The organism is Weissella confusa, from assembly GCF_004766315.1.
Lineage (GTDB): Bacteria > Bacillota > Bacilli > Lactobacillales > Lactobacillaceae > Weissella > Weissella confusa_A.
This window is the reverse complement of record NZ_PVSN01000020.1, coordinates 1-100,707: the sequence shown is the minus strand read 5'-3', so window position 1 is coordinate 100,707 and position 100,707 is coordinate 1. Positions and strand designations below refer to the sequence as shown.

Annotated in this window: 90 protein-coding genes, 1 tRNA gene, 1 rRNA gene and 2 other annotated features; of the genes, 4 read left to right on the top strand and 88 right to left on the bottom strand. The window is 45.5% G+C overall.

Going from position 1 to position 100,707, the window contains the following annotated elements:
- From C6P11_RS11070 to C6P11_RS03315, 4 genes are all read right to left on the bottom strand, one after another.
- Positions 1-79: ribosomal RNA gene (locus tag C6P11_RS11070) — 16S ribosomal RNA — on the bottom strand; the annotation flags it as partial.
- 415 nt (positions 80-494) lie between these two features.
- On the bottom strand, positions 495-881 hold the full coding sequence (locus C6P11_RS03325) for a hypothetical protein (RefSeq protein ID WP_135518573.1): 387 nt from the start codon (positions 879-881) through the stop codon (positions 495-497).
- Positions 882-899: 18 nt separating this feature from the next.
- Positions 900-1,301, bottom strand: coding sequence for a CvfD/Ygs/GSP13 family RNA-binding post-transcriptional regulator (locus C6P11_RS03320; protein ID WP_135518571.1), 402 nt, complete (start codon positions 1,299-1,301; stop codon positions 900-902).
- Positions 1,302-1,364: 63 nt separating this feature from the next.
- The gene (locus C6P11_RS03315; RefSeq protein ID WP_003610262.1) at positions 1,365-1,946 is read right to left on the bottom strand and encodes a peptidylprolyl isomerase; all 582 of its coding nucleotides are present in this window, start codon (positions 1,944-1,946) and stop codon (positions 1,365-1,367) included.
- A 147-nt stretch (positions 1,947-2,093) separates the two neighbouring features.
- On the opposite strand from C6P11_RS03315, the gene C6P11_RS03310 reads away from it, so the two are divergent.
- Positions 2,094-2,756 (top strand): VTT domain-containing protein, encoded by a 663-nt coding sequence (locus tag C6P11_RS03310; RefSeq protein ID WP_135518569.1) that lies wholly within the window; start codon positions 2,094-2,096, stop codon positions 2,754-2,756.
- Between the two features lie 94 nt (positions 2,757-2,850).
- Here C6P11_RS03310 and rpoZ read toward each other — a convergent pair whose 3' ends face one another.
- From rpoZ to C6P11_RS03075, 49 genes are all read right to left on the bottom strand, one after another.
- Entirely contained in the window at positions 2,851-3,081 is a 231-nt protein-coding gene (gene rpoZ, locus C6P11_RS03305) for a DNA-directed RNA polymerase subunit omega (RefSeq protein WP_003610265.1), read from the bottom strand.
- Positions 3,078-3,695, bottom strand: coding sequence for a guanylate kinase (gene gmk, locus C6P11_RS03300; RefSeq protein WP_003610267.1), 618 nt, complete (start codon positions 3,693-3,695; stop codon positions 3,078-3,080). Before gmk ends, rpoZ begins: the two co-directional genes overlap by 4 nt.
- A gap of 39 nt (positions 3,696-3,734) precedes the next feature.
- Positions 3,735-5,294, bottom strand: a complete 1,560-nt coding sequence (locus C6P11_RS03295) for a patatin-like phospholipase family protein (protein ID WP_135518567.1) — start codon at positions 5,292-5,294, stop codon at positions 3,735-3,737.
- Positions 5,295-5,404: 110 nt separating this feature from the next.
- Positions 5,405-7,093 carry a DNA repair protein RecN gene (gene recN / locus C6P11_RS03290; protein WP_135518565.1) on the bottom strand — a complete coding sequence of 563 codons (1,689 nt, stop codon included), beginning with the start codon at positions 7,091-7,093 and terminating at the stop codon, positions 5,405-5,407.
- Positions 7,094-7,114: 21 nt separating this feature from the next.
- A complete protein-coding gene (locus tag C6P11_RS03285) occupies positions 7,115-7,564 on the bottom strand; it encodes an arginine repressor (protein ID WP_135518563.1) in 450 nt (149 codons plus the stop codon).
- Positions 7,551-8,399, bottom strand: coding sequence for a TlyA family RNA methyltransferase (locus C6P11_RS03280; RefSeq protein ID WP_135518561.1), 849 nt, complete (start codon positions 8,397-8,399; stop codon positions 7,551-7,553). The genes C6P11_RS03285 and C6P11_RS03280 overlap by 14 nt, the downstream gene beginning before the upstream one ends.
- Positions 8,399-9,262 (bottom strand): polyprenyl synthetase family protein, encoded by an 864-nt coding sequence (locus C6P11_RS03275; protein WP_135518559.1) that lies wholly within the window; start codon positions 9,260-9,262, stop codon positions 8,399-8,401. Before C6P11_RS03275 ends, C6P11_RS03280 begins: the two co-directional genes overlap by 1 nt.
- A gap of 1 nt (position 9,263) precedes the next feature.
- Entirely contained in the window at positions 9,264-9,482 is a 219-nt protein-coding gene (locus C6P11_RS03270) for an exodeoxyribonuclease VII small subunit (RefSeq protein WP_003610280.1), read from the bottom strand.
- Complete coding sequence (gene xseA / locus C6P11_RS03265; protein WP_135518557.1) at positions 9,482-10,747, bottom strand: exodeoxyribonuclease VII large subunit; 1,266 nt, start codon at positions 10,745-10,747, stop codon at positions 9,482-9,484. The genes C6P11_RS03270 and xseA overlap by 1 nt, the downstream gene beginning before the upstream one ends.
- Complete coding sequence (locus C6P11_RS03260; RefSeq protein ID WP_135518555.1) at positions 10,732-11,622, bottom strand: bifunctional 5,10-methylenetetrahydrofolate dehydrogenase/5,10-methenyltetrahydrofolate cyclohydrolase; 891 nt, start codon at positions 11,620-11,622, stop codon at positions 10,732-10,734. Before C6P11_RS03260 ends, xseA begins: the two co-directional genes overlap by 16 nt.
- 181 nt (positions 11,623-11,803) lie before the next feature.
- Positions 11,804-12,343 carry an ECF-type riboflavin transporter substrate-binding protein gene (locus C6P11_RS03255; RefSeq protein WP_135518553.1) on the bottom strand — a complete coding sequence of 180 codons (540 nt, stop codon included), beginning with the start codon at positions 12,341-12,343 and terminating at the stop codon, positions 11,804-11,806.
- A gap of 26 nt (positions 12,344-12,369) precedes the next feature.
- Positions 12,370-12,876, bottom strand: a complete 507-nt coding sequence (locus tag C6P11_RS11205; protein WP_245299762.1) for a hypothetical protein — start codon at positions 12,874-12,876, stop codon at positions 12,370-12,372.
- Positions 12,827-13,291, bottom strand: coding sequence for a hypothetical protein (locus C6P11_RS11200; RefSeq protein WP_245299760.1), 465 nt, complete (start codon positions 13,289-13,291; stop codon positions 12,827-12,829). The genes C6P11_RS11205 and C6P11_RS11200 overlap by 50 nt, the downstream gene beginning before the upstream one ends.
- A gap of 39 nt (positions 13,292-13,330) precedes the next feature.
- On the bottom strand, positions 13,331-13,813 hold the full coding sequence (locus C6P11_RS03245) for a hypothetical protein (RefSeq protein WP_135518551.1): 483 nt from the start codon (positions 13,811-13,813) through the stop codon (positions 13,331-13,333).
- An 84-nt stretch (positions 13,814-13,897) separates the two neighbouring features.
- Positions 13,898-14,563, bottom strand: coding sequence for an ABC transporter ATP-binding protein (locus C6P11_RS03240; RefSeq protein ID WP_135518549.1), 666 nt, complete (start codon positions 14,561-14,563; stop codon positions 13,898-13,900).
- 12 nt (positions 14,564-14,575) lie between these two features.
- Positions 14,576-16,054: an ABC transporter permease gene (locus C6P11_RS03235; RefSeq protein ID WP_135518547.1), complete on the bottom strand. Its 1,479-nt coding sequence runs from the start codon at positions 16,052-16,054 to the stop codon at positions 14,576-14,578.
- Between the two features lie 17 nt (positions 16,055-16,071).
- Positions 16,072-16,326: a hypothetical protein gene (locus C6P11_RS03230; protein WP_135518545.1), complete on the bottom strand. Its 255-nt coding sequence runs from the start codon at positions 16,324-16,326 to the stop codon at positions 16,072-16,074.
- A gap of 183 nt (positions 16,327-16,509) precedes the next feature.
- Entirely contained in the window at positions 16,510-16,788 is a 279-nt protein-coding gene (locus C6P11_RS03225; protein WP_003610296.1) for an HU family DNA-binding protein, read from the bottom strand.
- Positions 16,789-17,077: 289 nt separating this feature from the next.
- Positions 17,078-17,806 (bottom strand): glucosamine-6-phosphate deaminase, encoded by a 729-nt coding sequence (locus tag C6P11_RS03220; protein WP_135518543.1) that lies wholly within the window; start codon positions 17,804-17,806, stop codon positions 17,078-17,080.
- Between the two features lie 726 nt (positions 17,807-18,532).
- A complete protein-coding gene (thrS, locus tag C6P11_RS03215; protein WP_003610300.1) occupies positions 18,533-20,509 on the bottom strand; it encodes a threonine--tRNA ligase in 1,977 nt (658 codons plus the stop codon).
- An 82-nt stretch (positions 20,510-20,591) separates the two neighbouring features.
- Positions 20,592-20,791 (bottom strand) — a binding site (T-box leader).
- Positions 20,792-20,849: 58 nt separating this feature from the next.
- Positions 20,850-21,653, bottom strand: a complete 804-nt coding sequence (locus C6P11_RS03210; RefSeq protein ID WP_135518541.1) for a class A sortase — start codon at positions 21,651-21,653, stop codon at positions 20,850-20,852.
- 150 nt (positions 21,654-21,803) lie between these two features.
- Positions 21,804-22,064 carry a hypothetical protein gene (locus C6P11_RS03205; RefSeq protein WP_003610304.1) on the bottom strand — a complete coding sequence of 87 codons (261 nt, stop codon included), beginning with the start codon at positions 22,062-22,064 and terminating at the stop codon, positions 21,804-21,806.
- 168 nt (positions 22,065-22,232) lie between these two features.
- A complete protein-coding gene (locus tag C6P11_RS03200; protein ID WP_135518539.1) occupies positions 22,233-22,475 on the bottom strand; it encodes a hypothetical protein in 243 nt (80 codons plus the stop codon).
- 184 nt (positions 22,476-22,659) lie between these two features.
- On the bottom strand, positions 22,660-23,112 hold the full coding sequence (locus C6P11_RS03195) for a flavodoxin domain-containing protein (RefSeq protein WP_135518537.1): 453 nt from the start codon (positions 23,110-23,112) through the stop codon (positions 22,660-22,662).
- A 77-nt stretch (positions 23,113-23,189) separates the two neighbouring features.
- Positions 23,190-25,187 (bottom strand): DNA mismatch repair endonuclease MutL, encoded by a 1,998-nt coding sequence (gene mutL / locus C6P11_RS03190; protein ID WP_135518535.1) that lies wholly within the window; start codon positions 25,185-25,187, stop codon positions 23,190-23,192.
- Between the two features lie 15 nt (positions 25,188-25,202).
- On the bottom strand, positions 25,203-27,839 hold the full coding sequence (gene mutS / locus C6P11_RS03185) for a DNA mismatch repair protein MutS (protein ID WP_135518533.1): 2,637 nt from the start codon (positions 27,837-27,839) through the stop codon (positions 25,203-25,205).
- A gap of 72 nt (positions 27,840-27,911) precedes the next feature.
- Entirely contained in the window at positions 27,912-28,454 is a 543-nt protein-coding gene (locus C6P11_RS03180; RefSeq protein WP_003610314.1) for a YceD family protein, read from the bottom strand.
- Between the two features lie 4 nt (positions 28,455-28,458).
- Positions 28,459-29,652, bottom strand: coding sequence for a nucleotidyltransferase (locus C6P11_RS03175; RefSeq protein ID WP_135518531.1), 1,194 nt, complete (start codon positions 29,650-29,652; stop codon positions 28,459-28,461).
- 15 nt (positions 29,653-29,667) lie between these two features.
- The gene (locus C6P11_RS03170; protein ID WP_135518529.1) at positions 29,668-30,414 is read right to left on the bottom strand and encodes a class I SAM-dependent DNA methyltransferase; all 747 of its coding nucleotides are present in this window, start codon (positions 30,412-30,414) and stop codon (positions 29,668-29,670) included.
- Positions 30,414-30,785, bottom strand: coding sequence for a ribosome silencing factor (gene rsfS, locus C6P11_RS03165; protein ID WP_210114220.1), 372 nt, complete (start codon positions 30,783-30,785; stop codon positions 30,414-30,416). Before rsfS ends, C6P11_RS03170 begins: the two co-directional genes overlap by 1 nt.
- Positions 30,786-30,787: 2 nt before the next feature.
- Positions 30,788-31,384 (bottom strand): bis(5'-nucleosyl)-tetraphosphatase (symmetrical) YqeK, encoded by a 597-nt coding sequence (gene yqeK / locus C6P11_RS03160; RefSeq protein ID WP_135518527.1) that lies wholly within the window; start codon positions 31,382-31,384, stop codon positions 30,788-30,790.
- Positions 31,347-32,012 (bottom strand): nicotinate-nucleotide adenylyltransferase, encoded by a 666-nt coding sequence (locus C6P11_RS03155; RefSeq protein WP_135518525.1) that lies wholly within the window; start codon positions 32,010-32,012, stop codon positions 31,347-31,349. The genes yqeK and C6P11_RS03155 overlap by 38 nt, the downstream gene beginning before the upstream one ends.
- Before the next feature lie 27 nt (positions 32,013-32,039).
- Positions 32,040-32,354: a ribosome assembly RNA-binding protein YhbY gene (yhbY, locus tag C6P11_RS03150; protein WP_003610326.1), complete on the bottom strand. Its 315-nt coding sequence runs from the start codon at positions 32,352-32,354 to the stop codon at positions 32,040-32,042.
- Between the two features lies 1 nt (position 32,355).
- The gene (gene yqeH / locus C6P11_RS03145; RefSeq protein ID WP_003610329.1) at positions 32,356-33,498 is read right to left on the bottom strand and encodes a ribosome biogenesis GTPase YqeH; all 1,143 of its coding nucleotides are present in this window, start codon (positions 33,496-33,498) and stop codon (positions 32,356-32,358) included.
- Complete coding sequence (locus C6P11_RS03140; RefSeq protein ID WP_135518523.1) at positions 33,491-34,018, bottom strand: YqeG family HAD IIIA-type phosphatase; 528 nt, start codon at positions 34,016-34,018, stop codon at positions 33,491-33,493. The genes yqeH and C6P11_RS03140 overlap by 8 nt, the downstream gene beginning before the upstream one ends.
- Positions 34,019-34,150: 132 nt before the next feature.
- On the bottom strand, positions 34,151-35,299 hold the full coding sequence (locus tag C6P11_RS03135) for a D-alanine--D-alanine ligase family protein (protein ID WP_135518521.1): 1,149 nt from the start codon (positions 35,297-35,299) through the stop codon (positions 34,151-34,153).
- A gap of 69 nt (positions 35,300-35,368) precedes the next feature.
- A complete protein-coding gene (locus C6P11_RS03130) occupies positions 35,369-36,352 on the bottom strand; it encodes a DUF2785 domain-containing protein (RefSeq protein ID WP_135518519.1) in 984 nt (327 codons plus the stop codon).
- 320 nt (positions 36,353-36,672) lie between these two features.
- Entirely contained in the window at positions 36,673-38,505 is a 1,833-nt protein-coding gene (locus tag C6P11_RS03125) for an APC family permease (RefSeq protein ID WP_135518517.1), read from the bottom strand.
- 174 nt (positions 38,506-38,679) lie between these two features.
- Complete coding sequence (gene groL, locus C6P11_RS03120; RefSeq protein ID WP_003609161.1) at positions 38,680-40,299, bottom strand: chaperonin GroEL; 1,620 nt, start codon at positions 40,297-40,299, stop codon at positions 38,680-38,682.
- 14 nt (positions 40,300-40,313) lie between these two features.
- Positions 40,314-40,628: a co-chaperone GroES gene (locus tag C6P11_RS03115; protein ID WP_135518514.1), complete on the bottom strand. Its 315-nt coding sequence runs from the start codon at positions 40,626-40,628 to the stop codon at positions 40,314-40,316.
- A gap of 157 nt (positions 40,629-40,785) precedes the next feature.
- Entirely contained in the window at positions 40,786-41,550 is a 765-nt protein-coding gene (locus C6P11_RS03110; RefSeq protein WP_135518512.1) for a DUF4811 domain-containing protein, read from the bottom strand.
- A gap of 1 nt (position 41,551) precedes the next feature.
- A complete protein-coding gene (locus C6P11_RS03105; protein ID WP_135518510.1) occupies positions 41,552-43,093 on the bottom strand; it encodes an MDR family MFS transporter in 1,542 nt (513 codons plus the stop codon).
- A gap of 279 nt (positions 43,094-43,372) precedes the next feature.
- Positions 43,373-45,331, bottom strand: coding sequence for an ABC-F family ATP-binding cassette domain-containing protein (locus tag C6P11_RS03100; RefSeq protein ID WP_135518508.1), 1,959 nt, complete (start codon positions 45,329-45,331; stop codon positions 43,373-43,375).
- 147 nt (positions 45,332-45,478) lie between these two features.
- Entirely contained in the window at positions 45,479-45,703 is a 225-nt protein-coding gene (locus tag C6P11_RS11195; protein WP_245299758.1) for a hypothetical protein, read from the bottom strand.
- Positions 45,669-46,178 carry a glycosyl transferase gene (locus C6P11_RS03095; RefSeq protein ID WP_245299756.1) on the bottom strand — a complete coding sequence of 170 codons (510 nt, stop codon included), beginning with the start codon at positions 46,176-46,178 and terminating at the stop codon, positions 45,669-45,671. Before C6P11_RS03095 ends, C6P11_RS11195 begins: the two co-directional genes overlap by 35 nt.
- 15 nt (positions 46,179-46,193) lie before the next feature.
- A complete protein-coding gene (locus C6P11_RS03090; RefSeq protein WP_245299754.1) occupies positions 46,194-48,050 on the bottom strand; it encodes a glycosyltransferase in 1,857 nt (618 codons plus the stop codon).
- 155 nt (positions 48,051-48,205) lie between these two features.
- Positions 48,206-49,519 carry a bifunctional folylpolyglutamate synthase/dihydrofolate synthase gene (locus C6P11_RS03085; protein WP_135518506.1) on the bottom strand — a complete coding sequence of 438 codons (1,314 nt, stop codon included), beginning with the start codon at positions 49,517-49,519 and terminating at the stop codon, positions 48,206-48,208.
- Between the two features lie 243 nt (positions 49,520-49,762).
- The gene (locus tag C6P11_RS03080) at positions 49,763-52,426 is read right to left on the bottom strand and encodes a valine--tRNA ligase (protein WP_135518504.1); all 2,664 of its coding nucleotides are present in this window, start codon (positions 52,424-52,426) and stop codon (positions 49,763-49,765) included.
- 86 nt (positions 52,427-52,512) lie between these two features.
- Positions 52,513-52,726: a binding site (T-box leader), on the bottom strand.
- 42 nt (positions 52,727-52,768) lie between these two features.
- Positions 52,769-53,389: a LysE/ArgO family amino acid transporter gene (locus tag C6P11_RS03075; RefSeq protein ID WP_210114219.1), complete on the bottom strand. Its 621-nt coding sequence runs from the start codon at positions 53,387-53,389 to the stop codon at positions 52,769-52,771.
- A gap of 150 nt (positions 53,390-53,539) precedes the next feature.
- Here C6P11_RS03075 and trhA point away from each other — a divergent pair, with 150 nt between their 5' ends.
- Positions 53,540-54,193: a PAQR family membrane homeostasis protein TrhA gene (gene trhA, locus C6P11_RS03070; RefSeq protein WP_135518502.1), complete on the top strand. Its 654-nt coding sequence runs from the start codon at positions 53,540-53,542 to the stop codon at positions 54,191-54,193.
- 47 nt (positions 54,194-54,240) lie between these two features.
- On the opposite strand, the gene C6P11_RS03065 is transcribed toward trhA, so the two are convergent.
- Positions 54,241-54,918 carry a hypothetical protein gene (locus C6P11_RS03065; protein WP_135518500.1) on the bottom strand — a complete coding sequence of 226 codons (678 nt, stop codon included), beginning with the start codon at positions 54,916-54,918 and terminating at the stop codon, positions 54,241-54,243.
- Positions 54,919-55,011: 93 nt separating this feature from the next.
- Here C6P11_RS03065 and C6P11_RS03060 point away from each other — a divergent pair.
- Positions 55,012-55,085 (top strand) — tRNA-Lys (locus C6P11_RS03060).
- 62 nt (positions 55,086-55,147) lie between these two features.
- Here C6P11_RS03060 and C6P11_RS03055 read toward each other — a convergent pair.
- From C6P11_RS03055 to C6P11_RS02900, 34 genes are all read right to left on the bottom strand, one after another.
- Complete coding sequence (locus tag C6P11_RS03055) at positions 55,148-55,927, bottom strand: hypothetical protein (protein ID WP_135518498.1); 780 nt, start codon at positions 55,925-55,927, stop codon at positions 55,148-55,150.
- Positions 55,928-56,087: 160 nt separating this feature from the next.
- Entirely contained in the window at positions 56,088-56,507 is a 420-nt protein-coding gene (locus tag C6P11_RS03050) for a hypothetical protein (RefSeq protein WP_135518496.1), read from the bottom strand.
- 54 nt (positions 56,508-56,561) lie between these two features.
- Positions 56,562-57,971, bottom strand: a complete 1,410-nt coding sequence (locus C6P11_RS03045; protein WP_135518494.1) for a leucine-rich repeat domain-containing protein — start codon at positions 57,969-57,971, stop codon at positions 56,562-56,564.
- 194 nt (positions 57,972-58,165) lie between these two features.
- Positions 58,166-59,203: a DUF916 domain-containing protein gene (locus C6P11_RS03040; RefSeq protein WP_135518492.1), complete on the bottom strand. Its 1,038-nt coding sequence runs from the start codon at positions 59,201-59,203 to the stop codon at positions 58,166-58,168.
- A 178-nt stretch (positions 59,204-59,381) separates the two neighbouring features.
- A complete protein-coding gene (locus tag C6P11_RS03035) occupies positions 59,382-60,188 on the bottom strand; it encodes a WxL protein host-binding domain-containing protein (protein ID WP_135518490.1) in 807 nt (268 codons plus the stop codon).
- Positions 60,154-60,480 (bottom strand): WxL protein peptidoglycan domain-containing protein, encoded by a 327-nt coding sequence (locus C6P11_RS03030; RefSeq protein WP_135518488.1) that lies wholly within the window; start codon positions 60,478-60,480, stop codon positions 60,154-60,156. The genes C6P11_RS03035 and C6P11_RS03030 overlap by 35 nt, the downstream gene beginning before the upstream one ends.
- A 10-nt stretch (positions 60,481-60,490) precedes the next feature.
- Positions 60,491-61,153, bottom strand: coding sequence for a hypothetical protein (locus C6P11_RS03025; protein ID WP_135518486.1), 663 nt, complete (start codon positions 61,151-61,153; stop codon positions 60,491-60,493).
- 15 nt (positions 61,154-61,168) lie between these two features.
- The gene (locus tag C6P11_RS03020) at positions 61,169-63,481 is read right to left on the bottom strand and encodes a hypothetical protein (protein WP_210114218.1); all 2,313 of its coding nucleotides are present in this window, start codon (positions 63,479-63,481) and stop codon (positions 61,169-61,171) included.
- A 15-nt stretch (positions 63,482-63,496) separates the two neighbouring features.
- Complete coding sequence (locus C6P11_RS03015; protein WP_135518481.1) at positions 63,497-64,825, bottom strand: hypothetical protein; 1,329 nt, start codon at positions 64,823-64,825, stop codon at positions 63,497-63,499.
- Complete coding sequence (locus C6P11_RS03010) at positions 64,764-67,160, bottom strand: hypothetical protein (protein WP_135518479.1); 2,397 nt, start codon at positions 67,158-67,160, stop codon at positions 64,764-64,766. The genes C6P11_RS03015 and C6P11_RS03010 overlap by 62 nt, the downstream gene beginning before the upstream one ends.
- Positions 67,070-67,615 carry a hypothetical protein gene (locus C6P11_RS03005; RefSeq protein WP_135518477.1) on the bottom strand — a complete coding sequence of 182 codons (546 nt, stop codon included), beginning with the start codon at positions 67,613-67,615 and terminating at the stop codon, positions 67,070-67,072. Before C6P11_RS03005 ends, C6P11_RS03010 begins: the two co-directional genes overlap by 91 nt.
- Before the next feature lie 102 nt (positions 67,616-67,717).
- The gene (locus tag C6P11_RS11190; protein WP_245299752.1) at positions 67,718-68,344 is read right to left on the bottom strand and encodes a WxL protein host-binding domain-containing protein; all 627 of its coding nucleotides are present in this window, start codon (positions 68,342-68,344) and stop codon (positions 67,718-67,720) included.
- Positions 68,345-68,353: 9 nt separating this feature from the next.
- Positions 68,354-68,824 carry a DUF916 domain-containing protein gene (locus tag C6P11_RS11185; protein ID WP_245299750.1) on the bottom strand — a complete coding sequence of 157 codons (471 nt, stop codon included), beginning with the start codon at positions 68,822-68,824 and terminating at the stop codon, positions 68,354-68,356.
- A 126-nt stretch (positions 68,825-68,950) separates the two neighbouring features.
- A complete protein-coding gene (locus C6P11_RS02995; protein WP_135518476.1) occupies positions 68,951-69,532 on the bottom strand; it encodes a hypothetical protein in 582 nt (193 codons plus the stop codon).
- A gap of 200 nt (positions 69,533-69,732) precedes the next feature.
- Positions 69,733-70,980, bottom strand: a complete 1,248-nt coding sequence (locus C6P11_RS02990; RefSeq protein WP_135518474.1) for a WxL protein peptidoglycan domain-containing protein — start codon at positions 70,978-70,980, stop codon at positions 69,733-69,735.
- Positions 70,981-70,989: 9 nt separating this feature from the next.
- Complete coding sequence (locus tag C6P11_RS02985; RefSeq protein ID WP_135518472.1) at positions 70,990-71,541, bottom strand: hypothetical protein; 552 nt, start codon at positions 71,539-71,541, stop codon at positions 70,990-70,992.
- On the bottom strand, positions 71,522-72,643 hold the full coding sequence (locus tag C6P11_RS02980; protein WP_245299749.1) for a WxL protein host-binding domain-containing protein: 1,122 nt from the start codon (positions 72,641-72,643) through the stop codon (positions 71,522-71,524). Before C6P11_RS02980 ends, C6P11_RS02985 begins: the two co-directional genes overlap by 20 nt.
- On the bottom strand, positions 72,640-73,008 hold the full coding sequence (locus tag C6P11_RS11180) for a WxL protein peptidoglycan domain-containing protein (protein ID WP_245299747.1): 369 nt from the start codon (positions 73,006-73,008) through the stop codon (positions 72,640-72,642). The genes C6P11_RS02980 and C6P11_RS11180 overlap by 4 nt, the downstream gene beginning before the upstream one ends.
- A gap of 58 nt (positions 73,009-73,066) precedes the next feature.
- Positions 73,067-73,567: a hypothetical protein gene (locus tag C6P11_RS02975; RefSeq protein WP_135518470.1), complete on the bottom strand. Its 501-nt coding sequence runs from the start codon at positions 73,565-73,567 to the stop codon at positions 73,067-73,069.
- A 4-nt stretch (positions 73,568-73,571) separates the two neighbouring features.
- Entirely contained in the window at positions 73,572-74,840 is a 1,269-nt protein-coding gene (locus C6P11_RS02970) for a DUF916 domain-containing protein (RefSeq protein ID WP_135518468.1), read from the bottom strand.
- Between the two features lie 106 nt (positions 74,841-74,946).
- On the bottom strand, positions 74,947-75,591 hold the full coding sequence (locus tag C6P11_RS02965) for a hypothetical protein (protein ID WP_135518466.1): 645 nt from the start codon (positions 75,589-75,591) through the stop codon (positions 74,947-74,949).
- A 236-nt stretch (positions 75,592-75,827) separates the two neighbouring features.
- A complete protein-coding gene (locus C6P11_RS02960) occupies positions 75,828-76,283 on the bottom strand; it encodes a universal stress protein (protein WP_135518464.1) in 456 nt (151 codons plus the stop codon).
- 133 nt (positions 76,284-76,416) lie between these two features.
- Positions 76,417-76,695 (bottom strand): hypothetical protein, encoded by a 279-nt coding sequence (locus C6P11_RS02955; RefSeq protein WP_135518462.1) that lies wholly within the window; start codon positions 76,693-76,695, stop codon positions 76,417-76,419.
- Between the two features lie 305 nt (positions 76,696-77,000).
- The gene (locus C6P11_RS02950; RefSeq protein ID WP_135518460.1) at positions 77,001-78,284 is read right to left on the bottom strand and encodes a replication-associated recombination protein A; all 1,284 of its coding nucleotides are present in this window, start codon (positions 78,282-78,284) and stop codon (positions 77,001-77,003) included.
- 19 nt (positions 78,285-78,303) lie between these two features.
- Positions 78,304-80,133, bottom strand: a complete 1,830-nt coding sequence (locus tag C6P11_RS02945; protein WP_135518458.1) for a helix-turn-helix domain-containing protein — start codon at positions 80,131-80,133, stop codon at positions 78,304-78,306.
- A gap of 22 nt (positions 80,134-80,155) precedes the next feature.
- A complete protein-coding gene (locus C6P11_RS02940) occupies positions 80,156-80,599 on the bottom strand; it encodes a YueI family protein (RefSeq protein ID WP_135518456.1) in 444 nt (147 codons plus the stop codon).
- A 116-nt stretch (positions 80,600-80,715) separates the two neighbouring features.
- Positions 80,716-80,925, bottom strand: a complete 210-nt coding sequence (locus C6P11_RS02935) for a hypothetical protein (RefSeq protein ID WP_003609213.1) — start codon at positions 80,923-80,925, stop codon at positions 80,716-80,718.
- The gene (locus C6P11_RS02930; RefSeq protein ID WP_432430731.1) at positions 80,922-82,499 is read right to left on the bottom strand and encodes a peptide chain release factor 3; all 1,578 of its coding nucleotides are present in this window, start codon (positions 82,497-82,499) and stop codon (positions 80,922-80,924) included. Before C6P11_RS02930 ends, C6P11_RS02935 begins: the two co-directional genes overlap by 4 nt.
- A gap of 118 nt (positions 82,500-82,617) precedes the next feature.
- Complete coding sequence (locus C6P11_RS02925) at positions 82,618-83,439, bottom strand: hypothetical protein (RefSeq protein WP_135518452.1); 822 nt, start codon at positions 83,437-83,439, stop codon at positions 82,618-82,620.
- A 94-nt stretch (positions 83,440-83,533) separates the two neighbouring features.
- Positions 83,534-84,085: a nucleoside tri-diphosphate phosphatase gene (gene ntdP, locus C6P11_RS02920; RefSeq protein WP_003609221.1), complete on the bottom strand. Its 552-nt coding sequence runs from the start codon at positions 84,083-84,085 to the stop codon at positions 83,534-83,536.
- 82 nt (positions 84,086-84,167) lie between these two features.
- Complete coding sequence (locus C6P11_RS02915; protein WP_135518450.1) at positions 84,168-85,217, bottom strand: WxL protein peptidoglycan domain-containing protein; 1,050 nt, start codon at positions 85,215-85,217, stop codon at positions 84,168-84,170.
- Positions 85,218-85,370: 153 nt separating this feature from the next.
- Complete coding sequence (locus tag C6P11_RS02910) at positions 85,371-86,615, bottom strand: mucin-binding protein (protein WP_135518448.1); 1,245 nt, start codon at positions 86,613-86,615, stop codon at positions 85,371-85,373.
- A complete protein-coding gene (locus C6P11_RS02905) occupies positions 86,612-95,275 on the bottom strand; it encodes a mucin-binding protein (RefSeq protein WP_135518446.1) in 8,664 nt (2,887 codons plus the stop codon). Before C6P11_RS02905 ends, C6P11_RS02910 begins: the two co-directional genes overlap by 4 nt.
- 27 nt (positions 95,276-95,302) lie before the next feature.
- The gene (locus tag C6P11_RS02900) at positions 95,303-99,520 is read right to left on the bottom strand and encodes a hypothetical protein (RefSeq protein WP_135518444.1); all 4,218 of its coding nucleotides are present in this window, start codon (positions 99,518-99,520) and stop codon (positions 95,303-95,305) included.
- Positions 99,521-99,917: 397 nt separating this feature from the next.
- On the opposite strand from C6P11_RS02900, the gene C6P11_RS02895 reads away from it, so the two are divergent.
- The coding region (locus C6P11_RS02895) for a transposase (RefSeq protein ID WP_167849517.1) at positions 99,918-100,707 on the top strand (790 nt) is incomplete at its 3' end.

Here is a 100,707-nt window from a genome sequence, read left to right as displayed (position 1 = left end):
GAACCACAAAGCGTTCGACTTGCATGTATTAGGCACGCCGCCAGCGTTCATCCTGAGCCAGGATCAAACTCTCAATTTGAAGTTTGAGTATAACTCAATTTTTGTTGTTTAACAGAAGTTAAACGAAGTTACTAGCGAATTGACTTCGCAAATGTTTTTGCATCAAGCTTAGCTTGATGACCCTACACATTTGTTTCATCGAAACGATATTCAGTTTTCAAAGAACTATCTCGCAGTTGCTCATCAGCAACGTTTTATATCTTACCAACTTAAGAAGTAGATGTCAACAACTTATTTCAAATTGTTTAAACAACTCATTCACAGTTTGAACACATATTCCGTCGCAAGCAACTTATATATCATATCGAATTGATTAATGATTGTCAACAACCAAATTCAATTCATTTTGCATCGTTTTGCATGCGAATTAGATTCGTTTGAAAAACTCAACTTGAATATAATACCGAACATCTAAGATAAATGCAAGCCCCAATTTAATCCAATCGTGCAACGCCTGTCATATCAACATTACGAAGCAGATCGGCCGCATCCTTGGCATTCATAAACTGTAGGCCTAGCAATCCTAGTCGATCCATATTGAAAAGTGAAGCATCTACTGGTTCAAACGTATAGAGCGAAATCAAATCTTCCGCAGTCTCCAAACCTTGACCATGCCATGCCGCAAATTCTCCTAGATGAAGATTGTCAATATCAAAGCCAAGTTCATCCTTCATCCCCGTTAGTAATGAACCCAATGCAGTATCACCATCATGCTTGTGCATCTTAACTGTGTAGAAGCGTGGTGTTGGCACTTCATCGGTCACCAAGAAATATGATTGATCATTTCGAGTAAAGACAACTGTTCCTGCGATTAATGACATTATGCCATCCCCCTTTAATTAGTGAACGTGTGCGTTCAAACGTTGCAATGCTTCCGCAATCATATCATCGCGATTATCTGCAATCGTTTCAAAACCAATATTCAAGTGCTGATTAGTCCAGTAATGATGGTGCCAATTATCAACACGTTGATTTTCACGATCCATGCGTACCTTTTGATTAGCATCTAAGACACTGCGACGTGACAATGAAATCTTTTCATTATATTGGTCGATATCTAGAATCATGACATCGATTACTTGACCAACATGCAATTCATCCCCGACATGTCGAATAAATGCTGATCGACACTCCGAAATATGTATTAGTCCCTGTGTATGATCATCGAGTTGCACAAAAGCACCGTATGGTTGAATACCCGTTACAGTGCCTTGGACAATCTCGCCAATATGATAAGCCATAATAACCTCCTCTAATTAGTTTTTCTTATTATATGTATCTCGGGTTAACCCCGAGTGACAACCTTATGCAATCGTTGCCTTGATAATCTTGATATCTTCAAGTGGCTTGTCTGCGTAATTAACACGAACCTTAGCCATGTCATCAACAACATCCATACCTTCGATAACATGACCGAATACAGTGTGACGCTTGTCTAGCCATGGCGTACCACCTTGCTCACCGTATGCTGACACAACTTCATCAGGTACAAGACCCTTTAGTTGACGCAACATGTTCGCTGGTACACGTGAAGCTTGCACAATAAAGAATTGTGAACCGTTTGTGTTTGGACCAGCGTTAGCCATAGACAAGGCACCACGCAAGTTGAAGACTTCATCTGAGAATTCATCTTCGAAAGAATCACCCCAAAGTGACTCGCCACCCATACCAGTTCCAGTAGGGTCACCACCTTGGATCATGAAGTCGCTAATTACACGGTGGAAAATAATGCCATCGTAGTAACCCTTTTCAATCAATCCAACAAAGTTCTCAACCGTCTTAGGTGCTTGTGCTGGGAACAATTGAATCTTTACCGTACCCTTTGTTGTTTCCAAAACAGCAACTGGGCCTTCTACTGCAGCCAAATCAAATTGTGGCAATGCCATATCTTCATTCTCCTCTAAATCTTAAAATTCACTGCTTGTATTATAACATAAACATTAAGGCCACTCACACTGCCCCTGAAAACATGGTAAACTAGATTCTAGTTGTCAATAGACATTCAAACAGATTACTGGGAGTAAACAAATATTATGATGCACATTATCGATTTGTTCCTGCACCTTGATGTTCATTTGAACAATCTGGTTAACGCATGGGGCATTTGGTCATACGTCGCGCTTTTTGCTGTCATCTTCATCGAAACGGGATCAGTTATCTTCCCGTTCCTTCCTGGAGATTCACTACTATTTGCAGCTGGATCAATTTCAGCTTTGCATGGTAGCATCCTTAATCACTGGGTACTCATGATTATGTTCTGGATTGCCGCTGTATCTGGTGACTCATTGAACTTCTTCTTGGGCCGCACGGTTGGTTTGAAGTTGGTTAAGCACCCACTACTTGGTCGTTTCATTAAGGATGAGCACTTAGCTGAGGCAAACGAGTTCTTCGTTAAGCATGGTAAGATGGCTGTCGTTTTGGGACGTTTCTTGCCAATCATTCGTACCTTGGTACCATTTACGGCTGCCATTTCAGGTTTCAAGTACAAGAACTTCTTGATGCTTGAAGTTATCGCTGCAACTATTTGGGTTGTTGTCGCCGTTGAAGCCGGTTACTACTTCGGTGGTATCCCATTTGTCAGTGAGCACTTCTCATTGGTTATTATCGGTATCTTGGTGGTAACGGCATTGCCTGCTATCATCAGCGCGGTACGTCAATCAATTATCAGCAAGAAGCAAAAGCAAATGAATCAATAATAATAAAAAGGTCGCGATTTGATGTCGCGACCTTTTTTGTACCTAACTATACAAAAAGACCACCCAAACTAATGGATGGTCTTTTTTAGTGCTATTAGTCAGCCAAGTGCTCGGCTTCCAACTTAGTAGCTTCTTCGTCGATAACAACGTTACCGGCTTCGATTTCTTCAAATGCTTGGCCAATTGGCTTAACTGAATCAAAGTGAGCCAACGTTGGCAATGCACCTTGCTCCAATTCGTGGGCGCGCTTAGCTCCCAAAGCAATCAATTTGTAACGTGAGTCAACACGTTCCAACAACTTATCAACTGATGGGTATAAAATCATGATTCTAGCTCCTCAATCATTGCAATATATTCTGGCAACACACGGTTAACGCGCAAACGTTCAACCTTGATAATATCCTTAATACGATCAACTGCCAAAGGTACTTCGTCATTCACGACAGCATAATCATAGTTAGCCATCATACGAATTTCAGCAGTTGCAGCAGAGACACGACGGTCGATAACTTCCATCGCTTCAGTACCGCGACCAATCAAACGTTCCTTTAATGCACCAAGATCAGGTGGCGTCAAGAAGATGTATGCACCTTCTGGCATCTTTTCCTTCACTTGCAAAGCACCTTGAACATCAATTTCCAATAGGACGTCGCGACCGGCTGCCAAAGTCTTTTCAATAAAGCTCTTTGGTGTGCCGTAGTAGTTTCCCACATACTCGGCGTACTCTAACATACCGTCGTTGGCGATTTCTGCCTCAAACTCTTCACGAGTTACGAAGAAATAATCCTCTCCGTCTACTTCACCTGCTCGGGGGTGTCGTGTGGTCATTGAGATTGAATATTGAAAGTCGATGTCTGTTTCTTCAAACAACGCCTTTCGCACAGTCCCTTTACCAACACCCGACGGACCCGATAGTACGATCAATACGCCACGCTTCATGGTACTCTTACTCCTATCTTTTTCTCTAGCTAATCAATTTTATATTCTACTCGTTTTTTCCGACTTAGACAACAAGAACAACACGGCACTTAGCACGACATCTAAATTAGCCAAGATATAAGCACGACTAACCGCACCAGTTGGCATCGGCAACACATCACGTTTTTCCTTGCCTGCGATGATAATTGCCGCAATAAATGACGTCAAATCATACTCTGTTAGCTTATCAACCTCTAATAATCGCGCTAAACGTTCAACCGTTGCCAATCCTTGTCCCTTCGGCGTCTCCTTTTGTTCAGGATCAGCATCACGTCGAATCCATTGTTGCCATGCCAACCAAACTGGCAAATCAGTCAAAAGGGCTGCAATCGGTGCCGTTACCGGATCAGTTGCCAACCATTTGACCAACTGACTACCACCCAACCAGCTAAAATCAATATCTGCCGGCAAAGCATAATAATAACCACCCAGTTCACCAAGTACTTGACGGGTTCTAATTTCGCCAAGACGTACATAGGTGGCACTTAAGTCAGGGAAAAAGTCTAGCAGTGGGCCAAATTGCCACGGTGTCCGAATGAAGTGGACGACGGCATCATCTGGGCGGTCCCAGTTTTCAGGCACCCCATCCATAATTGACACGGCATAGATTTCCTTCGCACCGTGGTCAGCCGCAATATTAATCGGCAGGTTATTTGAATACCCCCCGTCAATGTATTGCTTCCCGTTAATCATAACTGGTGACACAACGGGGTAAAACGCACTCGATGCCAAAATCCAATCAGTCAATTCGTCAGCCGTGGTTTCATCCGTCACACTGTATGGTACAGCCTTTAGTAGCGGAAACTCCGTCGCCACCAGGGTCATTTCTGCCAACCTTGGTGTGGCCAATTCATGAACAACAACTGGGTAAATTAATTCGCGCAATGATTCTTTGTTGAAATAGTGTCGCCCAACTAAGTGAGTGGCAATCGTCTTCGTAAAGTCAGTTCTAGAAACACCGACTTCATCAACCTCATACACAACATCTGTCGTCAAAGTGTCCCAGGTGTGGTGCGAAATATCACTGTTCAAATGCATAAATGACATGGCATTAATTGATCCGACCGAAACACCCAGCACTTCTTGTGGCACAATACCACGTGCCTTTAACACATCAAAAACGCCTGCTTCAAACGCGCCATGTGCCCCACCACCACCAAGTACCAGCGCAACTGGGTATGAAAAATCATGCCGATACGTTAACTCAGCCACGCGGTTAAAGCCAGCCAGCAATGGACTATTTGTCTGATTTGGGGCCACCTTTATCGTTAGTGATTTCACGCGTTGCTTGCTGAAATAGGTGATTAACTGTTCAAACAAAGACAAGCGGTCGATTGCTTTCCAGCCTAGGGCACTAATTAGCGTCACATCCCCATCTTGCTCACGGTAAACCACTGCACCTTCAACTGCATCATCATCAGTAACGAACAACAGCCCTTGTGTGTCGGAACTTACCGCATTATATCTGTCACGAGCCTCAGCTGCGTCAGGATATATATTTAATAGTTGACCAAACGGCGCAACTTGTTGTGGTGTTAATTTACCCGTTACGATTGGCATATCATCACCCTCACTCTCAAAATAATCGTATCTTTATTCTAGACACTTTATGTCAGCATGCAAGTTTTGAGTTTAAAAAAACCAGGACCAAAAAGTCCTGGTTTTTAATTCTATTCACTTCGTTTGGCAACCGCTCGTTGAATCAAGTCACGGGCGTTTTCTTTGGCCGCCTCGGTTAACTCATCCCCAGACAACATTCTGGCAACTTCATTAACGCGTTCAACCTCAGAAAGTGTGTGAATACTTGTCTCAGTGCGATCACCAACCACTTGCTTTTCGATAAAGTAATGGTTATCAGCGACCGCCGCAACTTGTGGCAAGTGCGTAATCGTTAGCACCTGTGAGTATCGACCAATCACCGCGATTTTTTCAGCGATGGCTTGGGCGACACGACCGGACACGCCGGTATCAACTTCGTCAAAGATAATTGACGTAATGCCTTGCTCACGTGAAAAAATCGTCTTCATTGCGAGCATCATTCGCGATAACTCACCACCGGAAGCGATCTTCACCAACGGCTTAGCACCTTCACCTGGGTTTGTTTGAATGTAGAATTCAACTGCATCCAACCCGGTAGCGTTCAAATCCTTCAACTCCGTGATGTGAGCTGAGAAAACAGCCTTCTCCATGTACAAATCACTCAGTTGATCATGAATTTTTGTCGCCAATTGCTTAGCTGCCTTAAGACGTAATTCGTGTAGCTTCTCAGCTAGCGTACGGGCTTTTTGTTCAGCAACTTCAACTTGTTCAGCCAATTCAGCAGCCGATTGCTCGCCACCACCCATTTCAGCCAACTCTGCATCGACCTTAGATTGGTGTAACAAGACATCGGTAATTGTTGCGCCATACTTACGCTCTAATGAACGAATCAAGTTCAATCGATCATCGACTTCTCGTAGACGCTCCTCGTCAAATTCCAGGCCGTCACGTACCGACAAAATCTCAGACGCCGCTTCCTGCAATTCGTAGTACGCGCCACGAACCGCTTCAGTTAACGTTGCATACTTTGGTGACAATTCTTCGATGTCTTCCATGGCACTCATGGCGGTCGAAATCGTCTCTAGACCGTTATTATCCCAGTCGCCGTCCAATGCTTCATGCGCCTTAGACAGTGCCGCCAAAACATCTTGGAAGTTGGTTAGTTCCTGATACTCAGCTTCCAGCATCTCTTCTTCGCCTTCAACCAAACTAGCATCCGCCAATTCCTTACTTTGAAAGCTCAACATATCAAGACGTTGTGCCCAGGCTTGTTCGTCAGCTTGACGCTTGTGGAATGCACTTTCCAGACTACGGTAAGTCTCGTATGCCGCCCGGTACTTTTCAAGTACTGGGCCAATTGTCTTCTTACCATACTCGTCCAACAAGGCCAAATGGCGCTCGACTTGCATCAACTCCTGATGTTCATTCTGACCATGAATATCAACTAGGTGTTGACCAATCTCCTTAAGTGTCGTGGCATTAACCAAGCTACCGTTAACCCGAATCACATTGCGCCCACTTTTGTGCAACTCACGATGAATCAATAGTTGGTTGTCCTCTAGTGGAATCCCCAACTCATCAAGCAGTTGTGTAATTGGTTGGCCTGGTTCCACATCAATTAACCCTTGCAAGACCGCCTTATCAGCGCCCTCACGAATAAAATCTTGCGAACCACGCCCACCAGTTAGTAGGCCCACAGCATCAATGATAATTGACTTTCCAGCCCCAGTTTCACCAGTTAAAACAGTCATCCCAGGTTGGAAGCTAATGTTGAGCTTCGGAATAATCGCAAAATTTTGAATTGATAATTCTTGTAGCATAGCATGCTCCTCTTCCGTTAACTAAGCTTGCGCCGTCAACTTGTTCGCAAAGTCCTTTGCAAGCTCGCCTTCACGCAAGATTACCAAAACGCCCGCATCATCCCCAATTAGCCCAAACACTTCTGGCAAATTCGCTTCTTCAAGGTCCGTCTTCAAAGCCGGACCAGTTCCTGGCGCCACCTTAATCATAATCATATTCCCTTGGGTTGCAACATCAGTTGTGGTCTCTTGCAAAATACGACCAAGCTGACCAAAATAATCAGCCCCTGACATCACAGCGTAGGCAAATCCACCAGCCGGTAGTGGCACCTTTACTAATTGCATTTCGGTAATATCACGTGAAATCGTTGCTTGCGTGACTTCCCAACCAGCTTCATTCAATTTACGTACCAAGTCTTCTTGGCGTTGAATTTGCTCGTTGCTAATCAACGTCTTGATGGCTTGTTGACGTTCTTGCTTACTTCGTCTCATCCGTCTTTTCCTCACGACGTGCATTCAATTGTGCGTGTGCACCAGCCACCACAGCTTCGCGTTCAGCTTCAGACATCGTGCTATCACCACCATCAAGTACCAAGTGAGCCAAGAATTCAATGTTTCCTGATCCACCCTTAATTGGTGAATAGTCCAACCCAACAATACTGAACCCAGCTGCCTTTGCGTAGCCAGCTACTTTATCAATAACTGCCAAGTGTGTTGCGGCATCCTTGACGATACCGTGCTTACCAATTGCTTCACGACCCGCCTCAAATTGTGGCTTAATCAATGTTGCGACTGATCCACCAGGCGTCAAAATCTTTGAAAGAGGTGGCAAAATCAAGTTCAACGAAATGAATGAAACGTCGATTGTCGCCACTTCAGGTTGCCCTTGGGTGAAATCTTGCAATTCAGAGTAGCGGAAGTTGGTGTTTTCCATTACAACAACACGCTCATCTGAACGCAACTTCCAAGCCAATTGGTTTGTTCCCACGTCCAGGGCGTAAACCAACTTAGCACCGTTTTGCAATGACACATCGGTAAAGCCACCCGTTGAAGACCCAATATCCAAAACTGTCTTGCCATCAACTGAGATGTCAAACACATCCAAAGCCTTTTCAAGCTTAAAGCCACCACGTGATACATATGGCATAGGCGCACCCTTCAAGTGCAACTCAGTTGTTACGGGAATCTTCTCACCCGCCTTGTCCATGCGTTGCTCGTTTTCGCCCAAAATTTCGCCAGCCATAATTGCACGCTTAGCTTGTTCACGCGAGGTAAAAAGTCCTTGCTGAACCGCTAAAACATCTACTCGTTCTTTCTCAATCGCCATTATTTCTCCAATGTCTCGTTAAAGTAATCCAAAAATGATACCAACAGTGCGATGTCATTGCCTGTTAGTTCACCAAGCTTTTGCAACGCCTGATTGGCAAGTGCGACTTGTTCACGTAAAGCATCAATCGCACCTTGCACCCCAAGTAGCGTTGGATATGCTTGCTTATCCTCATCATCGTCCTGACCAAGGTCATCCAAATCATCCTTAATTTGGAAAGCAAGGCCATAAGCCATCCCAAAATTCCAAAGTTGTTCTTTGACTGCTTCTGATGCGTGGGCCATGATACCACCAGCAATGGCAGCATAGGCAATCAACGCACTGGTCTTGCGATAATGAATTGCCTTCGCTTGATCAAGTGTAATCGTATCAGCATTCGTTGCCGCCATATCCATCACTTGACCAGCCACCATACCGTTTGCACCTGATGCCAAAGCTAGTTGCAACATCAACTCAGCCTTTTGCGGTGTGGTTAATAGCGGATCACTCGCCAACCATTGATAAGCCAATGGTTGCAAGGCATCCCCCGCTAGAATTGCGACATCTTCACCAAACTGGCGGTGAGTCGTTGGCTTACCACGACGCATATCATCATTATCCATCGCTGGTAAATCATCGTGAATCAAGCTGTACGTGTGAATCAATTCCAACGCACTCGCTGCGCGAACCAATCCTGGTACGCCCATACCATACGATTGGGCAACTGCCAAAGTTAGCAATGGACGCAATCGCTTACCACCAGCCATCACAGCATATGTCATCGCCTCGCGGAGCGTCTTCTCGGTCGTGCTTTGGGTCAATTCCGTTGCCAAAGTCTCTTCAATCTTTGGGACAACTTCACTGGCAAACTCTGTTAAATTCATACTACGCCTCGGGATTAAAATCTGAGGTTGAACCATCCGCATTAACAATCTTTGCCAAGCTTTGTTCAGCCGTTTGCAGTGTCTTTTGTAGTTCTTGACTCAACTTGACGCCGGTCTCAAACTCCTTCAACGCTTCTTCCAAAGGCACATCACCCTTTTCCAAGCGGGCAACAATTTGTTCCAACGTTGCCAAGTTTTCTTCAAATGTCTTTTCTGCCATTATTCTGTTTCTTCCTTTTTCGTTACCGTTGCTGTCACTTGACCATCTGCCAGGCGAATCAAAACGTCTTCTTGCAACGTGACATCTGCCACAGAGTTTAGAATATGTCCGTCTTGTTCAACAACACTATAGCCACGCGCTAAAATTGCCAATGGACTAACTAATTGCAACCCTGCCGCAGCTCTGCCGACCCGTTGTTGCGCATTTTCCGTTTGACGCGTCATCGCATTCGTTAAACGCGGTGCAATCAAATCGAATTGATGGCGACGTTGCGTCACCAAAGTCACAACAGATTGTTGTAGTCGTTGCTGGGCAATGTCCAAACGTTGTAAGTAACCCTCGTAAAGACGAGCCGGCTGTGTCAACACATAACTGTTTTGCAAACGTTGTAAACGTTCTTGAGAATTAACAACTTGACGTTGCATTTGATTCACCAAACGTTGTTGCATTTGTTGGATGCCTAACCACAAATCAGCCAAAGGAACTGGTGTTGCCAATTCAGCAGCGGCCGTTGGTGTGGCAGCGCGTTGATCAGCAATAAAGTCAGCAATCGTCGTATCTGTTTCGTGTCCAACTGAGCTAATAATCGGCATTGGCATGGTCAACATTTGACGAGCCACAGCTTCTTCGTTAAAGGCCCACAAATCTTCAATCGAGCCACCACCACGACCCATAATCAAAACGTCGTAATCACCAGCTTCAGCAACCGCCGTCATCTGAGCAGTTAGCGATGGTACCGCACCATCCCCTTGCACAACCGCTGGATAAAGTACGATTTCAGCAATCGGATAACGGCGTTGTACCGTCGTCATAATGTCACGAATAACCGCACCGCTTGGTGATGTAATAACCGCAATTTTCTTTGGAAAACGTGGGATTGGTCGTTGCAGTTGATTAAACAAACCTTCTTCAGCTAACTTCGCTTTCAATTGTTCATACGCTTGATATAATGCGCCGACCCCATCTGGTTCCAGCTTATCAATAATCAAACTGTATGAACCGTTGGGCGCATACAAATCCATGTGACCAACGGCGTTCACCTTCATCCCCGGTTCCAGCTTAAACTGCAACTTTTGGAAAGCAAACTTAAACATGGTTGCGTTCAGCACCGCCCCATCATCTTTCAATGAAAAGTATTGGTGGCCTGGACGTTGGCGATAATTGGAAATTTCACCAGTTACGTAGACCTCTTTTAGATAGGGATCCGCTGTGAACTTACGCTTTAAGTACGACGTCAACGCCGATACTGTTAGATAGTCTGCCATGGGTCCTCCAATGCAACCCCGTGGTGTTGTGCGGCAAGTTCAACCGTTGTTTGTAGCAACGTTGCAATTGTCATTGGTCCGACACCACCTGGGACTGGCGTAATCAAACTTGCGACAGGTTCAGCTGATGCAAAATCAACATCCCCCACCAATGAACCATCTTCAAGGCGGTTAATCCCGACATCAATCACAACCGCACCGGCCTTCAATTCTGATCCCTTAATCAAACCAGGCACACCGGTTGCAACAATCACGATGTCAGCTTCACTCACCAATAATTCCGTCAACGATGCCGGTGTGTAGCGGTGCAATAGTGACACGGTTGCGTTGGCCGCTTGAAGCAAGGCTGCCATTGGACGACCAACCAAAATCGAACGCCCGATAACAACAGCATGCTTTCCAGCTACATCAACACCTTCGTGGTGCAACATCGTCATAATACCGCGTGGCGTGTTGGCAACTGGGTAGTATCCTTCACGGTTCGCATACAGACGACCAATGTTTTCTGGGTGGAAACCATCGACATCCTTGCGCGGGTCAATCGCCTCTTGAACCTTGTGTTCATCAATTTGTGATGGCACTGGGCTTTGCACCAAAATCGCATCAACGCTATCATCAGCGTTAAGTTCAGCAATTTTGGCTAGCACCTCTGCTTCTGAAGTGTCTGCTGGGTACTTAATTGTTTGTGCATTCACACCAACCTTACCAGCTGCACGTTCCTTGTTGCGAACGTAAATCTCACTGGCTGGGTCATCCCCAACCAAAATAACAGCCAACCCCGGTGTAATCCCTTGCGTTGCCAACTTTTTAGTTTGACGCGCAACGGCTGCACGTAAGTCCTTGGCAATTTGCTTGCCGTCAATTAACTTTCCCATGGTGCACCTCACTTTTATTCATTATCAATGCATAAATTTTACCACAATCTATCACTTTAAACCATGAACCAGTCCAAATGAAAAACGGCCGAACCCTTATTTTTAAAGGGCTCAGCCGTTTTAATTTGTGTTAAATTCCAAAAATCATCAGCCATTATTTCTAATGAATAAAGACCGTTGACTACTTAACAAACCAGGTATGGTACAACTTAATAAATAATGTGCCAATAATCGCAATCACCAACGTGTTCGCTAGCATTGCCATACCACCTTGCGCATACGCCTTACCAAGCGTTGTACCGTAAATCCAGTGATCTCCCAATGGGGCAATCACCAACCAGACCACTGCGTTCGCAATGACTTGCCAAATATTAAACAAGACCAGTTTGCGTGACGTTAATTCACCAACAAAGACACCAATTCGAGTCGTGGCTAGTCCAATAAAGAAACCAAACATACCGTCAGCAATAGCCCAAGTCCACCAAACTGAATCCAAGTTGGCTGATGACAAATCAGTCAATGAATGTCCAATGAAGGCAACAATAAACCCAGCAATTGGTCCAAAAATAGCTGACATCAAGGCCAACCAAGCTGGTGCCACCGTGATATCGGTATGTGAAACGCCTGAAGGCCAGGCAACATATTTAAACAACAACACAAAAATAATCGTCCCAACAATTGTCCCGATTACCTTGTGCGCTGACAAAACATTATGATTCATGGAATCACTCCTACATTAATTTTTCGTTATTCATGACTGTCGTTCAAGACAACCAAGTCATTTGGCAAATCTTGCCCATTAAGTTGTTGATAATACTTTCGGAAAACCGTATTGTATGAATCCTCACTCATTAAATCAGGATTCATCGCAAGATAACGAATAGTCTTAACTTGCATGACTTCTGTTGCATTTGGCTTGCTCAAGTCATTAATCCCCACCATTGGCGACATCAAATCATTCGCTTGCCCTTGGTGCTTCAAAGCTAAGGTGTGACCGAACTCGTGAATAATTGTATGCTCAGCTTCTTGGTTGTGCAAGTCCTCAATGTCACGCGAGGTTACCGGTCCGCAAACAGCACCAGATAGATAGTCTTCACGTTGAATTGTCTTAGCCAACCATACCTTAGCGGCTTGCTTTGAAATCCACATCGTATTACCAGCTTCAGTGGTCGTTGCCAAAACGGTTGTATCGGTTTTACCCAAATCATCCGTAATGTCTTTGTAGCCAATCAACAGTTGGATAATCTGCATCATCCGGCCACACGTTGCGATCGACATTCTCATTTTGGTTAGCCTTAGTTGACGTTACTTTAATAAAGTCGACGCCCATCGCTTTATTCCAAACCTCAGCCGCTTTGTTTACCCAGACCAACGCTTGTCCATTGGTCTCACTCATCGCCTTAGATGACACAACGACCTTCATCTCACCGTTAGCGTTCAAATCCCAATGTGATGTCACCGGCAGCTTATCGGCATCAGTTGCACCCATCGTTGCCTGTTGCTTACCCACTTTAGCAATATAAGCTTTCTCTTGCTTAGCAGCCGCATTTGCATCGGCCACATTCATATAATAACGAATGAATTGTGGTGCAATCAACACCAACAAAATAATGACCGTCAAGACGATTGCCAATCGCTTATTACGGCTTAGTCGCTTTCTACGTGCCATATAGACTCATACCTCATCTCAAAACCCAAACCCAAAACGCTACTCGCCGTCCTCTGCCTCTTCAGCTGGTGCGTTCTTTTGTTCTTCAATTGCTTCATTGATTGCCGTCAATTCTTTATCAAAGAAGGCCGCAATCTTCGTTTCCACCGTTTCTGGATCATCCAAAAAGGCTGCGACGGTTGCCGCCGTCTCAATACGAAGCCCAGACTTAGTCACTAATGGGTGCTCAACAATCATGTAGAGCGTCACTTCAGTCTCTGGATCGTTAATCACAATCTTGCTAATCGCATTCGTATAGCGAATTGGCAAGTTAATCAACCCCGTTTCCAAACGTAGGCTAATTGGCTCATCCCCACTGATAAGCAACTCTGCGCTGAAAAGCTTGTTGTCTGCCAACACTTTTTCAGCATATGTAAACAAATCATCCAAATTAACAGTTGCTTGGTCAGCCGCAGTAAACGACTTGACGTCATACTGTTCATCCTTGATTGCTGCAATAAAATCATTACCAGTTAATTGCATCACATTTCTCGCTTTTCATTGATATCTAACGATTAGTGTAGCATAAAACAGGCCGAGGTTTGCGTTCCTCGGCCTGTTCTTAACTTATTCTGTAATCGGTGTAAACACGTGGTCCTTCAACAAAAGTTGTTCATCCGCCTGCTTGGCAACTTCACGTTCGTGTGTAATCAGGATAACTGTCTTACCAAATTCATGTGCTAGCTCCGCAAAGAGCGCCACAATTTTTTCTGAATTTTCGTGATCCAAGTTTCCGGTTGCTTCGTCCGCTGCAACAATCGGCGCATCCACTAGCAAAGCACGGACAATTGCGACACGCTGTTGTTCACCACCAGACAAACGTTGCACATTCTTTTGCACCTTCTCTTCATCGATACCGACACGGGCCAACTGTTCCAAAATATACGCTTTGTCATTCGCATGCTTTGACTTCGTGATTGCCAAAGCTGTTTGAACATTTTGGAAAGCCGTCATTGTCGTCAACAAGTTGTATGACTGGAAAATCGTTGAGACATACTTTTGTCGAAAGGCAGTTAACCCAATCTTCTTAATTGATACACCATCAACCAAGATATCACCTTCACGTGGCACATCAAGTCCGGCCAAAAATGAAAGCAACGTGGTCTTACCAGAACCAGATTCACCAACGATAGCGTAGAACTTACCGCTCTCGAACGTTAGATTAACATCCTTGTACAAGGCATTATCAGCCGTCGTGTACCAATGCGTTAAATTTTTAATTTCTAGCGTCATTATTCTTCCTCACTAATCGGCTTGCAAAATTTGCTTTGGTCGCATACGCAATATGCTAAAGGCTGCCCCTGATACTGACAACACTGCGATTAAGAAAGCAACACCGCCCAATTCCGCAATTGCTGTTGGCGTCATTGCAACATCCAACTGTTCATTCTTAGTGGCTGCACCGCCACCCATCATTGGGCCACCACCCATGCCACCGCTAGGCTTTCCTGATGGTGCACCACCTTGTTGACCATTTTGACCACCGCCTGGCATACCACCACGCGCTGATTGCATTTGTTGCGTCGTTTGTTGTTGTACAAGTTGCTTGCCAACTAGGCCAGATACACTGTTACCAGCTGCTGTTGCAATCCCCAACGCGATTGCCAAAATAACTAACATTTCCGTGAACAATTGGGCAACAACCTTTGGCTTAGATTCACCGATTGATACCAAAATACCAATCTCACGGCGATACTCGCGGGTAATCAAAATGATAATCAAACCAAGGATTAAGACGCCGGCAATTGACACAATCCAAACAATCTTAGAGGCAAATGCCGCCACGTTCTTCATACTTGCTGCCACTGTCTTATATTGACTTGCATCAGACGTAAAAGTAAGTTCTGACGTATCAATCAGCTTCTTGGCTTGCTTCACAAATGCATTTGTCTTGGCTGGCTCAGCCATCGTAAATGTCACGTTTGATGCTTGATCTGGTGTGCCATTAATGTCATTAGCCAATGTGAATGATCCATAAATCGTATTTGCTGGGTCTTCACGTTGGAATCCGTCGGTCGTTGTCTTCAACTTGTAGATTCCAACAACCTTAACAGTCTTTTCAGTAGCCGCATCATCCGTCGTCTTAACAGTCAACGTATCGCCGACCTTAATGTTGTTAGCCGTTGCCAATTCATTTGCAATCACCACATTATTGGTGTTTTGGTCGCTTGTCTTAATGCCACGTCCAGAAACAATTTTGGCCGTACCATCAGAAAATGAGGCTGTTGCTGTGGTTGATGTCACACCATTGACTTGAATGTCACCTGAATTTTGGTTACCCATCATGCCCCCACGGTCACCACCACCCATTGGCGTATTCGTTGACGTGGTTGTAATTGCCTTAAAACTTGAGGCGTTTACTGAAGCACTATTCGTAATGTTGTATGAAGCCACATTTGAAAGCGCGGCAATCTTCTTAACTTCTGAAATAGTTGCCGTTGGCATCGTAATTGACGTCGTCGTGTCTGAGAATGATGAGTCTTCAGAAGACGATTCGGATGATTGGGCCGCCTTCATCTGCTCAAACATCTTCTCTCGGTTAGTCGACAGCGTTACTGTTGATCCAACTGAATTAGCTGCATTCGTGGCTGCTTTCAAGGCCGCGTTTTGCACAATCAATCCAGCCATCACAAACGCCAAAATTACTGTTGACGTGAGGACCAGCAATACTGACCGTCCTTTTCGTGCCCACAGTGTAATACCTGCTCGTTTTACGAAATTCATGTTACTTCTCACTCCTATCATTGCGTCGTTGCGCTGCTTGCGGCAGCATCATCGATTGAATTTGACTGTGATTGATTACCGTATCCACCCATTGGACCACCATTGCCACCAAAGCCGCCATTCTGTTGCGTCATATTTGGTCGACTGGTTTCACCTAATCCAAACGGGTGAAACGCTGCAATGGCACTAAACGCCATCGCTAATGTCGCAATACCTAGCGTTACATACTGTAGCCAAGGACGTTGCTTGCGTTGTTCATAACGATCTGTCATATCGCTATCCTCCATCTATTTTCTGACAAGGCTTATAATATGAGTCCAAGCTTAGGCGATACTTCACGGGGGCTAAAAGCAAACATAAATTTTTATGTCTATTGAATTGTTAGTGACAATCAGGTACAAAAAAACGCCGTACGACTAAAAATCGTACGGCGTTTAATTTATGCAATCTAATGATTACTTGTTAACGGCTTCCTTGAAGTCCTTACCAGCCTTGAAGGCAGGTGCCTTTGCGGCTGCGATTTCAATTTCTGCACCAGTTTGTGGGTTGCGACCCTTACGTGCTGCACGCTCGCGAACTTCGAAAGTTCCGAAGCCTACCAAAGCAACCTTCTCGCCCTTAGCAAGTTCGTTCTTGATAACGTCCAACAATGCGTTAACTGTCTTAGCAGTTTCTGACTTTGGCAATTCAGTTTGTGCTGCAACCAAGTCGATCAATTCTGTCTTTGAAGCCATGTGATAATACCTCTTTATTAATTATTACCTGATTAGTATACGCTATGCATCGCAAAATACACAGCTTTTTGTGCGAAATTCCTAAGCGGTCTTAGTGAATTTTTAAAAATGTATGCAAAATACATACCCATAAAAAGAGAATGCCGCTATAACTGGCAAGTTACGGCGGCTAAGAGAGAGAAAGAGAATTGGTTGTGTAAAGCATCTCTGCTTTACGAATATTAATATAACACCCCATGTATACGTTTGCAACCAATGCCCCCGCCTATTCTCCTATTAGTCGGATTTCCTACACAAACGGCACAATTTCTTCACGATTGGTCAACTTTGCACCAGCTGCCTCATCGATAATAACTGTGACATTTGCATGCTTTTGCAAAATACTTGCAGGCATGTCTTCCGTAACTGGCCCTTCGATCATCGCTGCCACAGCATCAGCCTTCGCTGCACCGTAAGCAACCAATAGAATTTCCTTAGCCTTCATGATGCTACCAATTCCCATTGAGTAAGCATAGCGAGGCACTTCGTCTTCATGCTCAAAGAAGCGCGCATTTGCTTCGATTGTTGACTCAGTTAGTGTCACTTCGTGCGTCAAAGAATCGAATGGCGTACCAGGCTCGTTGAACCCGATGTGACCATTTTGACCCAATCCCAAGATTTGTAGATCGATTGGGTTTGCGTCAATGATGCCTTCGTAACGCTTCGTCTCAGTTTCAGCGTCCGCCATACCATCAGGGACATAGCTCTCCTTGAATGGCTTAGCGTTGAACAAGTGCGCGTTCATGAAGTAACGGTAGCTTTGCTCGTGCGTACCAGGCAAGCCCTTGTACTCGTCCAAGTTGATTGAAATCTTATCAGAGAAGTCCAAATCACTAGCCTTCAACTCATCGTAAATTGAGATTGGCGTTGAACCAGTCGCCAATCCGAAAACTTGTGCACCATTCTTAACAGCCTCTGCGAATACTTCGTACCCTGCGTGGCCACCAGCTTGTTGATCTTTAACTTGTAGAATCTTCATTTTATTTCCCCTTAAAAAATGCGTTCTGTGTTTTTATTTATCTTTGGTATAGACCAATTATAGACCAATTTCTATACCAATTCAACTCAGAAAGTCATTTTTTGTTTGAGGTTTTGTTAGTTAGTGGTTAGTGTCCGTCCTACCGGCCGGAGTGCTTGGCCCCTTCTAGGGCACGCTAACACGCACTGACCATGACCTGCAGGGAGCGGAGTCCGCGCCGTTGGCGCGTGCTCCTTTACCTCCCGTGGCTCTAAGCGGTAAAACCGCTAAGAACCCACACCTGCGGGTCAAGATCAGTACGTGTCTATACGCGTGGCGGGGCCAAGCACAGCAGCCAAGCAATACTCTGATTGTTTGATCGTCATCCACCACAATACCGCAGGTTGAACTGTTCGCCTATTTGTTTTCCAGTAGATGTAAATCCATGTCAGACTAGAACATCTCAGCTGCTGTGGCTGGGGGCGCCCCACGTATAGAACCGGACATGGCTAAACCTGTGGGGGTAATACTTAGGGGTTTTACCCCTTAGTATTACGGAGGGTAAAGGTGTACGCTGCAACGCAGTGGACTCCGCCTCCCACGGTTTTGACATGTCCGGTTTAGTGGGCCAAAAGAAGCCCCCAGCCACTCCGACCAGAGGTCGGACACTCGCACAATCTACATACCGCAAACTAAAAAGACCTGATGTCAGGAATCTCCCAACATCAGGTCTTTAATCGTTAATTATTATCCCTTAACGGCCTTTTCCAATGTCTCCATTGCGCGTGAGTGACGTGCAATATCTGACATCAACTCTGCTTCAAAGGCATCAACAGACTTTGACTTCGTGTCCGTTGAACCGAAGCGACGAATCGTAACCGTGTTGTTGTTAACTTCTTCATCACCGATAACCAACGTGTAAGGAACCTTAGACGTTTGGGCATCGCGAATCAAGTAACCCAACTTTTCGTTGCGATCTTCGTATTCAGCACGGATACCTTGCTTGATCAAACGATCAGCCAAGTCCTTAGCGAACTTACCGTGGGCATCGCGGTTAACAGGAATGATACGTACTTGGTGTGGTGCCAACCAAGTTGGGAACGCACCCTTGTACATTTCAGTCAAGTAAGCCGTGAAGCGCTCCATCGTAGAAATAATTCCACGGTGAATCATAACTGGACGGTGCAATTCACCATCTGGTCCGACGTAAGTAACATCGAAACGCTCAGGCAACAAGAAGTCCAATTGGATCGTAGACAACGTCTCTTCCCCACCCAAAGCAGTCTTGATTTGCACGTCCAACTTTGGTCCGTAGAACGCAGCTTCACCTTCAGCTTCGAAGTAATCCAACTCCATGTCGTCCATGGCCTTCTTCAACATCGTTTGAGCCTTGTCCCACATGTCATCGTCGTCGTAGTACTTTTCCGTGTTTTCAGGGTCACGGTATGACAAACGGAAACGGTAATCCGTGATATCAAAGTCAGCGTAAACGTCGATCATCAAGCCCAAAATCTTCTTGAACTCGTCCTCGATTTGGTCTGGCATAACGAACGTGTGACCGTCGTTCAACGTCATTTCACGAACACGTGACAAACCAGTCAAAGCACCTGACTTCTCGTAACGGTGCATCATTCCCAATTCAGCAATTCGGAATGGCAACTCACGGTATGAACGTGGCTTGTGCTTGAACACCATGATGTGAGATGGGCAGTTCATTGGACGCAATTCCAAGAACTCGCCATCTCCCATGTCCATAGGTGGGAACATGTCATCGCGGTAGTGATCCCAGTGACCTGATTGCTTGTACAAGTTCAAGTTTGACATGATTGGCGTGTAAACGTGTTGGTAACCGTCTTGAACTTCGCGGTCAACAATGTAACGCTCCAACGTACGACGGATAGCAGCACCGTTTGGCATCCAAACAGCCAAACCAGCACCAACTTCTTGAGACGTAAAGAACAAGTCTTGCTCTGCACCAATCTTACGGTGGTCACGTTCCTTAGCTTCTTCACGACGCTTCATTTCAGCATCCAAGTCTTCAGCCGTCCAGAATGCCGTTCCGTAGATACGTTGCAACATTGGGTTTGAAGACTTTCCACGCCAGTAAGCACCAGCAACTGACGTCAACTTAAAGTGCTTAATCCAGTTCGTTGATGGGACCAAACCACCACGGTCCAATTCAACGTGCTCACCTTGAACAGCGATTGAGATGTGCTCATCGGCTGGCAAGTCGTTAATCAATTCAATCTTGTATGGATCGTTCTTGAACATTTCCAAAGCTTCGTCGCGCGTAATCTCACGAGAAACGATTGGCAAGTTTTCTGAAGCGATTTGCTTCATCATCTTTTCAATCTCAGGGAATTGCTCAGCTGAAATTTGGCTACCTTCAACCTTGTCAGTATCGTAGTAGAAACCATTATCGATGGCTGGACCAACACCGTAGTGAATTTGGTCTGGGTACAAACGGTTCAAAGCTTGTGCCAACAAGTGAGAAACAGAGTGACGCAACAATTGCAATCCTTCTGCATCATCCTTGGTAATCAATGAAAAGGCACCATCTTCTTGAATGCCATCGTTCATACCAACGTAGTGACCGTTCAACTTACCTGAAACAGACTTCTTAGCCAATGACTTTGAAATACCGTTAGCAATTTCCAAAGGCGTTACGCCAGCTGGGAATTCCTTCACGGCACCGTCTGGGAATGTAATCTTTACATCTGCCATATTGTGTAATCTCCTATTTAATCTGCGTGCAACTTGACGCGCGAAAAACAAAAACGTCCCGTTACAACAATTATACTTGTCGTAACGGGACGTTTGCACGCGGTACCACCCGAATTCGAGAGGGTTCCCCCTCACCTCATCGTCCCTTAACGCGGGAAACGGAACTGGTTCACCAGTTCGCTTGGAAGTAGTACCGTTCAACGACCGTTATCTGCCTCCCACCGATGGCAAACTCTCTATAAACAATCTTGTTCAACGACTTATCTTCGTCAACGCTTTATTCTTAATTCATTATACTCGAAAACTCGAAAAATGAAACCCTTAACTATTGACGCAACAATTAGTTTACGCCTTCTTCTTCACCAGGATTAAACCATGACGCATGGGCGTTTGTTTTTTGGACCGTCAAGTCAAAATAGTGCACAACCTTATCTGGTGCATTGTGCCATTCCCACGTCTTATCCAATGATGCTTTCGTAATAATACGATATTGCGTACTTGGAAATAGGCAACTGATAATCGTTAATTGCGGTGACTGCGTTTGACGCAACACGTCGGTATCACCCTTATTGACCAATATCTGGTCTGTCACCTTATATTGATAAATGCCCGAACGATTAGCCATGTAGATTGGCTGGCCGTTCAACCAATCACTCCCCTTCAGTTCTCCATCGACAAGATAAGGGGCATCTTGATTGAGGCGTTCTTGTAGGGCAGAAAAACCGGTTTTACCATCATTAAAATTGTGACTCGCCAAACCATAATTGCCTTGGCCCATAACTGGCACCTGTTTACCATCTGGATCATCCGCCGTGCGATTAGCATAATTAGCCCCGGCATCTAGGCCCACCTCGCTGTAGGCATTATCGAAGATTGGTTGCAAAATGCCTAGCGATGGCATACTGACAAAACCTTGCTTATGCAAACCTTCATCGCGGTGCGTTTCCTTCATGACCCGGTCAACAATTGCTTGTCGCTCAGATTGGGTAATCTTTTCATTAGACACCTTAACCCGCTGCTTCAACTCTTCTCGTTGAATTGTGCCACGGATATTCAATGTATTCTCTTGGTACCCGTAATAGCCACCCGCTACAACACCGCCTACCAAGACAGCCGGCACAACTCGCCGTATTAGCTTACCCATTAGGTGTCCTCCTCATTTCCTTAGTCAATCTATTCTAGTTCCAAATCCCCGTGTGGACAAGTCGAGTGGTGGCAAATCATTTTTAAACGAACAAAAAAGATTGGCCTCCGCAGATACCAATCTTTTTTTGAGTCTTATTCATTCAGTTAATTATTGCAATGTTACGCCCGCTTCGCGCGCTAGTTGGCGCAATTCAGATGATTCCAAATGTAAATCCGAACGTAGTCGCCCAAATGAAATTCCCGGCTTATTGGCGACACGATCTTGAATGCGCTTGATTTGACGTTCACGATACTCACTCTTGTGGGCACTTTCGTTTTCAACCGTCACGCTAAATTCTGATGCTGCAGACGTTGCAAAGGTGTAGTTTAATTGTCCGACCCCTGTTGACATTGATGTAAAGTTAGCCATTATAGCCCCCCAATAACCGTACATTGACGATGTTTTCTTTAAGATAGTTCTTATTATACCCTATTGTTCGTAAAAATGTGGTTTTTTGTTCCGATTATCGTTTTTTCGTTCAGAAATAAAGAAAGAATCCGATGTTTCAGATAACAAAACATCGGATTCTTTAGTTAATTATCGTAATTCAACACCAGCTTCACGCGCTAGTTGACGCAAATCAGCTGTTTCCAAATTCAAATCGGCACGCAAACGAGCAAACGTGATATCTGGCTTAGTTGCCACACGATCCTGAATGCGCTTGATTTGTGCTTCGCGATAGTGGTTCGGACGACCACTTGCATTTTCTACCTTTACGCCAAACTCGGCTGCTGTAGATGTTGAAAATGAATAGTTCAACTTCCCAACGCCAGTCGACATTGCTGAATAATCTGCATAATGTTTCCCCCATATGACTATCTCTAATTTAGAAATATCATACAAGTCATATATGGCTGAATTATGATTTGTTTCTGAAGTCTAAAGAAGCAAATCTTGCCCGTGAAGTCAAATATTAAAACCGGCAGCTGTTTTGTAACAACTGCCGGTTTTGGTATTTATGATATTAAGCGTTAGCCTTTTCAATCAAAGCCTTCGTAAAGGCTTGCAACTCTTCAGTTGCTTCAACATCAGGGCTCAAGTTAACCTTGACACTGTCAGCTCCCTTAGTGGCACCTGACTTCTCAAATTGTGCTTCGAACTTGTCGATGGCAACGGCAAAGTCCTTACCGTAGAAGTCATCACCAGAACCTGAAACACCGTAGACAATACCAGTCAAATCAGCGTCTTCCAAGTCCTCAAAGAAGTCCAATGACTCATCAGGAACAGTTCCCTTATCAAACGTGTAAGGTACAACCACCACGATGTCAGTCTCGTCGGCTGAAATGTCGTGTGGGTCAATCATTGAGATGTCTTCCTTAGTAACTTCAACACCTTCTGATTCGAACGTGTCGATGATAACGTCCGCAACATCCTCATTGTTACCAGTAATCGTAGCGTAAAATACACGAGCCTTCATGATAATCTACCTCTTTTAAAATCTGTCATTTCGTATTTGTTGATACAAGTATATTGCGAATACGAAACACTTTCAAATTAAAAGGGGTGGTTATCGTATTCAATCCATGATTCGTGTGAATCTTGAATACGCTTAAACATCTTTTGCATGTCCAACGTTGAGAACGTTACCAAAACAGGGCGTCCGTGTGGGCAGTTGTATGGGTTCTCTGAGTGTGACAATTGATCAATCAAGCCCTTGGCCTCAAAGTCATTCATTGACCAGTTAGCCTTGATTGAACGCTTGCAGGCCATCATAATTGCCGTACGCTCACGGAATTGAGCAGTCGTCAAATTACCATCGCGCAAAATCCAATCAACCATTTCACGAATCGTATCTTCTTCTTGTCCCTTCTCAAACCAACCTGGGTGTTCACGGACAATCACCGCGTCATCCCCAAATGGTTCCAAATGCAAGCCAACCTTAGCCAACTCTGCTTCATGGGATTGAATCTTCAAGATATCAATCTTAGGGTATTCCAACACGATTGGCACCAGCAACTTCTGCATTTCCATGCCGACCTTACCGATTTCCTCTCGATAGTACTCATACTTCACACGCTCTTGAGCGGCGTGCTGGTCAATCAAGTACAGCCCTTCTTCAGACTGCGCAAACAAGAACGTACCGTGCATTTGACCAATATAGTCAAGCTTGGGGAAGCTTTGCCCGTGCTCATCAACAGCCGTAATAGTGTCATCCTTCAGGTCTAGTGATTCTTGCTCAGCTGCCATCGTAACGCCCCCTTCATCAAAGGGGTTAACTGCATCGGCATCTTGATACTTTTCAGCGAATTCACTCACCGCGGTTCCTTCAAGCTCATCCGCACTATACACAACAACTGGCGCGATATCGTCAACCGAGAAGTTATCAGCCAATTTTTCGTAATCCGCCATCGACATAGGCGCTGGGTGATTGGCAGGTGTATCCGGTGCATATGAGCTAACATATGGCTTTGACGCTTCGTTTAGCTGTGCCAAGAACGCCTCGTCATTTTCAGCTGCGTTTTGCTCCTCGCCTAGATAGTTTTCATAGGCATTTGGAATCAAATTCTGGTTCGCAAAGCGTTCCTTAACTGTACGCTCAATCAAATCCATCAACTGACTTTCCTTAGAAAGACGAACTTCATGTTTTTGTGGGTGCACGTTCACATCGACCAATAGTGGATCCATCGTAATTTGCAAAACAGCAATTGGGAAACGACCGACCATCAACTTTGATCCATATCCCTTAACAAGCGCACGACTCAAGTTGAAGTTCTTGATATAACGTCCGTTAATCAAAATTGAAATGTATGAACGATTAGCACGCGTCAATTCAGGCAGTGAGATATAACCGTTCAACTCAAAGTCATTGTCTTCAGCCTGGATTGCCAACATCTTACGAGCTTGTTGTACCCCGTAAATCGACGCAATGACCTGTTGTAGATTACCGTTACCCGCTGTACGCATCATTTCGTTACCGTTGTGTGATAGACGGAATGAAATATCAGGATAACTCATCGCCAAACGGTTAATCACATCCACAATCTGTGCTAATTCAGTTGATTGTGACTTCAAGTACTTCAAACGCGCAGGCGTATTAAAGAACAGCTCTGACACCGTAATGTCAGTTCCCTTACGTGCGCCCGTTCCGACTTCTTCAAGTAGTTCACCACCCTTGTAGTGAACACGCGTTCCTTGTGGTGCATCAGCAGTGGCCGTTTCTAGCACGACATCCGCAACTGACGCGATTGATGGCAACGCCTCACCACGGAACCCCAACGAGTGCACGCGGAACAAATCATTACGTGACGTAATCTTAGACGTCGCGTGACGCAAGAACGCTTTCTTAACTTGATCAGCCTCAATACCATCACCATCGTCAATAATGCGAATCGACTTTACACCAGCCTCTTCAACCAGCACATCAATTTGATGACTGTTGGCATCAATTGCATTTTCAACCAATTCTTTGACAACAGATGCAGGTCGTTCAATAACCTCACCGGCCGCAATTTGGTTAGCTAAAATATCTGATAATTCATGAATTTCTGCCATAACGCAGCCCTCTTATTACTTCATTTGCTTTTGCCACTCATTTAGTTTCATCATCGCATCAAGTGGCGTCATCGTTGCGATGTTGGTTTGCTTAATTTCATCCAAAATGGCTTGTAGCGCAGGATCAACCGCTGGTTCCAACGCAAACAAGTCAAGTTGCGTATCTTCTTCAACAACCGGCTCAGGTGTCGGCGTAACTGGTAGTTCAGCCACTGGTTCAGCTAACTTGGCTGATACTGGTTGTGGTTGTACTAACGTTTCTGAAATCGTCACATCTTGGGCTTCAAGACTTGCCAAAATATCAGACGCACGGGCAATCAATGAGTCTGGCAAGCCCGCCAACTTCGCCACGTTGATACCGTAACTTTGGTCAGCTGGGCCTGTCAAAACCTTGTGTGAAAAGACCAATTCACCATTCTCTTCCGTTGCTCCAACGTGGACATTGCGCAAATGATCAAGCTCATCTGACAATGCCGTCAATTCGTGATAGTGAGTTGAGAAGAGTGTCTTTGCCTTGGTGTTATTGTGAACATACTCAATGATCGCTTGTGCCAAAGCCATACCGTCATACGTTGCCGTTCCGCGACCCAACTCATCAAACAAAATCAGTGAACGCTTCGTCGCATTTTGCAATGCTGTATTTGCTTCGGCCATTTCAACCATGAACGTTGAATTTCCAGAAATCAAATCATCAGCGGCCCCGATACGGGTAAAGATTTGGTCGAAGATTGGTAGTTCCGCCTCACTAGCAGGGACATATGATCCAATTTGTGCCATCACGACCGTCAAGGCCAATTGGCGCATGTACGTTGACTTACCAGACATGTTCGGTCCAGTAATCAACATAATCGTTTCGTCTTCGTCCATGTAGACGTCGTTGGCAACATATGATTGGTGGCCCAATACTTTTTCAACTACGGGGTGACGTCCGTCCTTGATAACCAGCTTTTGGTTATCAACCAAGGTTGGACGGGTGAACTTGTATTGCTCAGCTACCGTTGCAAGTGATTGCAAAACATCAAGCTCAGCCAAGGTGGCCGCCAACTTTTGAATACGGGCAATGTTGTCCTTAATCTGATCGCGCACTTCGGTGAACAATTGGTATTCCAAGTCGCTCGACTTTGTTTCAGCTTCCAGAATGATTTGCTCGCGTTCCTTCAATTCAGGCGTAATGAAACGTTCGGCGTTTGCCAACGTTTGCTTACGCGTGTAACGGTCAGGGTCAAGCTTACCGATGTTGGCCTTCGTGACTTCGATGTAGTAACCAAAGACCTTATTGAACCCAATCTTTAACGTACTGATACCAGTGGCGTCACGCTCTTTGGCTTCCAACTCAGCTAGCCACTTCTTACCGCCCTTCATCACATCGCGGTACTCATCCAAACGGCTGTTGTAGCCTGAGCGAATCACACCACCGTCAGTGACTGAGATTGGTGGTTCCTCGGCAATCGCCTTTGAAATCAAAATTTCAATATCCGATACTGGATCCATGCGACGTAACAAGTCACCAAAGACAGCTGGGTCTAAATCACCAAGCGTCACCATAATATCCGGCACTTGGCGCAATGAATTACGTAGTTGCAACAAGTCACGACCATTTGCCGTACCATAAGCAACACGTCCAGCCAATCGTTCCAAATCGTAAACTGACTTCAACGTTTCTTGCAAAGCAGCGCGTGAGAAGAAGTCCTTCAACAGTTCACCAATCTTGTCATAGCGGGCTTCAATGGTCTCGCGATCAAGCAACGGTTGCTCCAACCATTGCTTCAATGCACGACCACCCATCGCTGTCTTGGTATTATCCAACAACCACAAAAGTGTGCCTGAACGTTGTTGCGTACGCAAGTTAACCGTCAATTCCAAGTTAGCACGTGAATTACGGTCTAACTTGAGGTATTGCGCAATCTCATAAGGCGTCGCCATCTGCAAGTGATCCAACGAACGCTTTTGCGTCGTAAACAAATAAGCCAACAAAATATCAGCCGCTTCTTTTTGTTCTGGCACTTCTAGCTGTTGCGTCAAATATGACGTTTCAGCGTTGGCTGGTCCTTCTTCTTGCTTAGAAACCAAGATACCCAAGCTCGTGAGATTGGCCATCAATTCATCAGGCAACTCGGCGTTCGTCACAATTTCCTCCGTCTCCAAACGGCTGATTTCATTCAAAACGCCGTTCGTTGCTGAAACTGACGTCGCCTTCACTTCACCAGTTGAAAGGTCCGCATAAGCCAATCCAAAGCCACCAACTGGCGTCATTGATAAGCTAACCAAGTAGTTGTTTTCCTTAGCCGCATCCGCTGTGTTGCGCATGCGTGTTCCAGGTGTCACCAGTTGGACAACCTCACGGCGAACCATCCCCTCAGCTTCAGCTGGGTTTTCCATTTGTTCAACAACAGCAACCTTATAACCCTTATCAACCAGAATATCGATATAGTTTTGTGCGGCGTGGTGAGGCACACCCGCCATCGGAATTGGTTCAGCAGAATTCTTATTACGTTGTGTCAACGTCAACTCCAATAGTTGTGACCCTAACACCGCGTCATCATTAAACAATTCATAAAAATCACCTAGACGATAAAACAAAAACGCATCAGGGTATTGCGCCTTGATTTCGTTATATTGTTTCATCATTGGTGTTTCTTTTGGCTTAGCCATTATGCAACTTTTCCTTCCCCATCAAAATGTGCAAAAACGCCCACCGGTTCAGCGCCGGTAAGCGTTCATTTTTTAATCTTCGTCCTTGAACAAATCTGCCAAGCCAGCCAAAGGTGTATTAGCTTGTGCTGGTGCTTCTTCTTGCTTTTGTTCAAAATCGTCTTCAGAAATAACAGCCCAGCCCTTACCTTCTGGCATTGGTTGGTCCTTCTCTTCTTCCGTCAAGACTTGAAGTGGCACTGACAAAGCAACGTATTCCATCAACGCTTGATCAAAATCAATCAACCCATCTTCAATCAAAATAACTGAGTCTTCGATTTCATAACGATCAGCGTGCTCCTCGTTTTGCAAGTAAACTTCATCGATATCGAAATCAACATCCATTTCAACCGGCGTCAATGAGCGCGTTGATGGTGTCACCAACTTCCCCTTCACGTTTGCGTGAATAATGATGTCTTCACGATCAGCTTGCGCAAATCCAGTAACCGTCAATGGTGTAACGTCCAATACAACGTCACCAAAAGTTGCCAACAAAGGCTCCTTCAAATCAACGACCTCGCTGAATTGCAATGATTCAGTCTTGTACTTTTGGAGTTCAGCATATTGCCACTTCATGTGATTATCCTCTTTCTATAAAAACTGGAATACGTCCCGTATCTAGCGGTGACGCTTTGTCCTGACGTGTCCGTGAGAACTGTTGATACAAGCGACCAGCTCGGTAATCAAGCATTAAGATTCCAGTCAGGTCATCCTTCTCAACTTTATGTATCAACGGCAACGTGAATGACTCACGTTGTTGCTTCAAATACCGGCGACCGACCTTTGTTGCACCTAGCATGCGTAAATAAGGTCGTTGCATCGCCATTTGCATCTCAGCGTCCGTTATATTCAAAACAGTGTATAACAGCGTTCTTTGCAAGCGAGCCTGCGTATAACGCTTTGACTTAAACGTTGTCATAAACATCTCATAGTCAGCTGTTGTGTCCCGTTCAATGGTTTCTTTAAGACGGTATGCCAACCCATCCGTCAATTGATAAATGTTTTCTAATTCGTCAATTGGCGTGGTCAACACTTTATAGCGCAACGCATCATACCACGTTTCAGACCAATCAGCTGTTTGCGCACCTTGTGCTAACCATTCAGCTGCAGGTTGCGAAACATAGTCAGTAAATGCCGTTGCTGGCGCCTCCTGATTAATCAACTCACGTAGCGCGGTCGCACTCGCAATGTGATCATCCGAAAGCGTTGTATCATGATACCCAGCTTTAATGCGTTGAATCGGTTGTAGGCGAATCTGATTCACCAAACCAAGTTCAATAACCGCTGTGGCATAAGCAAAGCCCAACATATCATTTGGATCCGTCAACCGGAATCCAACAACCTCGGCCAAAACATCATTAAATGCTGTGGCATAGGTCTGTGAATAATCAGCTGAGAAATGTTCATCCGCTGCCAAACGGTCACGGGCCTGCTGTGAGAGTGCTAAGAAATCTAACTCAGCATGCTCGGCACCAAATACGATACTTGAAACGCCGGCATCCGCTAACAGTTGTACGGCACCACGGGCAAAAATATGTGCTGGTTGCACAGCGAAAGCGAAGGGAAGTTCAAAAACGATATCAACCCCACCCGCTAAGGCTAATTCCGTACGTCGCCACTTATCGAAAATGGCTGGTAACCCACGTTGCACATAGTTACCGCTCATGACAGCCACAACTGTATCAGCACCAGTAACCGCCTTTGCTTGGGCGACATGGTAGGCATGTCCATTATGGAATGGATTATATTCAGTTACTAACCCAACTGCCTCCATGTTGCCCTCCAAGCTTTACGCTTTCGTTGCGTTAAAGAACCAGCGTGGTGACTCATCAGTCACCTCTGATCGACCAAAGTCAGCCGTCACTTCAATGTTTGTGAAGCCTGCTTCAGTCAACAAACGCTTGTATGTGTCCAAAGAATATGTGCGTTCAGTGTGTACTTCTTGCAGTTGTTGGAAGCCATCGATGTCTTCGTTATAAACAAAGAACGTCAATTCGTGTTCCACCGTATGTGGTTGTTCTTCAACACCATATGATGACCACATAAACGCCGTCTCATCATCATGCCAGTTATACATATAACCAGGATAATAAACATCCGTTTGCCATGGTGAAATCACATCGAACAAGAATTGACCACCGTCTTCCAAGTGCTCAGCAACTTGCTTAAACGCCATCAATGTTTCGTCTTCATTAGCCAAGTAATTAAATGAATCCGCAAATGATGTAATCGTTGCAAAACGCTCATCAAAGTCTGACCATTCACGCATGTCGCCTTCAATCAACGGCAAGTCCAATTCAGCTTCTTGAGCGTGTTGCGCAGCTAGTGCCAACATTTCAGTAGACAAGTCCAAAACTGAAATGTCGTCATAACCAGCTCGCTTCAATTGAATCGCCAAGCGTCCTGCACCACCGGCTAGCTCCAATAACTTACCATCCTTGTTCTTAATGAACTTGGTTGCGTATTGGAACCAATCTGCGTAGGCTGCTTCGTCAAACAAGTCGTCATACAGCTTCGCAAAAGTTTGGTAATTCATTAGAAGTCTTCCTTAACGATCCATTGGTCGATGTCGATTTCAGGTGCAGCACCCCACAACTTTTCCAAGTTGTAGAATTGGCGCATGTCGTCCTTAAAGACGTGCACAAACAAATCACCAAAGTCCATCAAGACCCATTCACCTTCGCGACGACCTTCGTGACGCTTCAACTCAAAGCCAGCTTCAGCCATCTTGTCTTCAATTTCATCAACAATCGCCAAAACTTGACGTTGCGTTGGGGCATCCAAAATCAAGTAAGCATCTGATACCAAGCTAATCTCGTGGATATCCAATGCAACCAAGTTTTCGGCGCGCTTTTGGTCAGCAGCCTTAACAGCTACTTCCAACATTTCGTTTACGTTGCTTTCCATTATTACTTCACACTCCATGCGTTGTATGTCAAAAGCGTGCCCGGATAAACCGGAACCTGCTTTTCAATTAAATAAGCAAGCGTGTGGCTCGTTTGCCACCCGACACTTGCTGCCAAGTCTTCAAATGCCAAGGTGCGAACTTCTTCAATACCTGGGAAATCGCGACCTGACTCAATATAGTCTGCCATGTAGATAATTTGGCTCAACGTCGTCATATATGGTGCACCAGTTGTGTGCTGACGAATCGCTGTCAGGATATCTTCGTTTTCAATGCCCAGTTCATCTTTCACCATTTCGGCGCCGACGATACCATGCCAAACGTTGTTTCCCCAATTAACCAAATCTGGATACAATTGCTTTTCAGCAATCTTCGCCAAGAAATCAGCATCAGAGCGTTCCTTGGCGTAATCATGCGTCAAGGCTGCCACAGATGCTTTCTCTGCATCAACACCCCACTTTTCAGCCAAGGCCACAGCCATTTCTTCAACACGCAACACGTGTTGGAAACGGTACTCTGACATCGCTGCTTGGGCTGCTTCAACTAAGCTTTTACGAGAACCGTTATAGTAACGGCCCCGATAAATCATCTCGTTTGTCATCCATGTATAACCCCTTTTCTACAATGTAGGCTGCTACCATGTCAGGTAGCAAATAGCGCACACTTTGCTTATTAGCAATGCGCTTACGAATATCCGTTGAACTAATTTCAAGGTTTGGTACCTCAACCCATTCAACAGGATAATCCGTTACTCGTGGTTGCCCTGGGCGATTAACACCAACAAAGTGAACTAACTTAAGCAAGTCATCAATGCGATACCATGTCTTTAAGTACGCCACTTCATCACCACCGATAATGAAATAGTATTCGTAGTTTGGGTGCTCCACCTTCAGTTGCAACATTGTGTTGTAGGTGTAGCTCTTACCACCGCGTTGTACCTCAAGCAATTCAATGCCAAAGCGACTGTTACCTGCAATGGCCGCTTGGACCATCTTGGCACGGTGCAATGGATCAATTGCATGCTTCACATCAACGTGCGGTGGCTTAGCATTTGGCATGAAGTATACCTTGTCTAAGCCAAGCTTATCTGCCACCTGTTCAGCAATGACCAAGTGACCAACGTGTGGCGGATTAAATGTGCCACCCAAAATACCAATTTTCTTTGTTTCACCGATAAACGCACGCTCAGCTTGTGCTTGCGTGACGGTTTTTTCGATTGTATTAATCATGCCCGAACCCCCGTTTCGAGAGTGATATTAAATCTTTTGTACAGCCACTGAGTAGTGGCGGTTTTCCTTGTCAGCTGATTCACCAAACAACACCAACGTGTGTCCAATTGTTTGTACAACTTGGATGTCCGTGTTTTCTTCGATGAACTCCTTCAAAGATTCAACTTCAACGTCTGAGTTTGCCAAGATGTTAACCTTGAACAACTCACGCTTGTTGATGGCATCTTCTAGTTGATCCAACCAGTTTTGTGTCAATCCTTGCTTACCGATGCTAAACAATGGACGCATGTCATGTGCTGATGCGCGCAAGTAACGCTTTTGCTTTCCGCGTAGTGAAATCATATTAAATCATTGCCCTTCGTGTTAATACTGAAACCCCTTCAGGAGCCCAGCCTGCTACAACCGTGTTGGCAGGAACTGTAATCCAGCCCAAACCGTCAATCACGATATCTGTCTTCTCTGTCACCTTGAACTCGTGACGTTGCAATGGTGGCAACATGTCCAAGTTCTCCGTCGTTGGTGGCAACAACAATTCACCAGCGTGCTTGCTGTAGAATTCATCAGCCTTTTCCAACTTCGTACGGTGAATCATCAAGTTGTTCTCAAAGTAAGCCGTGATACCAGCCTTCTCACCTTGAATAAAGTCGAAACGTGCCAATGCACCCATGAACAATGTTTGTTGTGGGTTCAATTGGTAAGTCTTTGGCTTCAATTCCTTTTGTGGTGAAACGTACTTCAAGTCCTTTGGCGTCAAATAGTGCGCCATTTGGTCTTGGTGAATGATACCTGGTGTGTCGATGATAAACGTATCGTCATCCAATGGAATCTCAATACGGTCCAACGTCGTTCCTGGGAAACGTGACGTCGTAATCACATCCTTGTTGTCACCCGTTGCATCCTTGATGATCTGGTTAATCAACGTTGACTTACCAACGTTGGTAACACCAACAACATAAACTGAGCGACCTTCACGGTACTTCTCAATCATGTCCATCAAAGCTGGCACGTCATCGCCGCTCTTACCTGACGTCAATTGGACGTCAACGGGACGCAAACCAGCAATGTTAGCTTGTTGACGCATCCAGTCCTTAATCTTTGAACGCTTCAAAGACTTTGGCAAAACGTCAACCTTGTTACCAACTAGCAAAACTGGATTGTTACCAACGAAACGGTGCAATCCTGGAATCAATGATCCAGAGAAGTCGAACACGTCCATTACGTAAACAACCAATGAATCCGTTGCTGAAATTTCGTTCAACAACAAGCGGAAATCATCATCCGTCAAATCAACGGGTTGGATTTCGTTGTAGTGACGCAAACGGAAGCAGCGTTGGCACAACACTTCTTCGTTTTCAAATCCCTTCAACAAAGCTGACATTGGGGCATAACCCAATTCACCCTTGTGCTCAGTTTGGATCAACGCACCACATCCAATGCATCGCAATCCGTCTGCCAAGTAACCTTGAACTTCTGCTTCACTAATCAAGTGTCGTCCTCCATTGTAGTTCTGGGTGTGCCTTTAGCATGCGCTTCTTAACACCCTTTTCAAAAAATCGGTTAATCTTTGTATTCCATTGGTCAGTCTCAATTAGAGGCTTAACCAAGATGCTTCGTACGCCGTGGTTGTTTGATGACCAGATGTCAGTCAACAATTGGTCACCGACCATCACAACGTCGTTCTTTTGCAAATTAAGCTTTGTTACGGCTTCATTCAAGCCACGTGTCAACGGCTTTAGGGCACGTGACACAAACGGTAGATTCAACGGTTCAGCAACACGTGCAATACGTTCAGCTGAGTTATTTGAAACAATCATTACTGGGATGCCAGCTTCATTCATTCGCTCAAGCCAGTCATGCAATTCAGTCGTGCCGTCAGGGTTATTCCAAGCAATCAACGTGTTATCCAAGTCAGTCAAAACTGCCTTGATACCTTGTGCCTGAAGTTGTTCTGGCGTCAAACGGTAGATTGCATCAATCATCCAAGTTGGTGTAAATGATTCAGTCATTTTTCGTCCTTTTCACAATTTGTCTTACTATAAATTATACGCTAAATACTGTCGTTTATAAAGTAGGGTGACCAGGTCACAAATAAAAAACAACCAGCAACGGAAACCATCGCTGATTGTTCTTAAACTCTATTACTTAGCGCGCTCATCGTTGTACTTCTTTTCACCGACGTGTTCTTCACCCAATGAAACGAAGTCGTATGACAACTTGGCGTTACGCTCGAATTCAGCCAAACCATAGTTAATGATTTCGTCGATCAAGTTCGTGTAGCTCAAGCCTGATACTTCCCACATTTGTGGATACAAAGAAATGTTTGTAAATCCAGGCAATGTGTTTGGCTCACCCAAGTATGGTGTACCATCAGCATCGATCATAAAGTCCATACGCGTCAAACCAACAAGACCCAATGCCTTGTAGGCCGTCAATGCCATGTCAGTGATTTCCTTTTCAAGGTCATCCCCCAACTCAACTGGCAATTCAAAGACCATACCTGAGGCGTCAACGAACTTGTTGTTGTAGTCGTACCAAACGTCTTGTTCAGGCAATACGATACCACCCAAACGTGATGCACGAGGTTGCTCGTTTCCCAAGATTGAGATGAAGACCTCACGTGGCTTGTTCAAAGCAGCTTCAACCAATACCTTGTAGTCGTATTGCAAAGCATCCTTAACACCAGCTTCGAATTCTTCAGCGTTCGTTACGCGTGAAATACCAACTGATGAACCTTGCTTAGCAGCCTTAACGAACAAAGCTTCCGTGCCAAGCTCCTTTACAAGACCTTCATACGTGTAGTTTTTGTAATCTTGGTCCGTCAACAAAACGTACTTCGTGTTGCGTACGCCTGCTTGGTTCAAGATACGCTTCGTCAAGTCCTTGTCGAATGACATGGCTGACGCAGCCGTACCAGCACCGATAAATGGCTTTTGCAACAAACGGAACAACGCTTGCAAAGTACCATCCTCACCCAAGTTACCGTGAACAACTGGGTAGAACAAATCGATTTCGGCCATCTCGCCCAAAACGGCAATTGGTGCCAATGGGTTAGTCAAATCCATCTTTGACTTTGCTGCAGCAACTACAGTATCTTCATCTTCACCATCAAACACGCGCTTTGAATCAGCGGCGTTGATCATGTAACCATCCTTTGAAATCAAGAAAACAGTTACGTTGTACTTTTCCTTGTCCATTGCATCGTAAATGTTACGAGCAGAGCGCTTTGAGACGTCGTGTTCTGATGAGTTACCACCAAAGAACATCGCAATGTTTAGCTTTTCTGACATGTCGTTCTCCCTGTCAAACTGTTTAAATTTAGAACCCTAAGTATACCACGAAACTGTAAACCGGACCGATTACGCTAGGAAATTGCGTGCTTCGTTAAGATAATCATAAATTTCTTTGGGTAATTTTTCGCGTAGCAACAAACCTTGTAGTAAACGTTGTTGGTTATACATGCGGTGCCAATCAGCCTCGACTTCTGGTTGCATGCGTCGCGTCATCTCTTGTCGCCATTGCTTGAGTTGCTTCAAGAAGTATTGCTCGTACAACGGGTTCAAGTTCACCAACGTCACAATGTAGCTATCGATACGACGATTTTCACCCATTACAAGTGGCGTTTCCAAACGCTTGATGCGTTCAATCAAAACCGTTAATAAGAACACCTTATCGGCACGCGTCACGCCATCATCATGCGTTAATTCATCCAACAAGTTCGCAATGTGCAAGAAGGCGTGGGCCCAGCCCTTCCCTTCAACAAAGCCACGCGTATCGTGTTCTAGTGCAATGTACGTTGCCAAGTTATCGATAAGCATTTCGTGCAAATCATCGCTAAACAACTCCACTTCACTATTGCGGTTTGCGTAGTTCAACATCGACAAAATGAAGACCGCGAATGAACGGAAGAAAATGCCGTCATTATCAGTCTCATCAATGTGTGAGAACAACACTGAATCTTGCAACAAGTAACGCGTCATCATCACAATTTGTGCATCGGTAAAGATATTTGCTTGCAACGCATCACTAATAAAGAAAAAGACACCCTTATCACGCAACTCAGGATCCGTTTGGCGCAACCCACTCATCACGTCCAACAACTCTTGGTCGGTCACAACAACCGGTTGACCCGCAATCAAAGCGTTTTGCCAATCAGATACTTTTTCGTGAATCGCTGTGGCCGTCACTGGGTCCAGCTGCTCCACAACAGTCGGTGCGTCGTAATCTAATTGATCAATCAAGCGACCAACTTCCGTGCCAAGTGAATCAAACAACTCACCATGGTGCACACGCGCACGCATATTTTTTAATTCTTCACGGACATCATCAACGGTGTAATCCATTATCTCTATCCCTTTTCCGTATTATTGCTTCCTAAATGAAAGCTACCTCCACTAGATTAACACAACCACGCAAAGATAGCAGTTTATTATATTTTTGTTTCCAGCTAGCCCGGTGACACCTCACCCGATTTTCGTTCATCTAGACACAATCCGAACATCGGCGAAAGCCCGCCATATCCACGCTCATTTTCTTTCACCCACTTTTTGTCCATTTAGACACGATTTTCACCTATTTTGGCACAGTTCCTATTTGCCACAAAAAAGCCCCAGTCGACGCAAAAGTCGACTGGGGCTAATTCATATTTCTATTTGTGCAACAACTATTCCTTGAGGTGGAGGTAGTATGTTGAAACCGTTACGTCACGTGAAGCCAAGGCTGTACGCAAGCGCAAACTGTTTTGATTGTGCAACGCATTTTGCCAACCGTGACGAGGCACGAATTGTGGAATCAAAATCGTTAATGAGTGGTTACGTTCCTTCGCACCCTTCGCAATTTCATCTACGAAACGCAATGAAGGTTCTGTGATTGAACGATATGATGAGTGGATATCCACGTAACGCACATCTGGGAACTCACGCTTAAACTCAACGCCCAAGCGATGCTCCTTTTCTGGGTTCGAATCAAATGAGACGTGCATCGCCAAAACGCGATCACCCATTGATTGGGCGTAATCAATTGCGTCGGCCGTTGCCTTAGTCAAGTTTGAGACCAACACAATCACCGTAGAACCATCGTAGTGATGACGCTTGATTGGTTCCTTAGACAACACACGCAACTGCTTAGCGACAGCCTTGTAGTGGCGGTTAATTGTCCAGAACATGCGAAGCAAAACAGGCATGATAATCAAGTATGGCCAGACAGACTTAAAGTGCATCCAGAACAAAATGATAACCAAGGCAAATGAGATGAACGCCCCAACAAAGTTGATTGACGCCTTTCCCAACCAGAAGCCTTCACGCTCACGGAACCAGTGAATAATCATTCCTGATTGTGACAATGTGAATGGCACGAAAACGCCGACCGCATAAAGCGGAATCAAAGCTTCAGTCGATCCATTAAAGATCAAAAGCAATACGATAGCACCAACGGCCAATGACATAATACCGTTTGAATATCCCAAACGATCTCCCTTGTCCATGTAAATGTGTGGCATGAACTTATCCTTAGCCAAGTTAAAGGCCAATTGTGGGAAGGCTGAGAAACCAGTATTAGCAGCAACCGCCAAGATCAAGGCCGTTGCAATTTGCAAGAGGTAGAACATTACGCCGTGACCGAAAATCGTTTGACCAATTTGGGCCAGCACCGTCACGTGGTCATTAGGTCGAATACCGTACCAGTATGACAAGAACGTAATACCACCAAAGAAGAAGGCCAAAATCAACGCCATGATTGATAGCGTCGCTGCCGCATTACGTGGCTTTGGCTCCTTGAAGTTCGGCACGGCATTTGAAATGGCCTCAACTCCAGTCAATGAAGATGAACCACTTGAGAACGCACGCAAGAACAACAAGATTGTGATACTTGATGATGACGTACCAATTGCTGCTGCAGCATGGAAGGCAACTTGACCGGTCGCGATGTTATACAACCCGTACAAGACCATTCCTGTAATCATCACAATGAACAAGTAAACCGGCACCATCAGGAACCCGGCTGACTCGCGCACACCACGCAGGTTAATTCCCATCAAAATCAAAATGATTACCACTCCGATACCCACTGAATATGGGTGGAGCGCTGGAACCGCTGACGTAATGGCTTCTGTTCCGGCCGCCACAGATACGGCAACCGTCAACATGTAGTCAACCAACAAAGATCCACCGGCGACAAGCCCAGCGTTACGACCCCAGTTCGTTGATGTCACGACATAAGCACCACCACCAGATGGGTAGGCGTGAATGATTTGGCGATACGATAGCGTAATGGCCGTCAACAATACCAACACCAAAATGGCGATTGGGATTTGCAACCACAACGCAACCGTACTAGCAGCAATCAACGCTGTCGTAATCTGCTCAGTACCATACGCAACTGATGACAATGCATCAGACGAAAGCAAAGCCAAGGCCTTGGTTCGGCTCAAATGTTGGGAGCCCTCTTCCAATGTCTTAAGAGGCTTTCCAATCAACAACCGCTTTAAAAAGCGCCACATGATTTTTCTCCTAAACACCTATATTAGGCAAAACGCCCAAAAATAATTTCAATTTTCTACAACGACTTATTGTAGTTCTATTTGGGCTCGTTGTCTATGATTGATACTTACTTTCGGAAATCAAAAACGCCGCCCCTCTCACAGGAAGGTCGGCGTTTAATATTTACTATGAAATTACATCATACCTGGCATGCCTTGAGCAGGCATTGCAGGGGCAGCATCCGTCTTAGGCTGCTCAGCAACCACAGCTTCAGTCGTCAACAACAAAGCTGAAACAGAAGCAGCGTTTTGCAATGCTGAACGCGTTACCTTAGTAGGATCCACGATACCAGCTTCAATCATATCAACCCATTCGTCAGTCGCAGCGTTGTAACCAACACCTGGCTTCTCTGACTTCAATTGGTTAACGATAACTGAACCTTCCAAACCAGCATTTTCAGCGATTTGGCGAACAGGCTCTTCCAAAGCACGACGCACGATGTTGATACCAGTTTGCACATCGCCAGTCTCTGACAACTCAGCAACGGCTGGGATAACGTTTACCAAGGCAGTTCCACCACCAGCAACGAATCCTTCTTCAACAGCGGCACGAGTAGCGTTCAAAGCATCTTCAATACGGTACTTACGCTCCTTCAACTCAGTTTCAGTTGCAGCACCAACGTTGATGACAGCGACACCACCAGCCAACTTAGCCAAACGCTCTTGCAACTTCTCACGGTCAAAGTCAGACGTCGTCTCGGCGATTTGACCCTTGATCAAGTTAACGCGCTCAGCGATGGCTTCCTTGTTTCCGGCACCTTCAACAATCGTCGTGTTGTCCTTAGAAACCGTAACCTTAGCGGCTTGACCAAGTTGTGCAATCGTCACATCCTTCAAGTTCAAACCAAGGTCGTCAGTGATGACAGTTCCGCCAGTCAAGATTGCGATGTCTTCCAATTGCGCCTTACGACGGTCACCAAATCCAGGGGCCTTAACCGCAACAACATTGAACGTTCCGCGCATCTTGTTCAAAACAAGCGTTGGCAAAGCTTCACCAGTGATGTCATCGGCGATGATCAACAAGGCACGACCTTGCTCAACAACGCTTTGCAACATTGGCAAAATTTCTTGGATGTTTGCAATCTTCTTATCAGTGATCAAGATGTATGGGTTATCCAATGAAGCTTCCATCTTGTCCGTGTCAGTTACCATGTATTGTGACATGTAACCACGGTCAAATTGCATACCTTCAACCACGTCCAACGTCGTCTCGATACCCTTAGACTCTTCAATCGTGATAACACCGTCGTTACCGACCTTTTCCATCGCTTCGGCAATCAACTCACCAACTTCTGGGTTAGCGGCTGAAATTGAGGCAATTTGCGCGATTTCTTCCTTAGTAGAAACCGTCTTTGACATCTCGTGCAAAGCCTTAACAGCTGCATCAGTTGCCAATTCGATACCACGACGCACACCAACTGGGTTAGCACCGGCAGTGACATTCTTCAAACCTTCGTTAATGATGGCTTGCGTCAAAACAGTCGCAGTCGTTGTACCGTCACCGGCAATGTCATTCGTCTTTGAAGCAACTTCAGCAACCAACTTGGCACCCATGTCTTCAAAGTGATCTTCCAATTCGATTGACTTAGCAATCGTTACACCGTCGTTTGTAATAGTTGGTGCACCATAGCTTTGCTCAATAACAACATTACGTCCCTTTGGACCAATCGTTGTCTTAACTGTGTTAGCAAGCTTATCAACACCTGCTTGCATCTTTGCGCGTGCATCTTCAGCAAACTTAATGTCCTTAGCCATATTTATTTCACCCTCTATTTCAAATTTTTAATAGTTAATCTGTTTGTTTCAAATTGAAGAACTGCAACGATATCCTTTTCGTGAACTACCAAGTAATCCACACCATCGACCGTTACTTCTGAGCCAGCGTACTTATCGAAGATGACCTTGTCACCCTCCTTCACTGCAGCTGGGGCCGTCAAGTCACCAACTGATTGCGTTGAAACAGCGACAACAGTTCCCGTAACTGACTTCTCTTGCGCGTTTGACGCAAGCAAAATACCACCAACTGATTGCTCAGGCGCTTCCTCAACTTGCAACACAACACGATCTCCCAAAGGCTTCAACATGTTATATGACCTCCATAGGCAAAAATTATTATTAGCACTCTCAATATCTAAGTGCTAACTTACATAAACAATAATAGCACACCCACACGTTTTTGCAACATATTTTGGTTAAAAAAAGAGCCCCGATACTAAATCGTACCAGGACTCCAAATTATCATTACTTCAATTGTGACAACATTTGCTTCATTGCTGTTGCCGTCATTTCAGCAGTTTGTTCAGTTGTATAAGCCTTAACTTGGTCAGGAGTAGCCTTTGGGTTTGCTTGCATGTATGCAGCAACCTTTGCTTCAATAGCTGACTTCATTTGAGCTTGTTGGGCAGCTTGTGCCTCAGGTGCAACCGACTTTTGTGCAGCTTGCAACTTCTTAGATTGATCAGCAGCCATCACAACCCAAGTGTTCTTTGGCACCGTCACCGTCGTCACTTGCTTCTTAAGCTTGCCACCTTGACCACCGATACCAAACATTACGCGCCAGAAGGCATTCTTCCACTCCCAACGAGTGGTTTCGACCTTAACCGTTGCCTTCTTAACATCAGCAACCTTGTAAGTCATTTCCTTCTTAACACCAGTTGGAATATCAGCAACCTTTGATGAAGGCTTACCGTGAACCGTTGGCTTCTTAGCATCAGCTGTGTCGTTGTAAACCAAGACATAGTTATCAGCCTTTGAACCCAAACGTGATTGGACCAAGACACCAGCTGGTGACTTTGAACCCAAAGCTGAGTAGACACGCTTCGTCGTCGTTGTCGTCTTAGCAGTCAAACCAGTGTTGTTTGCAAAGACTGACGTTGTCATCCACACGGCACCAATTAGCAATACCGTAAAGATTGGTCCGAATACAGCGCGCATGGCACGGTTCTTCAAAACCAACCATGAGTAGAACATGCCGATTGCAAAGACGGCCATAACTAGAATAATCATATTAGTTATTTCCTCCCTTATCTGCGACAACGTTTCCGTTTGACTTACCGTGCACTAGCTTACCGTTGTGCAAGAAGAACGCCAAGATAATACCAACAACGGCAAATCCAATTCCGAATGCGAATGATGCGTGGAATCCAGTCATCGTTGCGTTGATCATCTTATCCATGTATGACACAACGTTTTCCTTGGCCAAGTCCTTAGCAGGCTTAGCAGCCTTGATAACGTTTTGCGTAACTGATGAAAGCAAGGCAACAACAACCGCGTTACCAATTTGGCGAACCGTGTTGTTAGCAGCTGTTGCTTGTGAAGCTTCCTCAGGTGGCAATGCTGACATAGCACTGGCCGTCAATGGCATCATCGTTGTGGCGATACCAAACATACGCAATGCGTACAACAACGTTACCAAGTGTTGTGGCGTTTCAGCTGTCAAGAATAGGAATGGTACCGTACCGATAGCCAAGATTGAGAACCCAACCATCGCCATACGCTTAGCACCGACCTTATCGTAAACAGCTCCGGCAACTGGTGACATTGCACCAATTACCAAGGCACCAGGCAATAGTGTCAATCCTGACTCAAGCGCTGACATACCGTGAACGTTTTGCAAGTATGTTGGCAACATCATTTCAACACCCATCATAGCCATCATGGCCATCATTACGGCGAACGTCGTCAACGTAAATTGCTTGTTCTTGAACACGCGAACGTTCAAGAATGGATCGGCCATCTTCAATTGACGGAAGACAAACACAATAATAATCAAAATTCCGATTAGGATTGGGGCCAAAACGTTTGGCCAGTTACCAAATCCATCAGTGGCTGAATTTGAGAATCCCCATAGGAATGACCCAAATCCAATAACTGCCAAAATCAATGAAGGGAAATCAAGCTTCATATCACGGTTTGGCACAACATTCTTAACGAAGAATGGCGTTGCAATCCAAACCAAGACCAACACAATCATTGGCAAGTAGAAAATCGTACGCCATGAGTTTGAAATCAACAAACCAAACAAGTGGTGATTCTTTTCCAAAATCCAACCTGAAAGCGTAGGTCCAATAGCTGGGGCCAAACCGATAACGATACCGTTAATACCCATCGCAGCACCACGTTGTTCAGCTGGGAAAATGTTAACCATAACAACTTGCATCAAAGGCATCGTAATTCCAACCGCCACGGCAGCTAGAATACGGCCAAGCAAGAACATCCACCACATATCGTGGTGACTAGGCGTGAACGCCGTCGTTGCCATACCAGCCAACAACAACGTGTAAGCCACCATGTACAAGTACTTGGTTGGAATCTTCGTGGTTAGGTACGCTGATACCGGCACCATAATTCCGTTGGCCAACAAGAAGTATGTGGTTGCTTCTTGCGCAGTTGCAAGTGAAATATTAAAATCGTGCATCAACGTTGGGATTGCAGTACCCAATGACGTTTGCATCAACATTCCAGCAAACGTTCCAATCAACAGCACCATAACCATGGCACCGCGGTTGAAAGGCTTGCCGTTAATGTCTAAAGTTTCTGACTTTGCCATTTCGTCCTCCAAATTTTTTAGTTTTTTATAATTGCTATCATTTATTCAGCAAGAGTTAGTTTAAACTTCTAAATTTTTAAAATCAAGGGTTTTTGTCAAGTAATTTGACAAAGATTTAGACGGTTTTCACAATAGTAAATCAGAAATTGCTCAAACCGCGTCAAACCTGAATTTCGCTGTGTGACAACTGACACAAAGTCAGTAAAAGTCTTTTTTAAATGAAAACGCAATCATTAAGAAAAGGAGCTGACACCTATAAAAGTGCCAGCTCCCGCCTTATTAAATATCAAATTCTTCCAACACCATACTTGCTTCAGTCCAGCGCTCTTCGACTTCAGCCAGTTGCGCATCAATGTCGGCAATTTCCTTTGACAAGTCCGTCAACTTACCCAAGTCAGCACCATTTACTGGATCATTCAATTCTGCATTCAATGCATCGCGCTTATCGTTCAAGCCGGCCATTTCTTCTTCAGCCGCCGCAACCGCACGTTCGTACTTACGCTGTTCCTTTTGACGTTCCTTACGCTCTTCACGTGACAACGTCTCAACTTCCTTGGCCGTCGCCTCTTCGTATTCGGCCGTCGTTTCGAAACTTGCCTTCGCACGGTGGGTTTCTGCTTGCTCACCAGCCGTCTTTTCTAGATAGTAATCGTAATCACCATCAAAGAATCGCGTGCCGTTTGGTGACAGCTCAACCACTTCCGTCGCAACTGAGTTAATGAAGTAACGGTCGTGAGAAACGAAGAAAATCGTTCCGTTGTATTCGTTCAGAGCCGTTTCCAACACTTCACGTGAATCAATGTCCAAGTGGTTGGTTGGCTCGTCAAGAATCAAGAAATTAGCGTGTTGCAATGACAACTTGGTCAATAGCAAACGTGCACGCTCACCACCTGACAAGGCAGAAACCAACTTATCAACCGCTTCACCTGAGAACATAAATGAACCCAAGATTGAACGGACGTCACGTTCTGGCATCGTTGGATGTTCATCCCAAATCGTGTTCAAAACTGACTTCTTTGGATCAAGCGTTTGTTGCTCCTGGTCATAGTAACCAACTTCAACATTGGCACCAAGCTTAATTTCACCGGCCAGCAAAGGCAACTTACCCAAAATCGTCTTAATCAACGTTGACTTTCCAATACCGTTCGGTCCAACCAAAGCGACCGCGTGTTGCTTATCAACTTCAATATTAACGTGGTCCGCCAAGACGTTCGCTAGGTCATAGCCCAACTTCACTTCATTGACGCGCATCACTTCGTTTCCAGATTCCTCATCAGCTGAGAATTGAATGTAGGCAACGCCAGATTCATTCTTTGGCGCTTCCAATCGTTTCATGCGTTCGAGTTGCTTACGACGTGATTGGGCACGCTTCGTCGTTGAAGCACGCACAATATTACGGTTAACAAAGTCTTCCAACTTTGCAATCTCTTCTTGTTGCTTATCGAAAGCCTTTTGCGCTTGTAGAACCTTAGCTGCCTTCAATTCCATGAAGCGTGAATAGTTACCCGTGTAGTGGTCCAACACACCTGAATGCATGTCGTAAATTTCCGTAACTACGCGGTCCAAGAAATAACGGTCGTGGGAAACAATTAGCAACGCACCTTGGTAGTTTTGCAAATATTGCTCCAACCAAGCCAACGTTTGCATATCCAAGTGGTTGGTTGGCTCGTCGAGAATCAACAAGTCAGGCGTTTCCAATAGTTGCTTAGCAATTGCCAAACGCGTACGCTGTCCACCAGACAATGATTGAATCTTTTGATCATAGAATGATTCATCAAAGCCAAATCCGTGCAACACTGAACGGATGGTTGCTTCATATCCGTAACCATTCTTTTCACTAAAATCGTGTTGTGCCTGGTCATACGCAGATAGCAAACTTGCATACTCATCACTCTCGTAATCAGTCGCTGACGCAATCTTCGTCTCCATGTCGCGCATCTTCTTTTCCAATGCAATCACATCAGAAAATGCATCAAGCATTTCGTTGTACACAGACAAGTCAGAATCTGGTCCTGAGTTCTGCGCCAAGTAGGCCAGCTTGATACCCTTCTTCATTGAAATCGTACCTTCATCAGGTTGCGTTTCACCAATCAGCATCTTCAAGAGCGTTGACTTTCCAGCCCCATTACGGCCGACCAACCCAACACGGCCTTTATCTTGAATCTGCATCGAAATATTTTCAAAAAATGTTACACCACTAAAACGGCGTGCAACATTACTTGCTTGCAAAATAATCATGATTATTCTTCTCCGTCTCAATACCCTGCGTCCAAGGCATTGCCTAAATCTCATTTACTAGTGTAACAGAAAGTGCAAGTTTGTCGCATGTGGAAATTAAAAAGCACCCAACAGCAAAATGTTGGATGCTCTCTTAAATGTTAGTTATTAACGCAACGCTGCGTTTCGCTTTTGTTGCTCGTGTTGCACGAAATACTCCCAGGCATGCATTTCGCTCTCAAACCACAAGTGCTCGCCGTCATAATCCAACACTTCCAATGATGTTTGCACCAATGGCCACTCATTGTTTGGCTTGCCTTCTAGATGTTGCCACATAAATGACGCACGGGCTGCGATGTCACCAGTTGGTGTAGAAAATGATGTTCGAAACATTGCCTGTCGTTTGGTAGTAACGCGTTGCTGACTTAAAGCCACGCCAATCCCATATATCTGTGACGGCCGTGTTATCACCGCAATCGATGTAGTGCAACATTGACGTCGTACCGCCAGGGTTACCTGGGAACAAATCAATATCAATGACATTGCGACCATACGTTGTACCGAAGCGACGGGCTTGTGCCATCCCCCAGTCCAACCCATCCAAGTGGTAACGGGCCTTGTCGATTTGCGGGTTGTGACGGTAGTGCACCGTCTTCGCCTCAACATCCGTTGCCTTTTGGAAGACATCGTACATGTTAAGCAAGGCATCATCCGTCAAACCGTGGTTTCCCAAGTGCATGTGTTGATCAGGGTAGTAGCCACGGACGACTTGCTTTGCATCAACACCATTTTCGCGATCTGCCTTAACTTGCGCAGCAATATTAGGGTCAAGCGTTGGCAAGTTAGAGTTATCCAAATATAAATTCATGAGTTTCACTCCTTATTAGTCTGCCAAATACTTGTCGCCTGAAATGCCGTTAACCGTCACTTCATCACTGCGATTACCAAGCGTGTAGGCTGTCATCGTTGTTCCGACAAGACCAACACCAACGTTTGAAAGGGCGTGCGCTTGTTCTGCCATTGCTGGCCAGCGCTTGTCCGCATCAGCTAGCAAACCTTGCCAAGCTTGCCAAACCGCTTCTTCATAGTAGCGATCACTGTGGTCGTAGGCGGCATCAGAGAAGGCTTGCAACTTTTCAGGGTCATTAAATAACTCAAGGAAGCGGTCAGCCATTTCCGTTACGAATTGATCTTCTTGGCCTTCTGGTGCCCACTTGGTTAGGTAACCATTCTCGCCGTCGATAATCAAATCGTTAGGACCATAGTTCACATTCGTTGAAACACCAGGCATACCATTCGCCATCGCTTCCATCATTGAAATGTTGAACCCTTCCATCATTGAAGCCAAACCATAAACCTGGTGTGAACGGTGGATAGCGTACAACTCGTCACGGTCAGTTACATAATCATGCAACGTTACAACCGGTGACTCCAAACGACGTACTTGATTCAAATCCGTCGTCTCAGCACCCTTTTCATCGTACATAGTTGGCTTTTCTAGTCCGTACTTATCAAACAAACGCAACAAGTCCTTGTTCGTCTTGTTGTTACCCGTGTTATCAAAGTATCCGTAGACATCAAGGTGCGCATTCAAACCAGGTTGCTTTTGGTTTGCAATCATCAATGCTTCAGCAACGGCTGCGGGACGCTTATCAGGTGCGCGACGAACAATCATCAATACTGAATTTGGTTGACGATCAGCCATTGGCACACGCTCGGCATCACGAATTTCAGCTGGCACAACACCAACAGGAATCGTGAACGGCGTGGCCTTTGGTGCATAACGCGCCACCACATCAGCCGTTTGACGTGGCATCGCTGAAATAACCGCTTGGTAATCATTGATGTGCATGAAGTCAAACTCGTAGTTGTTATTCTCATCAGTCGTCATGACGTCACGCGTGTCTGATGCATGCAAATTGTGCAAGTGGAAGCCAATGTAAGCTGGACGATCCAACTTCAACAAACCTTCATAAGCAGCCGTCGTACGATCCATGATGAAGATATTTGGCTTATCCTCTGAGAAGAAATCGTTATTCAAATCATTAACAAATTCCGCCGTCAATTCATCAAATGAATCGAAGATATACGTCATGCCATTTGGCTTAATCAAACGATATCCTGACACATAGTTCACAAATTGTGGCGCTTCAAATGGCTTGACCTCAAATTCTTGACCTGACATTTGGGCGTTTTCAGCCAATTGATTTTGACTATCAATGTGCTTACGGTTCATCACCAACGTTTCTGAACCGCGTGGCGCCTTGCGACGAAGATACTCTTCGATCACTGGACGACCTTTGCGATCAACAAAGACGTTGGTATTTGGTGTACCATCTGGGTCAATGTATTGTTGACGTGAAATGAAGCCACGTGAGTCATATGAATCTACTCGGAACAAGTTACCAAAGTGCTCGAATACTTCAACCATCGTGACACGTGATTCATGTTGCAAATCAATGTGAATACGCCCCAAGAAACGGGTACGATTTTCGTCTTCATAGACCATGTATGTATCAGGCGTGTCTGGCAATGGCTCAACAATCGCCACCGGACGGCCACCCCATTCAACATCTTGCGCCGTCAAAATTTGATCTGGCACATGTTCAGTGTGCGCGTAGTAATCATACATATTGATTACTTCTGCATCGTTCAATCCCCAAGCCAACAAATCACGGTGTCCGTTTGGATTATATACACGCGTTACGATTTTGAATGATTGTCCATTCTTACGAAACAACTTACCACGTTGTACCTGTGCGTGTTCAATTGTACCTGTGCGTGTTCAATTCCTGAACCTTGTGCGGCGAGGCCCTCGTTAACGAAAAAGTTCATCGCAATATCCTCTTTATATAGTTTTGTCTAGCCTAAGTATACCAAACCCGCTTACAAAAACTAAGCCCAACCCATGCGCACTTCTGAAACAAAATATAACGAACCTGTGAATAAAATCATATCATCAGAGCCGATTGTGTCAGCGATTGCGCGATATGCTTCTTGCCAAGATTCGTGGACCGTGACATCATGACCCGTTACCTGGCGGGCAGCCTCGGTTGGATCAAGGGCCACACGGGCACCCGGATTTTGAAAGTGCGTGACGTGCAAATCGACATTGGGCAAATCTGCCAACGTATGCAACATTGCCGGGTAATTCTTATCAGCCAACGCCCCAAAAATGACGTGAATTTGCTTATCCGCAAAACGTGTTCGCAACGTTTCAGCCAATGCATCAACACCATGTTGATTGTGGGCACCATCCAAGATAGTCAACGGTTGCTCAGCAACACGTTCAAATCGCACTGGCCACGCGACCGTTTCCAAGGCCGTCGCTACCATTTCAGCTGTTAGCGGCACACCCAATTCATTGGTTACTAGGCTTGCAGCTTCAAGTGCAACCCCAGCATTATCAATTTGATAATTACCCATCAAATCCACAAACACCTGCTTAAACTCATGAACACCAGTGAAGTCAAACGTCTCACCCCAGCTCGTTTGGCTTGGTAGCATTTTGGCTTCAAACTCGTCACCTAAACGGTACAATGGCGCGCCTAAAGCATTGGCCACCGTTGTCACGACTTGTTGCGCTTCTTCAGGCAATCGGCCAGTCACAACTGGACGTTGACGCGCAATGATGCCCGCTTTTTGCGTTGCAATTTCGGCAAGCGTATTTCCTAAAACTTGCATGTGGTCCAACCCAACTGTTGTAATGACAGATACCAGCTTATCTGGAATCACTTCAGTCGTATCCCACGTACCACCAATACCAACTTCCAAAACGACAACATCGACCGGGTGCTCCGCAAAATACACAAACATCATCGCCGTCAGCGTCTCAAATTCCGTTGGGCCGCCTTGTGGCAACTCTTCATCGAGCGCCTCAGTAATCGGTGCAATGCGACGCATAATATCCAACAAAACATCGTCTGGAATATTACCCTCGTTACCTTGCACACGTTCGTTAAATTGCAGAATAAATGGCGACGTAAACATCCCCACCGTCAAGCCAGCCGCACGCAACAGTTGCGCAATCATCTTGCTAGTTGAGCCTTTACCATTCGTTCCCGTCACATGCACATACTTAGACGCACGTTCTGGGTGGCCCAGACGGTCTAGCAAAGCATTGATGCGATCAAAACTAGGGGTCTTCTTCCACTTGTGTCGACCATGAATATACGCAATTGCGTCCGCTGCCGTGTTCAGTTCAATCATGATGTCGCCTTCTTCCGTTTTTTCATTAGCAATATCGTATCACGCCGCCATTCTTCTGGCGGGTTTTTGTGCAAAAAGTAAAGGCGCCATCTATCGAAATAGACAGCGCCTTCACAGGTGTAATTTAACTAGCATTGTAACGACGAACAGCTTAAATTCGTTATTAACAATATATAAGATATTACTCCAAAAACTCGCATCCTGCAAGCCTTTCGACGTAACAAACTTATTTCAAAGCAACTATTACTTAGCTGACTTCAACTCTTCCAAACGTGATTCAGTTGCTGCCAACTTTGCTTGCCAGTCAGCCAACTTCTCGCGTTCTTCAGCAACCACGGCTTCAGGGGCGTTGTTCACGAACTTCTCGTTGCCCAACTTACCTTCAGCACGCTTAACTTCACCAGCAAACTTCTTCAAGTCACCTTGCAAACGGGCAATTTCTTCGTCCAAGTCAATCAACTCTTCCAAAGGCACGTAAACTTCGGCACCAGAAATGATTTGCGTCATGGCCAACTTTGGTGCGGCCACATCAGCAGAAATTTCAAGTGACTTCGGCTTTACAAAACGGTTGATGTAGTCTGAGTTTTCGTCAAAGATGCGTGCCAAGTTCTCATCTGACGTCTTAATCAAAACGTCGATTTCAGTTGACATTGGTGCATTTGCTTCCGTACGGATCGTACGAACAGCCTTGATCAAGTCAGTCAAGCTTTGGAAGTCAGCTTCGGCCGTTGGGTTATCCAACTCAGCCTTCACTTCTGGGTAAGCAGCAACCACAATTGACTCACCGTCATGCGGCATCTCTTGCCAGATAGCTTCCGTTACGAATGGCATGATTGGGTGTAGCAAACGCAACGTGTTGTCCAAAACGTAAGCCAAAACAGCTTGCACGTTCTTCTTGGCAGCTTCATCGTTTCCGTTCAACGTTTCCTTGGTCATTTCGATGTACCAGTCAGCGAAGTCGTTCCAGATGAAGTTGTACAATGAACGTCCAGCCTCACCGAACTCGAACTTATCGAAGTTCTTCGTTACTGAAGCAATCGTCTCGTTCAAACGTGACAAAATCCACTTGTCGGCCAACGTCAAAACTGACAAATCAGCAGGCAATTCAGCCTTCGTTTCATCATCCAAGTTCATGATAACGTAACGTGAGGCGTTCCAGATCTTGTTGATGAAGTTCCAAGCTGAGTCCATCTTCGTGTATGAGAAACGAACGTCCAAACCTGGTGTTGAACCAGTTGCCAAGAACCAGCGCAATGCGTCAGCACCGTACTTTTCGATGACGTCCATTGGGTCAATTCCGTTACCCAATGACTTTGACATCTTGCGTCCTTGTTCGTCACGAATCAAACCGTGAATCAAAACGTTCTTAAATGGACGACGACCCGTGAATTCCTTTGATTGGAACATCATACGAGCAACCCAGAAGAAGATGATGTCGTATCCCGTAACCAACGTGTTCGTTGGGAAGTAACGCTTGAAGTCTTCAGCATCTTCATCAGGCCAACCCATCGTTGAGAATGGCCACAAAGCTGATGAGAACCACGTATCCAAAACGTCAGAGTCTTGCTCCCAGTTTTCGATATCTTCAGGCGCTTCCATACCAACGTACATCTCACCCGTTTGCTTGTGGTACCAAGCTGGGATTTGGTGTCCCCACCATAGTTGACGTGAGATAACCCAGTCGTGGATGTTGTCCATCCAACGCGTGAAGGTATCTTCAAAACGTGGTGGGTAGAAGTCAACACGGTCGTCTGACTTTTGCATGTCCAAAGCTTGCTCAGCCAATGGCTTCATCTTAACGAACCATTGCGTTGACAAACGTGACTCAACTGGCACACCAGTGCGCTCTGAGTGACCAACTGAGTGAACGATTGGCTCAATCTCAAGCATCCAACCTTCAGCTTGCAAGTCATCAACAATAGCCTTACGTGCATCAAAGCGATCCATACCAACATACTTGCCGGCACGTTCGTTCATTGAGGCATCTTCGTTCATCGTGTTGATACGCTCCAAGTTGTGACGGTTACCAACACCAAAGTCGTTAGGGTCGTGGGCTGGCGTAATCTTAACCATCCCTGAACCAAACTCTGGGTCAACGTATTCGTCGGCGATGATAGGAATCTCGCGACCAACAAGTGGGACGCGAACCATCTTACCAACCAAGTCCTTGTAGCGTTCGTCTGATGGGTGAACAGCAACCGCAACGTCGCCGAACATCGTTTCAGGACGCGTCGTTGCAATTTCAATGTAGTCCTTACCGTCGTAAGTCACACCCTCTTCAACGAATGGGTACTTAACGTGGTAGAAAGCACCTTCGTCGTCTTGGTGGATAACTTCGATATCTGACAAAGCTGTACGAGCCTTAGGATCCCAGTTGATGATGTACTCACCACGGTAGATCAAGCCCTTTTCGTACAACGTCACAAAGACCTTACGAACAGCTTCTGACAATCCTTCGTCCAACGTGAAACGCTCACGTGAGTAGTCCAAAGAAAGTCCCATCTTACCCCATTGTGACTTGATGGTAGCAGCGTATTCGTTCTTCCAGTCCCAAACTTGGTCAACGAACTTTTCGCGACCCAAGTTGTAACGTGAAATACCTTGCTCAGCCAAACGTTGTTCAACCTTAGCTTGCGTAGCGATTCCAGCGTGGTCCATTCCTGGCAACCACAACGTGTCGAATCCTTGCATACGCTTTTGACGGATAATCATATCTTGCAACGTCGTGTCCCAAGCGTGACCCAAGTGCAACTTACCCGTAACGTTTGGTGGTGGAATAACGATTGAGTAAGGACGAGCCTTATCGTTTCCTGATGGCTTAAAGCGGTTTTCTTGTACCCACTTGTCGTAACGGCCAGCTTCAACAGCTGACGCGTCATACTTTCCAGGCATATCAATTTCGCGCATGTGAAATTCTCCTTATAACATAATCTCTATCTGTGTAACGATGTGGCTAGCAAATAAAAAACGCCCTGACCATACAATAACTGTATGATCAGGGCGACTTAATCGCGGTACCACCTGATTTAACGGGACTTCTCCCGCCATCTCGTTAGAACTTAACGCGTTTCTCACGTTACCGACTACTATGATTTCACCGGCAAGGCCCACTAACTACCTTCAGTCAAGAATTTTGATGCGCTTTTCACCAACCGCGCACTCGCTGCACAATCCTCATTGACTTACTTTTTAGTGCATTGCTATAAACGTAATTGTACGGTTATTTGCTTTGAAAATCAAGGTGAAAGACTAATGGAAGAATAACATCCCCACCGCTTCATACAATAGGTACAAACCGTACCCGATAACAATTAAGGCAGACACAATATTCACCCAAACCAGTGCACGCTTAGGCAAGCGTTCTTTCAGCAAATTCATGGTGATTGTAATACCATTGAACCAAATAAAGCTGGCGGTAATAACCCCAATGATGAATGGCCAAACTTGATTGTCGGCCAGCGTTCCACGCAATGCACCAAGCATCAGCGATCCATCGATTAGCGCTTGTGGATTGGCCCATGACACAATCACCGCTGTTATCATAGCCTTCTTCACCGTCATCGCATTTTGTTGTGTGTTCAATTGCACTGAGTTGGCCCCACGTAGAATGCCATACCCAATCCAAACAACCAGCAAGCCACCGAGGAGCATGACAATTAGCTTCAACGTTTCATGCGAGCTGATTAGTGCGCCCATCCCAAAGAATGCCGCCATCGAAAAGGCAGCATCGGCTAACCAAACAAACAACACATATAGAAAAGCCCGACGGAGGCGATTATTCATGGCATTGTTAAACACATATAAATTTTGCATACCGATTGGTGCGATAAACGCAAACCCAATCATCATGCCTTTCAAAACTGTCATCATATCTTCCACTCCCCTTTATCAACGCTATCCAGTATACAAGAAATCCAGTCGTGACACTACCTAAACCGGCATATCCAGCTCATCTAGTTTACAACACTAGATGTCGGGGTTATACTATACTTATCAATTAGAAATCAGGGGGATTTACTTATGCCAATCCTAACAAAAGAAAACCGCAAATACTTAATTACATATGAAACATTGAACGCCGTGACCCACGGTTTGGGCGTTCTAGCAGCCGTCGTTGGCGCAACACTACTACTTTGGGAGAGTATGCACGCTAACTTCAGTTGGTTCACCATGGCTGCCCTTTGGATTTACGCCATTTCAATTATCACCTTCTTGTTAGCATCAACGCTTTTCCACGCATTGGTGTTCACCAAGGCCGGTAAGATTTTCCAATTTCTTGATCACTCAGGCATCTATCTTGTCATCCTTGGAAGCTACACACCATACACGTGGCTGTTCCTTCCGGGCAAGGTCGGCTGGCCAATTTGGATTACCATCCTCGTCTTAACAATCGCCGGTATCATTTACGATCTATTCTTCGTTGGACGCTGGCCATGGTTGTCAGTTTTGATCTACGTCATCATGGGTTGGCTAATCATCTTGGCTTTCCCAGCCTTGCACGCTTCATTGACACCATTCGCCTTCAACTTACTGTTGGCTGGTGGTATCACCTACACACTTGGCGCTGGTGTTTACCTCATCCCCAAACTCCCAATGAGCCACGTGTACTGGCACTTGTTTGTTTTGGGTGGTGCAACCTTGATGTACATCTCAATCTTTAGCATGTTGTTCTAGCAAAAAATAACGGGCAAGCACAATTATCAGTGCTTGCCCGTTTTCGTTTACTTCTTAACTGTTCCAGCCGTTACCCAGTTGGTAAAGTCTTGGTTTTCATCTTGTTGTTGTCCACCTTGTTGGTGATTCGTGTAATCGTTCTTTTGTTGTTGTGAGAACGTTGCCCAAACAGATCCACCAATGTAGTAGCGACTTGATGCCAACAACACATCCTTCATGTTCGCTTGCTTGGCATCCCCAAGTGCTGCTGCGTTCTTGATTTGATCACCAGTCCAGTAACTAGCAACCGCATACTCCAAGCCGTCTTGCAACTTTACTTGTCGGGCGATGTACACGTTTTGCACATCCTTCGCCTTCGCAGCGGCTTGTACCACCGTTACAACTGCAGATGCATAAGCGTTCGTGTATGTTTCAAAATCTTGCTTCGTGTCATCTTGCAACACAATCTTCGCCGTGCCGTTATTTACATCGGCTGACAAAACAGACGGTGCCAACTTATTATCCTTTAGCACCTTAGTGACATCAAAAACAAATGGCTCACTAGATGACTTGGCAGATGACTTTGATGAAACTGACTTCTTATCTTTGTGACTCGTTACTGAAGACTTCGCTGATGACTGCTTTGAATCAGTCTTATGTGAACTGTCACCAACTAGGGCGAAAATCGCCACGATTCCAATAATTAGAACGATACCCGAAATAATGGCACGCTTGTACTTAGCCATGTGAAAAACCTTTCTATTCCTTAATCCTGTAAATATTCTATCACAAAATGCCTTGCCTATTTCCCCTTCCTAGTGCATAATATAGTAGTTGACGCCTCCTTAGCTCAGCTGGTTAGAGCAACGGACTTTTAATCCGCGGGTCCAGGGTTCGAATCCCTGAGGGGGTATAAACCGTCAGCGTTAAAAAGACCGGTATCTTTTACGAGATACCGGTCTTTTTGTATACCTATTACTTGCCACCAAACAACTTTGAGAAGAACCCAAATAGTCCTGATGACTTTTCGTGTTGGCGCGTGACGCGTGAATCGTCTTCTACTGTCGGTTCCACTTCAGGAATATCAACAGGTGTCGTTTCGGCTGCTGGTTCAAATGGCTTTGGTTGGTCACCAGCTTCAATTGCCGCTGCAGCTGCTTCGTTAGCTTCCTTAGCCGCCTTTTCTTGCGCAACGTACTCCGCAATCATGTCATCTGTCAAAGCAGGCATCGCCAACGTCTTCGTCGTGACACCCATTGTGACAATTGCTTGACCGTCCTTACCAGAAAGACGGCTCTTAGCACGAACTTCAACTTGTGATGGCACTGTATCAGTTGGCAATTCGAGTTCGAATTCAAGGCTCTTGTCAACGAGCAAGAAGATTTCTTCTGCTCCGTGCAACTTGACCGTTACATCAACATCCGCTTGGTTGACACGACCTTCAAGCAAACACTTATCACCTTGCGTTGAAATAACAGCCGTAACCACTGGCGCTGGCAATTCAATTGTCAACGTAACCTTTTCTTCTGATGATGTGTCGCCAGGCATCTTACCAGTCACGATAATCTCACCTTCAACCAAACCAGCTGGCACCTTAGCCATGAACTCACCGTTTGGATCTGACACCAATGTATCTTCCTTACCGTTTGGATACGTGACCGTGATAATTGCTGCCGGTGCTGCGTGACCCATAACAATCGTGCCCAAACTGTTAGTTAAGGTCGAAGCAACCAAATTTACTTTTGTTTCACTCATAATCGAGATCCTCATCTTTACAAACGTTTCTAATATATTCATTGTAACAGAAAAAGCCGTGGCACAACCCACGGCTTTCTTATCTATCTCTTAATTAACACTAATTTTGCGTTTCTGATGGCATAACGCCAACTTGCCAGCTGAGCGACCCATTATACGTTTATCCAGGCTGGACCCCCGAAACATTTGTCATCGTGATTTTATCCAAGTCCAAGTTGAATGTCTTGTCCGCATCAGTTGCTGTTACAAGGGACTGCATATCCGAGTTAACCACAACTGATTTGGAAATTACGGTACCATCCTCACGCTCACCGTTCAGTTGCATCGTAGGCATAAACGCTGGTGTGCCATCAACTGTTAACCACGGATTAGCCGTAACACTTAACGACTCACCTTTCGCTAACACGCCACTCACCGTCAAACCACTGGTGGCTTGTACCGCTGTCGTGGGCGTTAAGTCTGCCAAACTCATTGAGCCGAATGACAAATTCGTCTTGTCGATTTTCACCGAGCTGACTGTGGCTGGTGCTGGATTTGTAACTGTATCCTTGATTTTAGACGCATCATTTTTTGAAATCACGCCTTTATTCGCTAAATCATCAATAACTGCTGGTGGTAGCGCATCTGGTACTGTTTAAGCAATCTTTCCCAATACCTCAGGTGTCAATGCTGAAGATTGACTAGTTGCCAGGTTTTGCACCACTTCTGGCGTCAACACATCAGGATTCTTCGTCAACAAGCTAGCCAACGTATCTTCATCGATAGCTGCTGGGTTCGTCTGCGCAATTTTGGCGAAATTATCACCCGTTAACGCGGTCGCATTCGATGTAACCAATGTATTCAACACTTTGTTGTCGATCAAAGCCGGACTGGTCGTGACCAACTTATCAACAGTTGTGCTGTCCAGCTGACTTGCAACCTGGTTAAGACCATTTGTATTCAGCGAAACCCCACCAGCCGCATCTTTCATTGTATTGGAAACCAACGTATTAACTGCTTCATCACCCAATGAGATACCGCCATTTCCTGAATTGATGGCAGATACCAAAATACGATTCGTATTCGGATCGTTGGCCAACTTCGCATCGCTCAAATCGACGGAACCTTTATCAAAAATCGTCGTTGCATTGGTCGTGATGGAAGTGATTTGATTCCCAGCCAAATTCAAGTTCGTCAAATTGCCACTCATGTTGCCCAACATTTCAGTATTCAATGTCGTAAAGCCGTTATTTGAAATATCCAAATTTTTAAGCGTGCTACTACTAAATGCGAATGAAGAATGGTCATTCATGTTCGTTTCTTGACTCATAATTGGGTTGCTACCTAGTTGCAACGTTTCAACATTGCTTGCCCCAATTTGCATCATCCCAAGAATACGGGCAAATTGAGGCATAGCAGTGTTGTACGTCATCTCAGAAAATGCGCCCGTTAAATCAAGCGTCGTCATCGCCGTATTCGTCCCAATCATGGCAATCAAATAATTAAGCCACACGTTTACATTCTTTGCGACTGGTCCACCGGCCAAATAATACGCATTTTTGTACATGCCATTCTGTAAAATATCACTCATGGCTGCACGCTTATCATTCCCACACGCACCCTCATAGTTTTGTGAAATGATGACGCCACCGGCCGTACTGTCGTATGAATCTTGCCACGAATCAGCGTAGACCTTCACAGATCCAATGTCATTTGCTACTGCATCTGACATTTTTGATGAATAAGACCCATCGTCATTTTTTGTACGTGTCGCCAATGAAACTGTGGTCAGTTTTTGAAAATCGGCGATTGTAAAGTTCGCCACCGTCATGCCATCTGCTGTTGGTGTTTTTCCATCCGATAGCAAACTATTATCCAAAATTGTTTGAATAACTGCTTTGGGAATTTGATAGTCACTCAGTGTGTTTGCTAGATAACTGTCATCCGCAAATACCGCGGTGGCTGCAGGGGATGCATAATGACTACTCTCGCGAGGCAAACTTAAATCAGTTGCTACACTGGCTAAAATCACCGTCACAAGCATTATGGCTGTAAACCGCTTCATCTTCGCATCCCCCTTTCTTCAAGCCCTATTTTTCACACATCATAAAGTATAGGAGTTTCACAAAGTGACCCGCGTTTTTACCCAAAAACTTTCTGGTCCCGCGAATGCCCGAAATATCAACATTTTTCGCCTAATAATTTGTCCCAAATACAAAAAATACTTCCCGATTTCTCGAGAAGCACGAATATCGATATTTATATTTTCCGACGACCTTTCATAACCAATGAAATCAAAACCAATATGATAACCATCAAAACGGCTATCATACTCAAGCCAATTGTGATGCTTATTGGCAAATTATTTTTTGCTATTGTGCGACGTTCCCGCGGAGAACGTCTGTTTTGGTTCCGCAGTTCAACACTTGTCACAGTTGTTTTCCTGAAACGATAATGGTGTCCCTTTACATCCTGATACCGACCCGTATTATCCTTCACATAATATGCCGTTGCCGTCACATCATAACGACCGGCTACTGGCTTTGCATCTAATGGCACTGAATAATCGAAAGTCGAATTCGGCGCCATCTGCATATCGCTTTGATTTCGCGAATAGGTTTTTCCAGCTTTGGAGACCGTTGTTTCAACTGTTAGCTGATTCAAGAAAGTCGCGGTCGTATTCCGAAAACGTACGGCGATACTTGTCATGTTTGCTTGCTGCTTCGAGGACACACCAGCAGTTGACAAATTAGGCTGCCAACTTCTATTTTCATTACGTGCCAAGATACCAACCGAATATTGGAAATTATTAGTGACACCCATGTTTGTCGTGGTGGCGTCATTCGTTTTTTCTGGTGTAAATATCATGGCACCTGCCACCATCCCAGGCAACGTCCTTTTAGGCATGGTTATCTTCGCATGATATAGTATCGTTTTCCCGGCTGGAACGGTAATCCGATTTGGCGCTTCCACCATATCCTTTAGATTGTCCCTCAAAGAAGGATCAAACTTCACCTCATTCCTATATTGCACGCGACCATCATCGCTTGTCGACGCCGGCAAAACAGCTACATCCACAACCTGATTATGCGCCGTTACATTCTGCAATTGGACATCTAGCGTCTCACTTCGCCCAGGTTGTAGTACCAAATCAAAGAACGCTTCCGTTTTATCTCGCTGGGATGCTGCCTGAATTGGCGTTACTTTTAACCCTGTTTCCGCAGCTCGTCCGCGACTAGGCAACAACAACCAGATACCTACAACTAAAAGAGCAACCAACCACGGCCCCTTCTTCATGTCTCTGTCCTTCTCTCCACTCTCTCTAAGCTACTATTATCAAGCAACACAGAGCGACCGGAAATTTCGTCTCACATTCTGCCAGAACTATGTAAATCCCATGTGCACGGCATTTACAGCCAGTTGCATTTTCCCAAAAAAGAGGCCGAACCATTAAGTTCGACCTCTTAGTGCATTATCACTTCAATTTAATATTCAAGTTAAAAATCTTCGCCTCAGGATGCTTAGCTTTGTAGTAGTAAAGCACGATGAATACAATCAAGCCAACAATAATCAACAACAACACAATGATTAACCATAGCCACCAAGGCAATGCATGGTGTGCTTGTTGAATCATATCTGTGTTATTCAATTGCTTAGCTTGCGCAACAGTTAGCTTAAATGATGAGTTAAACGTGTCTTTGTAGTTAAAACGCGTCCCCGCTGCGTCTTTATACTTACCATCCTTAGATTGTGAATAGTAAGTCGTGACAGCAACGTGGTATTCACCACTCTTCAACGTCTTACCGTTTAACAACACCGGCCAATCAATCGTTGACGTTGGCGCCATTTGCATCATTGATTGCGTAAAGCTCGTCACCTTACGACCAGCACTATCCGTCACCACCGCCTTAGCTTCCAAGCGGTTAACAAACGTCCCCGTCTTGTTTTCCAAACGCAAGCGAACGGCATTTTGACCATCAACTTGCGTGGCCTTAGCACCACCGAATGATACCTTTGGCGTTGGCAATGTTGGGTATTGGCGCGCCATCACTGATAGGACGTACGCTAGATCCGTCTGCAACGCTGTGCCACCTTGGTTGGCGGTGTTCGCGTCATCGACTTGTTCAAAGCGCAAGCCACCAACTAGTAGCCCCACAATGCGCGTATCTGGCATTGTAAAGTCAGCCGTATAATCGATACTCTTACCAGCAGGCACTGTCACTGTCGTCTTTGACAACTTCAACAAATCACCCCATGCGATAAGGAACATCTTTAACTGCATCACCAGTCATCGTATTATCTACCGCACCAGCAGCTGATGTACCAGCTGTTCCGGCAGAAACCTTCAGTTGGATATCTTTACCAGAGGTATTCGAAATCGTCGTGTGCAAGGTTACTTTCTTGCCGGCATCCAATTGAAAATTAAAGAAACCAGCTTTTTTATCTACCTGCGTGTCTGGTAACTGTGGTGACACCACAAAGTCCATCGAACTTTGGGTATGTGCGTTAGGCATAAACAACCCAACGCCAATCACCGTAAGCACCATCACCAGGAGACTTTTCAATTTCGTCATAATCCGTCACCTATTGTACATTCGGCGTTTGCGTCAACGTGAAGTCTATTTGACCCATAAAGGTTCCAACCGCTGGCAAACTCTTGTAAACCGTTAATTGCGGAATTGCACCAAAATCGTCCAAACTCGTCGTACCAAAGCCAGATGCGACAACCGGTGTGCTACCGGCACTTTTGGTGAATGACTCGCCACCTTCCAAAATGGTTGTTGGTGTATCGGCCAATAGCTTCTTACCAAACAAACTCAAATCAGCTGGTAGCAAAACGCCATTCGGATCGTAGCTAAACGTCGACGTATTGATATCTTGCTTCGCCAAACGGAAACCAGTGAACGTTGCTTGTAGCTCCCAATCTGGTGAGGCCGAATAATTCAATACCTTACCAGTTAATGGCGTACCACCAACCACATAAGAATTTGAATCAATCGTTTGTGCCTTACCATCAGCACCAATTGTCGCTGAAACTTGGGGCGTCAACAACGTACTAGCTGACATGGTTGTGAAGTTCATCGATGTGTTGATGTCTTGCAATTGCAAACCACCCTGCATGATTTCAGCATTCATTTGCGCACTACCATTTTTAGTAGCACTGGCATTGTCGTCAGCCATTGCGTGACCACTAAATAGCAGGAACGCCCCCGCAATCAATCCAGTTGTTATTAACTTGTATTTCATGACGTTGGGCCTCCTTTACTCAGTATCACCCATACCGTTATCTTGCGCGGCGTTAACCGTCCACGTCATCGTAGCAGCGTACTTACCCGTTGCTGGGAAGCCACCCTTAGTTGGCGTTGGAATACGCAAGTAAACATTGTTGAAGTTAATCTTTGATAGCGTTGTACCGTCATCAACTTGACCAGTTGCCACAGTCGTTGCTTGACCCTGCTTAACAACTGCGCCATTAGCTTGCTTCAAACCACCCATGGCAGTTGATGTTCCCGAGCTAAAGACGGTACTGTCAGTATCTGAAGTTGCCAAAGCACTCTTGCTCATGACCACTTCAGCACCGGTCAACACCGCGTTGTTATCACCAGTCAAAGCGAATGGCGCTGACAACGTTGCCGTCACATTCAAGTTACCACGATAGTTTCGCGTATCCATCACGTTAACAGCCATGTTTGTCGTTGCCGCCGTCGCAACAGATTGCGTTGGAATCAACGTATCAAACATCTTTGATGACGTGTACGTGTTGAATGGCACATTCGGCGCAACAACACCAGCAATTGAGAAATCACCAGTCGCTGGGGCAACCGTTTGCGTATCATCCGGCTTATCGCTTGATGCAGCAGGTGTTGGTGGCGCAATGGCTGATTGTGCTTCTGAAACAGCCTGCTTAATCTTCTCGGTAGAATCCTTATCAACCGTTCCATCGGCGTTCAACAAACCACCACCGACACCACCGTTAGATGTATCAGTCGTCAAAGCCTTAGCAACTTCATCAGTATCCGTAACCGCGGCTGACTTCAATTGATCAGCCAATGAGGCTTGGGTTTCAGAACTCAAACCAGCTTGTGAGGCAACCGAACTAGCAACCGATTGCGCAACGGCGCCGGCAACGGCATCCGCTACGTTTGTCGTAAAGTTACCTTGTCCTTGGTTAACCGCAGCATCAATAGAATCAAGCAAGTTATTACCAGTGGTGTTATCCAACATTCCCTTACCAGTTGAATCCTTTGTATTCATCTGCTTGTCGATGTTGTTTCGGATGTCTTGAACTGACTCCGCACCATCGGTCAACTTGTGACCCATCTCATCGGTAATCGAACCACCATCAACGGCCGTTTGGATTTGACTCTTAGCCAAGTCAATCAAACTTGTGCTTCCGGCGGTAATCAACTTATCTCCGGCGTCAGTTGACAACTTACCACTATCAACGGCCTTCTTGATCAAGTCCACCGTTTGCGCATCATTCAATTGATTGATGGTCTTTTCAGTGGCGACCGTCGTAGCCGTATCAGTTGACGTTTGAATTTGCTTCGTCAAAGAACGAACGTAGAAGAAGTTAGAATCAGTTTGCACATCAGCGGTAACGGGAATATCGTTAATCGCCTTTTGCACATTATCAATCTGATCTTGCAACTTCTTGGCACCTTCCGTGTCACCGGCAGCAAGCAATTGATCTTGAACTTGTTGAATCTTAGCAACCGTGATTGTGGCGTCCGTAATTGCAGCTTGCTTAATCGTTCCCAACAACGCACCTTGCGTGTCGTAGTATGACGGAACTGTTCCCGTCACATTACCTTGTGCGTCCTTAACCGCGTATTCACTTGGCTTGGGAGCAGGTGGCAATTGACCATATGAAGCCAATTGGTGTGGGTTTTCTTCGGCAGCTGTTTGCAACTTCTTCAACGCGTCAGTTGGCGTACCGTCAGCATTGTAATAGGTTGAAACTGATGTCTCATCCTTGTGCTTTTCGATATAGTCAACCAAGTCACTCGTCGTCAATGGCGTCTTAACGCTGGCAATGTTCAAATCATCAGTCGTCAAATCAGCCAATTCAGGGTGCTGTGATTGCAATTGTGACAAGGCCAATGCTTGCAACTGCGCTTGTTGCGCTGGATCGTTCGCATCATAAGGATGGTCAGGATCGTATGGCAACTTAACCGTGTATGATTGCCCATTAACAACAACTGATGTCGTAACCGTAACGGTAACCGTGACAGATTGTTGTGATGGATCCAATTCGGCACGCGCCAACAAATCCGTGTAATCATTCAACGTTGCTTGGTAACCAGCACGATCTTGAATCTGCTTACGCAAAGCGGCAACTTGCTGATCCAAGGCACCATTAGGGTCGTTGGCCAACCAAAATTGCATCTCTGGGTCATTCATAATCTTGTTGTACTGTTGGATAGCTTGTGTACCAGAGTTATCCAAGAAGAATGAATCCAGCAAGCCACTTGAGGCACCATCTTGGCCAGTCAAGTCCAAGTACTCCAATGAAGATGGCTTCTGAAGCAACTTAGAATCGGCTGATGTCAATTGGTTACCAGTGGCTGTCAAAATGATCAAACCGTTTTAGGCAGCAACCGTAATCCAAGCTGGCAAGGTTGTGAAATTGTCATTATCGATTTGCAAAGATTGAATACGCTTTGCAAAGTCATTATTCGCATTATTCAATTCTGGTGGGAATGTATTCATAACCGCCATGTTTGACATGTTCAAGTTAACCAAGTTTGGATAACCCGTAACGATCTTTGAACTTCCAGAAGAACCACCCAAAGAGGTCATGATGTTCCCAGAAATATCCAGCGTCGTCAAAGCATCGTTATGGAACATTTGGAAGTCTTGCCCACCAAAGAGTTGGTTACCCAAATCATCGTAGGCCACAGACAATTCGGCAAGGTCAGGCAACTTCGACAAATTCAAATATCCAAATGAAGACGCCCAGTTGGCATCTTCTTGTGTATTCTTGTTGGCTGGTGAGTCCTTTGATGACTTCCATGAAGACAAATCCAGTGACGTTTGCCCCGTTGTTGACATGATAATGGCATCAAATGAGGCAAACAATTGTTGCCCGTTGTTCCAGTTGAAACTTGATGCATTTTTCCAAGTATCAGCACTGTAAATTGACAATTGCCATGATTGCGTCTTTTGGAAGTAATCATAGATACCGTTATCGTGCTTCTTGTCAGACAAGTCCAACTTTGAAATGTACATCAAATCACCAAACGTGACGTTATCAACGGTAAATTCAGAACCATTACCGTCAGTGTTATCACGAACGTGGGATGACAAAGCATTTCCGTCAAACGTCATTGATTGGTTCAAAATAGCCTTAATGAAAGGCTCAGGCAATCCCCATGACTTCAATGTCGTCTTGGTAGTCACACCGTTTGGCAACAGTTGTTCTGTCTTCGCCTTCTTGTAAGTTGGCACGACATTTGTTTGACCACCGCCGTTAGCAGCGGCCAAACTTGAGGCGATTGCACCCAATCCACCAGATGTCCAATTAGCAGCTGAACTTGAGTTGGCAGCAGCTAGGCTACTTGCATCAGTCGCTGCACTTGAAGCGGCCTTGGCGTAACTATCACCATCAACACCGATTTGCTTAGCCGCTGATCCTGGGTTTGCCCCGATCGATTGCAACATTGAGTCAATGGCTGAGGCGGCACTCGCAGCTACACTGGCAGCTGAAGCAGCTGCGGCAGCGTAACTTGAGGCGCTCTTCCCATTGCTGGTTGCCTTGGTCAAAGTGTCAGCGTTTTGCGCAGCCAAAGCCGCACTTGAAACTGTTGATGAGTACGTCTTCAAAATTCCATATTGAATTGAAGTTGTATCACCATCACCAGCAGCTGATCCCAAACTTGCATATTGGGCATCGGCCAAATCGCTTAACCTTGGCATATGAACCAGCGCCGTCGTTCGCTGAATCAATTTGACTCATCACTGACTTCACACCAGCACCACGCAAGTTATCAGGAATCGTGGCCAACAAAGAAGCCGCTGTTGATTCCGCAGCTGACAGACGCGCTGCTGCAGCGGATGCTTGACCCGCGATGCTTGCGATTGAAGATGCACCACTTGCAGCCTTACCAGCTGAAGCATAAGACTTAGCTGATTCCAAAGCTGCAGAGGCAGCAACTGAGTACGTACCCAAAATTTGATAAAGTGGGCTATCTTGATTTGCCAATGACTTTGCGTCTGATGTTGCCGTTGTGGCATCACTCAAATCACTGGCCATGTTTGACAATTGCGCTGACATTGATGCTGTTGTTGCACCACCGTTTGACGCAATTGACGTGGCCAAATCATTAACTGACGAAATCGTCTTCGTTGCTGAAGAAATTACGCTCGCATAGCTCGACAACTTTGTGTAATCTGTCGTGGCATACAATGCTGAACGTGCAGATGACATCGTTGAATAAGCATCGGCGACACTCTTGGCATAAGCTGAAATGGCTGTTGAGTTGGCCGTATCAGCTTGACTTGAGGCACTTGCACTAGAGCTTGTGCTGTTGCTTGGCGTCGCTGCGCTGGCACTGTTTTCTGGCTTTGATGCAGCTGACGCAGACGCTGCAGCTGATGACGCTGCTTCTGAACTCTTCATTGAAGAAACAGTCGTAGGTGCACCTGTTGCATAGTCCTTCGCAGCTGACGCAGCACTTGATGCCAGACTGTTATAATTCGACATCGCAACGCCCAAAGTCATATCTTGGGCTGCTGATGAATTATCTTGAATAATTTTTGTGTTATCGCCCATCGTTGCCAATGCTGATGCGGCTGCAGCTGCAGCTGATGACGCCTTGTCGGCAATGTTAGCTGCATCAGAAGCAGTTGCTGCTCCCTTCGCATCTGAGGCGTAACTAGCAGCATCGGTCGCCATTTGAGCGGCAACCATTTCTGCGGAAGCCAATGCAGCTGATGCTGTAGACAAAGCTGACTTTGCTGTATCCTTCGTCACAGCACTTGATGCAGCCACTGATGCTGCTGATGCTGCGATTGAAGCTGATTGCTCAATGGCGTACGCTGACTGCAACATTTGCGTCAACGCACTACTTGAAGCTGAATCAGCAACCTTGCCAAGGGCAGATTGTGCAAATGTGTAAGCTGAACTTGCAGCATTGAAAATAGACTGCGCTGTTGTTGCATACTTCAACGCATCCCCTGCACTAGTATCTGACCCAATAGCTGACGTTTTCGCAAAATCCTTCATCAAACTATTAAAGGCAGACACTTGTTGGCTAGCCGTCACATAGTTTGCATCAATAGAAGCTGCAGATGAACTGGCAACTGAGACCTTAATCGAACCAGTCTTTGGATCCGCCGTGACCGTACCTGCACCAATCTTGATTCCACCAACTGCAACTGAACTTGATGTTGATGTTGATGCGCTTCCAGACGCCGTGTTGTTTCCAGGCGTGGCACTGCTACTTGGCGTAGGTGCAGGAATTGCACTACTAAATGCACTACTCAACGCTGATGAAAAGGCACTTGAGTCCAACTTCAATGAAGAGGCAGCTGATGACCCCACAACCGAGGTAACAGCGTCCATCGCAGCTGAAGCGACTGAATCCATCGCCGTTGTCGTGATATCGTACACGGCACTTGAACTACCCTTTTCGTCTTGCACATAAGAAACCGCCACGGAAGGTGTTCCTGAGGCAGCCCAAACAGCTGATGACGCAGCAGAAGCAATAGAAGACAAGACGCTTTGGTCTGACACACCGGCTGCAGATGCAGCAGCAGTCGCTGCAGCAGCGGCTGAAGCACCGGCAACGGCAGCAATCGTATCCTTTACAGACACCAAACTGTCAGCGTTCAATTGTGTTGAAGGTGGCAAAGCCGTGTCTTGCTTGATGTTGGCCGTCACAATTTCATTCTTAACTTGATCGTTTCCCCAACCACGCCAAGAATCAACCCACGTTCCCATGTTTCCAACATACATCGTTACGGATGTATTCTGGCTCAACCAACTCCAATCCTGGATGTCGTTGGCACCAGTAAAGCCGTTGTAAGACACGTCCACACTAGTAAGCTTTGGTAGCAAGGCCGCCAAATCACCAGATCCGGCTTGAACGTTAGATGTAGAGGTAATGCTGCCAGCGTTATTGATAAGGGAAGCGATTACCTTACCCAGTGTTTGTCCACCTACACTTTGTGTGCTTGGAAAAATACCAGAAATATCAAGGGTCGTTGCGTTTTTAGCTTGCCCAATGGCATAGAAAATTGCTGCCGCCATTGGTGACTCTCGTGGTCCCTAATCACGTAGCCAGTATGACAAGAATGGCGCACCGTCGTATTGGCTAGTAGGCAAGTTGGCCATTGCAGCTGCGATACCTGGGTTTGCTGAAGCTGACAAATCAATACAGTCAAGTCCTTCAAATCACCCCACGTTACTGTAGACGCAGTGACGTTATTCTTTTGTGCCAACGTTTGCCCATTTCCGGCAGGACTATTCAAAAAGGCCGTGATAAAGGCATTATCGATTGCTTGGTGCTTCACACCATCTGAAGTCGTATATGTGTAATCTTGGATTTTATCCGTTTGTGCTGGATTAGCATCTGCGTGAACGATGCCTTGTTCATAATTCCATTGCAATACAACCGGATATGCCTGCATAACTGTAGACATCGTCAATGTACTCAACAACGTAATTGACGCCATTTTTAGTTTCAAATTATTGTTTCGTGACATAACCAATGTTCCCCTAGCGAATAAATCAGTATAAGTATTGTGGGCCTAACACCACATTTAAATATATGTATCGAGGCCGAAGCCCCGTGTCATGACTGTTGATTACTTCAACTTAGCCATGTTTTCCTTACGTTCTTCTTCGTCCTTGTCCTTGCGACGCTTGAACAAGATGGACCAGATCAGGAAGATGATAATCAAGATTAGCAACAACAAGATACCGCCGATAATCCATACCCAGACGGGGATGCTGTTCTTAGCTTGGATAGCCTTGTCCGCTGCATTGAACTTCTTAGCATGCTTGTCAGTAACCGTAACTTCTTGTTCCCATGTCTTCGTGTAATCGAAACGCGTACCCTTGGCATCTGCGTATTGCCCGTTAGCGTCTTGGCTCCAGAAGGCTGTGTACTTAGCCAAGTACTTACCAGCCTTAATTTCCTTACCGTTTGACGTCATGGCAAAGTCAAAGTTAGAATTTGGCGCCATTTGCATCATCTTCTTCGTCTTGCTCATGAAGACTTGACCACTAGCATCAGTAACGCGACCAACGATTTCCAAACGGTTTAGCAAGGCCGCCTTAGGGTTAATGACGTTGGTGCTAATCATTGAAACACCACCATCACTCACTAGCTTCACACCATTTGGATTCAACGTATCAGCGACATCGTTATTAGACGTACTGTTACGAGCCAACACAGCAACAGCGTATGAGAACACACCAGAAACTTGCATGCCGTTTCCTTATGAGGCTGCGTCTTGGCCTTCTTCAGTGAACTTCACACCAGCGGCGTAAATTCCAGAAGTTGGCGTAGATGGTATCGTTACCTTAGCTGTAACTGCTTTCGTTTCATTTGGTGCCAACGTCACCTTGTCAGGCACTTCTAGACTGTCACCCAACTTGGCTGGCATTGATTGATCAAAACCTGACGTTGCTGCGTAATCAACAACACCACCACTGATTGTTCCAGCAGTTCCCTTGTTCACATCAACCGTAATTGACTTGTTTGAGGTATTCGCCAAATTAAACGTCAACGTCTCACTTTGACCCGGTTGCAATTGCATATCAAAGTAAGAAGAATTTGACTTATCAATTTGTGATGATGGCACTACCGCCTGCACTGAATAATCATTTCCAGCCGCATGTGCAGTGGTACCCATTAACAAACTAGCACCCACAGCTAGTCCAAAAAGCGCTACTCGCTTAATACTCATTGTTCATATCCCTTTATAAAAATTTCATACCAAAAAATGCTATGTATTAGAAAAAGGTGACAGCCACACGTGGTGTCGTCACCTTTTCTAGTTCAAACAAAATGTTTAAATTATTTCAAATTAAAATTATGGTGCAGGTGTCACTGCTGTGTTTTCTGGCGTTGCTTGCAAAGTCCAAGCGATTGAACCTACATACTCTCCTGAAACTGAGGCCGTACCTGAAGGAATTTCCAACTTAGCATCGGTTTCGCTTCCAACGCTCTTATTTCCTTGGTGGTTCTTCAAGGCATCGGCGTTTTCTTCTGGCGTTGCTTGGTATGCAACACCAGACAAGCTACCTTCCTTCAAAGCAACTGAACCAATCGTCAACGTCTCACCCAACGTCTCATCGCCATTGTGCAATGGTACATAAGTTGCCGTCATAGTCCAACCTTGCTTACTGTTACCAGTAGTGTCGTTTACAGTCGCCGTAAATGGTTGTTGATCCGTGTACTCCTTATTCAACAAATCAGCAACAGTAGCGCCCTTAAATGTCAAAGATGACGTAACAAGTGCATTGTTCTTTGCATCCTTTGCAAACTTAAGTTCACCGTTACCAACCGTGAAACTCGTTGAAGTATTTGCAGTGTCATCAGCAAATACTGACGTTGATGCGCCCAACAATGAAACTGACAACAATGAAGCCAAAACAATCTTATTCATCTTCATGATATCTTCTCTTTTCTCTCTTATATAAACAATAAAAATTCACATTTCCATCTGAACCTTGATAATCATAGCCTTACTTTCAATAAGTGTCTATAAAAAACAGGGTTTGTTCACAATTTATTCTTATTTTTGAAAAAAATGTGAATTTTAGAGAAAGATAACGTCATACTTATTAAGAATAAGTGTAATGTTACGCCTACTTATCCCTCTCGTACAACAAAATCGTTCTGCAAATTCGTGCCCTTTAAGACAATTTGTCCAGATGAAATTTCGTGTGTATCGACCGTCAATACGTATCCTGACGGGATTTCGATCGTGGCATGTCCCTTGCGACGCAAATGCACATGACCACGTGCAACAATTTTGCCATCAGCCAACATGAACTTATAGTGCACACGGCGACGACGCGTTAGCAACCAAACAAAGAACACAATCAATACAACAGCCACACCAATTGTCATCCAGAACAATGGTTGCCAGAATAGACTCTTGCGTAGCATCGCATTTTGCTTATGCAACTTTGCTGCTGTCTTATCGCTAATGTACAAATTCGCCTTGCTAAACGTACGATAAGCATAGCGCTTACCGTTTGACGCATCGTAACGCAACCCATTTTCACGGACATAATAACCAACAGCTGTCACAGTATAATTGCCAGCAGGCAAGTCCTGTTCACCAGCCCAGACTTTGTAATTAAACTGTGAGTTAGGCGCCATCTGCATATTAGAAGCCTCACGTTGCAAATATGTCCCGCGAGGTCCGACGATAGAGACACGCATATACAAACTATTCAAAAACGTCTGCGTATTGTTAATGAGCTGCATACTGATAGCAGCTTCACTCGCAATTACCCTAGCTGACGCCTTACCAATGGTTAAGTTAGGCACCAAAATACTGCTGCTTGTGCGATTCAATACGGCAACCGTGTAACCAACTTCCGTATTGAAGTTCATGGTCGCGTTTTGCGAATTAACATCCGCTTGGCCTTCAGCCGTAAACGTCACCCCACCTGCCATCACACCAGAAATACCATTATCTGGCGTCACCAACGTAACTGTCGTCTTTCGAATAGTTCCCGCAGGCACAGTTACCTTAGGCTCTGTTGGCTTTAAGTACTGCTCCATACGTGCTGGCAATCCAGCAAAGCGACTATCCGGCCAGTTTTGTGTGCCATAAATCACCGCACCATTTGCACTGGTACCCGCCGTTCCCGCTGACACATCAACTGTGATGTCATGAGTTGCTTGGTTCGCAATATCAAACGTCAGCGTCGTACGATCACCAGGTTTGGTCATCACATCGGCGTAACTCACCTCTTGCGCATCATCTCGCTGAGCGGTCGGCTGTTCCAAACTAACCGCAATCCCACTCTCTTGTTCAGCATGGACAACTGCCGGCATTTGCCAACTGATGACCATGAAACTAATGATTAACAATAACTTTTTCATGATGCTTGCCTACCCTGGATTAACAACGCCATTTTGTAGTTCATACTGAATTGTTGCGTTGTAAGTTCCAATTGAAACGGTTGGCGGAATTGTCAAACTGACCTTCATTTCAGGTGACTCCCACGTGTAGTCACTAAAAGCCATGGTGTCATGCGCAATCGTGGCGCTACCAACCAACGAACCATCTTCAGCGACGTGCAATTCTTGGCCATTAATTGTTAAATGACCGTCGAATTTCGTTCCCACCAATGATTGTTGGAAATTTGTAATCCCCGCTACTAGGCTCCAACTTTGTTCCATGCCAGTATAATTCGTCACTGTGAAAGTGCCTTTGGGCAAGGTCACTTCACGTGTGACCGGTCCCTTGGCCAATTCAGCCAAACGGACAGCTTCAAAATTTAAATCCGTACCACCAGCCGCTGCCTGAAGCGTTACCGGTGTACCAGTCACTTCCAAACCAGTTGATGTACTTCCTGATTGATCAGCTAGCGCAACCGTTCCAGTCGTTGCCAACACCAAGCCTGCGCTCAGTAGCATAGCCTTAGTTTGCCATTTCTTCATGAGTGCCTTCCCCTCCTTCCGTTCTCGCAATCACAGTAAATGATTGACTCTCTTGACGATAATCAACAGCAACCTTTGCCACAAGGACTGGTTGTCCTGTCATGTCATAGACTGCTTCACCATCCCCATCCTGCTTCACAGCTAAGAAGCCGGCAGGGACATCAAGTCGCATTTGTTTCTTAAAGAGATGTGATGTGCAGTGTTCTTTGGCCACCAACAGGTCATCTTCCGTGTAGAAGTAAACCGTGTGATGACGGCGCTTGTACCACAAGAACCACAAGAATCCAGCTAGTGCGCCTAACCCAAGCAATACCTTCGTGATAATCGGATTCAAATGATGTCCTGCATTGACCAATGTACTATTTAAGTGCTTTGCTTGCGCCGTTGAAATCGGCACATTAGTCGTCGCCTTCAATTTGCGACTACTTGGCACCAAAATAGATGAACCAGCTGATTGCGCTTCAGATGTGGCGACACTGACTGAACTTTGGGCTGATGCAGCCTGATCATCAGGCACCGTTAATTCATTTTCAGGTGCCACTGAACTCTTAGCATCACTCGAACTTGCTGTCTTTGTCGCACTACTCTTGTCTGTATCGGTTTGCTTGGTAATCGCCCCAGGAACCAGTGTAGCCGGTTCAGCAGCCGATCCATTCACTGACACGCGATATGTACCAGCCTCTACCTTGTCACCGCCTAGCCATACTGTCCAATTCAAACATGTATTCGGCGCCATTTGCATCATCGACTGCACACGGTGATACTTCTTACCGCTTGGTGACGTGATTTCCACGTCCATCTTCATGCGATTTATAAATGCTGGGTAAGGATTCTGGAAGTGGAATACAAAGCCAGCTTGTCCATCAACAACCTTCGCTCCTTCTGAAACGACGGAAGGTTGCATATTATAAATCTTTGGTTCAGCGTTTTGTGCCAACACCGCAATGTCATACTTCACTTGTGCATTCAAACGATATTGCGTTGATGCCGTGTGGTATTGATTCTCCTCTTTAAAGCCAACCCCACCGGCAATCGTGCCATCGAACGGCGCATCAGGCATAGACAATTGCGCCGTCACCGTCTTAATTTGACCGGGCGTCAATGTATCACTGGTTCATCGACCGTCAAATGATTTTCCATACGTGTTGGCAAATTGACAAAGTCCTTGTTTGGCCAATTTTCAGTTGTGTAGACGACACTACCGTTTTCACTACTACCAGCCGTTCCCTTGGTCATATCAACCTTGATGGTCTTAGCTGAAATGTTTTGAATTTGATAACGCAATGTTTGTGATGAACCTGGCGCTGCAATCACGTCGGCGTACCCAACACCTCGTGCACTTGGTCGCTGCGAATCAGATTCGATATACGTCACACTGTAATCATCATGACCGACCGTGGCTGCATGCACAGAACCAGGCACTAATAGCGCAATCACTAAAATTGTTATCCCCATTTCACGTCGCATGTTGATTGTCCCTACTTCCCTTATATGTATCCCGCCGAGGCGGGGAGGATTGCGTACCCTATTGCGCAACCCCGTTATTTAACGTATACAAAACGTTTGCTGTATAACGTCCAACCACGTCACCTGGAATTGTCACACTCGCATCAACCGCTGGAGACTCCCAATAACCAGGCACCTGGCTGTGGAAAATCATCGCAGAATTGTGCTGTGTGGCATCGGCACGGATTGTAATGTTGTTAATCGTTAGCATGCCATCAAACGAGTTAGAACCGTTTGTGAACTCTTCAGCTGCCATTGATAATGACCATCCTGCCGAAGATCCGGAAAGATCAGTCACCTGAAATGAACCGGCTGGCAATTTTGTACCACGTGTCGTTGGTACCGTTAAACGATCCAACAGTGTGTCACCAAAATCAATTGATGCGACACCTTTATCCATCGTGCGATTACCAGCGATGATGTTCACCTTGGCTTGTCCAGTCGCCGTATCGGCATGCCCAGCTATTGGCATAGCCAACACGCTAAGACTGGCCATCATAATTAGTAATCCTTGTTTCATTACCCTATCCTTTTGACGTTGATAATGCTGCAACTTCAACTTCAATATACGTTTGTGTTGCCTTCACAACCAACGTACGCTCATCCGTCAATGTTGCATGCTTATCATTCATCAAGCGTACTGATTCTGGCAACGTCAACGTCACCTTACCCATGCGTGACGCACGTGCACGTTCCTTCATCACAATACGGTTTGTCATCAAATCAATAACTTGGACCGTGACATTGCGCTTCTTGAAGAAGACGAACCACAAGATAATTGCCGCAATTGCTAGCAAAATACCAATGAAGACCTTGTAGGCCAATGGCATCTTTGAGCTGATTTGCAAGTCGTAGTCACGCTTGTTCAAATCAGCAGCTTGCTTAGCTGTCACGTGAACCGTCTTTTCAGTTTGAATGTGGTACGTGTACTTGTCGCCACTAAACTTAAAGCGACGTTGGCCGTCCTTTGACCAGTAAGTATCCGTTACAACACGATAATCACCCGTCTTAAGCGCCTTACCGTTGGTGTAAATGCCCCAGTTGAATTGGGTATTCGGCGCCATCTGCATGTTCGCTTGCATACGCGTAAATTTCACACCATCAGGTCCCGTTACGGTTGTCTTCATCCCCAACGCGTTGATGAAACTTGATGTTGGATTCTTAACGTTAACAGCGAACACAGTGTGACGGTTAACTTGCGTCGCCTTCACACCACCCATTTGCAACATACCTTCCGCAATGCGTTGGTTGTTAGACAACAAAACCGCCACGTCATATTCGTACGTGGCATTAATCTTCATTGAATTCGTTGACTGGGTCGATCGATTCTGATTCTCTTCAACAAAGCTAACCCCACCAGCCATACGTCCTTCAAATTGTTGCGCAGGCGCCTTCAACGTGGCCGTTGCCGTTGTGTTTTGACCAGGCTTCAGTGTGATTTCTGATTGGTCAGCCTTAAGATAGTCACCCATCTTGTTGACCAAACCATCCGTCAACGTTGGCTTTACATCTTGTGTGGCGTAATTAATTGCACCGTTATCACTCGTCGTGGCCGTACCAGCAGTCATCTTAATCTTAATCGTCTTGTTTGACGTGTTAGACAATTGGAATTGCAACGTTTGTTGTGATCCTGGGTCAGCCTTCACATCAACGTAACCGACATTGTCAGATTCTGTACGTTGATTGTCCGGTTGAACCGCCACCACACTATAATCATCGGCTGCATAAGCAGTCGTCATCAACATTGGCACAGCAACCGCAGCAGCGATTGCCAATTTAACCCACTTGGCCATGTTTTTATTTTCTCTCTCTCAAAATCTCTCAAAATTAAACACAAAAAGCCTGGCAGAAACCAGACCATTTGCTTTACATATCAAACTTAGTTAATAGCCGTATTAATTAGTTGGCACTTGATGAAGCATTACCTGAGACACCTGTAGTCAACTTGTACGTGATGTTGGCTGTATAGTTACCAAGCTTTGCATCAGTAGGAACAATCATGCTAGCATCAGCCGCTGGACTAATCCACTTAGACTTTGATCCATTGTCACCCGCCGCCTTGAATCCATCCTCATTATCTGATGAGTAAAGTTGTGCCTCTTTACCTGGAGTCAAAGGAACATTGTTAATTACCAAAGTCCCTGCAAAGTCATCATTCGCAGTCTCATTTCTGAAAGAATCCATCGTTGCAGTCAACTTCCAGCTTTGAATTCCCATCGTGTTGGTAACTGCAAACGCACCCTTGTTAAGTTGTGCAGTCATAGGCTGTTGGGCCTTCGCCAATTGAGACAAAGTAACCGTACCAAAGTCCAAGTCATTTGCCACAGTCTTTCCCTCGCCATTGTCGGTCGTTCCAAAACCAGGTACTTGATCAACAGTAAATTGAGCATCGTCACCCTTTACCACATTAACACTCGCCGTACCTTGTGCCTTGTAGTTGTTATCATCGACCTTCGTACCAATACCATCAGCTGAAACCACACCAGCTGATGCCAAAACAGAACTTGCTACCAAAACAGTTGCTGCAATCGTTGCAAACTTCATGTCTCTACCCCTTCACGAATTCTTCAAATTCGTTTCTCTTTATATTAAGGAAAATTCCCTTATTAAAGATAATAAGATAAAGTAAGCGTTGGTTTGTGTCTAAATTGTGAAGAAAGTGTGAACTTCGGGTTTATACGTATTTTTATGTATCGCATTGGCAACAGTTTTGCATGCTAAAAACCAGACAAACAAAATAAAAAGACCACCGGGTTTCCCCAGTGGTCTAGTCATATCAATTACTTAGTACGAACAATCAACGTATCAACGTTTGCTGTACGCGTTACGTATTCAGTTACTGATCCAATCAACAAGCGCTCAATGGCGTTCAAACCAGTAGCACCAATCATAATCAAATCAACATTCATCTTCTCAGGCGCTTGGTGAGCAATGATGTCCTTTGGTGAACCGTACTCAATTGTGTAGTCCACGTTCTTAACGCCGGCATCCTTAGCTTGTTGCAAGTAAGTCTCCAAAGTCTTCTTTGCAGTTCCAGCAACTTGCTCGACCATCGTCGTCTTGAAGTCCGTTACGTTTTGGAATGCGCGTGTATCGATAACGTGCAAAATGTGCAAGTTAGCGTCTTCCCCATTACGCAATGCAACTTGAATTGCCTTCCCAAAAGCAGCTTCAGCTTCCTTTGATCCATCAACTGGAATCAAAATGTTCTTGTAGTTTACATTAGTATCAGCCATGATAGTTCCTCCTCTAAGTGGCTATTTGCCTATATGTTCATTATACGCCATTTGTAATAATTTTGGTAAATAAACCATGTCTAAAAAAAATAGCACCTATGAAGATTTCACAGATGCTACAACCAAAGTATGACTATTTAAACAATCGTGATGTGACCACAACGGCCAAGACCGTCGTTAGAATTGTTGCCAAGATAACGAAGATGCCGGCTGGCAACGGCTCTGAACCATGCAACACAACACTAACAATCAATGCCAATGCATCAAGCGTGAAGAACCAACCGAAAAATGTTGCTGGCATACGCGCTTGTGACGCCGACAAGTTCAAAAAGCCTTGACGGTGTGTTAGTAGATAAATACCCATTGCGCCAATCAACAGCGCAAAGACAATATACATAATGATGATGCCCATTTTATTCATCCTCTATCTCAAAAAATAATAATTGCAAAAGAAAAGCGCTACCAGGGCTAACCGTGGTAGCGCACGAACACTTGATTGGCGCCGTTAACGATTCACAATGAGTTGACTCCAGATTATAGGTAAGTGGGTGAATAAGTCAGCTTTAGCGGCTACTAAGTGAAATAGCTTGCCTCGCCGGCTTCCCGACATCCCCGGTCAATATGGTTGTAAAGCAACTACATATAGTAGGAATCATGCGTACGTCCAAGGAATTCGCATACCGTTATTATACGCTTCCAAGTGTAAAAAAGCAGTAGTTAACGTAAACCATTTTTCTGAGCGTCACGTAGCTTTTGGTACTGTTCCTTATAGGCTTGCTCAACCTTAGAATTTCCCGCCGGCACGAAATAGTTCGCCCCATTCAGTTTATCTGGCAAATATTGTTGCGGTACCCAATCACCGGGATGACCGTGTGGATAAACGTATTCCACACCGTGCCCCAGTTTTTCAGCACCCTTGTAATGCGTATCACGCAAATGATCCGGCACATCGCCAGTACCACCCTTGCGCACATCAGCCAACGCCGCATCGATCGCGGTATAGGCTGAATTCGACTTCGGTGACAGTGCCAATTCAATCGTTGCATTGGCCAACGGAATACGCGCTTCCGGAAAGCCAAGTTTCTCAGCGGCTTCAATTGCGGTCACTGCACGCGCCGCCACCGCAGGATTTGCCAAGCCGATATCTTCGTAGGCAATCACACGCAAACGTCGCGCAATAATTGGCAAGTCACCTGCTTCAATCAAACGGGCCAAGTAGTGCAACGCAGCATCTGTATCACTACCACGAATCGACTTTTGCAAAGCGGAGATAACATCATAATGCCCATCCCCATCCTTGTCAGCCGTCAACGCTTTACGTTGCACCGTTTCTTCAACAATTGGCAACGTGATGTGCACCTTACCATCTTCACTTGGCGCCGTTGACTTAACTGCCAACTCCAATCCATTCAACGCAGAACGCAAATCACCATTCGTTGCATAAACCAATTGGCGTTCTGCCTCATCATCCAGCACGGCATCAAAGTTACCCAAACCACGCTCTTTATCCGTTAGTGCTCTTTGAATAGCTGTCTTCATGTCATCTTCGGACAATGGCTTCACTTCAAAGATTTGCGTACGTGACCGAATGGCTGGCAAAATCGATAGGTAAGGATTTTCAGTTGTGGCACCAATCAACACGATGCGTCCACTCTCAAGGTGGGGCAACAAAAAGTCTTGTTTCGTCTTGTCTAGACGGTGAATCTCGTCTAGCAACAAGACGACCGTACCAGACATCTTGGCTTCTTCAGCCACAATTTGTAGATCTTTCTTACTATCCGTTGCCGCATTCAAAATACGGAACGCATATTTCGTTGACCCGGCAATGGCACTGGCGATACTCGTCTTACCCGTGCCTGGAGGGCCATATAAAATCATCGACGACAGCATCTTGGCCGTCACCATGCGATTAATAATTTTCCCTTCACCAACTAAATGTTGTTGTCCAACAATTTCTTCGATGGTGCGAGGTCGCATGCGAAATGCTAATGGTTGTTGCATGCAAGCAACCTCCTCTCGTTTAAGCCTGACTGGGGGTTTCACGCTCCACTAGGGCTTGCAAAATTGTACGGAAGCGTCCAACCGCTTCGGTATCACCCGTCATCGTTTGATAATCCACGACGTAATGACTCAATAGCTTAATTACCCGTTGCGGATCATCAAAAATAATCTCAAAAAAGTCGAGCATAATCCATCGCCATTGCAACGCTAGACTACCATCACGAACTTGTTGTGCACCAAGTTGACGTGACAATGCTGTATAGAATTGAACCAATTCGCGATTTTCAAGTAACGCTGCACGGAAAGTCGCTAGTTCAAGTGCTTCTAATATATTATCCAGCAAGGCATATGGTGCATTTGTCTTCGTATAGATATTCTCGAATTGTCGTTGCCAAACTTCTGTTTCCGCGACCGAATTAATGCCCAGAATACCATACTTAATCAAGCGCAATTCACGTTCGTGCCAAACATCCAGCCCCATCAACTCATCCATAATTTCATGACCTAGCGCCACGGCATCCTCTGAAGTCAACCAACCCGGATAATTTGCCATGCCATCCATAGCACGATATCTAAAGGAAACTTCTAGGTCACGACGACTCTTCGTGCGCTCGTAATTATGCCGTGCCACTTCGGCCATGACGTGATACATCCCCGGCGCAGTTAGTTCTGGTGTGTATTGCACCCAAGTGTCTGCTTCCGTATTAATGAACTGACTACTAATCGACGCATCTAAATCCGCTGGAATCAAGCGCATCTGACGCATCAAGCATACCAAATCACTAGAATGTAGCAAATCAGGGTCCTTGTACGCGCGCTTTAGTTTGTAAGCTGACACACCAACAGCTTCAATTTGCTCAACCGTAATATTCTTACCGGCCATAATCCATTGGAATAAGGTTCCAAAGTGGCTAAAGTATGGCAATTCAGTTCCAGCGGCAAAGACTGGAAAATGGTTTGCATCCTTGGCTGGTTGCCAATAGGTCTCACGTTCAGCGCGATAAGCTTCCCATACTTTACGCAAGTTCAAATCACTTGGCTCAAGTCCAATCGTAAGCGCTTGTTCACGTTCGGCTGCCTCCAATACGCTATTAACCAACCCGTCCAACACTGGACTCTCAAAGGCTTCATCATCTCGAACAAACAGCGCTAACCGCTTTAGCATCAGCAATTCAACCGTGCCAGACGTTGTCGGTTGATTAATAATAGCTTCCAAAATAAATCGTGTGTTTTCACGATTGCGATTTGATGGTACCATCAAAAACTTCTTGATGGCTTGAATATGCATCTGCGTCGCAATACCCCAAACATCGATTGGCAAGTACGTATTAAACATCGTAATCGTACGTACGTAACGTTGGTAAACCACCATAAAATCAGCAGGTGCTAACAGCGCCGCCAACAAGCCCGCGATGTTCAACTCCATCAACGTATAATTCTCAGTCTCTAGCAACATCGCCGTCAGCTTGGCTACCGACTCAGAATTAATGTTGCCGGTTGTCCGGAGGTCTTGCACGATTTCTGTAGCAAGTAACGCATAATCATCTGGTCCACCCGCTGCCACGACCCGTTCGTTTTCAACAGCCTCAGCCAGTTCAGGCAATGACATCGAAAACAACGACACAATACTATATGGTCGAAGCAGTGGCGTCCCAACCGCCAGGGCCAACTCAGAAAAAGTCATCGTCAACAGCGTCAATACATCAGTTAATTCCTTTAATGATAGCTCTGCCTCACCCACGGCAATGCGGTACCACCGCGATTTACTGATACCCAACTTTTCAATTTGTGCCACACTGACATTCTTATCTTGTCGAACCTCATTGAGCACTTCACCAAAACTTCTCATCTACTCTCTCCCTACAAAAAGCTTAACCAAATAGCTTCTTGTACCAAGGCTTCTTTTCAGACGTGCTTGGTGTCGTCGTTGTTGCTGCAGGTGTTTCCGTCAACTTCACGATATCGATTTGGTCAACGTTCACCGCTTCTTTAGCCGTAAAGACAGCCACCACATCTGAACGATCAAACACATCGTCTGACTTTAGCGTGAACCCAACGTGGCTCTTTGAGGCCATTTTAATGTATGGCTCCAAATCATCCATAGGCAGATGGCCATTCAATAGCAACGTCCCATCTGGGTGCGCTTTGAATTGCTTCTCCCATGTCGCCATGTAGGCTGGTTGTCCAAACGTTTCGCGAGTCTGCGCCGCATAAATGCGCTCGCGGAACGTTCCCAAGTAGTGGTTGCGTTCGTCAGGGTTAATTTGTGGCGTCCCGTACACCGCCGCTTGCATGTGTGGATCCATATCAGGCATGAGGGCTGTCCTCCAACTTTCTTTTAGTCCTTTAATTCTAACACATCTAGCCATTGTCCCGAAAACAACAGAAAAAGAGACGAGCGACAATAGCTCGTCTCTTTTTAGTAACTTTCTTACCCGAACATTAGTGTAGAAATTCCCGCTACAAAAACGTACATCATATATGCGCCGAAGATCCAGTGCAATGCATTAAACAACATTGGGAATGGTCGCAAGATGCGGTGGCCTGCAAAGTAAACCACCGTTGGTACGATCAAAATCAACGCAAATATTTCAAACCCCATTAGCCATGTGTTCGGTGCCATCGGCATCAAAAGTGTCATAGCTTTTCCTCCAAATCAACATCTGGGTACTTATCCTTAAACCAGCGTTCTGCGAATTGGTTTTCGAACAAGAATACTGGTTGCTCCGCACGGTCACGTACTAGCAAATTACGTGATGAAGCCATGCGTGGGTCAAGTTGCTCTGGGTTAATCCAGCGTGCAATCTTTGAACCCATTGGCTCCAAACTAACTTCCGTGTTGTATTCGTTTTCCATACGGAATTGGAAAACTTCGAATTGCAACGCACCAACGGCACCAAGGATGTAATCCCCTGAATCCCAGGCCGTGTACATTTGAATTGTTCCTTCTTGAACCAATTGTGTCACACCCTTGTGGAATGACTTTTGCTTCAAAACGTTCTTAGCGTGAACACGCATGAACAATTCAGGCGTAAACGTTGGCAACTCTTCAAATTCAACCGCCTTCTTACCTGCGAAAATCGTGTCACCGATTTGGAAGTTACCCGTGTCATAAACACCGATGATATCACCAGGATAAGCATTCTCAACGTTCTCACGAGTATCAGCCATAAACTGCGTCACGTTAGACAAACGAATCTTCTTGTTCGTTCGTGCAAGTGTGACATCCATACCACGCTCAAACTCACCAGATACGATACGTACAAAGGCGATACGGTCACGGTGGTTAGGGTTCATGTTCGCTTGAATCTTGAATACGAATCCTGAGAATTGCTCGTTACCAGGTTCAACTTGGTTACCATCAACCGTGTTCTTAGCTGAAGGTGCTGGTGCGAATTGCATGTACGTTTGCAAGAACGTCTCAATTCCGAATCCTTGCAAGGCTGAACCGAAGAAGACTGGCGTCAACTCACCGTTCATAACGGCTTGCTCATCGAATTGGTTTCCGGCGTCCTTCAACATTTCGATTTCGTCGCGTGTTTCAGCCCAAAGTGGGTTGTCTTGCAACTTGTTTGGTTCTGCCAAATCAGTACCAGCTTCGTTCAAAGGCAAGAAACGAGCAGCTTCTGATTCTGGACGGAACACTTCGACATTGTTGTGGTACAAATCAAACAACCCAGCCAAAATTTGTCCTGATCCAATTGGCCAATTCATTGGGTAGGCGTTGATTCCCAACGTTGACTCCAATTCATCAACCAAGTCCAAGGCATCGCGACCATCACGGTCCAACTTGTTGAAGAATGTAAAAATTGGAATGTGACGTTCACTAACAATTTCGAACAGCTTCTTTGTTTGTGGCTCGATACCCTTTGCAGAGTCGACCACCATGATAACTGAGTCAACAGCCATCAACGTACGGTACGTGTCTTCAGAGAAGTCTTCGTGTCCTGGGGTGTCCAAGATATTGATACGCTTACCGTCAAAATCAAATTGCAAAACAGAGGATGTTACGGAAATTCCACGCTTTTGCTCAATTTCCATCCAGTCTGACTTTGCAAAGTTTCCCTTACGTCCCTTAACCGTTCCAGCTTCACGAACTACACCACCAAGCTTCAACAATTGCTCAGTGATCGTCGTCTTACCGGCGTCGGGGTGGGAAATAATCGCAAACGTGCGGCGCGTTTGCATTTCCTCTTGTAATGATGCCATTTTTATCGCCTTAATTTCTTAATTTATTTAGTGATTCTTTAAAAATCTTAACAATTTAGTATAACGAAAAAACGGCTGTGATTCAACACCACAACCGTTCTTATATACATTGTATTTTTATTGATTACTTCTTTTTCCAGCCCATTTGGTCGGCGACTTGTTCCATTGACAAAGCACCGTGACCATCAATGATTTTATTCATCGCAATTTGCATATCTTCAGCTGACACGTTGGCTACATCATAACCCAAACCAGCCCATTGACTACGGGCCGCGGCGACGTCTGCTGAATCCATTGGACGATCACCAGGAACATCAACGGATTGTTGTGATTCTGCGTTCTTTTCGGCTTCTGCTTGTGATGAAGCGGCGGCTGAACTAGCAGCTGCAACTGATGAGGCGTATGATTCCGTCTTTGACGATGAAGCTGCAATTGATTGTGAAGCTGCAATCGACGCTGCCTTTGATGAAGCTGATGCCATCGAAGCAGACACTGAAGCGGCCTTCAAGGATTCAGAAGCCGCCTTTGATGATGACGCTGCCTTCTTGGCTGAAATTGATGATTCCTTGATTGACGCGCGGGTCGCCTTCACTTGGTTCATCGCAACCTTAATGTTCTTGTTCACAATACCAACCGCATCATCAACCGCTGTAGCTGACTTGTACAATGACAACGCCTCATGCCAGTCATGCTTATCAGCCTTCTTTTGGGCTGAAATCGCAATCTTCAATTGTTCAAGCGCCGTACGTCCTTCAACAGAAACTTTGTCCTTTTGGGCAGCTTGATAATACGTCTTCGCTGACTCCCAATCCTGTTCATTCAACGCAGCGTGGGCATTACGAATGTTGACTTCGTACCCCTTACCCTTGTTAAACGTTTGGTAGCCGAATACACCGGCCGCAAACGCCACGATTAATACAATGACGATAATAATCTTCTTTTTCATTTTATTCCCCTATTACGCTATTAGGTCCATTATAAAGGAAAAGCAATGTCCCTGGATAGTCCAAGTGACATTGCTTTTCAAAAACATATTGCGACTAACGATCACTGCGACGCTTGATTTCCAAGTATCTGCGATACCACAAGTCGATGTACTCGTCCGAAAATGGGCCCTGATGCTTATTGATCCAATCAACTAGGATTTTGACATGCTCCTTTACGATAAAATCAATGTCTGCTGGGTATTGCCATTGTGCTTTGTGTAACTCATATTCGTCCGTATCAAGAAGTCGCTTCTCACCATCTGGAAAAACCTTCACATCCAAATCGTAGTCCACATACTTCAAGGCTTCTTTATCTAAAACAAATGGAGAAGCTAAATTACAGTAATAAGACACCCCATTATCTCGTATCATCGCGACGATGTTGAACCAATACTTACGGTGAAAATAAACAATCGCTGGCTCACGTGTCACCCAACGACGACCGTCATCTTCAGTCACCAATGTGTGATCATTCAGCCCAATGATGGCATTTTCACTCGTTTTTAGCACCATCGTATCACGCCAAGTTCGGTGCAAACTGCCGTCGTGCTTGTAGCTCTTAATCGTAATAAAATCGCCTTCCCGTGGGAGTCGACTATCTTTCATTTTTGAGCCCTTTTTACGGCCTTTCACCAAATTTATTCTTTTTCATTGTATCACGCGAAACAATGAAGCGAAACGGTGATTTCTAACGATACTTCTTAAGGCCAGCAAACTTAACTAGCAACACAATAATCCCGATAACAAAAATTGCCACCACAATCGCCAATAGTGTGTCTAACCATGACCACTTCTTTTGTTGCTTAACCGTTGTCTCGTTCGCTTTAACGTTAACCTTTGTTTGCCAGTGCTTCACGTACTCACGCTTGTCACTAACCTTATCAACGTAATCGCCAGTGGCACTGTCGCGAATCCAACGCGCCGTAACCTTAACGGTATACTTGCCAGATGGCAAACCTTCCTTCTTCAGGTTAATTGGCCACGTCATGTTTGAGTATGGCGCCATCGTTAGACCCATACGATCATCGTACAATACAATCTTGCCCGACTTATCGATAACTTCAGACGTCAAACGCATCGTGTTGACGAAATTACCATTTGGATTGCGAATCACAACCCCAAAGGCTGGCTTGTTATTAATACGCTCAAGCTTAGCTGACTCAAACTGTGGCTTAGCAGTTGGCAATGCCTCTTGATTTCGAATAAACACACCAATGGTTTTATCAACCGTCGTGATTCCTTGGCGATCACTTTGATTGACCTTCTTCACAGCGACATCACCACGTGGCGCAATCTTAATACCACCGGCCAACAAACCTGACCAAGCCTTTGCTGGGGCCGTCAATTGGACGTTAAAGTCAGTGTCAGCGTTGGATTTTGCCGTCACCGTGCTTGGAATTTGCATATCTTCGCCAATTTGTTCTGGCAAAGACGCATCGAACGTTGTGTTCGCCGCCGTGTAATTAACCGCACCCTTCACGGTTGTCTTAGCGGTTCCCTTACTGATATCAAATTCAATATCCTTATCAGTATGATTTGTAATGACAAATGTCATTTCTTGGTGCTGGCCGGACGCCAATACCATGTCGAATGCCTCTGTGTGATTTCCCACAATCTGGGTACTTGGAATCAAGGCGTGTACCTCATAATCGGCTATATCCGCATGAACAATCGTCTGTAGTCCCATTAATAATCCAAGTCCGCTTACAAGGGCACTTAAAACTTTTTTGCTAATCATTCTTCTCTTCCCTATCAAACGCGCAACTACCCACTTTTACACTTACAATTATACAGTAAATTCGTACATTATGCGTAACTTTTCACAATGAAAAGGCCCCAACCGACGTTATGGTCAGTTGGGGCCTTTCATTTACCTTACCACTAGCGCTCTCTAGTCTTCGCGGCGGTCAGCAAGCTTACGCTCAACTGCTTCGCGACGACGGTAGAATGCTAGCAACGCACCGAACATACCAGCCGCAGCCAATGCTGCAATCAGCATGGCTACCAAGTATGGATCAGATGTACGCCATGACATGTCATTCAATGAATTCAAGTTCGCAATATCGCCATCCTTGTCATCAGGAATCTCGTGAATCCACAAGCTATCCTTATTAACAACTGGCGTATTATCAACCGCCTCAACAAACGTTGGCAACTCAACATCAACCACATTCGTCGTTGTTGGTGCTGGCGTACCAGCCACAACATTATTCATTGGTGTCACGCGAGGTGCACCAGCAACAGATGCTTGTGGTGTTGCCACCGTCGCAACTGGTTGGTTCACCACCGTCGTAGCATTTGGTTGGACGTTATTAGGCGTCTCAACTACTGCGCTACCATCTGGCGTAAACGTCACAACCTGATCACCGTTTGGCTCATTTGTACGAACCATCTTGTAACCTGGAATGTTAGGAACTGCAACTTCTCCAAACGTTGGTGTGCCGGTCTTCTCATCGAAGCCAGTCATACCCGTGATGTCTGTGGTCGTCTTGTCATGTGACTCGAACCAAGGCGTTTCCGTGTTGGCATACTTCGTGTCATCACCAAGTTGATCATCAGGCACACGTTCGCCCGTCACCTTATCAACGCTAAAGTGTGGTGTAACTTCAACGATTTGTTCAACCGTTACCGTCTTACCATCTGGCGTCTTGATTGTCGTGTGACGAACAACCGTTGTTGGTGTACCAGTACCGTCCATCGTGTCGTGCTTCAAGTGGATTTCAAAGACATTCTTGGCATCGTCAACGTTGTACGTCTTAGCATCGCTCAAGTCATTTGAGACAAGGACATAACCCATATCCGTAAAGTGCTTGATTGTTGCTGCTGAATCGTAATCAACATTGGCATCCGTCTTACCTGCCAAGTCATCCGTTTGAAGCGTTGCACCTGTGACATCATCAATCACGACGACCTTACCAGTGACGTCATTAGCAACATACGTTACCGTTTGATCGCCATTTGGCTCGTTCGTACGAACTGGTGTGTAACCCGGTACATTTGGCACGTCAACATCGCCGAACGTTGGTGTGCCTGTGTTCTTATCGAATCCAGTCACGCCAGTCGTACCATCTGATGTCTTGTCGTGTTCTTCGAACCAAGGCGTTTCCGTGTTGTCGTACTTCGTCTTGTCGTTCAAATCATCATCAGGTACGCGTTCACCGTCACCTTATCAACACTGTAGTGTGGCGTAACTTCAACGACTTGTTCAACCGTCGTCGTCTTGCCATCTGGCGTTGTAATTGTTGTGTGGCGAACTGTCATCCTTGGCGTACCAGTATCGTCTTGCGTATCGTGCTTCAAGTGAACAACGAATACTTGAGAGTCAGCTTCTGAATCATCAGTTGCATCGTATTGTGTTCCTTCGGCAAAGCCATCTGAAACCAGTACATAGCCCTTTGATTCATAATCCTTGATTACATCATCACTGTTGTAATCAATTTCTGCATCCGTAACACCATCCAAATCATCCGTACGCAACGTTGCGTTAGTCGTATCGTCTACATAGACAACTCGAGCCTTCGCATCGTTAGCCGTGTACGTTACCGTTTGGTCACCGTTTGGCTTTGCTGGATCATTTGGCGTACGAACGACTGTGTAACCTGGCACATTTGGTACATCAACATCGCCGAACGTTGGCGTGCCTGTGTTCTTATCGAAGTCAGTTACACCAACCGTGCCATCTGATGTCTTATCGTTCTTCTCGAACCAAGGCGTTTCCGTATTGTCGTACTTCGTCTTGTCGTTCAAATCATCATCAGGTACGCGTTCGCCAGTAACACGATCAACGCTATAGTGTGGCGTGACTTCAACAACTTGTTCAACCGTTGTCGTCTTGCCATCTGGCGTCTTAATCGTCGTGTGACGAACCGTCGTTGTTGGTGTACCAGTACCATCAGCCGTATCGTGCTTCAAGTGGATTTCGAAGTGGTTCTTCGTATCATCAGCGTTGTACGTCTTGGCATCGCTCAAGTCGTTTGAGACAAGGACATAGCCCTTATCCGTAAAGTTCTTGATTGTTGCTGCTGAATCGTAAACAACATCCGCATCTGTCTTACCAGTCAACTCATCCGTTTGAACTGGCTTGCCTGTTGCATCGTCGATGATAACAACTTGTCCAGTAACTGTCTTTGGTGCGTACGTGATTGTGTAATCACCGTCCGTCAAACCAGTGTCAGTAACTGTGAAGTTGTGACCATCTGTAACCGTCTTGAAGTCGTACGTTGGGTTATCATCATCTGACGTGAAGATTGTCTTGCCATTTGACGTTACCGTAAATGTGTAACCAGGTACGGCAGGTACCGTCGTTGGTCCACCCGTTACAGTAGCTGTATCGTATGGCGTGTCAGTCTTACCCGTCATTGTGAAGTCAGAATCACCATTTGGCACACTGTTTTGTTGGTTTGGCGTCAAATTCGTGTTGTCGTAGTGTACCTTAACCGTTTGGTCATTTGGTGTGTACGTCACCACTTCAGTGACATCGTTGTGAGCAAAGCTTCCTGGTGCCGCTGGCGTCGTTACCTTCGCCGTGTACCCTGGAATTTCTGGCGTCGTTACATCGTTGAATGTGACGTCACCAGTCTTATCGTTCACAACATCCCCATCATTGTCGTCACCCGTCGTCTTGTATGAGTCAGGGAAACCACCAGTGTAGTTATCACTTGTCACGTCACCATCAGGAATTTCGTGACCCGTCACCTTATCAACCGCAAACTTACGTTCAACCGTAACCGTTTGGTCAACTGGTGCTGGTGCCTTTGATGGATCACCACCATCAACAACATACGTAATCTTCTTTGTAACCGTCTCAGTCTCTGTTCCCGGCTCAACAGCGTGGTTCAAGATGACATAGAACGTGTTATCAGAAGGCTTGTATGTTGCACCTGGCTTGAATCCATCAGACACAAGTGCGTAACCAGCCTTTACCAAGTCAGCGATTTCATCCGCCGTACTGTAATCAATCGTACGATCTGTCAAACCACTTGGCGTATCCGTGTGCAATACCGTATCAGTTAGCTTGTCCTTGTAGACAACCTTAGCTGTTTGCGTCATTGGCTTATACGTCACTACTTGGTTACCATCAGCGTCCGTTACCGGCTCACTTGGTGTGTAACCTGGCACGTTTGGATACGTCACGTCATCAAAGATTGGATCACCTTGAGGCGTAACACCCGTCAAACCTGGTGTACCATCAGGCGTTGTGTTGTCTGACGTGTATGTTGGCTTATCGGGGTAACCGTCACCAGTTTCGTTCGTAAAGTCCGTTGTATCAGTTGGATCGATTGGCGTCTTTGCATCGTCACCTTTCTTCGTCGCATCCCCTGGATAGTGCTTTGTTACTTCTCCAGTTTGTGTGATTGGGTCATGCGCACCAGTTGTACCGTCAACAACAAATGTCGTCGTCTTCTTAACTGGCGTCGTTGACTCTTGCTTCGTCGTCTTGTGGTTGAAGTGAACCGTCCAGTGTTGTGTTGCACCATCTGTATCTGCATTCACATCAAACTTTTCGCCTGATGCCTTAGCAGCATCGTATTGGTTATTCACAACGTGGTAACCGGCCGCTTCTTGATCAGCAACTGCCTTATCAGCCGTTGCAAAATCAACCACTTGATCCGTGACACCAGTCAACGTCACAGTACCAAGCACCTTACCAGTAACATCATCAATCAACGTTACCGTTGCATTAGCTGGGTTAGCCGTGTACGTAATTGTCGTCTCACCATCAGGGTTGTCATAAGTTGCGCCATCGTTTTGAACAGTCTTGGTATAACCAGGCTTGTCATCTGATGGCACATCGAATGTTACCTTACCAGTTTGATCAACGTGAACATCCGTCTTACCGTCTGAAACTGTGTAAGTTGGGCCATCCGGCGTCGTGTAGTAAGTGCTGTTTCCCACATTTTCAGTTGGAATTTCAGTCTTCGTTACAGGGTCGTATGTGTACTCACGCGTGATTGTACCCGTTACCGGCGTACCGTCAGTTGTCGTTACATCATCCCCGACCTTCGTCACAATCTTCACCTTGTTGGTTGTCGTCACCGTTTCCTTGTGACGTTCCGTGACGTGCTTTACGTGAACCACAAAGTTTTGTGATGTGACCGTTGCTGTATCCGTTTGATTATCAAAGACAGCGTCCGTACCTGTAAAGTTATCAGATACAATCGTCAATCCATTACTAAACTTTGGATCTTCGTTCAACTTCTTCAACGCTTCCGCAACGTCATACGTCATCTTGGCATCAGTTTGACCCGTAATAACATCGTTGTGAATTGGTTGACCAGTGACATCATCGATGAACGTGATGCCAGCCGTCGCAACTTCTGGTGTGTAAGTTACTGTCGTTGCAGTAGGGTTTTCACCATACTTAGCAGTTGTTGTCACAGCTGCCTTATCAACATCGTAACCTTCAACATCTGGTGACGTCACTGTCGTAAATGTTACCGTACCAGTCGTTGCATCAACTGAAGCCGTTGCGTCATCACTCTTAAGCGTGAAGACCGGTGCATCAGCATCCTTGCCATAGTCACCAAGCGTCAATCCCTTTGTTGATGCCGTCACTTCTTCATTCGTGACATTATCAACATAGAACGTACGCGTTACGTCGGCATCCTTTACAACGTCAGCCAACTTGGCCTTGGTTGCATCGTCACTACCTGTGTAACCAGTGTAGTGAACCGCCTCCGTAACGGTCTTTGACTCAGACTTCTTCGTCACCCCGTGCTTCAATGTCACTGTGATACTTTGCTTAGCGTCAGGATCGTTATCCCATTGGATGACGCCTGACTTATCGCTAGCCGTACCATCAGCACCAACTGGGTTCGTAACAACAACATAACCCTTGGCCTCCAAAGACTTCACAATATCAGCGACTGTCTTTAGTTGTTCAGGTGCAATTGCTACGCCGAACTCAGTTTGTTCCTCAGTTCCTTCCCACTTGATGGCACCACCATTGGTCGTACCCCAAATGTTCAATCCAGCAATTGACTTACCGCCATCCGTCACGTCAACGAAGTTTACCAAGGCATCTTGTGGTACTGCCGTGTAAGTTGATTCAAACTTACCATCAGTTCCCAAGCTAGTCGTCATTGTCACTTCTGGCGTGTTAACGGCATAACCCTTTAGTTCATCGTGCGTCTTTGTTGCAGCATCATAAGCAGGCGTTGCCACCGTCTTAAATGTCACAACCGTACCAGTCGCATTAACTGAGTCAATATCACCAGTTGCATCTTGGTATGTTGATGCCTTGAACTTAGTTGGATCTGCATAATTCGTGCCTGATGTAATTTCTTCACCAGTCACCGCGTCAACACTGTAATGACGTGTTACCGTTCCAGTTTGCGTTACTGGCGCTGGATTTTGCGTTGCACCAGTGTACGTGATTGTTCCCGTAACTGTTTCTGGCGCATCGATCGCTGCCTTAATGTCGTGCTTCAAGTAAACCGTAAATTGGTTGTCGTTGTTATCGGCATTAAATGTGGCATCCGTTGGCAAAGTCGTCTTTGTTGTATCAACAACATAGCCCTTTGCCTCCAAATCAGCAATCATATCCGTCACAGACTTGAAGTTAATCTTCGCGTCCGTTACACCATCTGGCAAAGCCATTTGGTTCTTCGTCATGTCTGCAAATGTCGTACCAGGTTGTGTTTCATCAACAAATGAAACCGTTGAAGACTTCTTATCAGCCGTGTAAGTCACAACTGGGTTGAATGTCGTATCCAACGTTGCAAAATCAACATTCGCTGGGAAGTCCTTCGTCAACGTCACTGTTTCACCAGTCAACGTTGCACCATCTGGCGTCGTCAAACCTGGCGTGTAACCGGCCTTAGCTGGCACATCTACCGTCAACGTCACTGATGGGTTATCCCATGCGATTACTTCGCCCGTGTAAAGGTCTTCGGTACCTGTCAACGTTGCTGTTTGTGACTTAACTGTGCCAACTGACTGACCATCAGTTGCCAAACCGTTCTTACCATATACAGCTGACGTATCCATCGTCACCGTTTGGCTAATTGCCTTAGTTGCGTGCTTAACGTGAATTGTAATCACGTTTGCGCCAACCTTAGTATCAACATCAGCACCGTCAATCTTAGCCACGGTCAAGTCCGTACCCTTGTTCAATTGCTTGAGCAAAGCCGTTGCTTGATCCGTCGTGTACGTCAATGGTGCATCAGTGTCTGAATCCCAAGCCTTATCAGCATCCTTTACAGCAGCCAAGTCGATTTGAGCTCCGCTGTTATCATCATCAACAACTTGAACAGTCACCGGTTGCTTCAAAGCCGTGTACGTTACAACATACGTTTGGTTATCAGACGTATCACGTGTAAACGTTGCCTTGATAGGGTTTTCAGCGTCCGACGTTTGTTCGTCAATCACGTGACCTTCGCTATCAAGCTTCACTTTGCCATCATCTAACAAACGCGTAATAACATATGAATAACCAGGCACTGCCAAGTCATCCGCCGTTACATTAAACTTGATGTCGGTATCAGAAACACCATCGTCGATAACAACATCAGCCTTCGTACCAGCTGACTTTGGATAGTTAGCATACTTCAATGTCGCCTTTTGAACAGCCTTAGCAACAAATGTCACCTTGTGTGTTTGTGGCGTTGCATCCTTACCGTCAGTCAAGTCGTTCGTATCCGCTGTTTCAGCAACAATACTTGGCTTTACTTGGTCAGCAACTAGCTCGCCATCAACGTACATGTCATAACCGTCCACGACATACTTGCTCAAATCAATTTGCGCAAGTTCATCGCTTGAGTTGGCATGGTTCGTCAACACCACTGAATCCTTGTTCAACACTGGCACATCAGCATAATCAATCGTGACGATTTGATCTTGCTTATCAGCCGTGTAAACAACCGTAAATTCTGGCACAGTCAACGTACCATCCGTTAACGTCATTGTTCCTGGCAAATCGTTCAAATCGAAGTCCGTCGTCATACCCGTAATTGGGTTACCCTTGGCATCCTTAACCACTTCATTGTTGGCCATCAATGCGTATGTGTAACCAGTCTTGTGGGCAATCTTCGTATAATCAACCGTCTCATCTGCAGAAACAACTTCCTTGTCGGCATAGGCCATATCAGTTGCACCAGTGATTGCACCATCAGCAGGTGCATCGACTAGCTTTTGTTCTGTCTTAGACAACTTTGAAACGTCGTACGTCACCTTAACCTTTTGAGTCGTTGGCGTGTACGTGACAACGTAACTTGCATCAGCCGCGTGCATTGTTGCTGACAACGTTGTGTTATCAAGTGTGTAAGCACCCTTAACATCCTTCGTCGTTGTCAAAACCGTGTACGTACCATCAGCATTGTCAACAACCGTTTGGTTAGCAGCAAGCTTCGTTGGCTTTTCAGTCACAATTGACTTGCTTGTCACATTTTCAACAATCGTCACATCGTAACCATCAATCTTTGGCACCGTGATGTTGTAATCGTGATCTGTGTAAACCGTTTGGTTGTTTGTAAACGTTGTCGCATCCTTCGCCTTACCAACTTCCGTCACCTTCGCAACAGCTGCCTCGTTAGGGTTGCTGTTTGCAAAGTGGTAAGTAACGTCAGCTTGTTGTTGCGTTGGTACCAAGACAATCGCGTAATTAATTTGATTTGTCTTGTCATCGCGGTACTTATTGTCGATTGTCGCTTCGCCTGTGAACGTTACGTTCTTCAAGTCCAAGCTGATCAACGTATTCTCATCCAACACATAGTAGTTACCATCGGCACTCTTTGGTAGCGCAGTAGAAACCGCCTTCCCCATAACAGATTCGATAGCATAACCTGGCGTTGAAATTGATGTCACTTGGTAACCATAGTCCGTTGAGATTTGGGTTACCGGTTGTGATGGTACCGTGAATGAATCGGCTGTGTATTGCGTATCAACACTGTAGTTCACCTTGATGTTCTGCAACGTTGGTGTGTACGTAACTGTGTAAACAGAGTTCGTACCAGCATTATCGGCAGCCGTAAACGTACCAGACCATGTCTTACCAACATATGAACCCGTTGCTGTTCCGTTCCAAGTTACCACTACGGTGTAGCCAGGAATTTCAGCAATCTTCGTGTCTGGGTAGGCACCATCCGTCTTACCCGCAATCGTGCCATTTGCTGGTAGCTTGGCCTTTGTTGCATCTGAAGGCTTTGCAGTTCCATCAAATACGTACTTAATTTGAGCCGTTGCATCCTTCGCCGTGTAAACGACATCGTAACCAGAAACCGCAAGCTTGTCGCCGTTCATCGTGAATTTGCCAGCCGTCAAATCAGCCAAGGAAACATCCTTGGTGTGATCACCAACTGGGTAAATCTTGTAATCGTAACCATCAACATGCAAGGCATCAGCCGTTGGCACACCAACGTATTGACCATCAGTCACACCAGTCAACGCCTTGGTTGGCCAAGTCTTTGCAGTTGGCAAACCTTGCGCAACGATGTTGATTGATTGATCAAGTGGCGTGTACGTTACCGTATACGTTTGCTCATTTGAGTCAGTCGTGGCCGTACCGTTGACTGTGTTATCGAACTTGCTCATCGCTTGTTCGGCATCGGCCAACGTTTGGTATTGACTATCCTTGTCAGCGCTTGTCTTTACAACATAGCTGTAGCCAGGGATTTGCAAATCAGCATCCGTAACATTCTTGAAGACGATATCACCGCCAGTGACACCTGCTTCTGACTCGTAAGTCTTTGCAGCTGCACTGTTATCCTTCGCCATCACGATAACCTTAGCTTGTTGCATATCAGGTGCGTACGTCACAACGAATTGTGTGTACTTCAAGTCTGAATCACTCTTAGGGTTCGTGTTCAAAGCAAGCTTTTGACCAGCGAATCCAGTGGCATCAAATGACTTAATCGTCTCATCACCATTTGCACCGACTAACTTGTAGCCCGTAATGTGATATCCAGCAACAGTCAATGCAGCCAATTGTTCAGCATCTGGCAAAACATAATCACCATCCGTTACACCTGATAATCCAGGTACTGATGGCATCAAGTTGTTTGGCAAACCTTCCGTTACAACTGGTACATTTTGAGCCTTTGGCGTGTATTCAACCGTAAAGATTTGTTCGTCGTCATCATCCGCCGTGTAAGTTGGCAAACTATTCAAGTTTGCATATGGCGTCTCAACGTTGCCAACCTTTTGCACAAGGACAGCCGTGTAACCCTTACGTTGCAAGTCAGCATCCGTAATACCAGCAAACTTAATTTGTTCACCAGTTACACCGTGACCGCCATCACCCAAAATATCAGCCTTAGCATGACCGTTATCGTCAACCAAACCAGTCAAACGTGCCTTTTGGTTTGTTGACTTCGTGTACGTCACAATGATTTGTTGGTCGAAATCATCATCGTGGTCGTATAGAGCCATCACAGCCGCAGCTTCAGCAATCGTCTTGTAGACTGGCGCATCAGAGAACGTTGCGTATACCTTATCTACAATTTGAATGGTGTAAGTGTAACCAGGTACCTTCAAGTCGGCATCCGTCAATTGGTTCTTAACATAGTTAATCGTCGTATCTGAGAAGCCATCCGTAAATTGTGTTGGCAAGTTCGGCACATTACCAACCGTCATCGTTGACGTCTTGCCGTTATCAAGCAAGTTGTACTTGATGACCAACTTTTGTGGATCAGGAGCAAAGACAACTTCAACCGTTTGTCCGGTGGCTGTCATTTCAGCATCCGTCAACTCACTCACATCTTGGTAGTTTGCGACATCAGTACCGCTTGTAACCTTGATTGTGTATGAGTAACCAGGCATGTTGTTCGTTTCCGTCAACAACTTCTTGATTTGGGTCACGATATTGTCTGCCGTGTTATCACCAGTTTAGGTCGTCGCATCTTGCTCAATTACGTTGTAAGTTGCCAACTTATCTGCTGACACAGCGCGTGGCGTTTCACCCTTGCTCGTGTCATACGTAAAGTTCACTTGCAACTTTTGTTGAACAGGTGTGTACGTCACTGTATAAGCACCGTTCTTCAACTTCCCATCAGCATTTACTGCCAACGTATCCGTCAATGACGTGAACTTAAAGTCTGTCTTACTGTCAGTGACAACTGCCTTACCAGCTGCATCAACAACCGTAAACGTGTAACCAGGTACAGCCTTAACTGTTGTGTAATCGAATGATGGCACACCTGACGCTACATCAGCGTACTTGTCATCTGTCTTCCCCGTAATTGAACCGTTTACCAACGCTGTTGTGTTGTACGCCGTGTTGACAGCATCCTTTTGCGTATCTGACAAGTTTGTCGTGTCGTAATTAACAGCAACGGTTTGCTTCTTTGGTGTGTACGTCACATTCAACGTCAAACCAGTTGAAGACATTTGCACATCGTTTGCGAAGTCAATCGTGTTACCAGCTGAATCCTTAACAGAAGCTGTGTAACCAGGAATTGTTGGCACGTAACCAGCCGTGGTCAAGTTGAAGTCCTCACCCGTTGAGTACTTCAAATCATCAACCGTAGCAGGCAACTTGTTTGTACCACCATTTGATGCGAAGGCGTAAGTCACCTTCAAGTGTTTCAATGATGGCTTCAAGTTATAAACAACCGTGTTTGCAATGACATTGCCATTTGCGTCTACGCGGTAAGCCACCTTGAAGTCGTCACTCGTTGCCTTATCAATGGCGATTTCCTCACCACCGTTAATTGAGACAGAAGCAACTTGGTAACCTACAGGGATTTGGCTAGCCAATGGTCCCTTTTCAGTCACGTCAAATGTTGCATCAACAACTGTTGATACTGTATCAGCCGTCAAGTAAGCACCTGAAACGCCAGGCTTCGTGTACGTTACTTGCACAGTATCGGCAATTGGCGTGTACGTTACCTTGTAGGTTGCACCGCCATCAGCCATAACCAAACCGGCCTTTTGCAAGGTAGCAAATTGTGTTGCTGACCAACTGTTCAAGACCTTCTTGCCATCCGTTGACAATTGTTGAATCGTTGCCGTGTAACCCTTAATGGCTGGCACGTTAACTGGGTAAGTTTGATCAGTGACATAAGTCGTGTCGTTCACAACATTTGTAACTGCTTGTCCCGCATCGTCCGTCAACGTAGCTGGTGCTGTCCAATCCTTAAACGTATCCGTCGTGTAACCGTAAGAGACGTTCAAGTTTTGTGGCAAAGCTTGCAACGTGTAAACCACATTGTTCTTCACCGTTGCGCCATCGTTAGCGACTGCCAATTGGTCCATCGTCGTAAATTCAGACTTACCATCAGCGGTCATCAACTTGTGGGTCGCATTGTCATAAGACGCAACCTTCACACCGTTAACTGTGATTGCGCCAACAACATATCCAGCTGGAATCGTATCAACAGCATCCCCAAAGGCATCCTTTGTACCATCCGCATCAACCTTGTACGTTGTATCAGTCGCAACGGCCACCGTGTGTCCGTGCATATCAGCTACCTTAGCAACTGCTGCAGCGTTATTCTTGTCAGCTTCAGCCAAATCATACGCGACATTAACTTGTTGCGTTTGTGCTGTGAACGTTACGTTGAAGTTCGTGTTTGGCAATTCGTTATTTGTGACAGACGCATTTCCGTCAAAGATAGCCCCTTGCTTATCTGAACGACTGTATCCTGCAGCATTTGCCAAGTTATCAGTAACCGTGTAAGCACCGGCACCCTTAGAAGCACCGGTCGTTTCATCAACGTCAGCGTACGTTGGATCTACGTGTTCCAAAGCCACCTTGTGGTCTGGTGTGTCATAGTACAACGTCGTGCTTGTCGTGCCGTCGTATGCAACAAATGCGCCCGCAGCATTCTTCATCAACAACTTCTTACCAGTTGTATCCAAAGTCTTGTCCTTCGTATCAACTGACAACGTTACATTGCCAGACTTGTACGTGTACGTAATCGTTGGATCCAATTGGTATTGGTATGTGACGTAGTTTTGCGCTGGCTGGTAGAGGTGCTTAGCGTTCTTGGCATCAACCGCATCCAAGTTTGATTGACCCCAAATTTCGTTAATTTGCTCCTCGACGTTAAGTCCAGCGAACCAAGCTGTCTTTTCCGTCAATTCCTTACTTGGATCCGCAGCAATTTCAGTTGCATGCTTAGCGTTGTAGTCCGCAACCAGCTTGTTGTAATCGGCAACATATTGGTTGTAAACATTTTCAACGTAATCCTTGTATTGCGCAGCCGTTTGAACGACGATGTCATACTTGCCATCCCCAGTCTTAACCAAGATTGACTTACCATCAGCGCTCAACTTATATGAGCCATCTGCATTCAATTCAGGAACAATCGGAATTAGCTTACCTGACTCATCAGCCAAGTCCAAATCGCTATAACGCAATGGGTCTGATTCCCAAACACCATCTTTGTTCGTCAAAACGTAACCTGGAATAGTTGGGACAGCCTTATCAACAGACAAATTTTCTGTTGAAGTTGATCCGTTTGATTGCACTTGCTTAAACGTTCCCAAGTCAACCGCACTTCCAATGTTTCCAAGAGAAACCGCGTTGTTAGCCAAGAATACCTTATTACCGTTTTCATCAGTAACCGGCTTTCCATTCTTGTCTACCAATACATAATTGGCCGTAACAGACATCTTTTGGGCAGTATACGTAACAATCAAGTGGGCCTTGTCGCTGTTAGTTCCGTCGGCAATAGCAACATATTCGTCACCATCAGCAGACGTTCCCAAACCAAACCCGTTAACTTGTGGTCCATAAGGACCGTTCAAGTTAGCTTGGTCCGCGTGGTCCATAATATATTCAGGCTGTGGCAATACAGGCGTGTCATATGAATAGAACGTTCCGGCAATACCGGCCTCGTGAATCAAGACACCACTACCCGTAGCATGTCCATCAGCATCCTTAACAACATAGACGATATCAAAGTTATAAAGAATAGGCTTGTACGTTACGTAAACCGTTGCATCGTTATCAGCGTAGTCATTCTCGGAGAATGCTAGTTGGTTCACGATTGACTTTGTAACTGTTGTTCCCTTTGGACTACCAGTCTTTTCGTAGTACGTATCTGGGAAGTAAGTGTACGTGATGTCATTTGCCGTTCCAGCGTCAATGCCAGTTTGCGTGGCATTCGTAACTGTAATTGCCTTACCATTTGTTGATGTTGATTGATAATCAACAGAACCAAACTCATAACCTTGGTTAAGCAATGACTTATTTGCAACATCGACCGTGTATGAATCACCAAAAGTACCCGTTTCTGATGTATCAACACCATCAGGCGTCACAGTACGGTATTGGTAGTTACCATCGGCATCCAAATCAGGAACCGTGTAGGCCTTACCATTGGCGTCATACTCAATCTTCATCTGCATAACACGGTACACGACCTTAACTTGCGTTGCATTTGCCGTGTAACCCAAGTTAAACGTTTGTGCCGTTGTATCGTTGTCCGCAACTGACTTGTTGTCAGACGTGTGGTTATCATTACCGTCAAACGTAAACGTCAAAGTAGGCAACGCATCAGATACACGCGTGTAACCAGCAAACGTTGCTTGGTCCCACTTTGCCAACGTCATGTTGTCGTCGGATTGTTCATCTGCCGTAGCAACGCGATACGTGTTGCCACTAACTTGAACGAATTGCGTGTCGCTAGCAATCTTTTCGCCAGTCGTACCAATCAAGGTAATTGAAGGGTGCGCAGCGTTGAACTTTGCATCCGTCTTACCTTGCAAGTTGAAGTTAATTGTCGCCTTTTGCTCATCAGGTGCGTAAACAACCGTCAAAACATTCTTGGCAGCATCAGCGCTGTATGTGAAGTCAGCAGTCAAAGGATTTTGAACAAGGTGATATCCCTTAACAGTCGTATCTACAAGTTCTTGCAATTGACTAGCTGTCAACTTTCCGTCAGTAACGCCTTCAGGCAAGTTATAAGTTGCCTTAACTGTCTTACCGTTTTGATCAACGAAGACAACTGAAGCTTCTTGTGGCAAAGCCTTGTAAATAACGTTAACTTCATCCGGATGTGTATCAGCAGTTTGAAGCGCCTTTCCATCAGTACCGTACTTAACCTTGTTGTTCGCATCAACTTGGGGTGGAACACCAATATCGTTATATGAAGTCACAGACTTAGTTCCATCTGAAATAATTTCATATCCAGGAATTTCAAGCGTTATCTTGCTGTAATCGATAGTCTTATCTGAGTTTCCAGCGTTAGCAGCCAGTGGCTTACCGTCTGCATCCAGCGCAGCCGTAAGCTTTACATCATCCTTAATAGCAACCTTGTCACCATTAGCATCAACTGTGTAGAAGTGTACATTTTCCGTTTGGATTGCGTCTGTTAAATAATAATACCCGGATTATTCATCAAGACAAACAAAAACCCGCTGAAACGACAAGTTAATACCGTTTCAGCGGGTTTTGCGCTTTCACCCGTTGGGTGAAAACCATAGGAGCTCTTTTTTATGATATTTTGTTAGTGGAAAACAAACCAAATACTCAAAAATTGGAGCGTCTAAAATTATGACTCAAAAAGTATTACCTAGCAACCCTTTAGTTGCAGTTTCAGACAATGGGGCACCAATTACCTCGGATGGTGGCAACGTGCTGCTTAGTATGTTTCTGAATTCACCTGTAGTTTCCAGGCTCTTTAATAACGTTGAATTCAACGATAATCGCAAAAATCCACGCTATGCTAAGGTAGAATTGTTATTGCAAATGCTCATTCAAGTTATCGAAGGTTATCGCAACGACGACGTTGCAGATTACTTGACCCAAGATATCGAACATCGACTTGTTTATGCGCAAAACATGGCATCTCAACCAACTATTTCCAGATTTCTATCACATCTCACGAACGAAGACATTGATGAGCTACAAGAATTAAATCGTCGTATTGTCTCTTTAATTGATGAAAGATCAGCCAACACTGAACTGGTGCTAGATTTGGATTCAACCTACTTTGAGACCTTTGGTCATCAAGAAAAAATTGGTTTTAATTATCACTACTTGAACGTCGGTTACCATCCGCTTATCATGACCGATGCTTTAACTGGAACCGTGCGTCAGGTATCGTTGCGAAGTGGCAATACCTATACCGGTAATGGCGCAACTGAATTTGTGCAAGGGTATCTGTCAACTAGTCTGTCCGCTCAACATCAGACAATTATTTTGCGTGGTGACAGTGGCTTCGCCACGCCAGACTTGATGGAAACGTTAGAAGGCAACAATATTTTTTATACCATCCGATTGAAGTCAAATCCCCGATTGAAGCGTATGGCACTTGATGGACGATATGTTAATCTCGACAATC

Bases quoted from the DNA above. Each gene is read 5' to 3' on its own strand.
- C6P11_RS03325 (WP_135518573.1), bottom strand. From the start codon at position 881: ATGTCATTAATCGCAGGAACAGTTGTCTTTACTCGAAATGATCAATCA.
- C6P11_RS03320 (WP_135518571.1), bottom strand. From the start codon at position 1,301: ATGGCTTATCATATTGGCGAGATTGTCCAAGGCACTGTAACGGGTATT.
- C6P11_RS03315 (WP_003610262.1), bottom strand. From the start codon at position 1,946: ATGGCATTGCCACAATTTGATTTGGCTGCAGTAGAAGGCCCAGTTGCT.
- C6P11_RS03310 (WP_135518569.1), top strand. From the start codon at position 2,094: ATGATGCACATTATCGATTTGTTCCTGCACCTTGATGTTCATTTGAAC.
- rpoZ (WP_003610265.1), bottom strand. From the start codon at position 3,081: ATGATTTTATACCCATCAGTTGATAAGTTGTTGGAACGTGTTGACTCA.
- gmk (WP_003610267.1), bottom strand. From the start codon at position 3,695: ATGAAGCGTGGCGTATTGATCGTACTATCGGGTCCGTCGGGTGTTGGT.
- C6P11_RS03295 (WP_135518567.1), bottom strand. From the start codon at position 5,294: ATGCCAATCGTAACGGGTAAATTAACACCACAACAAGTTGCGCCGTTT.
- recN (WP_135518565.1), bottom strand. From the start codon at position 7,093: ATGCTACAAGAATTATCAATTCAAAATTTTGCGATTATTCCGAAGCTC.
- C6P11_RS03285 (WP_135518563.1), bottom strand. From the start codon at position 7,564: ATGAGACGAAGTAAGCAAGAACGTCAACAAGCCATCAAGACGTTGATT.
- C6P11_RS03280 (WP_135518561.1), bottom strand. From the start codon at position 8,399: ATGGCGATTGAGAAAGAACGAGTAGATGTTTTAGCGGTTCAGCAAGGA.
- C6P11_RS03275 (WP_135518559.1), bottom strand. From the start codon at position 9,262: ATGAATTTAACAGAGTTTGCCAGTGAAGTTGTCCCAAAGATTGAAGAG.
- C6P11_RS03270 (WP_003610280.1), bottom strand. From the start codon at position 9,482: ATGGCAGAAAAGACATTTGAAGAAAACTTGGCAACGTTGGAACAAATT.
- xseA (WP_135518557.1), bottom strand. From the start codon at position 10,747: ATGGCAGACTATCTAACAGTATCGGCGTTGACGTCGTACTTAAAGCGT.
- C6P11_RS03260 (WP_135518555.1), bottom strand. From the start codon at position 11,622: ATGGGAAAGTTAATTGACGGCAAGCAAATTGCCAAGGACTTACGTGCA.
- C6P11_RS03255 (WP_135518553.1), bottom strand. From the start codon at position 12,343: ATGAATCATAATGTTTTGTCAGCGCACAAGGTAATCGGGACAATTGTT.
- C6P11_RS11205 (WP_245299762.1), bottom strand. From the start codon at position 12,876: ATGATGCAGATTATCCAACTGTTGATTGGCTACAAAGACATTACGGAT.
- C6P11_RS11200 (WP_245299760.1), bottom strand. From the start codon at position 13,291: ATGGCACGTAGAAAGCGACTAAGCCGTAATAAGCGATTGGCAATCGTC.
- C6P11_RS03245 (WP_135518551.1), bottom strand. From the start codon at position 13,813: ATGCAATTAACTGGTAATGATTTTATTGCAGCAATCAAGGATGAACAG.
- C6P11_RS03240 (WP_135518549.1), bottom strand. From the start codon at position 14,563: ATGACGCTAGAAATTAAAAATTTAACGCATTGGTACACGACGGCTGAT.
- C6P11_RS03235 (WP_135518547.1), bottom strand. From the start codon at position 16,054: ATGAATTTCGTAAAACGAGCAGGTATTACACTGTGGGCACGAAAAGGA.
- C6P11_RS03230 (WP_135518545.1), bottom strand. From the start codon at position 16,326: ATGACAGATCGTTATGAACAACGCAAGCAACGTCCTTGGCTACAGTAT.
- C6P11_RS03225 (WP_003610296.1), bottom strand. From the start codon at position 16,788: ATGGCTTCAAAGACAGAATTGATCGACTTGGTTGCAGCACAAACTGAA.
- C6P11_RS03220 (WP_135518543.1), bottom strand. From the start codon at position 17,806: ATGAAGATTCTACAAGTTAAAGATCAACAAGCTGGTGGCCACGCAGGG.
- thrS (WP_003610300.1), bottom strand. From the start codon at position 20,509: ATGGCAGATGTAAAGATTACATTCCCAGACGGTGCCGTGAAGGAATTC.
- C6P11_RS03210 (WP_135518541.1), bottom strand. From the start codon at position 21,653: ATGGGTAAGCTAATACGGCGAGTTGTGCCGGCTGTCTTGGTAGGCGGT.
- C6P11_RS03205 (WP_003610304.1), bottom strand. From the start codon at position 22,064: ATGGCTAACTTTACATCAATGTCAACAGGGGTCGGACAATTAAACTAC.
- C6P11_RS03200 (WP_135518539.1), bottom strand. From the start codon at position 22,475: ATGTCGACTGGCGTTGGGAAGTTGAACTATTCATTTTCAACATCTACA.
- C6P11_RS03195 (WP_135518537.1), bottom strand. From the start codon at position 23,112: ATGAAGGCTCGTGTATTTTACGCTACGATTACTGGTAACAATGAGGAT.
- mutL (WP_135518535.1), bottom strand. From the start codon at position 25,187: ATGGCAGAAATTCATGAATTATCAGATATTTTAGCTAACCAAATTGCG.
- mutS (WP_135518533.1), bottom strand. From the start codon at position 27,839: ATGGCTAAGCCAAAAGAAACACCAATGATGAAACAATATAACGAAATC.
- C6P11_RS03180 (WP_003610314.1), bottom strand. From the start codon at position 28,454: ATGAAGTGGCAATATGCTGAACTCCAAAAGTACAAGACTGAATCATTG.
- C6P11_RS03175 (WP_135518531.1), bottom strand. From the start codon at position 29,652: ATGGAGGCAGTTGGGTTAGTAACTGAATATAATCCATTCCATAATGGA.
- C6P11_RS03170 (WP_135518529.1), bottom strand. From the start codon at position 30,414: ATGAATTACCAAACTTTTGCGAAGCTGTATGACGACTTGTTTGACGAA.
- rsfS (WP_210114220.1), bottom strand. From the start codon at position 30,785: ATGGAAAGCAACGTAAACGAAATGTTGGAAGTAGCTGTTAAGGCTGCT.
- yqeK (WP_135518527.1), bottom strand. From the start codon at position 31,384: ATGACAAACGAGATGATTTATCGGGGCCGTTACTATAACGGTTCTCGT.
- C6P11_RS03155 (WP_135518525.1), bottom strand. From the start codon at position 32,012: ATGATTAATACAATCGAAAAAACCGTCACGCAAGCACAAGCTGAGCGT.
- yhbY (WP_003610326.1), bottom strand. From the start codon at position 32,354: ATGATTTCACTACGCGGAAAGCAAAAGCGTTACTTGCGCGCATCAGCA.
- C6P11_RS03140 (WP_135518523.1), bottom strand. From the start codon at position 34,018: ATGACTGAATCATTTACACCAACTTGGATGATTGATGCAATCTACCGT.
- C6P11_RS03135 (WP_135518521.1), bottom strand. From the start codon at position 35,299: ATGTCAGAAAAGCTAAACATTGCGATGTTCTTTGGTGGTAACTCATCA.
- C6P11_RS03130 (WP_135518519.1), bottom strand. From the start codon at position 36,352: ATGGATTACACCGTTGATGATGTCCGTGAAGAATTAAAAAATATGCGT.
- C6P11_RS03125 (WP_135518517.1), bottom strand. From the start codon at position 38,505: ATGTGGCGCTTTTTAAAGCGGTTGTTGATTGGAAAGCCTCTTAAGACA.
- groL (WP_003609161.1), bottom strand. From the start codon at position 40,299: ATGGCTAAGGACATTAAGTTTGCTGAAGATGCACGCGCAAAGATGCAA.
- C6P11_RS03115 (WP_135518514.1), bottom strand. From the start codon at position 40,628: ATGTTGAAGCCTTTGGGAGATCGTGTTGTGTTGCAAGTTGAGGAAGCG.
- C6P11_RS03110 (WP_135518512.1), bottom strand. From the start codon at position 41,550: ATGATTATTCTAGTTATGGCCGTCTTTGCAATCGGCATGTTCTACTCA.
- C6P11_RS03105 (WP_135518510.1), bottom strand. From the start codon at position 43,093: ATGGCAAAGTCAGAAACTTTAGACATTAACGGCAAGCCTTTCAACCGC.
- C6P11_RS03100 (WP_135518508.1), bottom strand. From the start codon at position 45,331: ATGATTATTTTGCAAGCAAGTAATGTTGCACGCCGTTTTAGTGGTGTA.
- C6P11_RS11195 (WP_245299758.1), bottom strand. From the start codon at position 45,703: ATGTTTCGAACATCATTTTCTACACCAACTGGTGACATCGCAGCCCGT.
- C6P11_RS03095 (WP_245299756.1), bottom strand. From the start codon at position 46,178: ATGAATTTATATTTGGATAACTCTAACTTGCCAACGCTTGACCCTAAT.
- C6P11_RS03085 (WP_135518506.1), bottom strand. From the start codon at position 49,519: ATGATTGAACTGAACACGGCAGCGGACGCAATTGCGTATATTCATGGT.
- C6P11_RS03080 (WP_135518504.1), bottom strand. From the start codon at position 52,426: ATGCGCGAAATTGATATGCCTGGAAAGTATGACGCGTCAGCTGTTGAA.
- C6P11_RS03075 (WP_210114219.1), bottom strand. From the start codon at position 53,389: ATGATGACAGTTTTGAAAGGCATGATGATTGGGTTTGCGTTTATCGCA.
- trhA (WP_135518502.1), top strand. From the start codon at position 53,540: ATGCCAATCCTAACAAAAGAAAACCGCAAATACTTAATTACATATGAA.
- C6P11_RS03065 (WP_135518500.1), bottom strand. From the start codon at position 54,918: ATGGCTAAGTACAAGCGTGCCATTATTTCGGGTATCGTTCTAATTATT.
- C6P11_RS03055 (WP_135518498.1), bottom strand. From the start codon at position 55,927: ATGAGTGAAACAAAAGTAAATTTGGTTGCTTCGACCTTAACTAACAGT.
- C6P11_RS03045 (WP_135518494.1), bottom strand. From the start codon at position 57,971: ATGAAGCGGTTTACAGCCATAATGCTTGTGACGGTGATTTTAGCCAGT.
- C6P11_RS03040 (WP_135518492.1), bottom strand. From the start codon at position 59,203: ATGAAGAAGGGGCCGTGGTTGGTTGCTCTTTTAGTTGTAGGTATCTGG.
- C6P11_RS03035 (WP_135518490.1), bottom strand. From the start codon at position 60,188: ATGCAGTTAAAGATGTTCCTTATCGCATGGGGTGATTTGTTGAAGTTG.
- C6P11_RS03030 (WP_135518488.1), bottom strand. From the start codon at position 60,480: ATGACGAAATTGAAAAGTCTCCTGGTGATGGTGCTTACGGTGATTGGC.
- C6P11_RS03025 (WP_135518486.1), bottom strand. From the start codon at position 61,153: ATGAAATACAAGTTAATAACAACTGGATTGATTGCGGGGGCGTTCCTG.
- C6P11_RS03015 (WP_135518481.1), bottom strand. From the start codon at position 64,825: ATGCCAAGGTTAAGCGATTTGGCCGATGCCCAATATGCAAGTTTGGGA.
- C6P11_RS03010 (WP_135518479.1), bottom strand. From the start codon at position 67,160: ATGGCGGCAGCAATTTTCTATGCCATTGGGCAAGCTAAAAACGCAACG.
- C6P11_RS03005 (WP_135518477.1), bottom strand. From the start codon at position 67,615: ATGTCACGAAACAATAATTTGAAACTAAAAATGGCGTCAATTACGTTG.
- C6P11_RS11190 (WP_245299752.1), bottom strand. From the start codon at position 68,344: ATGCAAGTTTCTGGTGTGTTCTCATACGCTGTTGCTGTGTTGGCTCGT.
- C6P11_RS11185 (WP_245299750.1), bottom strand. From the start codon at position 68,824: ATGAGTATTAAGCGAGTAGCGCTTTTTGGACTAGCTGTGGGTGCTAGT.
- C6P11_RS02995 (WP_135518476.1), bottom strand. From the start codon at position 69,532: ATGAAGATGAATAAGATTGTTTTGGCTTCATTGTTGTCAGTTTCATTG.
- C6P11_RS02990 (WP_135518474.1), bottom strand. From the start codon at position 70,980: ATGAAAAAGTTATTGTTAATCATTAGTTTCATGGTCATCAGTTGGCAA.
- C6P11_RS02985 (WP_135518472.1), bottom strand. From the start codon at position 71,541: ATGAAGAAATGGCAAACTAAGGCTATGCTACTGAGCGCAGGCTTGGTG.
- C6P11_RS11180 (WP_245299747.1), bottom strand. From the start codon at position 73,008: ATGCGACGTGAAATGGGGATAACAATTTTAGTGATTGCGCTATTAGTG.
- C6P11_RS02975 (WP_135518470.1), bottom strand. From the start codon at position 73,567: ATGAAACAAGGATTACTAATTATGATGGCCAGTCTTAGCGTGTTGGCT.
- C6P11_RS02970 (WP_135518468.1), bottom strand. From the start codon at position 74,840: ATGGCCAAGTGGGTTAAATTGGCAATCGCTGCTGCGGTTGCTGTGCCA.
- C6P11_RS02965 (WP_135518466.1), bottom strand. From the start codon at position 75,591: ATGAAGTTTGCAACGATTGCAGCAACTGTTTTGGTAGCAAGTTCTGTT.
- C6P11_RS02960 (WP_135518464.1), bottom strand. From the start codon at position 76,283: ATGGCTGATACTAATGTAAACTACAAGAACATTTTGATTCCAGTTGAT.
- C6P11_RS02955 (WP_135518462.1), bottom strand. From the start codon at position 76,695: ATGGGCATCATCATTATGTATATTGTCTTTGCGCTGTTGATTGGCGCA.
- C6P11_RS02950 (WP_135518460.1), bottom strand. From the start codon at position 78,284: ATGCAACAACCATTAGCATTTCGCATGCGACCTCGCACCATCGAAGAA.
- C6P11_RS02945 (WP_135518458.1), bottom strand. From the start codon at position 80,133: ATGAGAAGTTTTGGTGAAGTGCTCAATGAGGTTCGACAAGATAAGAAT.
- C6P11_RS02940 (WP_135518456.1), bottom strand. From the start codon at position 80,599: ATGCCTGATATGGATCCACACATGCAAGCGGCGGTGTACGGGACGCCA.
- C6P11_RS02935 (WP_003609213.1), bottom strand. From the start codon at position 80,925: ATGACACTTTTGATGCCGATGGCACCGAACACATGGCTAATGGGGTTT.
- C6P11_RS02925 (WP_135518452.1), bottom strand. From the start codon at position 83,439: ATGAAAAAGAAGATTATTATCGTCATTGTATTAATCGTGGCGTTTGCG.
- ntdP (WP_003609221.1), bottom strand. From the start codon at position 84,085: ATGAAAGATAGTCGACTCCCACGGGAAGGCGATTTTATTACGATTAAG.
- C6P11_RS02915 (WP_135518450.1), bottom strand. From the start codon at position 85,217: ATGATTAGCAAAAAAGTTTTAAGTGCCCTTGTAAGCGGACTTGGATTA.